At 70.5% G+C, this 99,798-nt stretch carries 88 protein-coding genes and 1 pseudogene (1 of these 89 running past the window's edge); 34 read left to right on the top strand and 55 right to left on the bottom strand.

The genetic code is table 11. The annotated features are described in order from the left end of the window. Positions 1 to 34 precede the first annotated feature (34 nt). Entirely contained in the window at positions 35 to 1,312 is a 1,278-nt protein-coding gene (locus Afe05nite_RS04280; RefSeq protein WP_203815609.1) for an ABC transporter substrate-binding protein, read from the bottom strand. Positions 1,313 to 1,614: 302 nt separating this feature from the next. Here Afe05nite_RS04280 and Afe05nite_RS04275 point away from each other — a divergent pair, with 302 nt between their 5' ends. Further along, on the top strand, positions 1,615 to 2,625 hold the full coding sequence (locus Afe05nite_RS04275) for a LacI family DNA-binding transcriptional regulator (protein WP_203815608.1): 1,011 nt from the start codon (positions 1,615 to 1,617) through the stop codon (positions 2,623 to 2,625). 885 nt (positions 2,626 to 3,510) lie between these two features. Here Afe05nite_RS04275 and Afe05nite_RS04270 read toward each other — a convergent pair. Then, on the bottom strand, positions 3,511 to 6,138 hold the full coding sequence (locus Afe05nite_RS04270) for a putative bifunctional diguanylate cyclase/phosphodiesterase (protein ID WP_239117537.1): 2,628 nt from the start codon (positions 6,136 to 6,138) through the stop codon (positions 3,511 to 3,513). A 188-nt stretch (positions 6,139 to 6,326) separates the two neighbouring features. Between Afe05nite_RS04270 and Afe05nite_RS04265 the strand changes: the two genes are divergently transcribed. From Afe05nite_RS04265 to Afe05nite_RS04255, 3 genes are all read left to right on the top strand, one after another. After that, a complete protein-coding gene (locus tag Afe05nite_RS04265) occupies positions 6,327 to 6,728 on the top strand; it encodes a PH domain-containing protein (protein WP_203815607.1) in 402 nt (133 codons plus the stop codon). Positions 6,729 to 6,805: 77 nt separating this feature from the next. Further along, the gene (locus tag Afe05nite_RS04260; protein ID WP_203815606.1) at positions 6,806 to 7,966 is read left to right on the top strand and encodes a PQQ-dependent sugar dehydrogenase; all 1,161 of its coding nucleotides are present in this window, start codon (positions 6,806 to 6,808) and stop codon (positions 7,964 to 7,966) included. Between the two features lie 42 nt (positions 7,967 to 8,008). Beyond that, positions 8,009 to 9,628 carry a metallophosphoesterase family protein gene (locus Afe05nite_RS04255; protein WP_203815605.1) on the top strand — a complete coding sequence of 540 codons (1,620 nt, stop codon included), beginning with the start codon at positions 8,009 to 8,011 and terminating at the stop codon, positions 9,626 to 9,628. Positions 9,629 to 10,529: 901 nt separating this feature from the next. Here Afe05nite_RS04255 and gatB read toward each other — a convergent pair. Further along, positions 10,530 to 12,023, bottom strand: coding sequence for an Asp-tRNA(Asn)/Glu-tRNA(Gln) amidotransferase subunit GatB (gene gatB, locus Afe05nite_RS04250; RefSeq protein WP_203815604.1), 1,494 nt, complete (start codon positions 12,021 to 12,023; stop codon positions 10,530 to 10,532). 122 nt (positions 12,024 to 12,145) lie between these two features. Here gatB and Afe05nite_RS04245 point away from each other — a divergent pair, with 122 nt between their 5' ends. Further along, the gene (locus Afe05nite_RS04245; protein WP_203815603.1) at positions 12,146 to 13,588 is read left to right on the top strand and encodes a M1 family metallopeptidase; all 1,443 of its coding nucleotides are present in this window, start codon (positions 12,146 to 12,148) and stop codon (positions 13,586 to 13,588) included. A gap of 4 nt (positions 13,589 to 13,592) precedes the next feature. Here Afe05nite_RS04245 and Afe05nite_RS04240 read toward each other — a convergent pair whose 3' ends face one another. From Afe05nite_RS04240 to Afe05nite_RS04190, 11 genes are all read right to left on the bottom strand, one after another. Then, positions 13,593 to 13,754, bottom strand: coding sequence for a hypothetical protein (locus Afe05nite_RS04240; RefSeq protein ID WP_203815602.1), 162 nt, complete (start codon positions 13,752 to 13,754; stop codon positions 13,593 to 13,595). An 88-nt stretch (positions 13,755 to 13,842) separates the two neighbouring features. After that, complete coding sequence (locus Afe05nite_RS04235; RefSeq protein ID WP_203815601.1) at positions 13,843 to 14,058, bottom strand: hypothetical protein; 216 nt, start codon at positions 14,056 to 14,058, stop codon at positions 13,843 to 13,845. 540 nt (positions 14,059 to 14,598) lie between these two features. Further along, positions 14,599 to 16,062, bottom strand: coding sequence for an Asp-tRNA(Asn)/Glu-tRNA(Gln) amidotransferase subunit GatA (gene gatA, locus Afe05nite_RS04230; RefSeq protein ID WP_203815600.1), 1,464 nt, complete (start codon positions 16,060 to 16,062; stop codon positions 14,599 to 14,601). Positions 16,063 to 16,064: 2 nt separating this feature from the next. Further along, positions 16,065 to 16,364 (bottom strand): Asp-tRNA(Asn)/Glu-tRNA(Gln) amidotransferase subunit GatC, encoded by a 300-nt coding sequence (gene gatC, locus Afe05nite_RS04225; protein WP_203815640.1) that lies wholly within the window; start codon positions 16,362 to 16,364, stop codon positions 16,065 to 16,067. 52 nt (positions 16,365 to 16,416) lie between these two features. Next, positions 16,417 to 18,447: a putative bifunctional diguanylate cyclase/phosphodiesterase gene (locus Afe05nite_RS04220; RefSeq protein WP_438867549.1), complete on the bottom strand. Its 2,031-nt coding sequence runs from the start codon at positions 18,445 to 18,447 to the stop codon at positions 16,417 to 16,419. Positions 18,448 to 18,596: 149 nt separating this feature from the next. Next, entirely contained in the window at positions 18,597 to 20,789 is a 2,193-nt protein-coding gene (gene ligA, locus Afe05nite_RS04215) for an NAD-dependent DNA ligase LigA (RefSeq protein WP_203815638.1), read from the bottom strand. 90 nt (positions 20,790 to 20,879) lie between these two features. Beyond that, positions 20,880 to 21,866, bottom strand: coding sequence for a methionine synthase (locus tag Afe05nite_RS04210; protein ID WP_203815599.1), 987 nt, complete (start codon positions 21,864 to 21,866; stop codon positions 20,880 to 20,882). Continuing rightward, on the bottom strand, positions 21,859 to 22,959 hold the full coding sequence (gene mnmA / locus Afe05nite_RS04205) for a tRNA 2-thiouridine(34) synthase MnmA (RefSeq protein ID WP_203815598.1): 1,101 nt from the start codon (positions 22,957 to 22,959) through the stop codon (positions 21,859 to 21,861). Before mnmA ends, Afe05nite_RS04210 begins: the two co-directional genes overlap by 8 nt. A 13-nt stretch (positions 22,960 to 22,972) precedes the next feature. Beyond that, positions 22,973 to 24,148, bottom strand: a complete 1,176-nt coding sequence (locus Afe05nite_RS04200; RefSeq protein ID WP_203815597.1) for a cysteine desulfurase family protein — start codon at positions 24,146 to 24,148, stop codon at positions 22,973 to 22,975. Between the two features lie 82 nt (positions 24,149 to 24,230). Further along, positions 24,231 to 25,163, bottom strand: a complete 933-nt coding sequence (locus Afe05nite_RS04195) for an electron transfer flavoprotein subunit alpha/FixB family protein (RefSeq protein WP_203815596.1) — start codon at positions 25,161 to 25,163, stop codon at positions 24,231 to 24,233. Between the two features lie 12 nt (positions 25,164 to 25,175). Further along, the gene (locus tag Afe05nite_RS04190) at positions 25,176 to 25,952 is read right to left on the bottom strand and encodes an electron transfer flavoprotein subunit beta/FixA family protein (RefSeq protein ID WP_203815595.1); all 777 of its coding nucleotides are present in this window, start codon (positions 25,950 to 25,952) and stop codon (positions 25,176 to 25,178) included. Between the two features lie 351 nt (positions 25,953 to 26,303). Here Afe05nite_RS04190 and Afe05nite_RS04185 point away from each other — a divergent pair, with 351 nt between their 5' ends. The 3 genes from Afe05nite_RS04185 to Afe05nite_RS04175 are packed head-to-tail and all read left to right on the top strand — an operon-like array spanning position 26,304 to position 27,407. Then, positions 26,304 to 26,690: a YidH family protein gene (locus Afe05nite_RS04185; RefSeq protein ID WP_203815594.1), complete on the top strand. Its 387-nt coding sequence runs from the start codon at positions 26,304 to 26,306 to the stop codon at positions 26,688 to 26,690. A gap of 28 nt (positions 26,691 to 26,718) precedes the next feature. Continuing rightward, positions 26,719 to 27,021: a DUF202 domain-containing protein gene (locus Afe05nite_RS04180; RefSeq protein WP_203815593.1), complete on the top strand. Its 303-nt coding sequence runs from the start codon at positions 26,719 to 26,721 to the stop codon at positions 27,019 to 27,021. 38 nt (positions 27,022 to 27,059) lie between these two features. After that, positions 27,060 to 27,407 (top strand): PLDc N-terminal domain-containing protein, encoded by a 348-nt coding sequence (locus Afe05nite_RS04175; RefSeq protein WP_203815592.1) that lies wholly within the window; start codon positions 27,060 to 27,062, stop codon positions 27,405 to 27,407. Here the strand turns inward: Afe05nite_RS04175 and Afe05nite_RS04170 are convergent, their stop codons facing one another. The 4 genes from Afe05nite_RS04170 to Afe05nite_RS04155 form a co-directional block, all read right to left on the bottom strand. Beyond that, the gene (locus Afe05nite_RS04170; RefSeq protein ID WP_203815591.1) at positions 27,408 to 29,021 is read right to left on the bottom strand and encodes an acetolactate synthase; all 1,614 of its coding nucleotides are present in this window, start codon (positions 29,019 to 29,021) and stop codon (positions 27,408 to 27,410) included. A 27-nt stretch (positions 29,022 to 29,048) separates the two neighbouring features. Continuing rightward, complete coding sequence (locus tag Afe05nite_RS04165; RefSeq protein WP_203815590.1) at positions 29,049 to 30,800, bottom strand: Hsp70 family protein; 1,752 nt, start codon at positions 30,798 to 30,800, stop codon at positions 29,049 to 29,051. 26 nt (positions 30,801 to 30,826) lie between these two features. Continuing rightward, complete coding sequence (locus Afe05nite_RS04160; RefSeq protein ID WP_203815589.1) at positions 30,827 to 31,342, bottom strand: hypothetical protein; 516 nt, start codon at positions 31,340 to 31,342, stop codon at positions 30,827 to 30,829. An 85-nt stretch (positions 31,343 to 31,427) separates the two neighbouring features. Continuing rightward, positions 31,428 to 32,201 (bottom strand): enoyl-CoA hydratase/isomerase family protein, encoded by a 774-nt coding sequence (locus Afe05nite_RS04155; protein WP_203815588.1) that lies wholly within the window; start codon positions 32,199 to 32,201, stop codon positions 31,428 to 31,430. A gap of 59 nt (positions 32,202 to 32,260) precedes the next feature. On the opposite strand from Afe05nite_RS04155, the gene Afe05nite_RS04150 reads away from it, so the two are divergent. Beyond that, positions 32,261 to 32,728: a DUF6232 family protein gene (locus Afe05nite_RS04150; protein ID WP_203815587.1), complete on the top strand. Its 468-nt coding sequence runs from the start codon at positions 32,261 to 32,263 to the stop codon at positions 32,726 to 32,728. Between the two features lie 10 nt (positions 32,729 to 32,738). After that, entirely contained in the window at positions 32,739 to 33,092 is a 354-nt protein-coding gene (locus Afe05nite_RS04145; RefSeq protein WP_239117535.1) for a DoxX family protein, read from the top strand. Between the two features lie 16 nt (positions 33,093 to 33,108). On the opposite strand, the gene Afe05nite_RS04140 is transcribed toward Afe05nite_RS04145, so the two are convergent. From Afe05nite_RS04140 to Afe05nite_RS04130, 3 genes are read right to left on the bottom strand one after another with little or no spacing between them, the layout of a single operon-like run. Beyond that, positions 33,109 to 33,999: a ribokinase gene (locus Afe05nite_RS04140; RefSeq protein ID WP_203815586.1), complete on the bottom strand. Its 891-nt coding sequence runs from the start codon at positions 33,997 to 33,999 to the stop codon at positions 33,109 to 33,111. After that, positions 34,000 to 34,815 carry an ABC transporter ATP-binding protein gene (locus tag Afe05nite_RS04135; protein WP_203815585.1) on the bottom strand — a complete coding sequence of 272 codons (816 nt, stop codon included), beginning with the start codon at positions 34,813 to 34,815 and terminating at the stop codon, positions 34,000 to 34,002. Between the two features lie 36 nt (positions 34,816 to 34,851). Further along, positions 34,852 to 36,042 carry an ROK family transcriptional regulator gene (locus tag Afe05nite_RS04130; RefSeq protein WP_203815584.1) on the bottom strand — a complete coding sequence of 397 codons (1,191 nt, stop codon included), beginning with the start codon at positions 36,040 to 36,042 and terminating at the stop codon, positions 34,852 to 34,854. A 172-nt stretch (positions 36,043 to 36,214) separates the two neighbouring features. Here Afe05nite_RS04130 and Afe05nite_RS04125 point away from each other — a divergent pair, with 172 nt between their 5' ends. From Afe05nite_RS04125 to Afe05nite_RS04110, 4 genes are all read left to right on the top strand, one after another. Next, entirely contained in the window at positions 36,215 to 37,651 is a 1,437-nt protein-coding gene (locus Afe05nite_RS04125) for a glycoside hydrolase family 3 protein (protein WP_203815583.1), read from the top strand. Positions 37,652 to 37,737: 86 nt separating this feature from the next. Then, a complete protein-coding gene (locus Afe05nite_RS04120; protein WP_203815582.1) occupies positions 37,738 to 38,145 on the top strand; it encodes a hypothetical protein in 408 nt (135 codons plus the stop codon). Beyond that, positions 38,142 to 38,594, top strand: coding sequence for a thiol-disulfide oxidoreductase DCC family protein (locus Afe05nite_RS04115; RefSeq protein ID WP_203815581.1), 453 nt, complete (start codon positions 38,142 to 38,144; stop codon positions 38,592 to 38,594). The genes Afe05nite_RS04120 and Afe05nite_RS04115 overlap by 4 nt, the downstream gene beginning before the upstream one ends. Then, on the top strand, positions 38,575 to 39,288 hold the full coding sequence (locus Afe05nite_RS04110) for a TetR/AcrR family transcriptional regulator (RefSeq protein WP_203815580.1): 714 nt from the start codon (positions 38,575 to 38,577) through the stop codon (positions 39,286 to 39,288). The genes Afe05nite_RS04115 and Afe05nite_RS04110 overlap by 20 nt, the downstream gene beginning before the upstream one ends. A gap of 268 nt (positions 39,289 to 39,556) precedes the next feature. Here Afe05nite_RS04110 and Afe05nite_RS04105 read toward each other — a convergent pair whose 3' ends face one another. The 5 genes from Afe05nite_RS04105 to Afe05nite_RS04085 form a co-directional block, all read right to left on the bottom strand. Continuing rightward, positions 39,557 to 40,675, bottom strand: coding sequence for a S8 family serine peptidase (locus Afe05nite_RS04105; protein WP_203815579.1), 1,119 nt, complete (start codon positions 40,673 to 40,675; stop codon positions 39,557 to 39,559). Then, positions 40,672 to 41,859, bottom strand: a complete 1,188-nt coding sequence (locus Afe05nite_RS04100) for a hypothetical protein (RefSeq protein WP_203815578.1) — start codon at positions 41,857 to 41,859, stop codon at positions 40,672 to 40,674. The genes Afe05nite_RS04105 and Afe05nite_RS04100 overlap by 4 nt, the downstream gene beginning before the upstream one ends. Next, positions 41,859 to 42,254 carry a hypothetical protein gene (locus Afe05nite_RS04095; protein ID WP_203815577.1) on the bottom strand — a complete coding sequence of 132 codons (396 nt, stop codon included), beginning with the start codon at positions 42,252 to 42,254 and terminating at the stop codon, positions 41,859 to 41,861. The genes Afe05nite_RS04100 and Afe05nite_RS04095 overlap by 1 nt, the downstream gene beginning before the upstream one ends. A 68-nt stretch (positions 42,255 to 42,322) precedes the next feature. Continuing rightward, complete coding sequence (locus Afe05nite_RS04090; RefSeq protein ID WP_203815636.1) at positions 42,323 to 44,476, bottom strand: heavy metal translocating P-type ATPase; 2,154 nt, start codon at positions 44,474 to 44,476, stop codon at positions 42,323 to 42,325. A gap of 38 nt (positions 44,477 to 44,514) precedes the next feature. Next, positions 44,515 to 45,141 (bottom strand): TetR/AcrR family transcriptional regulator C-terminal domain-containing protein, encoded by a 627-nt coding sequence (locus tag Afe05nite_RS04085; RefSeq protein WP_203815576.1) that lies wholly within the window; start codon positions 45,139 to 45,141, stop codon positions 44,515 to 44,517. Between the two features lie 54 nt (positions 45,142 to 45,195). Here Afe05nite_RS04085 and Afe05nite_RS04080 point away from each other — a divergent pair, with 54 nt between their 5' ends. Then, a complete protein-coding gene (locus Afe05nite_RS04080) occupies positions 45,196 to 45,969 on the top strand; it encodes an alpha/beta fold hydrolase (protein ID WP_203815575.1) in 774 nt (257 codons plus the stop codon). A 23-nt stretch (positions 45,970 to 45,992) separates the two neighbouring features. Here the strand turns inward: Afe05nite_RS04080 and Afe05nite_RS04075 are convergent, their stop codons facing one another. Further along, positions 45,993 to 50,936 (bottom strand): NAD-glutamate dehydrogenase, encoded by a 4,944-nt coding sequence (locus Afe05nite_RS04075; protein ID WP_203815574.1) that lies wholly within the window; start codon positions 50,934 to 50,936, stop codon positions 45,993 to 45,995. A 214-nt stretch (positions 50,937 to 51,150) separates the two neighbouring features. Between Afe05nite_RS04075 and Afe05nite_RS04070 the strand changes: the two genes are divergently transcribed. After that, positions 51,151 to 53,079 (top strand): penicillin-binding transpeptidase domain-containing protein, encoded by a 1,929-nt coding sequence (locus Afe05nite_RS04070; RefSeq protein WP_203815573.1) that lies wholly within the window; start codon positions 51,151 to 51,153, stop codon positions 53,077 to 53,079. A gap of 2,219 nt (positions 53,080 to 55,298) precedes the next feature. On the opposite strand, the pseudogene Afe05nite_RS04065 reads toward Afe05nite_RS04070, so the two are convergent. From Afe05nite_RS04065 to Afe05nite_RS04050, 4 genes and pseudogenes are all read right to left on the bottom strand, one after another. Further along, positions 55,299 to 56,420 (bottom strand): annotated as a pseudogene (locus Afe05nite_RS04065) (arginase family protein); the annotation flags it as partial. Positions 56,421 to 56,432: 12 nt separating this feature from the next. Further along, a complete protein-coding gene (locus Afe05nite_RS04060; RefSeq protein WP_203815572.1) occupies positions 56,433 to 57,395 on the bottom strand; it encodes a tetratricopeptide repeat protein in 963 nt (320 codons plus the stop codon). A 153-nt stretch (positions 57,396 to 57,548) separates the two neighbouring features. Next, positions 57,549 to 59,222: a coenzyme B12-dependent isobutyryl-CoA mutase large subunit gene (icmA, locus tag Afe05nite_RS04055; RefSeq protein ID WP_203815571.1), complete on the bottom strand. Its 1,674-nt coding sequence runs from the start codon at positions 59,220 to 59,222 to the stop codon at positions 57,549 to 57,551. Between the two features lie 46 nt (positions 59,223 to 59,268). Then, complete coding sequence (locus Afe05nite_RS04050; protein WP_203815570.1) at positions 59,269 to 60,438, bottom strand: FAD-dependent oxidoreductase; 1,170 nt, start codon at positions 60,436 to 60,438, stop codon at positions 59,269 to 59,271. A 52-nt stretch (positions 60,439 to 60,490) separates the two neighbouring features. On the opposite strand from Afe05nite_RS04050, the gene Afe05nite_RS04045 reads away from it, so the two are divergent. Continuing rightward, on the top strand, positions 60,491 to 61,087 hold the full coding sequence (locus Afe05nite_RS04045; protein WP_239117534.1) for a PadR family transcriptional regulator: 597 nt from the start codon (positions 60,491 to 60,493) through the stop codon (positions 61,085 to 61,087). Between the two features lie 10 nt (positions 61,088 to 61,097). On the opposite strand, the gene meaB is transcribed toward Afe05nite_RS04045, so the two are convergent. Then, entirely contained in the window at positions 61,098 to 62,096 is a 999-nt protein-coding gene (gene meaB, locus Afe05nite_RS04040; RefSeq protein WP_203815569.1) for a methylmalonyl Co-A mutase-associated GTPase MeaB, read from the bottom strand. Further along, entirely contained in the window at positions 62,042 to 63,226 is a 1,185-nt protein-coding gene (locus Afe05nite_RS04035; protein ID WP_203815568.1) for an acetyl-CoA C-acetyltransferase, read from the bottom strand. The genes meaB and Afe05nite_RS04035 overlap by 55 nt, the downstream gene beginning before the upstream one ends. A 72-nt stretch (positions 63,227 to 63,298) precedes the next feature. Between Afe05nite_RS04035 and mce the strand changes: the two genes are divergently transcribed. The 4 genes from mce (at position 63,299) to Afe05nite_RS04015 (ending at position 68,174) form a co-directional block, all read left to right on the top strand. After that, a complete protein-coding gene (gene mce / locus Afe05nite_RS04030; protein ID WP_203815567.1) occupies positions 63,299 to 63,766 on the top strand; it encodes a methylmalonyl-CoA epimerase in 468 nt (155 codons plus the stop codon). A 257-nt stretch (positions 63,767 to 64,023) separates the two neighbouring features. Further along, positions 64,024 to 65,325 carry a DivIVA domain-containing protein gene (locus tag Afe05nite_RS04025; protein WP_203815566.1) on the top strand — a complete coding sequence of 434 codons (1,302 nt, stop codon included), beginning with the start codon at positions 64,024 to 64,026 and terminating at the stop codon, positions 65,323 to 65,325. Between the two features lie 242 nt (positions 65,326 to 65,567). Beyond that, complete coding sequence (locus tag Afe05nite_RS04020) at positions 65,568 to 66,977, top strand: Laminin subunit beta-1 (RefSeq protein ID WP_203815565.1); 1,410 nt, start codon at positions 65,568 to 65,570, stop codon at positions 66,975 to 66,977. Positions 66,978 to 67,040: 63 nt separating this feature from the next. Beyond that, positions 67,041 to 68,174 carry an AI-2E family transporter gene (locus tag Afe05nite_RS04015; RefSeq protein WP_239117532.1) on the top strand — a complete coding sequence of 378 codons (1,134 nt, stop codon included), beginning with the start codon at positions 67,041 to 67,043 and terminating at the stop codon, positions 68,172 to 68,174. Here Afe05nite_RS04015 and Afe05nite_RS04010 read toward each other — a convergent pair. Together Afe05nite_RS04010 and Afe05nite_RS04005 are read right to left on the bottom strand one after the other, a co-directional pair. Beyond that, a complete protein-coding gene (locus Afe05nite_RS04010; RefSeq protein WP_203815564.1) occupies positions 68,155 to 68,961 on the bottom strand; it encodes an alpha/beta hydrolase in 807 nt (268 codons plus the stop codon). The genes Afe05nite_RS04015 and Afe05nite_RS04010 overlap by 20 nt on opposite strands. Before the next feature lie 56 nt (positions 68,962 to 69,017). Beyond that, a complete protein-coding gene (locus tag Afe05nite_RS04005; RefSeq protein ID WP_239117531.1) occupies positions 69,018 to 69,350 on the bottom strand; it encodes an Rv1322 family protein in 333 nt (110 codons plus the stop codon). 48 nt (positions 69,351 to 69,398) lie between these two features. Between Afe05nite_RS04005 and Afe05nite_RS04000 the strand changes: the two genes are divergently transcribed. The 5 genes from Afe05nite_RS04000 to Afe05nite_RS03980 all read left to right on the top strand — a co-directional run bounded on the left by Afe05nite_RS04000 (position 69,399) and on the right by Afe05nite_RS03980 (position 75,132). Beyond that, complete coding sequence (locus Afe05nite_RS04000; RefSeq protein ID WP_203815562.1) at positions 69,399 to 70,892, top strand: aldehyde dehydrogenase family protein; 1,494 nt, start codon at positions 69,399 to 69,401, stop codon at positions 70,890 to 70,892. Between the two features lie 9 nt (positions 70,893 to 70,901). Beyond that, entirely contained in the window at positions 70,902 to 71,537 is a 636-nt protein-coding gene (locus tag Afe05nite_RS03995; RefSeq protein ID WP_203815561.1) for an ABC transporter ATP-binding protein, read from the top strand. After that, on the top strand, positions 71,534 to 73,036 hold the full coding sequence (locus Afe05nite_RS03990) for a DUF6297 family protein (protein WP_203815560.1): 1,503 nt from the start codon (positions 71,534 to 71,536) through the stop codon (positions 73,034 to 73,036). Before Afe05nite_RS03995 ends, Afe05nite_RS03990 begins: the two co-directional genes overlap by 4 nt. A 211-nt stretch (positions 73,037 to 73,247) precedes the next feature. Continuing rightward, positions 73,248 to 74,525 carry an AAA family ATPase gene (locus tag Afe05nite_RS03985; protein WP_203815559.1) on the top strand — a complete coding sequence of 426 codons (1,278 nt, stop codon included), beginning with the start codon at positions 73,248 to 73,250 and terminating at the stop codon, positions 74,523 to 74,525. Then, complete coding sequence (locus Afe05nite_RS03980) at positions 74,515 to 75,132, top strand: RloB family protein (protein WP_203815558.1); 618 nt, start codon at positions 74,515 to 74,517, stop codon at positions 75,130 to 75,132. The genes Afe05nite_RS03985 and Afe05nite_RS03980 overlap by 11 nt, the downstream gene beginning before the upstream one ends. On the opposite strand, the gene nucS is transcribed toward Afe05nite_RS03980, so the two are convergent. After that, entirely contained in the window at positions 75,129 to 75,788 is a 660-nt protein-coding gene (gene nucS / locus Afe05nite_RS03975) for an endonuclease NucS (protein ID WP_203815557.1), read from the bottom strand. The two genes, Afe05nite_RS03980 and nucS, sit on opposite strands and share 4 nt — an antisense overlap. Before the next feature lie 63 nt (positions 75,789 to 75,851). Here nucS and Afe05nite_RS03970 point away from each other — a divergent pair, with 63 nt between their 5' ends. Genes Afe05nite_RS03970 through Afe05nite_RS03955 form a run of 4 tightly spaced genes read left to right on the top strand, consistent with a single transcriptional unit; the run spans position 75,852 to position 81,109 of the window. Then, the gene (locus Afe05nite_RS03970) at positions 75,852 to 76,466 is read left to right on the top strand and encodes a DUF4126 domain-containing protein (protein ID WP_203815556.1); all 615 of its coding nucleotides are present in this window, start codon (positions 75,852 to 75,854) and stop codon (positions 76,464 to 76,466) included. After that, positions 76,463 to 77,821: a hypothetical protein gene (locus tag Afe05nite_RS03965; protein ID WP_239117530.1), complete on the top strand. Its 1,359-nt coding sequence runs from the start codon at positions 76,463 to 76,465 to the stop codon at positions 77,819 to 77,821. Before Afe05nite_RS03970 ends, Afe05nite_RS03965 begins: the two co-directional genes overlap by 4 nt. An 11-nt stretch (positions 77,822 to 77,832) precedes the next feature. Further along, complete coding sequence (locus tag Afe05nite_RS03960; RefSeq protein WP_203815555.1) at positions 77,833 to 80,376, top strand: FtsK/SpoIIIE domain-containing protein; 2,544 nt, start codon at positions 77,833 to 77,835, stop codon at positions 80,374 to 80,376. Continuing rightward, on the top strand, positions 80,363 to 81,109 hold the full coding sequence (locus Afe05nite_RS03955) for a hypothetical protein (protein WP_203815554.1): 747 nt from the start codon (positions 80,363 to 80,365) through the stop codon (positions 81,107 to 81,109). Before Afe05nite_RS03960 ends, Afe05nite_RS03955 begins: the two co-directional genes overlap by 14 nt. Here the strand turns inward: Afe05nite_RS03955 and Afe05nite_RS03950 are convergent. After that, complete coding sequence (locus tag Afe05nite_RS03950) at positions 81,103 to 81,417, bottom strand: hypothetical protein (RefSeq protein WP_203815553.1); 315 nt, start codon at positions 81,415 to 81,417, stop codon at positions 81,103 to 81,105. The genes Afe05nite_RS03955 and Afe05nite_RS03950 overlap by 7 nt on opposite strands. 111 nt (positions 81,418 to 81,528) lie before the next feature. Between Afe05nite_RS03950 and Afe05nite_RS03945 the strand changes: the two genes are divergently transcribed. Further along, entirely contained in the window at positions 81,529 to 82,320 is a 792-nt protein-coding gene (locus Afe05nite_RS03945; protein ID WP_203815552.1) for a PhzF family phenazine biosynthesis protein, read from the top strand. On the opposite strand, the gene Afe05nite_RS03940 is transcribed toward Afe05nite_RS03945, so the two are convergent. Together Afe05nite_RS03940 and Afe05nite_RS03935 are read right to left on the bottom strand one after the other, a co-directional pair. Continuing rightward, entirely contained in the window at positions 82,302 to 82,688 is a 387-nt protein-coding gene (locus Afe05nite_RS03940) for a VOC family protein (protein WP_203815632.1), read from the bottom strand. The genes Afe05nite_RS03945 and Afe05nite_RS03940 overlap by 19 nt on opposite strands. Beyond that, positions 82,688 to 83,260, bottom strand: coding sequence for a cob(I)yrinic acid a,c-diamide adenosyltransferase (locus tag Afe05nite_RS03935; protein WP_203815551.1), 573 nt, complete (start codon positions 83,258 to 83,260; stop codon positions 82,688 to 82,690). Before Afe05nite_RS03935 ends, Afe05nite_RS03940 begins: the two co-directional genes overlap by 1 nt. A 41-nt stretch (positions 83,261 to 83,301) precedes the next feature. Here Afe05nite_RS03935 and murA point away from each other — a divergent pair, with 41 nt between their 5' ends. After that, on the top strand, positions 83,302 to 84,588 hold the full coding sequence (gene murA, locus Afe05nite_RS03930) for a UDP-N-acetylglucosamine 1-carboxyvinyltransferase (RefSeq protein WP_203815550.1): 1,287 nt from the start codon (positions 83,302 to 83,304) through the stop codon (positions 84,586 to 84,588). Here murA and Afe05nite_RS03925 read toward each other — a convergent pair. Beyond that, the gene (locus Afe05nite_RS03925) at positions 84,585 to 84,941 is read right to left on the bottom strand and encodes a hypothetical protein (protein ID WP_203815549.1); all 357 of its coding nucleotides are present in this window, start codon (positions 84,939 to 84,941) and stop codon (positions 84,585 to 84,587) included. The genes murA and Afe05nite_RS03925 overlap by 4 nt on opposite strands. 132 nt (positions 84,942 to 85,073) lie before the next feature. On the opposite strand from Afe05nite_RS03925, the gene Afe05nite_RS03920 reads away from it, so the two are divergent. Beyond that, positions 85,074 to 85,922, top strand: coding sequence for a 3-hydroxyacyl-CoA dehydrogenase family protein (locus Afe05nite_RS03920; protein WP_203815548.1), 849 nt, complete (start codon positions 85,074 to 85,076; stop codon positions 85,920 to 85,922). A 30-nt stretch (positions 85,923 to 85,952) separates the two neighbouring features. On the opposite strand, the gene Afe05nite_RS03915 is transcribed toward Afe05nite_RS03920, so the two are convergent. From Afe05nite_RS03915 to glyA, 13 genes are all read right to left on the bottom strand, one after another. Further along, complete coding sequence (locus Afe05nite_RS03915) at positions 85,953 to 86,420, bottom strand: DUF2550 domain-containing protein (RefSeq protein WP_203815547.1); 468 nt, start codon at positions 86,418 to 86,420, stop codon at positions 85,953 to 85,955. A 9-nt stretch (positions 86,421 to 86,429) separates the two neighbouring features. Beyond that, a complete protein-coding gene (locus Afe05nite_RS03910) occupies positions 86,430 to 86,711 on the bottom strand; it encodes a F0F1 ATP synthase subunit epsilon (RefSeq protein WP_203815546.1) in 282 nt (93 codons plus the stop codon). Between the two features lie 113 nt (positions 86,712 to 86,824). Beyond that, positions 86,825 to 87,919 (bottom strand): LCP family protein, encoded by a 1,095-nt coding sequence (locus tag Afe05nite_RS03905; RefSeq protein WP_203815631.1) that lies wholly within the window; start codon positions 87,917 to 87,919, stop codon positions 86,825 to 86,827. Between the two features lie 168 nt (positions 87,920 to 88,087). Then, positions 88,088 to 89,545, bottom strand: a complete 1,458-nt coding sequence (gene atpD, locus Afe05nite_RS03900) for a F0F1 ATP synthase subunit beta (protein WP_438867530.1) — start codon at positions 89,543 to 89,545, stop codon at positions 88,088 to 88,090. Then, the gene (locus Afe05nite_RS03895) at positions 89,545 to 90,474 is read right to left on the bottom strand and encodes a F0F1 ATP synthase subunit gamma (RefSeq protein WP_203815544.1); all 930 of its coding nucleotides are present in this window, start codon (positions 90,472 to 90,474) and stop codon (positions 89,545 to 89,547) included. The genes atpD and Afe05nite_RS03895 overlap by 1 nt, the downstream gene beginning before the upstream one ends. Positions 90,475 to 90,476: 2 nt before the next feature. Then, on the bottom strand, positions 90,477 to 92,123 hold the full coding sequence (atpA, locus tag Afe05nite_RS03890) for a F0F1 ATP synthase subunit alpha (protein WP_203815543.1): 1,647 nt from the start codon (positions 92,121 to 92,123) through the stop codon (positions 90,477 to 90,479). Positions 92,124 to 92,253: 130 nt separating this feature from the next. Then, the gene (locus Afe05nite_RS03885; protein WP_203815542.1) at positions 92,254 to 93,075 is read right to left on the bottom strand and encodes a F0F1 ATP synthase subunit delta; all 822 of its coding nucleotides are present in this window, start codon (positions 93,073 to 93,075) and stop codon (positions 92,254 to 92,256) included. After that, positions 93,075 to 93,647, bottom strand: a complete 573-nt coding sequence (locus Afe05nite_RS03880) for a F0F1 ATP synthase subunit B (protein WP_203815541.1) — start codon at positions 93,645 to 93,647, stop codon at positions 93,075 to 93,077. Before Afe05nite_RS03880 ends, Afe05nite_RS03885 begins: the two co-directional genes overlap by 1 nt. 27 nt (positions 93,648 to 93,674) lie before the next feature. Next, positions 93,675 to 93,911 carry an ATP synthase F0 subunit C gene (locus Afe05nite_RS03875; protein WP_203815540.1) on the bottom strand — a complete coding sequence of 79 codons (237 nt, stop codon included), beginning with the start codon at positions 93,909 to 93,911 and terminating at the stop codon, positions 93,675 to 93,677. A 75-nt stretch (positions 93,912 to 93,986) separates the two neighbouring features. Beyond that, on the bottom strand, positions 93,987 to 94,781 hold the full coding sequence (gene atpB / locus Afe05nite_RS03870; RefSeq protein WP_203815539.1) for a F0F1 ATP synthase subunit A: 795 nt from the start codon (positions 94,779 to 94,781) through the stop codon (positions 93,987 to 93,989). A 15-nt stretch (positions 94,782 to 94,796) separates the two neighbouring features. After that, on the bottom strand, positions 94,797 to 95,030 hold the full coding sequence (locus Afe05nite_RS03865) for a hypothetical protein (protein WP_203815538.1): 234 nt from the start codon (positions 95,028 to 95,030) through the stop codon (positions 94,797 to 94,799). A gap of 210 nt (positions 95,031 to 95,240) precedes the next feature. Beyond that, on the bottom strand, positions 95,241 to 95,657 hold the full coding sequence (locus Afe05nite_RS03860) for a hypothetical protein (protein WP_203815537.1): 417 nt from the start codon (positions 95,655 to 95,657) through the stop codon (positions 95,241 to 95,243). After that, complete coding sequence (glyA, locus tag Afe05nite_RS03855; protein ID WP_239117528.1) at positions 95,654 to 96,943, bottom strand: serine hydroxymethyltransferase; 1,290 nt, start codon at positions 96,941 to 96,943, stop codon at positions 95,654 to 95,656. Before glyA ends, Afe05nite_RS03860 begins: the two co-directional genes overlap by 4 nt. A gap of 82 nt (positions 96,944 to 97,025) precedes the next feature. Here glyA and Afe05nite_RS03850 point away from each other — a divergent pair, with 82 nt between their 5' ends. Then, positions 97,026 to 98,480 (top strand): SDR family oxidoreductase, encoded by a 1,455-nt coding sequence (locus Afe05nite_RS03850; protein ID WP_203815535.1) that lies wholly within the window; start codon positions 97,026 to 97,028, stop codon positions 98,478 to 98,480. On the opposite strand, the gene Afe05nite_RS03845 is transcribed toward Afe05nite_RS03850, so the two are convergent. Beyond that, entirely contained in the window at positions 98,473 to 99,423 is a 951-nt protein-coding gene (locus Afe05nite_RS03845) for an L-threonylcarbamoyladenylate synthase (RefSeq protein WP_203815534.1), read from the bottom strand. The genes Afe05nite_RS03850 and Afe05nite_RS03845 overlap by 8 nt on opposite strands. Further along, positions 99,420 to 99,798: the 3' portion of an arsenate reductase/protein-tyrosine-phosphatase family protein gene (locus Afe05nite_RS03840; RefSeq protein WP_203815533.1), read on the bottom strand. It continues 215 nt past the right edge of the window; 379 of the gene's 594 nt are visible here — the last part of the coding sequence; its start codon lies off the right edge, out of view — the gene reads right to left on this strand; it ends in the stop codon at positions 99,420 to 99,422. Before Afe05nite_RS03840 ends, Afe05nite_RS03845 begins: the two co-directional genes overlap by 4 nt.

The raw sequence follows: 99,798 nt of genomic DNA, 5'->3' as shown, positions 1-99,798 counted from the left end.
GGCATGAGCCGCCCCGCCGTTATCGAGGGTGAGATCAGGAGTTGGACGCCTTCTCAGCCTGCTTGACCGCTTCGGCCCAGGCCGCGCTCGACTTGAGCTTGCCCTGCTGGACCTGGGTGATGACGTTCTCGACGGCGACCCGGGTCGGGCCGTTCTTCTTGCCCAGGTACTGCGGCTTCAACTGCTCCGCGGTGGACGCGAAGATCTGGCCGGTGGGCGCGTTGCTCATGAATTCCTTCTTGTAGTCCAGCACCGCCGGGTCCTTGTAGAGGGCCGGCTGCGAGGGCAGGTTGCCGACCGACTTGAAGACCTCGATCTGCTGCTCCGGCGCGACCAGCCACTTCACGAAGTCGGCCGCGGCGTCGACGTTCTTGCCCTGGGCCGGGATGGTCCACCACGAGCCGCCCCAGTTACCGCCGCCACCGGGGATCGCGGCGATGTCCCACTTGCCCTTCTGCTCCGGCGCGGTGTCCTGGATGTGACCGAGCATCCAGGCCGGGCAGGCGAGGACGGCGAACTGATCCTTCTTGAAGCCCTGGTCCCAGTTCGGCTGGAAGCTGGCGAGGTTGGCCGAGATGCCCGCGTCGATGGCCTTCATGCTGGCCTCGAACGCGACCTTGGGGCCGCCCTCCATCTGCAGCTTCTCGCTCTCGTCGTAGAGGCCGACGGGCTGCTGCGAGAGCACCGGGTTGAACATGTTGGTGCCGGAGTCGATGAACTTCTTGCCGGTCCGCGCGGTGTACTGCTTGCCGACCGTGATGAAGTCGTCCCAGTTGGTCCAGAGCTTGCTCACGGACTCGCGGTCGGTGGGCAGGCCCGCCTTCTTGAACAGGTCCGAGCGGTAGCACATGGCGAGGCCGCCGACGTCGGTGCCGAGACCGATCTGCTTGCCGTCCGAGGACAGCGACTGCTTCCACTTCCAGGGCAGGTACTTCGACTCGTACTCCGCGCCGCCCTTGTCCATCAGGTTGACGAACTTGTCGGCCTGGCTGCGGAACTGAACGATGAAGCCCTCGTCGACCGCGGAGATGTCGGGGGCGCCGGAGCCGGCGACCAGCTTCTTCTGCAGGTCCTCGTGCTGGGCGTTGTACTCGCCCGAGTTCAGCACGATCTTGACGTTGGGGTGGGCCGCCTCGTAGGTGGCCTTGAGTTTGTCGAGGCCCATGTCGCCCCAGAACGCGACCTTGAGGGTGATCGCGTCCGAGCCACCCTTGCTGTCGCCCTTGCCTTCCAGGCTCTGCCCGCTGCAGCCCGCCAGGGCCAGGGTTGCGGCGATGCCTGCCGCCACGCCGCGCTTGCTAAGTCGTTTCATTACGCCTCCACAGAGGAGAGAATTTACTGAACCGGGTAAGTTGTGGTGACGCTAAGCCCCGCCTCGATGACTGTCAATACCGTGTTACGGAGTTGATTTCCCGTCGTTGTCAGTGACGGTTAAGTGGGACGAATCGGACTTTATTGGCGATCGGCGTTTACAAGCGGGCGTGTGTGCCGTAACACTTAACCGATCAAGCCACCATCCCCAGGCCTGACGATCTCGCCGCGCGACCGCGTGAGAGCGCTCCATCAAATCCGCCTGCCGGTAAGCTTCAGCCGGAAAGTTCAGAGGGAGACCGAGTGAAGCGGCCCACGATCGCCGACATCGCGCGGCGGGCGGGCGTGTCCAAGGGCGCCGTCTCGTACGCGCTCAATGGACAGCCCGGAGTCTCCGAAGCGACCCGGCAGCGCATCGTTGCCATCGCCCAGGAAATCGGGTTCAACCCGAACAGCGCTGCCCGTGCGCTGTCCGGCGCCAGCGCGCGTGCCGTCGGCCTGACGCTGTGCCGGCCGGCCCGCATCCTGGGCATCGAGCCCTGGTTCATGGGCTTGATCAGTGGATTCGAGGCCGAGCTGTCAGCCCGGTCCTACGCCCTCACCCTGCAGGTCGTGGCCACGCCCGAACTCGAGGTGGAGGTCTACCGCCGCTGGTGGGGCGAACGCCGCATCGACGGCGTGATCGTCACCGACCTGCGGGAAAACGACATCCGCATCCCGGTCCTGCAGCAGTTGCAACTTCCCGCCGTGGTGATCGGCGGCCCCGGCGAAACCGGCAAGATCGCCCAGATCTGGTCCGACGACGCCGGCGCGATCACCGAAGCGGTCCGCTACCTCGTCGCCCTGGGCCATCGACGCATCGCCCGCGTCAGCGGCCTGCCCGGCCTCCTGCACACCCAGGCCCGCAACCGAGCCTTCAACGACATCTGCGCCTCGCTCAACCTCGAGGCCATCACGCTGCCCTCCGACTACACCGGCGAAGAGGGCAGCCGAGCGACCCGCCGACTGCTCATCGACACCCAGCGCCCCACCGCGATCATCTACGACAACGACGTGATGGCCGTCGCCGGCCTGGCCGTAGCACAGGAGATGGGCCTGGCCGTCCCCGGCGACCTGTCCATCGTGGCCTGGGACGACTCCCCACTGTGCAGTCTTGTGCACCCGCCCCTGACCGCCCTGACCCGAGACATCGCCGAATACGGCGCCCACGCCGCCCGCGAACTGCTCGCCTCGATAGACGGCAAGGACGTCGGCGACGTCGAAACCGCCGCCGCCCACCTGACCCCCCGAGGCAGTACCGCCCCACCCCGCTGATCCACCCCGGTTCATCCCGGAATTCGCCGCCGTCACGCGTTCGCCGGTTCTGCGCCTCGGTCACCACCGCGCGGGCCTGTGTCGCCGCTGGACCGTTCCACCCCGTCGCGTCGTCTCGGCGCAGATCCGAACTACGAAGCTGGTTTGTTCCGCCCGACGGAGCTGGTCTCCGCCCTGCGAAGCCGGTCCGTTCCGCCGTGCCACCGCCGGCTGCACCCGCTGCTCCCGGAGCCACCACCGGCCCGTTGGCTGCCATCTGGGAATTGAGCGGATTCGGGCGCCGCAGCACGCTGGCACCAACAGTTACTGGAACCGCAGCCCCTCCGCGCCACCCGGTCGACCTTCCCCACCCGTCCGCCCTGGTCCGGTTTGTCGCTCTATGCGGGTTCGGTGGGCCACCACTCTCGGCGGCGAGCTGGACGATGACGCTGCGTGGCCAAGCGCCCTACTCCGATGACTCGGCGTGTCAGCGGGTTACGCCGATTCCTCGGCCCGCGCCCCAAATCTTCGGCGTCGCCGGGGCGGATGCCGAGGCCGGCCGCTTTAATCCGCGCGGTCCAGCTGATCTTGAAGTCGTCAGCGCCGGTCGACGCAACCCGAAACGCGGAGCCAGACGCCGACACAGCACAACCCAGTCCAGTCGAAACGACGGACACCGGTTGCGTCGGCAGACACAGGCGCGGGCCGGCAAGCGCAAGCCGCTAACGCCAGCGAGCGCGGGCCAACAAGGCGCGGGCCAGCAAGGCGGGGGCCGACAAGGCGCGGGCCAGCAGCGAAGCGGGCGCGGGCAACCAGTTGAGCCGGCGCTCGTCGACAAGGCGCGCGGTGGTCACAACCGCAACGCACAACGCGGCGTAGGCATAGGCATAGGCATAGGCGGGGAGGTTAGGCGCGGTGGCTTTCCAAGTAGGCCTCCATGCGTTCGGCGGGGGCCGGCCGGCCCAGCTCGAAGCCCTGGCCGTAGAGGCAACCCGCCTTGGCGGCCCGGTCGATCTGGTCGCGTGACTCCAGGCCCTTCGCGACGATTTCGAGGCCCAGGCGGCGGCCCAGGCTCACCACCACGTCGATCACGGCTGGGCCGCTTCCGGGCAAGGCCTCGTCGGAGGCGGCGTTCACCAGGGACTTGTCGAGTTTCAGCATGTCGACGGGGAGGCGGCGGAGGTGGGAGAGGGAGGCTTGGCCGGCGCCGAAGTCGTCCAGGGCCGCTCGTACGCCCAATTTTCGCAACGCGGACAGCGAGGCGACGATCGCGGGGACATCCTCGGCTATCCAGTCTTCGGCCACCTCCACCACCAGGCGTTCGGGAGCCAGGCCGTGGCGTTGCAGCGTCGTCGACACCCGATCGGGGAAGCGGGCCGTCAGCAGCTCGCGGGGGGAGACGTTCACCGACAGCCAGAACGCGTTGTCGCCGGTCGACCAGACGCTGAGGTGTTTGCAGGCGGCGTTCAGCACCCACTCGTCGATCTCGGCGCTGATGCCGACGGCGCGGGCGATCGGCAGGAGCTCGGCGGGCAGGATCGTGCCCAGCTCCGGGTGGCGCCAGCGGAGCAGGGCCTCGACGCCGACCGGCTCGTCGGTGCGCAGGTCGACGACCGGCTGGAAGACCAGGTCGAGCTCGCCCCGGTCGGCCGCGCCGAGCAGCTGCTGTTCCAGCTCCATCCGGCGGTTGAGTTTCATCTCGACGTCGGGGTCGTACCATTCCACCCGGTCGAGGCCAAGCTGCCGGGCCCGTTTGCGGGCCAGGTCGGCGTGCCGCAGCACCTCGTCGGAGTCGACGCCGCCGGCCAGTTCGGCCAGGCCGATGCTGGTGTGCACCTCGACGATCACGCCGGGCAGCTGATGCGGCTCGGTGAGCACGGTCGCGATGCGGGTGGCCAGTGCGTAGGCCAGGACGGCGCTGTCGGCGGTGAGAACCGCGAACTCGTCGCCGCCCAGCCGCGCGAGCACGTCGTCCTCCCGCAGGAGCGTCTTGATCCGGCGACCCACCTCGATCAGCACCGCGTCGCCGACCTCGCGGCTACGGGAGTCGTTGATCTCGGCGAGGCCGTGCAGGTCGATCACCAGCAGGGTGCCCTGCTGACCGGCCCGGCGGCGGTAGGCCAGCAGGTCGCGCATCAGAGCCCGCCGGTTGGCCAAGCCGGTGAGCTGGTCCGAATAGGACAACCGGTGCAGTGCGCGCTCCAGATGCCGCCGCTCGCCGATGTCACGCACGTGCACCACGAGCGCCGCCACCTCGGGCACCGACCGCTGGTCGGAGATGGTGGACTCGGTGTCCCGCCACAGCTCGGCGCCGTCCCGCAGGCGGGCGCTGACCAGCGCGGGCGGTCCGTCGGCGTGCTCGCCGGCCAGCACCGAGTCGATCACCGCCTGGGCCCCGGCCACGTCGTCGGGATGGATCAGCTCACCGAACGATCGGCCCACCACCTCGTCGTCGGTGAGGCCGAACAGCCGCGACGCGGCCGGCGACTGCCAGCGGATCCGCAGCCGTTCGTCGAGCACCAGGGTGAGGTCGGTGGCGCCGGCCACCAGGGAGCGGAAATGCGCCTCGGCGGACTGGAGTTGGCCCGCGTACCGCCGGATGTCGCGAACCACCAGCAACTCGCGCATGACAAGCACGGCCACCATGCCGATGCCGAGGATGACGGCGGTGGTGTCGAACTTGCGCACCATGATCAGATGCCACAGCGCGGCCACCACACCGACCCCGGCCGGGACCGCCAGCAGCGGGTAGCTCGCCAGGTACTGGTCGGGATGGCGGGGCTCGAGCGGGGTCGGCGGCAGGTCGCGGCGGCTGGCGCCGTCGGCCGCGGCGGTCAGGCCGGCCACGATCACCAGGCCGGACGCGGGCAGCACGGCACCACCGACGCCGAGTGTGCCAAGCGCGGTCAGCACGCCCACCGCCAGCAGGACCACGATCACCCCGGCGCCGCAACGCACCGACGGAAGACGATGCGGGCGGCCGCGCAGGATCGCCACCACGGTGATCGAGATGCCGATCGCGCCCAGCATGATCGCCGGGAGGATGACCAGATGAGGGTGCGAGACCACGGGAATCAGGTAGCCCGCGAAGGTCAGACTCACCCCAAGCCCGGCGCCGTCGAAGGCCCGGCGGGTGCGGACCTGCCAGTTCTCGGCCCAGCCCGGGAGGAACAGCACACCCGTCGAGAAACAGGCGACGATCACCGCGTACGCGCAAGTGATCCAGACGCCGAGCGAGGGCGGGCCCCAGAGCGCAAGCATCGCCGTGACCGCGGTGGCCAGGGAGCCGAGGCCGATGAACCCGGCGCCCCGGCAGGCCGCGACGGAGCCGTCGGAGCGGTGGATCTCGTGGGCGGCGCGAGTGAGGTGGATGCCGGCCCAGAGGCCGGTGCCGCCGACGCCGAGGGCCAGCGCGACGGTGGGTGAAATGGCACCGATGAGGCCTGCGATCAGCACGATCACAGCGACCACCGGCACGCCGAGGAAGGTCACCCGGTCGGTTGGCCGGGCGTGCACGGGGGGTTGCACAGCCACGTCGACGGATCCTTAGTGATGCCGTTCGGTCAAGGGGTGATTAGCTAAAGGGAGGGCGTTGCCTCGGATCAACGACCGTCCCTCGAACAGGTTACGGCCGGGCTCCCCCGCACGCACGGGTGAATCGTCGCCTGTGGACAACCCTCACCGGCCCGAACCGCCGGGACCAGGGATGGGACAATGACCAGGTGAGAAGAAAGCCCCTCCTTCGTGTCCGCAAGACCGGTGCGCTCCTGGTCGCCGCCGTGATCGCGTTCGTCGGCACGGTCCCGCTCGCCGGGGCCGGGTGGGCGTGGGCCCCGGTCCTGCTGGTGCCGGTCGCCATGTTCGTCTGGGCCTGGCGCGCCGGCACCGACGTCTACGCCGACGAACTGCGGGTCAGAGCCCTCGTCGGCAGCACCGAGGTGCCCTGGCAGCGCATCTCCGAGCTGGCCCCCGACTCGTCCGGGCAGGTGTCCGCGCTGCTCGACAACGGCAACCTGATCCGGCTGACCGGCGTCACGAAGGTCAACCTCCCCCTGGTGCTGGCCGCCGGCAAGCAGGAGATCAGTCAGGCTCAGCCCACCGACGGCGGAAAACCCCAGGAGTAGAAGCGCACGACGAGTGATCGCCCCAGGGTTCCAAGGTTGCGCCGCTACCCTGGGTTCGTCGACGTCGAGGAGGTCGCGTGATCGTGCGTTTCCGCCGGGCCCGGGCCACGGCCCTGTCGCTCGGTGCCGTGCTGGCGCTGACCACGGCGTGCAGCTTCGGGCCGCCCGATCCCGACGAGCAGGGTGCCCCACCCAACCTGCCCAAACCGTCCGTCTCGTTCTCCAGCGAAGATCAGGGCGACCAGGAGGTGGCGGTCACCGTGCTCGCCAAGGGCCTCAAGGTCCCGTGGGGCATGGCGTTCCTGCCCGACGGAGCCGCGCTCGTCACCGAGCGTGACTCCGGCCGTATCCTGCAGGTCGGCCCGAAGTCCGATGCGAACGGTCTGACCGTCACCGAGGTGCAGAAGCTCACCGAGGTCCAGCCCTCCGGCGACGGTGGCCTGCTCGGCATCGCGGTCTCGCCGAAATACGAAACCGACAAGGCGGTCTTCGTCTACTACTCGACCGCCAAGGACAACCGCATCGGCAAGCTGACCCTCAAGGGCAAACTGCAGCCGATCGTCACCGGCATCCCCCGATCCGCCGACGGCAACGGCGGGGCGCTGGCCTTCGGCCCCGACAATCTGCTGTACGCCGGGACCGGTGACGCCACGAACGGCACGCTCGCGCAGAACCCGAAGAGTCTCGGCGGCAAGATCCTGCGGATGACCACGGACGGCAAGCCGGTGGCCGACAACCCGGTGAAGGATTCGCTGGTCTGGAGTTCCGGCCACCGCAACGTGCAGGGCATCACCTGGGGTGCCGACCGCAAGATGTACGCCACCGAGAGCGGCCAGCCCCGCAACGGTGAGCTGAACGTGATCGAGAAGGGCAAGAACTACGGCTGGGCCAAGGTCGACGGGGCCGGCAACGATCCGGCGCTGGTCAACCCGATGCAGACGTGGCCGACCGCCGATTCGTACTGTGCCGGCATCGCCCCGGTCGAGCAGTCCCTGGCCACCGCCTGCCTGCTGGGCCAGCGCATCTGGTTGCTCAACGTCACCGGCAACGGCACCGTTCTCGGCAGCCCGCAAGCCCTGCTGACCAAGGAGTACGGCCGGCTGCGTGGCCTGGTGCTGGCGCCGGACGGTTCGCTGTGGGCGAGCACCTCGAACCAGGAGCCGGGCGGCGAACCGGCTCCCGACGACGACCGCATCCTCCGCCTGGTGTTCTCCAGCGGCGGTGCCGGCCGCAGTTGAGACTGTTTGACTACGGGCGGGATGGGGCAGGTTGATCAACTGATGACCGATCACCAGTGGCTGCACCGTTGGTCGACGATTCGACGCCGCGCCGGCACCACAGCCGCGGCCACCGGCCGTCTCTACCGCAATCGCTGGACCAGGCGGGTCCGCATCGCCGCCGCCGTCGGCCTGGTGAGTCTCGGCGGCGTGGTGATCGGCACGATGCTGTTCGGCCACACCGACCTCAACGTGGGCCCGTTCCGCGCCGAGATGTCGATCAGCCCGTCGATCCAGGGCGGCACCGAGGTGGACATCCCGCCGCTCGGCTCGCTGCACCTCGACAGCCACGACGGTCCGATCCACCTCAAGGTCAACCTGGCGTCGCTCGACCAGAACCGTACCGAAGCCCTGATCGACGATCCCGCCGCGATCGGCTCGGCCGGCGAGAACGCCGTCGACGACGTACGCAGCGGCGTCATCCGCCTCGGCCTGCGCTCGCTCGGCATCGCCGTGCTCAGCGCCATGATCCTGGCCGCGCTGATCTTCCGGAACATGCGCCGGGTCGCCGGCGCCATGGTGACCGCGCTCGTCGCGACACTGGGCAGCCTCGGCCTCGCGGCCGGCACCCTGCGCCCCGACTCGATCGCCGAGCCACGCTATGAAGGCCTGCTGGTCAACGCCCCGGCCGTGGTCGGTGACGCCCGCCGCATCGCCGACAACTACGGACGGTACGCGGACCAGCTGCAACAGATCGTCAGCAACGTGAGCCGCCTCTACACCACGGTGTCGACGCTGCCGGTCTACGAGCCGGCCGGCAACACCACACGCATCCTGCACGTCAGCGACCTGCACCTCAACCCGGCGTCGTGGGGACTGATCCGCACCGTGGTGCAGACGTTCGACATCAACGCGGTGATCGACACCGGCGACATGGTCGACTGGGGCAGCAGCGCCGAAACCGGCTACGTCAGCTCGATCCCGTCGGTCGGCGTGCCCTACATCTATGTCCGCGGCAACCACGACTCGCCGGCGATCCAGGCCGCGGTCGCCCGCCAGAAGAACGCCATCGTGCTCGACGACAAGGTCGTCGAGGTGGACGGGCTGACCATCGCCGGCATCGGCGACCCCGAGTTCACCCCCGACAAGAGCGAGACGCCGGCCGCCAAAGCCGACGATCCGGGCAACGACCCGCTTGTGCTCGCCGGTGGCCGACTGGCCACCACGGTCGAGAACTACGGCAAGCCCGTCGACATCGCCCTCGTGCACGACCCGGCCATGGCCCAGCCGCTGTCCGGAGTAGTGCCCCTGGTGCTGGCCGGACACAAGCACCAGCGCGAGGTCAGCCTGCTGCCCGCCCCCACCCCGGACCCCTCCGCCGCCCCGTTCCCCGAGCCCTCGCCGAGCGCCAACACCGCAGCCGGCACGCCGATGCAGACCCGGCTGTTGGTGGAAGGCTCCACCGGCGGCGCCGGCCTGCGCGGCCTGGAGAAGGAGAAACCGACGCCGCTGAGCCTGTCGGTCCTCTACTTCGACGAGAAGCACCAGCTCAAGGCCTACGACGACATCAGACTGGGCGGCACCGGTCAATCCAACGTGGAAATGCAGCGAAACGTCGTCGGCGCCAAGGAAGAGCCCTCCGCCACCCCGTCCACCCCCGCCAGCGCCGAACCAAGCCGCTAGCCCTCCGCCCGCCGCGCACACAGCTCCGCAGCGTCCCTCGCGCGAACCGCCGGACCCAAAACCGACTATTCACCTCTTTTCTGCCGCGCCCAGTGCCCACCTGACCCCAACTTCATTGAAAAGGGCTCTCGAATTGCCGGGAGACCCCCTTTTCCCTGAAGTTGCGCGGATCTTGACGCCCGCACCGATGCGGCGACAGCAGTTTCGTCAAGCCGCTGACGAACGTCCTGACCGGCAGCGCCGCCGTCACCTACGTGCCCAACTCGCGGCCGGCGGCGACGAGCCGGCCAACCCCGAGGCACGATCAGCGGCGTCCCAGATCCCCCACTGCCAGCAGGGGGGGCGCGCTGGGGGCGGGGGCACGCTGGGGGGCGGGGGCGCGCTGGCCGAGGAGACCGCGCTGGCCGGCGGGTGGCGGTATCGCTCAGTCGACGAGCCCGCCAGCACGACGAGCCGCCAAGGCCGGCAGAACTCCATGACCGCCAAACCGGGGGCTCACCAGCGCGGTGGGCGTGGCCGAGGCAGCAGCGGCGTCGCGCACCGAAAGCGATGGCCGCAACCGGCTTGGTGGCGAAGGAGGTGCCACGCGGCGCCGCGACCAGGGTAGGGCCGGCTTGGGGCACAGCGGAGAAGGCCATGCGCGGGGCGGGGGAAGCCGGCGTGAGTCAGAAGGGCGCAGGCAGCGCTCGGGACGGGTGCGCGAGGCGGGAGCGCGCGGGGTCGGTGGCGGCCGCAGGCGCCTGGTCTCTGTGCGGTGGGAGTGGGACCAGGCGGCTGCGGGAGGGTGGTTTGGGTGGTTATGGGGGTGAGGTCTGGGTGCGGTCTCGCCGGATGGGGGCGGCACGGAGGCCGGGACGGCACCCGGCTTGCCGGGCGCGGCGGGGCTTGGGTAGGGCGTACCTCAGGAAAGGCGCGCCAAGATGAGGTCGCGGACGGTCTTGGCATCGGCCTGGCCGCGGGTGGTCTTCATGACGGCGCCGACCAGGGCGCCGGCGGCGGCGAGCTTGCCTTCGCGGATTTTGGCGGCGATGTCGGGGTTGGCGGCGATGGCCTCGTCGACGGCCGCGGTGAGGGCGCCCTCGTCGTTGACTACCCCGAGGCCGCGGGCGGCCATGACGGCGGCGGGCTCGCCCTCGCCGGCGACGACGCCTTCGAGCACGGCGCGGGCCAGTTTGTCGTTGAGCTTGCCCTCGTCGACGAGTTTCTGCAGGGCGGCGACCTGCGCCGGGGTGGCGCCGATGGCGGACAGCTCGACACCGGTCTCGTTGGCGCGGCGGGCCAGCTCGCCCATCCACCACTTGCGCGCGCCGGCCGGGGAGGCGCCGGCGGCGATGGTCTCCTCGATCAGCTCGACGGCGCCCGCGTTGGCCACCGACTGCATGTCGGTCGCGCTGATGCCCCACTCCTCGCCCAGCCGGGCCCGCTTGGCGCTCGGACGCTCCGGCAGGGCCGCCTTGAGCTCGGCCACCCACGCCGGGTCGGCCACGATCGGCACCAGGTCGGGCTCGGGGAAGTAGCGGTAGTCGGTCGCCGTCTCCTTCGAGCGGCCGGGGCTGGTGTCGCCGCGGTCCTCGTGGAAGTGGCGGGTTTCCTGGGTGATGCGACCGCCCTCGTCGAGCACGCTCGCCTGCCGGATGATCTCGGAACGGACCGCACGCTCCACGGAGCGCAGCGAGTTCACGTTCTTCGTCTCGGTGCGGGTGCCCCACTCGTCGCCCGGCTTGTTGAGCGAGGTGTTGACGTCGCAGCGCAGTGAGCCCTGCTCCATGCGCACGTCGGAGACGCCGAGCGAGCGGATGATGTCGCGCAGCTCGGCCACGTAGGCCTTCGCCACCTCGGGAGCCAGCTCACCCAGGCCCGGCACCGGCTTGGTGACGATCTCGACGAGCGGGATGCCGGCCCGGTTGTAGTCGACAAGCGACTCGGTGGCGCCCTGGATGCGGCCGGTCGCGCCGCCGACGTGCAGCGTCTTGCCGGTGTCTTCCTCGAGGTGGACCCGCTCGATGCCGATGCGGTAGGACTTGCCGTCGACCTCCACGTCGACATAACCGTCGACGCACAGCGGCTCGTCGTATTGCGAGGTCTGGAAGTTCTTCGGCATGTCCGGGTAGAAGTAGTTCTTCCGGGCCATCCGGCACCACTCGGCGATGCTGCAGTTGAGCGCGAGGCCGATCCGGATCGTCGCCTCGATGCCGGCCCGGTTGGCCACCGGCAGCGCACCGGGCAGGGCCAGGCAGACCGGGCAGACCTGGGTGTTGGGCTCCGCGCCGAACTCGGTGCGGCAGCCGCAGAACATCTTGGTCTGCGTGCCCAGCTCGACGTGCGTCTCCAGGCCGATGACCGGCTCGAAGCGGGCGATGGCGTCCTCGTACGTCGGCAGGGCGGTGGTGGTCATGCGATGAGCTCCCAGACTGGATCCGGTGACTTTCGGCTTAAGCCTAGTGGCCGCCACCGACAGAATTTCGGCGACCTCGGGCTGCCCCCACAGCGGGTGATCGTTTCGGTAGCGTCCGCCGCATGCGCCCCACCCTGTTGGCCGTGGCCCTCGCCGCGGTCGTCCTCGCCGGCTGTGCGGACAAACCGGCCGCCAGCGCCCCGCCGTCCTCGGCGGCGCCGGCCGCGGCCACCACCGCGATCGACTACACCGCCTGGACCAAGGGCACCTCCACCCCGGTCAAGGACCCGATCTACCCGGCCCACGGCAACGCCGCCCTCGACGTGCTGCACTACGACCTCAAGCTCAACTGGGCCCCGAACAGCAAGACCCTTACCGGTACGGCGGTCCTGCGGATCCGCCCGGCCGCCGACGCCGCCTCGATCGACCTCGACTTCAAGCCCTACACGCTCGACAAGGTGACGGTCGACGACACCGAGGTGCCGACGGCCGCGGTGAAGGCCGAGCGCCTGGTGGTGCCGACCGCCGTCACCAAGGACAAGCCGGTCACGCTCACCGTCGTCTACCACGGCCGACCGGCCACCACCCCGATGCCCTCGCACCGCACCGACACCGAGCCGCTCGGTCTGACGATCACCAAGGAGGGCGGCCTCTGGACGATGCAGGAGCCGTTCGGCGCGTTCACCTGGTTCCCGGCCAACGACCAGCCCTCGGACAAGGCCCTCTACGACATCGCGGTGACCGTTCCGGCGGGCTGGTCGGCGATCACCGCCGGCACCCCCGCGGGGCAGCAGGGCAACACGTTCAAGTACAGCAGCGCCGAGCCGATGGCGTCGTACCTGCAGACGCTGGCGGTCGGCAAGTACAAGAAGGCGACCGGTCAGGGCCCGCGTGGCATTCCCCTGACGTACTGGTACCGCGACCAGACCGACGCCAAGATGCTGCCGTCGCTGAAGAAATCGCCGGCCTTTCTGACGTTCCTGGAGAAGCGCTTCGGGCCGTACCCGTTCCCCTCCGGCGGTATCGTGCTCGTCGACTCGGCCTCCGGTATGGAGACCCAGCAGATGATCACGATGGGCCGGGCGGTCGAGAAGTTCGACGCCGCGTCCTTCGAGGAGGACCTGCTCCACGAGTACGCGCACCAGTGGTTCGGCGACGCGGTCACCCCGAGCGGGTGGAACGACCTGTGGCTCAACGAGGGCTGGGCGACCTATGCCCAGTTCCTCTGGGAGCAGGAGCTCTACCACCTGACCGACAAGCAGCTCGAGGACTACCTGCGCAAGACCGACGCCGTGCAGCGCCGCAAGCTCGGTCCGCCGGCCCACCCCAAGGCGGCCAACTTCGCCGAGAGCAACGTCTACATCTGCCCGGCGGCCATGCTCAAGGAGCTCAACGACGCGCTCGGCGACGCCAAGTTCTTCGCCCTGGCCAAGGCGTGGGTGCAGTCGCAGAAGGGCACCCAGCAGACCAGGGCGTCGTTCATCGCGTTCGTCAACAAGCAGACCGGTCGCGATTTCACCAAGCTGATCAACACCTGGCTGGACAGCAAGACGACGCCCGCGTAGCAGGTCAGCGATAACCGAGGTCCGCGAGCGCGGCGACCGTCGCGCTCCGGGCCGCGGCGAACGACGGCACCGCGCGAAGTACGTCCAGGGCGACCGACTCGTAGAAGTCGTCGATCGGCCGGCCGATCCGATTCGTCAGCTCACGAACAGGAACTTCAGGTTCCACGATCCGCTCGACATCCCTCGGCGGGGCCGGCACGCCGAGCTCAGCATCAGGCCAGCGAACGCCAAGCACGGCCCGCAGCGCATCGCCGTCAGCCAGCACCCACGCCTCGGAAATACTGGTTGACCCGCTCGGTGTTGCCGTCCTGGTCTCGATGCACGAAAACGAGGTGGAAGGTGTCCGCGTTCTCCTCGACCTGCTCGATGATCTCCGGAATGGTCGGCGGTCGCTTGCGTTGCCGCAGCACGGCAACCTGGTCGACGTCGACCGCCGAGTTGAGCTCGGTCGCGCAGACGTCCTCGATCATCCGGCGAAGACTGATCGTCGGAGGGGCCTTCGGCGATCAAACCTCGAACTCGGCGATCTCGGCCGGACTGACCAACCGGCCGCGAGGTCGGGGAACTGTGCCGCCCACCGATCCTCATTCGGCGGCAGCGCACGCGCCGACTCCTCCACCACGAAGAGCCTGAGCTGGTCGTGCGTCTCGCGGAGCTCGATGGTCAACTCGTAACGGACCCGAACGGACCGGGGCACCGCCGGCTCCCCGAAGTCGTCGGTGGTGGCGCTGTCGAGGAGCACTTCGACGGCGAACCGCAGCCGGTGGGCTCGTTTGCCGGCCGCACTGTGGTGAAACAGTTCCAGCAGGTCGCCGCGGGCGGACTGGGCCGCTTTCGCGAGCGGTTCGGAGGCGGTGTGGGAGAGGAACCGGAGTGCGTCGAACAGGTTGGACTTCCGGCGCCGTTTCGCCCCAGAACCACCAGGAACGGCGGTAGGTCCAGGGCGAAATCGCGGAACGTCTTGAACCGGTCGATCTCGATCCGAGTGAGCACTCCGGTCCTTTCGACCGCTAGAGGGCCGGCGGCGTGAGGGTCCCGACAGCGGACTCGAGCGCCGCCCCCACCCGGTACATCCGGTCGTCCGCCATGGTCGGCGCCATGATCTGGAAGCCGACCGGCAGTCCCTCGGACAGGCCGCACGGCACCGAGATGGCCGGCCCGCCGTAGAGGTTCGTCGGGATCGTGAACAGGTCGGCGAGGTACATCTGGTAGGGGTCGGAGGTGCGCGACCCGAACGGGAACGCCACGAACGGCGTGGTCGGCGAGACCAGCACGTCGACCTGCTCGAACGCCTTCTGGAAGTCCCGCGTGATGAGCGTGCGGACCTTCTGCGCCTGGCCGTAGTAGGCGTCGTAGTAGCCGCTGCTCAGCGCGTACGTCCCGAGGATGATCCGGCGCTTGACCTCGGGCCCGAAGCCGGCGTCGCGGGTCATCGACATGACCTCCTCGAGCGACCGGTTGCCGTCGTCGCCGACCCGCAGGCCGTAGCGGACGCCGTCGAACCGGGCCAGGTTGGAGGAGCACTCCGACGGGGCGATCAGGTAGTACGCCGGGAGGGCGTACTCGAAGTGCGGGCAGGACACCTCGACGACCTCGGCACCCAGCTTGACCAGCGCCTCCAGCGACTCCCGGAAGGCGGCGGCGACACCGGGCTCGGAACCGTCGCCGGCGAACTCCTTGACCAGGCCGAGCTTGACGCCGGTCAGGTCACCGCTCGCGCCGAGCCGGGCGGCCGCGACCACGTCGGGCACCGGCTGCGGGATGGAGGTCGAGTCGCGTACGTCGTGGCCCGCGATCACCGAGTGCAGCAGCGCCGCGTCCTCGACGTTGCGGGCGCAGGGCCCGGGGGTGTCGAGCGAGGAGGAGAACGCGATCAGGCCGTACCGGGAGGTACCGCCGTAGGTCGGCTTGGCGCCCACGGTGCCGGTGACCGCGCCCGGCTGCCGGATGGATCCGCCGGTGTCGGTGCCGATGGCGAGCGGGGCCTCGTAGGCCGCCAGCGCCGCCGCCGAGCCACCACCCGAACCACCGGGGATGCGCCCGAGGTCCCACGGGTTGTTGGTCGCGCCGTAGGCCGAGTATTCGGTCGAGGACCCCATGGCGAACTCGTCCATGTTGGTCTTGCCGAGCATCACCGTGCCGGCGGCCTGGAGGCGCTCGACGATCGTCGCGTTGTAGGGCGGGCGCCAGCCTTCGAGGATCTTGGAGGCGGCGGTGGTCGGCACCCCCTTGGTGGCGATCACGTCCTTGACCGCGACCGGCACCCCGGCCAGCGGCCCGGTCACCTCGCCCCGGTCGACCCGCTTGGCGGCGTTCAACGCCCCTTCGGCGTCGACGTACAGGAAGGCGTGCACCCGCTCGTCGACCGCGGAGATGCGGTCGAGGTGAGCCTGCGCCACCTCCACCGCCGAGACCTCCTTGGCGGCGATCTTCCCGGCCAGCTCGACAGCCGACATCCTGGTCAGCTCGGACATGCTCACGCCTCCTCGTCCAGGATCCGCGGCACCCGGAACCGGCCCTCGAACGCGTCCGGCGCACCGGAGAGCGCCTCGGCCTGCGTGAGGGAGGGCTGCGGGACGTCGTCGCGGTAGACATTGGTCAGCGGCACCGAGTGCGAGGTGGGCGGAATGTCATCCGCGGCCACCTCGCCGACCCGCGCGACCGACTGCAGGATCACGTCGAGCTGCCCCGCAAACTGATCCAGTTCCTGCTCGGTCACGGCGAGCCGCGACAGGCGCGCGAGATGCGCGACCTCTTCGCGGGAGATGGCGGCCATCATGCCCCTCTTTCTGGATTCGATAGCTGACCGAGAGAGTCTATTTCGGCGTTCAGCGGGGCAGGGCCAGTGGGGTCGGACCGGGCCGCAGCGGGCGGTAGCGGGCCAGCCAGCCGGCGAGCTCGTCCGGCGGCATCGGGCGGGCGTGGAACCAGCCCTGGGCGGCGTGGCAGCCGGCCGCCGCCAGCAGGCGCCAGGTCCGTTCGTCCTCGACCCCCTCGGCCACCGCGCGCAGGCCCAGCGCCTCGGCCAGGTCGATCACCGAGCGGACGATGGCGGCGTCCCCCCGGTCGGTGGCCATCCCGAGGACGAACGACCGGTCTATCTTCACCTCGGCCAGCGGCAGCCGGCGCAGGTGCTGCAACGAGGAGTAGCCGGTGCCGAAGTCGTCCAGGGAGATCGCCACGCCCATGTGGTCGAGGCGGGTGATGGTGTTGAGGACCCGGTGCGGGTCGGCCATCAGGGCGCTCTCGGTGATTTCCAGCTGTAGCAGGTCGGCCGGTACGCCGTACTCGTGCAGCAGTTCGTCGACCTGGTCGGCGATGCCCCCGGCGTGCAGGTCGCGGGCGCTCACGTTGACCGCCGCACGCAGCGGGGTGCCGGCGTCGCGCCATTCCGCCAGTTGGGCGACCACGTCGTGCAGGACCCGGCCGGTCAGCAGTCGCATCACCGGGGTCGGCTCGGCCACCCGGATCAGCTCCTCCGGGCCGACCATGCCGCGCTCGGGATGCTGCCAGCGCAGCAGGGCCTCCACGCCGACCACCTCGCCGGTCGCGATGGCGATCTGCGGCTGGTAGAAGAGCACTATGCCGTCGTCGGGCGCGTCCTCGCGCAGCGCGCGGCGCAGGTCGGCGAGCAGGGTGAGCCGGTCGGGCGAGTGGTGCGCGGCGTCGGGACCGTAGACGGCGACCTGGTCACCGCGTTGCTTGGCGTCGTACATCGCGACCTCGGCCTCGCGCAGCAGCGTGGCGCAGTCGGCGTCGGGTTCGTCCTGCAACGCGATGCCGATCGAGGCGGTCACGTCGACCGGCAGGCCATCGAGGGCGAACGGGCGGTTGAGCGCCTCGGCCAGATGCTGGGCGATCCGCCGGGCCTCGGGGGCACCGTCGACCCGGTTGGCCAGGACCGCGAACTCGTCGCCGCCCAGCCGTACCACCAGGTCGTGGGCGGGCACCACGTCGGTGAGGCGGCGGCCGACCTCGACGAGCAGCCGGTCGCCGACCCGATGTCCGAGCGCGTCGTTGACGGCCCGGAACCGGTCGATGTCGAGCAGCAGCAGCGCTCGTTCGCGACCGCCTTCGCCGACCGTCGACTGGAGAGCGCGGCGGTTGGGCAGGCCGGTGAGCGCGTCCACCCGGGCGGCCCGCTCCGACTCCCCGGCCGACCGCACCATCCGGTGCACCGCGTGCAGCGCCAGCAGGACGAGTGGCACGAACGTCAGCCCGACCTGCGCGGTGGCCAGCACCACCGGTCCGAGCAGCAGCAACGCCGCGGTGGCCAGCACCTCGACGCCCGGCCGGCGGGCCCGGCCGCGGCGACGGTGCGACCCGACCCGGGCCACCAGCGCGGCAAGGCCGTAGCGGGCGAGGATCCAGGCGGCGGCCGCGGCCACGGTCAGCAGCGCGTCGTCCCAGCCGGGCTGAGGCCCGATGCGCAGGGAGACGGCGGCGGCAACGATGGCCGCCGCGCCGATCGCCACTGCATGCTGCACTCCCAGATGAAGCGAGCGACGGACCGGTTGCCGCATCCGCACCCCGGCCACGGTGACGGCGACGAGCTGCACCGCCAGTGCCGGCACGAATCCCCAGGCCAGCGCGATGGCGAAGGTGAAGCAGATCGACGGCAGGATGACCGAGCTGGATCGCCGGTCGGCCAGGACGTAGGGCCGCGCATCGACCACCACGGCCAGCGCTGCCATGAGCCAGTACGCCCCCGGCAGGGCCGCGAACGTCGCCGACGCGCAGGCCCAGAGCACAAGATCGACCACGAGCACGAACACCGTCGTCACGAGGAGCGCGCGACGCCGCTCGACCGAGGCCCACCCGGGGTCCTGGTCGGGACTGCGACGGCGTGCGGCGTCCATGCGACCTCCACAGTGCGGGATCAACCGATTGTTTTCACGATAGATCCGCATTGTCCGTTGGCCGCCAAACGGCTAGGGCGTTATCAAATCGGCATAAGCCTCCAAACGCTCAAACCCTGATAGTTCCGTCTTCCGAGTGACACCCCAGGTCATTCGTCGGGGGCCAGCTCGGCCACCGCCCGGGCGGCCTCCGGCCCCTCGGCGAGCAGGACGGCGAAGCCCTCTTCGTCAAGCACCGGGACTTTCAACTGCAACGCCTTGTCGTATTTGCTGCCCGGGTTGTCCCCCACCACCACGAACGCGGTCTTCTTCGACACCGAGCCGCTGACCTTGCCGCCCCGCGACGTCACGGCCTCGGTGGCCTGGTCGCGCGAGTGGGTCGACAGCGTGCCGGTCACCACCAGGGTCAGGCCCTCCAGCGGGCGTGGACCCTCGTCGACCCGTTCGTCGACCATCCGGACGCCGGCCTCGCGCCATTTGCGAATGATGTCGCGGTGCCAGCCGACCGTGAACCACTCGCGCAGGCTGACCGCGATCGTCGGGCCGACGCCCTCGACCGAGGAGAGCGGATCGGGCTCGGCCTTGGGCTTGCGCTTGGGGGATTCCTCGTCGGCCGGCGGCTCCTCGACCGGCGCCGGTGGCGGGCTCTGCACCACCCGCTCGATCGCCTCCATCGAGCCGAACTCGCGCGCCAGGGCCTGTGCCGCCGTCGGGCCCACGTGCCGGATGGACAGGGCGACGAGCACCCGCCAGAGCGGCTGTTCCTTGGCTTTCTCCAGGTTTTCCAGCAGGCGGACCGCGTTGCTGCCGAGGCTGCCGTCCTGGTTGACGAAGAACGGCGAGCGGCGCAGCTGCTCCTCGGTGAGCGCGAACAGGTCGCCCTCGTCGGTGATCACCTGCGAGTCGAGCAGAGCCTGGCCCGCCTTGTAACCGAGCACCTCGATGTCGAAGCCGCCGCGCCCGGCCAGATGGAACACCCGCTCGCGCAACTGCGACGGGCAGGACCGGGTGTTGGGACACCGGATGTCGATGTCGCTCTCCTTGGCCGGCGCCAGCTCGGTGCCGCAGGAGGGACAGTGGGTCGGCATCACAAACGCCCGAGCATCGTCGGGCCGCAGGTCGATCACCGGGCCGAGCACCTCGGGGATGACGTCACCGGCCTTGCGCAGCACGATCGTGTCGCCGATCAGCACACCTTTGCGCTCCACCTCACGGGCGTTGTGCAGGGTGGCCAGCGCGACGGTGGAACCGGCCACCTTGACCGGCGCGAGGACGGCGAACGGGGTGACCCGGCCGGTGCGCCCGACATTCACCGAGATGTCGAGGAGCTTGGTGGTGACCTCCTCGGGCGGGTATTTGTAGGCGATCGCCCAGCGCGGCGCCCGGCTGGTCGAGCCGAGCCGGCCCTGGATCGACACCGAGTCGACCTTGACCACCACGCCGTCGATCTCGTGCTCGACGTCGTGGCGGTGCTCGCCGTAATAGGCGATGAACTCGCGCACCCCGGCCAGGTCGTCGACGAGTTTCCACCGGTCGCTCGTCGGCAGGCCCCACGCCTTCAGCGCCTCGTAGGCGTGCGACTGCGACGTCGGGGCGAAGCCGACGCGGGCGCCGATGCCGTGCACGACCATGCGCAGGCCCCGCGACGCGGTGATCCGCGGATCCTTCTGCCGGAGGCTGCCGGCGGCGGCGTTGCGCGGGTTGGCGAACGGCGCCTTGCCCTGCTCGACGAGCGACGCGTTGAGGTCGGCGAACGCGGACACCGGGAAGTAGATCTCGCCGCGCACCTCGAGCAGCTCGGGCAGGTTGTCGCCGGTCAACCGCTCGGGGATGGCGCGAATGGTGCGCACGTTGGGAGTGACATCCTCACCCGTGCGCCCGTCGCCCCGGGTCGCGCCCCGGACCAGCTTGCCCTTCTCATATGTCAGGTTGATCGCCAGACCGTCGACCTTGAGCTCGCAGATGAACTCGGTCGGCCCACCGGCGTCCCGGATCGTGCGCTCGGCCCAGCCGGCCAGTTCGTCCTCGTCGAAGACGTTGTCGAGCGAGAGCATCCGCTCGGCGTGCTCGACCGGGGTGAACAGCGTGGAGAACGTGCCGCCGACGTTCTGGGTGGGCGAATCGGGCGTGCGCAGTGCCGGGAACTCCTCCTCCAACGCCTGCAGCTCACGCAGCAGCCGGTCGAAGTCGGCGTCGGCGATGGTGGGCGAGTCGAGCACGTAATAGCGGTATTGGTGGCCGCGAACCTCTTCGCTGAGCGCCGCGTGCCGCGCGCTGGCCTCGGACGTCGGGTCCTTACCGGCGGCCGCCTCCTGCTCCGGGGTGGGCGCGGCCACCTCCACGACTTCCTGTTTGTCGGCCACCACAACCTCCGGTCTCGCGTGAGATACGAGAAACGGTAGTCGCCTGGTACGACATTTTCGCGGCCCGCGTCAGGCCTCGGCGAGCCGCCGGCCGGCCTCCCGGCAGGCGATCAGCGCGGCCCGGACATAGGCCGGCGAAGCTCCCGCGAGTCCGCATGCCGGGGTGACGACGACCTGCCGGGCCGCCTTCGCCGGCGAGAACCCGAGCCGCGACCACAGCTTGCGGACCCGCTCGGCCGCCTGCTTCCCGTCCGGCTTGGGCCCGGAGGTCGGCACCGCACCGGCGAAGAGACCGACGCCGGCCTCGATCGCCTCACCCAGCGGATCAAGATCTTTGAGCAGCGCGAGGTCGAGCGCGAAGCCGGCGACCCGGGCATCCCGGAAAACCCGCAGCGGTACGCCCGGAGCACAGCAGTGCGCCACGACCGGTACGCCCACCGCCTCGACGATCGTCCGCAGCGCCGTGGCGGCGTCCGCTGCCTCGACCGCGCGATAGGAGCTCAGGCCGCTCTCCGTCGGCACCTGCCCGGCGAGAACCGACGGCAGCGACGGCTCGTCGAGCTGGAGCAGCACGGTCGCTCCCGGCAGCCGTTTGCGCACGTCGTCGACGTGCCGCCGGAGGCCCTCGGCAAGCGAGTCGGTGAGATCGCGCACCGCACCGGGGTCGCGCAGCACCCGCCCGCCGATGAGCATCTCGAGGCCGGCCGCGAGCGTCCACGGCCCGGCCGCCTGCACCTTGAAGACGCCGGTGAAGCCGTCGCCCTGCTCGGTCATCTGGTCGAGGTCGCGTTCGAGCAGGTCGGCCGTGCGGCGCAGATCCTGGCCCGGGCGGGGCGCCAGCTGCCAGCGGCCGGCGTAGAGCTGCACCGGCAGATCGACCAGGAACCCGGCGCTGCGCCCGAGGATGTCGGCGCCCGGCCCGCGTTCCGGCAGCTCCGGCAGGTGTGGCAGGTCGGGCAGCTCACCCAGGACGACGCGCTGCGCCTCGACGATGTCGGTGCCGGGCAGCGAGCCGATCCCGGTGGCCGCCCCGGCCGGCCAGGCGAAGTCAGACACGCGCGGTCTCCAGGTCGGCCGAGCGGACGCCGGCGGTGATCGTCGCCGAGCCGAGCACGATGTCGCCGCCCGCGTCGCGCCGGTAGGCCACGATCGCCTGACCGGCGGCGACGCCCCGGGCCGGCTCGTGCAGCCGGGCCGTCAGCGCGTCGCCGGCCACCGTGACCGTCGCGGGGACGACCTCGCCGTGCGCGCGGAGCTGCACCTCGCACTCGACCGGGGTCGACTCGCCGTGCCAGATGACCTTGGCCGCGGTGACCGTGTCGACCGCCAGCTCCTCGCGCGAGCCGACCGTCACCGTGTTGGTCTTCGGGGTGATCGAGAGGACGTAGCGCGGTCGTCCGTCGGGCGCGGGCACCCGCAGGTCGAGGCCTTTACGCTGGCCGATCGTGTAGGCGTAGGCGCCGCCGTGGGTGCCGAGCTTCTCGCCCGTACGCGAATCGACGATGTCACCCGGCGCCGAGCCCAGCCGGCGCTCCAGAAAGCCCTTGGTGTCGCCGTCGGCGATGAAGCAGATGTCATGCGAATCGGGCTTTTCCGCCACCGCGAGGCCGCGCTCGGCAGCCTCCTCGCGCACTCGAGCCTTGGTCGAGTCGCCCAGCGGGAAGACGGACCGGTCGAGCTGCGCCCGGGTCAGCACGGCGAGCACGTAGGACTGGTCCTTCGGCAGGTCGACGCTGCGGCGGAGCAGGCCGTCGGCGCCCAGCCGGGCGTGGTGCCCGGTGACCACCGCGTCGAAGCCCAGGGCGACCGCGCGGTCGAGCACCGCGGCGAACTTGATCTTCTCGTTGCAGCGCAGGCAGGGATTGGGGGTACGCCCCGCGGCGTATTCGGCGACGAAGTCGTCCACCACGTTCTCGTGGAACTGGTCGGCCATGTCCCAGACATAGAACGGGATGCCGATCACATCCGCGGCGCGCCGGGCGTCGCGGGAGTCTTCCAGGGTGCAACAGCCCCGCGCGCCGGTCCGGTACGTCTGGGGGTTTCGGGCCAGCGCGAGGTGCACGCCGGTGACGTCGTGGCCCGCCTCGTGGGCGCGCGCGGCGGCGACAGCGGAATCGACACCGCCGGACATGGCCGCAAGTACTCGCATGTCTTGAAGACTACTAGCGCGGAGTTTTCCACGCGGTGGCGCGGCGGGCCCGCTCGACCGCCCCCGGCAACGCCGCCAGCAAGGCGTCGACGTCATCGATCGTGCTGGTGTGCCCGAGGGTGAAGCGAAGCGACGAACGCGCCCGGTCGTCGTCGGCGCCCATCGCGAGGAGCACGTGGCTCGGCTGCGCGACGCCGGCCGAGCAGGCCGAGCCGGTCGAGCAGAAGACGCCCTGGGCGTCGAGGAGCAGGAGCAGGGCGTCGCCCTCGCAGCCGGGAAAGCTGAAGTGGGCGTTGCCGGGCAGCCGGTCGGCGGGATCGCCGTTGAGGATCGCGTCGGGCACGGCGGCCCGGACCCGCTGGACGAGCTCGTCACGCAGCTCGCCGACCCGGGCGGCGTAGTCTTCCCGGCCCTTGACCGCCGACTCCACCGCCACCGCGAAGGCGGCCACGCCGGCCGTGTCGAGGGTGCCGGAGCGGACGTCGCGTTCCTGGCCGCCGCCGTGCAGCAGCGGGGTGCACGGCACGTCGCGGCCCAGCAGCAGGGCGCCCACGCCGACCGGTCCGCCCAGCTTGTGGCCGGTCACGGTGAGCGCCGCGGCGCCGCTCGCGGCGAAGTCGACCGGAATCTGCCCGACCGCCTGCACGGCGTCGGTGTGGAACGGGATGCCGGCGTCGGCGGCGAGCCGGGCGAGGGCGTGGATCGGCTGGACGGTGCCGACCTCGTTGTTCGCCCACTGGACGCTGATCACGGCGATCTCGTCGCGGTAGCGCGCGATCCGCTCGGCCAGCCGCTCCGGGTCGACCCGGCCCTGCTGGTCGACCGGCAGCAGGTCGGCCACCGCGCCCTCGTGTTTGCCGAGCCAATCGACCGCGTCGAGCACGGCGTGGTGTTCGACCGCGGAGGCGATCACCCGGGTGCGGTTGAGCGAACTCGCCCGCTGCGCCCAGAAAACGCCCTTCGTCGCCAGGTTGTCGCTTTCCGTGCCGCCACTCGTGAAGATCACTTCGGAGGGGCGGGCGCCGAGCGCGGCGGCGATGCGTTCGCGAGATTCCTCGACCAGCCGGCGGGCGGAGCGCCCAGCGGCATGCAATGAAGACGGGTTACCGACCGAGCGGGCAGCGGAGGCGTAAGCCTCGAGCGCTTCCTCGAGCATCGGGGTGGTCGCCGCGTGATCCAGATAGGCCATCAATCGCAAAGCTTATGCCTTGCCCGGCGGGGTTCCCTCGGGCAGAGAGCGGAGGGTGCGCAAGCGCACCCTCCGCGGGGCCTCACTTGCGCTTGCGGATCTCCTCGGCGGCTTGCGGTACGACCTTGAACAGGTCACCGACGACGCCGTAATCGGCCAGCTCGAAGATCGGCGCCTCGGCGTCCTTGTTGACCGCGACGATCGTCTTCGAGGTCTGCATGCCGGCCCGGTGCTGGATCGCGCCGGAGATGCCCAGAGCCACGTAGAGCTGCGGGGACACGGTCTTGCCGGTCTGCCCGACCTGGAACTGGTGCGGGTAGAAGCCGGAGTCGACGGCCGCCCGGGACGCCCCGACGGCGCCGCCGAGCAGGTCGGCGAGCTCCTCGACGAGCTTGAAGTTGTCCCCGCTGCCGACGCCGCGGCCGCCGGAGACCACGATCGAGGCCTCGGTGAGCTCGGGCCGGGAGCCCTTCTTCTCAGCCACCCGCTCGACGACCTTGGTGAGCTTGTCGGCGTCGTCGACCGCGACGGTCAACTGCTCGACCGTGCCGGCGGCCGGGGCCGCCTCGGGGGTGGTCGAGTTGGGGCGGATCGTGATGATCGGCAGGCCCTTGGTGACCTTGGACTTCACCACCGCGCTGCCGGCGAAGATGCCCTGCGTGGCGGTGCCGTCGGCGTCGACCGCGACGGCGTCGGTGAGCAGACCGTTGTCCAGCTTGACGGCCAGCCGGCCGGCGATCTCCTTGCCTTCCTGGGTCGCACCGAGCAGCACGGCCGCCGGCTGCACCTGCTTGACCAGCGAGGCGACGACGGTGGCCTTGGGCGCCACCAGGTAATCCTCGACGTCCGCACCGGCCGCGACGTAGATCTTCTCGGCGCCGTACTCGGCGAGCTTGGCGGTGTCCGCCTCGCCGAACACCACGGCGCTCGGCGTGCCCAGCGCGCGGGCGACGGTCAGCATCTCGAGCGTGACCTTCTTGACGCCGGCCTCGACGACAACCAGAACCTCAGCCATGACCGACCCCTCTCAGACGAACTTCTCGTTGGTGAGGTACGCGACGAGCTGCGCGCCGCCGTCGCCCTCGTCGGTGACCTTGGTGCCGCCGCTGCGCTCGGGACGCTTGGCGAACTCCAGCACCTGGCTGGTGGCGCCGGCCGTGCCCACCTCGTCGGCGGAGATCCCCAGGTCGGCCAGCGAGAGGGTCTGCACCGGCTTCTTCTTGGCGGCCATGATGCCCTTGAAGGACGGGTAGCGCGGCTCGTTGATGGTGTCCCACACGCTCACCACGGCCGGGGTGGCGGCGGTGACGACCTCGTAGCCCTCGTCGGTCTGCCGCTCGGCGGTGAGCTGGTTGCCCTCGACGGTCAGCTTGCGCGCGCCGGTGAGCGCGGCGATGCCCAGGCGCTCGGCCAGCATGTGCGGCATGACCTGCACGCGGCCGTCGGTCGACTCGGCGCCGGCGATGATCACATCGGCGTTCAGCGTGCCGAGGGCGGCGGCGAGCACCTTGGAGGTGGCCACGGCGCAGGAGCCGTGCAGCGCGTCGTCGGTCACGTGGACCGCCTTGTCGGGGCCCATCGAGAGCGCCTTGCGGATGGACTCGGTGGCTCCGGCGGGACCCATGGTCAGCACCGTGACCTCACCGCCGTGCGCCTCTTTGATCTTCAGCGCCTCTTCGATGGCGTATTCGTCCATCTCGTTGATCACATTGCTCGCCGAGGCGCGATCAACCGTGTTGTCGCTCGCCAACTCGCGCGACGAGCCGGAGTCGGGCACCTGCTTCACCAAAACGACGATGTTCATCGCGCTCCTACGACCTCCTGTTTTGAACGCACCGTTGCGGTCGAACGCCTTCTGGAAGGTTACCCGCCAGTAGCTTAGGCGTGACAGCAACCCAGAGTGACACACCTCACCATGATGGGCTGAGGAGGTGTCGCGACATGTCCATCCAACTCGCTCCACTGCTCGACGAGTTTCGCTCGCCTGTCCCCCACTCTGTACCACGTCCGCTGAGCCCGACGATGGAGTCCCATGGTCGGACCGGCCCGGACTCGCCGTGGTGCCGCTGCGGACGGTCCCGGGAGTCGTGCGTCAGTGACGAAGTCCGCAGTCTCTGGACGCACCTTCTTGACCTGACCGGTCAATAATCGATCGGTGCTCGGTGACCTGCGACAGTGGTTCGACCCGGAGAAGCAGCCCACCGTCGGCCGCACCCCCGACTACCGGTTCTCGCTGGCCAACGAACGCACGTTCCTGGCCTGGATCCGCACCGGCCTGGCCCTGGTCGCCGGCGGCCTGGCCTGCGCCCAGTTCCTCCCCCCGCTGCCGGTCGCGCACCTGCGTGAAGTGATCTCGATCGCCCTGCTGCTGCTCGGCGGGGTGGTGGCGTTGCGCGCGGTCGACCACTGGGCGCGCACCGAGCGCGCGATGCGGCTCGGCCAGGAACTGCCCGGCTCCAAGTTCCCGGCGATCCTGGCCCTGATGGTGGCGGCCGGCGCCCTGCTCCTGGTCGTCGCGGTGGCCATCAAAGCGGTCCGATGAGACCGGTCCGGCCGAGAAGACCGGCGGGGTGAGCCCCGACCCGGGCGCCTCGGCCGAGCGCACCCGGCTGGCCTGGCGGCGCACCGGCATGTCGGCCACGGCCGTCTGCCTGCTCGCCGCGCGACCCGCGTTCCGGCCCGACGCCGGGGCGCTCACCTGGCTCACGGCGGCCCTCGCGATGGCGGCATGGGTGGCGATGATCGGACTCGCGTACCGCCGCTCGTACGCCCTGCGTCGCACCCCGCCGCAGCCCGCCCGGCGGGCCGTGCCCGCCTACGCATTGATCGCCGCCACCATCGCGGTGCTCGGCGGGCTGGTTGTCATGCTCTAGTCGTCGCCGAAGCGGCAGGAGCGAGTCATCATTGGCCCATGGTGCGGGTGTTCATCTTCCTGGCTGCTGCGCAGCTGGTCCTCTTTGTGCTGGCGCTGATCAGCGTGCTGTCCGCCGATCGCGTGCGCAACGCGCCGCGCGCCCTCTGGGTGCTTCTCATCGTCGTGCTTCCGCTGGTGGGTCCGATCGCCTACTTCCTGGCCGGCCGGCCGCGGCCGGTGCCGCAGGAGGGCGCGCCACCCCGGCGCGGCCGGGGGCGCCCGTCCGCACCGGACGACGACGCCGACTTCCTGCGGAAGATGGACAGCGACCAGTCCCGCCGCGACCGGGAAACCCTTGCCCAGTGGGAGAAGGAGTTCAGAAAGAACCGCGACGACGAAAAATAGTCAGGCGAGGTTGGAGCTGCGGGGGTAGGCGTCGGCCGGGTCGGTCAGCACGTTCACCAGGTACGGAACGTTGGCGTCGAAGGCTCGGGCCAGCGCCGGGCCGAGGTCGGCCGACTTCTCGACCGTCTCGCCGGCCCCGCCGAGGGCCCGCACCACGTCGTCGTAACGCAGGCCGGGCTGCAGGTCGGCGGCCACGTCGTAGCCGTACATCGCGTTCATCGGGTGCTTCTCCAGGCCCCAGATGCCGTTGTTGCCGACCACCATCACGACCGGCAGCTTCTGGCGCACCAGCGACTCGACGTCCATCAGGGAGAACCCGGCCGCGCCGTCGCCGAAGAGCACGCAGATCTGCCGGTCGGGGTAGGTGACCCGGGCCCCCATCGCGTAGCCCATGCCGGTGCCGAGGCAGCCGTACGGGCCCGGGTCGAGCCACGTGCCGGGCTGGGCCGGTTCGAGGAAACGACCGGCGTAGGAGACGAAGTCGCCGCCGTCGCCGATGGTCACCGCGTCGGCGGCCAGGACCTTGCGCAGTTCGCCGTAGACCCGGGCGGGTTTGATCGGGTCGGTGTCGGCCGCCATCGCCTCGGCGTCGCGCGCCTTTCCGGCGTCCTCGGCGGCCCGCAGTCCCTGGATCCACTCGGTGTGCTCGGCGGTCTTCTCGGCCAGCGCGGCGAGAATCCGGCGCAGGTCGCCGGCGGGTGAGACGGCCGGGGTGACATGGGTGGCGCGCTGCGTCGGGGCGTCCACGATGTGCACGACCTGGGCCTCGCCGAACTCGCCGAACCCGAGCCGGAAATCGAGCGGCGTGCCGATCACGCAGACCACGTCGGCCTCGTTGAAGGCCGCCCGCCGGGCCTTGGCGAACGCGAGCGGGTGCGTCGGCGGCAGCGCGCCGCGGCCCATGCCGTTGGTGAAGACCGGCACCTGCAGCGCCTCGGCGGCGGCCCGCAGCTCGTCGATCGCGCCGCCGCCCCAGACGTCGGAGCCGGAGATGATGACCGGCCGTTGCGCTTTGCACAGCAGCTCGGCCGCGCGCGCGACCTCGTCGGGGTCGGCCTCGAGGACCGGCACGGCGGGCGCCCCGGGCGCGGCCGCCTCGCCGCTGGAGAAGACCACTTCGAGCGGCAGGTCGAGGAAGGCGGGCCCGCGGTGGGCGGTGAGCGCCGCGGTCAGCGCCGCCCCGATCTCGCCGGGGATGGCATCGGTCTCGGTGACCGTGCCGGCGTATTTGGTGACCGGCGCGACCAGCGGCACGTGGTCGAACTCCTGCAGACTGCCCGAGCCCCAGCGGAACTGCGGGGCACGCCCACCCAGCACGAGCACCGGCGAGGCGTTGAAGAACGCGCTTGTCAGTCCGGAGATGCCGTTGGTGACGCCGGGGCCGGCGGTGAGCACCGCGAGGCCCGGCCGGCGCTGCAGCTTGGCGACCGCCTCGGCGGCGAACACCGCGGACTGTTCGTGCCGCACGTCGTAGATCGGGAAGCCGGCCTTGTGCGCGGCGTCGTAGAGCGGGAAGACGTGCCCGCCGGAGAGGGTGAACATCTCCTTCACCCCGAACGCCCGCAGTGCCGCCAGAGCCAGATCGCCGCCGTGTCCCTCGATCACCTCAGCCATGCCGTCAACCTACTACCCGGTAGCCCGCTAGCTCCCGGCAGACAACCCGGCGAAGCGGAGGATGTCCTCGTAGACGTGCACCGCGTCCTGCTCGATCGACTCACCGTTGCCGTAACCGTAGGCCAGCACGAGTGCGGCCACCGGAACCGCGAGCATCACCAGGAAACTGAGCAGCACCTGGACGAAGCGCACGAATCCGCCACGCCGCTTCCGGGGCTTCGCGGCCTTGGCGACCCGCGCCGCCGGCCGGACCGGGGTCACCGGCTGCGAACGCGTCACGGGCGTCGTGCGCACCGGCGCCGACGAGATCGGCCGGGCCGACGAGATCGGCCGAGCGGGCGACATCGGCCGGGCGGACGGCCGGGCCGGGGACATCGGCCGGCCCGCGCTCGGCGTCGGATCCGGCGGCGGCGGGGGTACGCGAAGAGGACCGTCGAACCGCGGTTTCGGGGTCGCGACCGTGGCATGCGGGTCGGGAATCCAGGTGCCGTGCGCGGCATCGGGCCACGGGTCGACCGGCGGCTGCAAGCCCGTCGTGCCGGGCACGTGCTGCGCCAGGATGCTGCGCGGCACCGGCACGGTCTCGGCGTCGTCCGGCTCGGGGGCCGCGGGCGGAGCCGACGCCGGGACGGCGATGCTCTCGGCGCGCCGGCTCGACACCAGGCGCAGCTCGGCGGTCGGGCCGGGGGCGGCCGCTCCGGTGGTCAGCAGGGCGGCGTCGGCGAGGATGCTGCCCTCGGCCACCACCAGCTCGGGCTGCTCGATCACCACCGGCGCCTCGCCCAGCTCACGGTGCAGCAGGGTGGCGACGAGCGGGATGCGACTGGCCCCGCCGACCAGGAACACCCCGGCCAGCCGCCCCTCGGCCAGGTCGGCCCAGCGGAGCAGGCCCTGGGTGATGCGGACGGTCTGGTCGAGCACCGGCCGGGCGAGGGTCTCCAGCTCGTCGCGAGTCAGATGGACCTCGGTGTCGAGCAGCGGCACCACGAAGTCGGCGGACTGGGCGCGGGACAGCCGCTCCTTGGCGATGCGTACGTCGTCCCACAGCTGACGGCGGGCGCGGCGCTCCTCGATCGTGGTCGGCTCGAGCAGCCGCTGCCACTCGTCGGTGCGCAGGTGCTCGACGATGGCGGCGTCGATGTCGAGGCCGCCGATGTCGTCGCGGCCGTCGACGGCCATCACCTCGAACCCGGACGCGGTGCGGGCGACCACGCTGGCGTCGAACGTGCCGGCCCCGAAGTCGTGCACCACCACTACCGAGCCGATCGGCACGTCCCGGCCGAGCACCTCGGCGAAGTAGGTCGCGGCCGCCACCGGCTCGGCGACCAGTCGCGCACCCGCCAGACCGGCCCGGGCGGCGGCCTCGGCGAGCAGCGTGCGGCGGGCCGCGCCCCAGGTCGCCGGGCAGGTCAGGGTCACGTCGGTCTCGACCGGGCCGACCGTGCGGTGCCATTCCTCGGCGACCCGGGCCAGCACCGCCTCGATCAGGTCGACGATCGGCAGCTCCTGGTCGCCGAGCAGCACGGTGCCGTCGTCGATGCGCCGCTTCGGGTTGGGCTCGAAGCGGGCCGGGTCGAGGCGGGCGCTGTGCACGGCGTCGCGGCCCACGTTGAGCAGGCCGCCGGGCTCGGCGTAGACAGCGGAGGGCAGCAGCGGCGAGCCGTCGACCAGGATCGGGCGGGCCCGGCCGTCGGGCCAGCGCGCCACCGCGACGGTGTTGGACGTGCCGAAGTCCACGCCGAGGGCGTGCCGCTTCGGGCCCCCTGGGTCGTTGGCCATGCGCTGAGTCTAGGGGGTCCTCGCTTCTAGACGATCTTCCAACGCGGCGCGTGACGAGCCGTGCGCAAGCAGCGAACCAGAGTGTCGTCCGAGGTGAACCCGAACGCCCCGGCGGGCACGCAGAGATCGCCGACGGTGACCGGCCGCTGCACCGGGCCGCCCGGCGGAACGGTCGGGGGGCGGGGCGGCAGGAACGGATTTCCGGAGCCGGGCGTGGGGCCGGGGGGCCGGGCCGATGGGCTCGGCCCGAGCAGCGTCATCGGCGACCGGGTGGCGAGGCCGGGCGGGGCCGGGGGCGGCGCGGTCCGGGAGCGGCCCGACCCGGCGGTGTTCCGGCGCTTCGGCTTGCCGGTCGCGGTCGCCGCGCGGGAACTGGGCGCGGCGCTTGACGGCGGCTCGAAGCTCCTGGTCGCGGTCACCGGCGGGGCCAGCGGCGGCTCGGCCAGCTGGTCGGCGCGGGGCTGCGCGCCGGACCGGCCCAGCGTGAGGTAACCGACGAGCGCGCAGAGCAGCGCTTGCCCCAGCACAAGGGCAACCGCCACACGCACAGTGCGGCGGACTCGGCGCGTGGCGGTCACCGATTCCACATCGACGGACTTTATGGCACCCGATCGATGGAAGCGAGCATCAACGCCCGGTAAATGTGGGCTTACGTTTCGCGACGAACGCCGACGTGCCCTCGGCCCGGTCGTCGGTGGCGAACAGCGAGGCGAACAGCTGCGACTCCAGGGCCAGGCCGGAGGCGAGATCCATGCTCAGGCCGGCGTCGATCGCCTGCTTGGCGGCACGCAGGGCCAGGGCGGGCCCGGTCACGAACGGCCGGACCAGCTCGATCGCGGTCGAGTAGACCTCGGCGGCGGGGACGACCCGGTCGGCCAGGCCGATCCGCAGCGCCTCCTCGGCGTCCACCATCCGGCCGGAGAAGATCAGATCCTTCGCCTTGGCCGGGCCGACCAGGCGGGCCAGCCGCTGGGTGCCACCGGCGCCCGGGATCAGGCCGAGCTTGATCTCCGGCTGGCCGAGCTTGGCGTCCTCGGCCACCACCCGCCAGTCGCAGGCCAGGGCCAACTCACAGCCGCCACCCAGGGCATAACCGGTGATCGCGGCGACCACCGGCTTGGGGATGCGGGCCACCGAGTCGAACGCACCGGACAGCGCACCGGCCCGGACCACCATGTCCTGGTAGCTCTGGGTGGTGAACTCGGTGATGTCGGCGCCCGCGGCGAACACCTTCGGTCCGCCGTACACGATGACCGCCTTGACCTCCGCGGAGCCGGCGGCGGAATGCGCGGCCTCCCGCAGCTCTTCTTGCACCTGGGTGTTGAGTGGGTTCATCGGGGGCCGATCCAGCCGGATGGTGCCGATGCCGTCGCTGATCTCCAGCTTCACGAACTCGCCCACGAAACACGCCTCCCTGAGTGTTTGGTTACGCCAGAGCCTACGACGGGTACGGAGAGTGCATGACCACCTACTACCGGGATCCGGACGTCCGGATCACCTCGGCGGGCATCCGGATGGCCGGACGCGACTTCGCTCCGGCCGAGCTCATCCAGGTGTGGCACAGGCGCGGTCGCCGGTCCTGGGGCAAGATCGCGGGCCGGGGCATGATCGGCATGGCGATGCTGCTGCCGATCGCGGTGGGGCTGCTGGGGGTGGGGGTGGCGCTGGTGATCGACGCCTCGACGCCGGTGACGGTGGGGCTGATCGGCGGCGGCATCCTGATCGGCCTGGCCTCCGCGCCGCTCGCCGACATCCTGCTCGAGCAGGTCGACCGCTCGCACGACCGGGGCAGCCGGGAGCTGGAGATCTGGGCCCGCACCGCGACCGGCGACGTGCGGCTGCTGCGGACCGCGGACGCGTCCCGCTTCGGCCGCATCTACCGGGCCCTGCAGCGCGCACTCGAACCGGCCGGAGTTACCCGCCGGTAGGATTCCGATCATGAACAAGCAGGCGGTAGGACTGGCCGGGATGCTGGCCGCGATGGGAACGCTGCACTTCGTGGCGCCGAAGCCGTTCGACTCGCTCGTGCCGAGATCGCTTCCCGGCTCGCCGCGCACCTGGACCTACCTCAGCGGGGTCGCCGAACTGGCGGTCGCGGCGGCCGTCGCGCACCCCCGCACCCGTCGCCTCGGCGGGCTGGCCGCCGCCGCGCTGTTCGTCGGCGTCTTCCCGGCGAACGTCAAGATGGCCTACGACTGGCGCAACGCGCCGCCGAGCCGGCGGGCGATCGCCTACGGCCGGCTGCCGCTGCAGGTGCCGCTCGTGCTCTGGGCCCGCCGCGTCGCCCGCTGAACGTCGGCCGGGCCGGTCAGCCCTGGAAGATCTCGTCGATCTCGGTCCGGGTGGGCAGGGCATTCGACGCCCCAAGCTTGCGTACGCACGCCGCGCCGGCCGCGTTGGCCCAGCGCACCGCCTCGATCAGGTCGCGACCCTCGCCCCACGCCACGGCCAGCGCGCCGGTGAACGCGTCACCGGCGGCCGTGGTGTCGGTCGGCTCGACCTTGAAGGCGGGCACGAACTCGTCGCGCCCGTCCCGCTCGGCATAGCGCGAGCCGGAACCGCCGAGGGTCAGCACCACCCGCGGCACGAGCGCGAGCAGGGCGGCCATGTCGGGTGACTGCGAATCGGTGATCGTCTGCGCCTCGAGCTCGTTGACCACCAGCAGGTCGACGTTGGCGAGCAGGTCGGCGGGCAGTTCCCGGGCGGGCGCCGCGTTCAGGATCGTCCGGGTGCCACCGGCGCGGGCCGCCGTGCAGGCCGCGGTGACCGTCTCGACCGGGATCTCCAGCTGGCAGAGCAGCACGTCGCCGCCCGCGATCAGCCGCGCCTCGTCCTCGTTGAGGTTGGTGAAGGTGCTGTTGGCGCCGGGCGACACCAGGATCGCGTTCTCCCCGGCGTGGTCCACCATGATCACGGCCACCCCGGAGGCGCCGTAACTGGTGCGCACGTGGGTGACGTCCACCCCGGCGGCGTGCAGCCGGGCGTTGAGCGTCACGCCGAACGAGTCGGAGCCGATCGCGCCCAGGAACACCGACCCGCTGCCCGCCCGCGCCGCGGCGATCGCCTGGTTGGCGCCCTTGCCGCCGGGCATCATCACGAAATCGCTGCCGAGCACGGTCTCGCCCGGCAGCGGCAGCCGCTCGGCGATCCCGACCAGGTCCATGTTGGCGCTGCCGGCCACCACGATGCGCGGCGCCACCTAAGCCGCCCGCGCCGCGTAACGGTCGCCGAACCGGTCCACGACCAGCGGCAGGCCGAACGTCTTGGACAGGTTGTCGGCGGTCATCACCTCGCCGAGCGGGCCCGCCGCCACGATCGCGCCCTCACGCAGCAGCATCGCGTGGGTGAACCCGGGCGGGATCTCCTCGACGTGGTGGGTCACCAGCACCATGGCCGGCGAGTCGGGGTCGAGGGCCAGCTCGGTCAGCCGGGCGATCAGGTCCTCCCGGCCGCCCAGGTCGAGGCCCGCGGTCGGCTCGTCGAGCAGCATCAGTTCCGGGTCGGTCATCAGCGCTCGGGCGATCAGGGTGCGCTTGCGCTCGCCCTCGGAAAGCGTGCCGAACTCGCGGTCGACCAGCGAGCCCATGCCGAGCTGGCCGAGCAGTTGGCGGGCGCGGCCCTCGTCCTGCGGGTCGTAGCTCTCCCGCCAGCGGCCCACCACCGACCAGGCGGCCGTGACGACCACGTCGAGGACCCGCTCGTCGGCCGGCAGGCGCTCGCCGAACTGGCCCGTCGACAGGCCGATGCGCATGCGCAGCTCGTTGACGTCGGTGCGGCCGAGGCGCTCACCCAGCACGAACGCCGTGCCGCGCGACGGGTGCAGCCGGCCCGAGGCCAGGTTGAGCAATGTGGTCTTGCCCGCTCCGTTCGGCCCCAGGACCACCCAGCGCTCATCCAGCTCCACCTGCCAGGACAGTCCCCGGACCAGATGGTTTCCACTGCGGATGACGCTGACCCGGTCGAACGCGATGACGGTGTCGTCGTGGGGCGGGATTCGTACGGCAGGCTCGAGCACGGCTTCATCCTTCCACGCCGCCCCACCCGGCCGGGCTCACCCCGTGGTCGACCCGAACACCTCGTCGCGGACCGCGTCCAGGGCCGTGTGCAGGGCGCCGTGCAGCACCGGTTCCGACTCCACCTCGGTGATCACGACCTTCGGGGTGACCAGGGTGATCGCCGCCACCTCGCGCTCGACCCGCTCGGCCAGCCCGATGCCACCGGCCTGGCTCACCTCGCCGGCCAGCACCACCAACGGCGGGTCGAGGACCACGCACGTGGCGGCCACCCCGAGGGCCAGCTTCTCGGCCAGTTCGTCGAGAACCTGATCGCCGGCGTCGCCCGACTCGACAGCGGCCCGGATCACGTCGGACGCCTCGTTGCCGCGGAAGCCGTACTTCTTGCCGATCGCCTTGACCGCGTCGGCCCCCGCGATGCTCTGGAACGCACCGCGCACGCCGCCCTTCTGGGCCCGCTTCGACTGGTGGCGCGGCACCTCGGCGCCGGCTACCGGTAGATAGCCGATCTCGCCCGCGGCGCCTGTGGAACCCTGGTGGAGGCGGCCGTCGATGACGCTTGCCAGGCCGACGCCGCGGCCGATCCAGATCAGCACGAAGTCGCGCATGCCCTTGGCGGCACCGGCGCTCTGCTCGGCGATCGCGGCCAGGTTGACGTCGTTGCCGAAGACGACCGGGGTGCTCAGATCGCGGCGCAGGTCGTCGAGCAGGCCCCGGTGCCAGCGCGGCAGGTCCCACGCGAACGAGATCTCACCGCTGGCCGGGTCGACCAGACCGGGCGTGCCGAGCACGACCCGGCGCACCGAGGTCATGTCGGTGCCGGCCTCGGCCGCGGCCTGCACGACCGCGTTGTGCACGACTCCGACCGGGTCGTCGGTGTCCTTGGTGGACTGCTCGACGCGGCTGACGATGGCGCCGGTGATGTCGGCGCAGGCGGCGGCGACCCGCTCGGGGCCGACGTCGACGCCGATCACGTGGGCGCTACCCGGGGTGACCGCGTAGAGCTGCGCGTTCGGTCCGCGACCGCCGGCCTGCTCGCCGACCCGGCGCACGAGGCCCCGCTGTTCGAGGCGTTCCACCAGCTGCGATGCGGTGACCTTGCTCAGTCCGGTCATCTCGCCGAGCTGGGCCCGGGTCAGCGGACCCCGGTCGAGCAGCAGTTCCAGCGCCGCGCGGTCGTTGAGTGCGCGCAGCAGCCGGGGTGTGCCCGGAAGGCGGGTGGCGGCCATAACTACGTCCCCTAGTACCTAAAATTGCTTTCAGTTGGCTTTCCGAGCCCGACGCCGTAGCCGCAGGGTAACCGTCGGCATCGTAGCCGTCCGCAGTGCACGTCATCGACTCGGAGCGATCATGGCAGCTCGCGAGCCCAATCAGCCAGACTTGGGCCGTCGGAAGGACAGCATGGTCATCGATGAGGGTCTCCGCCGGCTCGCTCTCGGCACTCTTCTGGGGGCTTTTCCCGGCCCGACCGCACCCCCGTGGGCCCGGTCCCTGCTGGGCTCCGGCCTGGCGGGATTCACCCTGTTCGGTGGCAACGTCGACGGCTCGCCGAGCGCACTCACCGCGTCGCTGCGCGCGGTCCGCGACGACGTGATCGTGGCGATCGACGAGGAGGGCGGCGACGTCACCCGGCTCGACCACCGCACCGGCAGCCCCTATCCGGGCAACGCCGCCCTCGGCGCGATCGACGACCCGGAACTCACCCGGTCGATCTACTCCTCGATCGGGGCCTCGCTGGTGGCCGCGGGCATCACCCTCGACCTGGCCCCGGTGGTCGACGTGAACACCGCCGGCGACAACCCGGTGATCGGGACACGCTCGTTCGGCGCCTCGACCGACCTGGTGTCCCGGCACGCCGCGGCGGCCGTCACCGGGCTCCAGGAGGCCGGGGTGTCGGCCTGCGCGAAACACTTCCCGGGGCACGGCGCCACCATCGCCGACTCGCACCTGGCCCTGCCGACCGTCGACGCGTCGATCGACGTGTTGCGGGCGCGCGACCTGCCGCCGTTCGCCGCGGCCAGCCGAGCCGGGGTCCGCGCCGTCATGACGGCGCACATCCGGGTGCCGGCCCTCACCGGGCGCGATCCGGCCACCTTCAGCCGGGAAGCGCTCTCTCTGCTCCGTCGGGAGCAAGCCTTCGCCGGCGTCATCGTCACCGACGCACTCGAGATGAGCGGCGCGGTGCTGGCGGCGGGCGGGGTTCCGCAGGGGGCGGTGCGGGCCCTCGCGGCGGGCGCCGACCTGCTGTGCCTCGGTTCGCGCGGCTCGGCGGAGCTGATCGAGGCGGTCGCGGCGGAGATCGGCGCGGCCACCCGGGACGGGCGACTCGCGCTTGGGCGATTGGAAGAGGCGGTTTCCCGTACGGCGGAATTGACGTCCCCCGGCGCCCCCACCGGAAGAGCGCTTTCTCCCGACGACCGCTCGGGTTTGGTCGCCGCTCGGCGGGCCGTTCGGGTGCAGGGCGTGCTGGCCGGGCTCGAATCGCCGCTCGTGGTGCAGTTGGCGCCGGTCCACTCGGCCGCCGTCGGGCGGGTGCCGTGGGGCCTCGGTCCCCTCGTCGGCGACTCCCACCTCGAGGTCACCGGTGGCGCCGGGTCGGCCGAGGAGATCCTCGCCCGCGCCGCCGGGCGGCCGATCGTCCTGGTCGGCCGCCGCGTCCACCGCCTTCCCGAGGATCGGGCCCTGATCGAGGCGCTCGCGGCGGCCACCACCTTGGCAGTCGTCGAGATGGGGTGGCCCTCCTCCTGGCGGCCGATCGGCGTGCAGGCGTTCATCACCACCTACGGCGGGAGCCGGGCCAGTTCGATCGCCGCCGCCGAGGTTCTCGGGCTCGCCTGACTTCCAGATCACATTTCTTGAACGCGTTCAAGTTTGGCCTTACGCTGAGCGCGACATAGTTGAACACGTTCAAGAAAGGCGATCCGATGGCTCCGAAGGTCTGGATGTACCTGCTCTACCTCGCGGTCAGCATCGGCCTGACGGTCTGGGTGGCGACCACGCTCTCCCGCAACGGGCTGGTCTTCCTCGCCGACGTCTTCGCCGACACGAAGCTCGCCAAAGCCGTCAACCAACTGCTGGTGATGGGCTTCTACCTGCTGAACCTCGGTTACGTGACGTTCGCGATGCGGTCCAGCGCGCAGGTCGGAGACACCAGCGCGGCGCTCGAGACCCTCTCCACCAAGGTCGGCCTCGTCCTGCTGGTGCTCGGCATCCTGCACTTCTGCAATGTGTTCTTCCTCGGCCGCTACCGCCGCGGCCGGCTCCGCCACCAACAGGTCCAGCCGCCCCTCCCGCCGACCGGGCGCCTGCCGATGCACCCGGCCCGCCCATGACCACCGCGCACTCCGACCCGGCCGGTCACGGGGCCGGCCGGGTCGGGTCCTTCACGGTTCTCTACGACGAGGGCTGCCCGGTCTGTCGCACCGCTCATCGTTGGCTGGCGAGCCGGGCCCAGCTCGTACCCCTCAAGTTCGCTCCGGCCGGATCGCCCGACGCCCGCTCGCTCTTCCCCGGGCTTGACCATGCGGCCACGATGCGTGACCTCACGGTGGTCGCGGACGACGGCTCCTACTACTCCGGTGACGCGGCGTGGTTCGCCTGCCTGTGGGCGCTCACCGACTACCGGGCCACCGCCGAACGCTTCGCCCACCCCCGGCTGCTGCCGGGAGCCAGGCGCTTCATCGCCGCGATCTCCGCGGTTCGGGAGCGGACCCGATCCCCGGGGCCGGACCGGACAGGTACGGCGGACTACCGTGACCAATGTGACGACCGCTGCCGCTGACCCCACCGAGCCGGGCACCCCTGCCCCGACGCGGCAGGCCCGGGGCGAACAGACGCGCCAGCTGATCCTCGAGACGGCGCTGCGGTTGTTCCGCGAGCGGGGATACGCCGAGACGACCATGCGGGCCATCGCCAAGGAGGCGGGTGTCGCGGTCGGAAACGCGTATTACTACTTCGACTCCAAGGAACACCTGATCCAGGGGTTCTACGACCGCAATCAGGACGAGATGCGGGTCGCGTCGGTGCGGGTGCTCGCCGACGAGAAGGAGTTCGCGGCCCGCCTCCGTGGAGTCATGCACGTCGGGATCGACGTCAATGGGCCGTACCATTCCTTCGCCGCCACATTCTTCAAGTACGCGGCCGAGCCGTCCTCGCCCCTGAGCCCGTTCTCCAGCGCCTCCTCGCCGGCCCGCGACGCGTCGATCGCGATCTTCCGGGACGTGCTCGACGGCTCGACCGTCAAACTCGACCCCGAGCTCCGCAAGGAACTGCCGGAACTGCTGTGGCTCGGCTGGATGGGCGTGATCCTGTTCTGGGTCTACGACAAATCACCCGACCAGCGCCGCACCCGACGCCTGATCGACGGCGCGGTGCCGCTGATCGACCGCATGGTGAGCCTGTCCCGGCTGCGCGTCCTGCGCCCGGCGCTCCGCCAGATCCTGGCCCTGATCGAGTCCGTCCGCCGCGACGACTGATCACCCTGCGTGACACCCGAAGTCCCATTAAGCCCCGGTGTCCGGTGATTTCCGGATCTGTCGCCTATGTTGGCCTGCCCGAACGGCCATTTCGAGCATTCCCCGCTTCCGCCCGCACCAAGCCGGCACGTAGCGTGATGTCCGCAGGCGGATCTGGGGAACGTTGCGGGGCCCTCGGACTAACGGGACCAGCCCGAGTCCCGCGGCAACGGTGAGCCGGGCGCGACAGACTTCGGGAGCAGTCCGACGCAGCCCGGCTCACACCGTTTCAGCCGCTCCGCCGCCGCACCCAGAACACCGCCGCGGCCACCCCGCCAAGCAGCACCAGTCCCCCGCCGATCAACGCCGGCACCAGCACCCCGACCGGCTTCGGCAGACCGTCCGACTCGGCGCCCACCGGCGGCGCCGCCTGCGTCGGCACAGCCGACGCCACTCCACCACTGGGCAGCGGCGCCACGTCGGCGGTAAGAGCTTTGACCACATTCAACAGCCCATAGCCGTACGCGTCGTCGCGCCCAGCCGGCCCAGCATCATCCGCCGTCGCCGTAAGCCGATGCACGACCTCCGCCGCACTCAGGCCCGGAAATTTCGCCCGAACCAGAGCCGCCGCCCCACTGACAATCGCGGTCGCATCACTGGTCCCGCCGCTGACCTCATAGCCCCCGCCCTTGGCAGTGCTCATGATCTGGCCCCCCGGAGCCGCAAGATCGACGTGCGGGCCGACGATCGAGATCGAGGCGATTTTTCGGTCTTTGCCATACGCCCCGACCGCCAAGACTTCGAGATATCTCCCCGGGTATTGACCAGCCGAGTTTCCGATTGCGTCGTCGTTTCCAGCGGCAGCGACCAAGACGATGTCGGCCGCTTGAGCCTTGCGGATCGCCGCGTGCACAGTCTCGTCATCAGCTCCGCCGAACGACATGTTGATCACGCCGACGTGTCTTTGAATGGCGAAGTCGACCGCTTTCGCGATGTAGGAGGACGGTTTGAAGCCGCTACCTCCCGTGGCGATGGGAAGAATCTTGGCCGCTGGCGCGATGCCCAGCACTCCGGCACCAGAACCGTGACCCCGCCCAGCCACAATTCCGGCCATAGCGGTGCCGTGGCCGTCCACGTCCTCGGTGCCCTTGGTGCCGGACAGGTCGCTCTCAACAGTATTGAGGCCGGGAAGCAGCGCATCAGCAAGATCAGGGTGATCGGGATCGACGCCAGTGTCGATCAATGCGACAGTTACACCCGCACCCTTAGTGATCTTGTGTGCCTCGGCGACTTTCAGATCGCCGAGGTACCACTGTCGATCCCGGGTCGTATCCGCCATCGCTGGAGCTCCGGTTACCGCCACCATCGTGAGGGCGACCGCAGCACCAGCCATGAAACCTCGGATCATCGGCCGAAACCAAGTACGCCGAAACCCGGATCGTGCCAGACCTTGGTGTCGTCCGGAGCGATCACCGGCGCTACCCCCTCGGCGGTCTCCCACTGCTCATCTGCTTCGCCGGCGATCAGGGAATCACCATTCTCGCCTCGTGTGCCCCGTCGACCTGGCTGACCTTCGAGCGGCATCTGGCCCGCGACCGCCCCGCGGCCACCAGCTAGCCCTCCCTCGCCCAGCACCGCGCCGGACGGCAGACCCCGACGTATCGACACGGCACGTCGCGAGCTTGCCGCCGCTCGGCCACCGGGAACCCCGGGTATGCCGAATCCGAGCCCTCCGCCGGCGCCGAGGCCACCGCCCGCGATCAGTCCCACTCCGGCAGGCAACTGCCCCGGTATTCCCCCGGAACCTGTGCCTGTGCTGGTCGGCAACCCCAATGTGGAGGTCGGGCTGGTCAACGGGGCAGGTGGCGGTGTCGCGACGACACCGCTGAGACCCGGGCCGATACCCAGCGATGGATCAGTGATCGAACCAGAGCCGGACCCACCGGTCTCCGAGCCGGCAATCGGATCCGGCAGAACCGGGTCGTGCGGCACCGGGACTTCTATTGGTGTCGCTCGCACCGTCGAACCGGAGCCGGAAGCGCTCGCCGCCGAACTGCCGCCGTGGGGATCGGGTATGCCGGGGCCGTCGTTGGCAGCCGGTTTCAAGGCGTACAGCGCGGGTGCGGTGATCTGTTTGCTGTGGTCGGCGATTGCGGCTTCCATCTCGCGCATCGCCTGCTGGGCCTTGGCGTCGTATTCGTCTTCGGCGTGGTCGATGAAGCGCGGCATGATGTCGGTGCTCACCGATGCGCGGCCGGCGCCCAGTTCGCGGACGTCGGCTTGGGCCTTGCTGATTGCCGCCATGACGCCGCGCAGCCCGGCATGTGTGTTGGCGGCGGCGGTCATCGTCTCCTTCATCGAGTCGAGGAGGACGTCGATCTGGCTGAGGAAGGTGACGGCTGAGTCGTTGCGCTCCGGGGGCCAGGCGTCGGCGAGTTTGCGGCCGGCCGTCTGGAGGCGGGTGTGCTGGTCGTTCACCGCGGTGGCCAGTGAGTCCCAGGCCAGTACGCGGTCGGCGCCGGTGCAGACGTTGTCGGGCTCGAGCATCTGCTGGATGGCCGGCAAGTTGTAGTTGTTCCAGTTTGCCGGCATCAGGCGGGCCCGCCGTCGGGGTCCAGGGTCAGCGCTCGGTTGGCTGCTGCCGTGGCGGTGGCCATCAGGTATTCGACCTGCTGCTGGGCCTGTTTGGAGTTCAGGTCCACGGTGGAGAACTGTTGGGCTATCTGCTCGGCGACCTCGGCCAGGATGCCGGCGGCGGTCTGGTAGGCGCGCAGGTTGGCTTCGGCGTGGGCCAGGGCCTCGGCGTAGCGGACTTTGGCCTGGGTGACGATGTCGCTCGGCGTCATGCGGGAGCCGAAGCCGACGCCCTGGCGGTGCAGGTCGGCGCCGCGGCCGGCGATGTCGGCGAAGCCATTGGTGGCCTGTTTCTGCATGCCTGTTCCGAAGTCACCGACCCCGTCGGTGTCTATCTGCACTCCGCCGGCCACGTTTCCTCCCCGTTCCCGAACCGCGACTGTCCATCATATCGATGGGGCCGCGTGCGCTCTGCCCTGTTCTACACACGACGGAAGTGGCGGTCGGGTTCGAAACGGCGCAGGCGCAGGCTGTTGAGGACGACGAAGATCGAGCTCAACGCCATCGTGGCGCCGGCGATCATCGGGTTGAGCAGGCCGGCGGCGGCCAGGGGCAGGGCGGCGACGTTGTACGCGAACGCCCAGAACAGGTTGCCTCGGATGATGGCCAGGGTGCGACGGGAGAGGCGTACGGCGTCGACCGCCGCGGTCAGGTCGTCGCGCACCAGGGTCAGGTCGGAGGCCTGGATGGCCACGTCGGTGCCGGCTCCCATGGCGAGGCCCAGGTCGGACTGGGCCAGGGCGGCGGCGTCGTTCACCCCGTCGCCGACCATCGCGACCGTGCGGCCGTTCGCCTGCAGGCGTTTGACCACCTCGACTTTGCCGGCCGGGAGGACGCCCGCGAATACCTGGGTGATGCCGACCTCGGCCGCTACGGCGTCGGCCACCTCCGCCGCGTCGCCGGTGACCAGCATCGGTTCGAGGCCGAGGCGGCGGAGCGAGGCGATGGCGGCGGCGCTGGTCGGGCGTACGGCATCGGCAAGCGCAAGCCATCCGCGCACCGTGCCCTCGGCGCGGACCTCGACCCAGGTCGCCGCGGCCGGGAGGTTCTGGTGGGGCCGCATGGTGGGCGAGTCGGCCGCGACGGTGGCCGTGCCGACCTCGACGAGCAGGCCGTCGACCCGGCCGCGCACCCCGACGCCGGCGGTTGCCCGGAATTCGGTCACCGGGGGCAGCGGGCCGGCGGATCGGGCCGCCGCGGTGATGGCCCGGCCGAGCGGGTGTTCCGAGGCGGCCTCGACGGCACCGGCCAACCGCAGAAGTTGATCTTCACTCGAGGAGGCGGCGGGCACGACGCTCACCACCGACATCCGGCCGGTCGTGACGGTGCCGGTCTTGTCGAGCACGATCGTGTCGACGCGACGCGTTGATTCGAGCGCCTCGACGCCGCGGATCAGGATGCCGAGCTGGGCGCCCCGCCCGGTGCCGACCAGCAGGGCGGTCGGGGTGGCCAGGCCGAGGGCGCAGGGGCAGGCGATGATCAGTACGGCCACGGCGGCGGTGAAGGCGGCCGAGGCGCCGTGGCCGGTGCCGAGCCAGAAGCCGAGGGTGCCGGCGGCCAGCAGGAGCACGACCGGGACGAAGATCGCGGAGATGCGGTCGGCCAGGCGCTGGACCGCCGCTTTGCCGTTCTGTGCGTCCTCGACCAGGCGGGCCATCTGGGCGAGCTGGGTGTCGGCGCCGACCTTGGTGGCGCGCACCACGAGACGACCGCCGGCGTTGAGGGTCGCGCCGGTCACCGGATCACCGACACGCACTTCGACCGGCACCGATTCGCCCGTCAGCAGGCTCAGGTCCAGGGCGGACGCGCCGTCCAGAACCACGCCGTCGGTGGCGACCTTCTCCCCCGGGCGTACCAGAAAATGGTCACCGACCCGCAAGTCGGACGCGGGGATCTCGCGCTCCCGGCCGTCCCGCCGGACCGTGACCGTCTTCGCGCCCAGCTCGAGCAGCGCTCGCAGAGCGTCCCCGGCGCGGCGCTTGGCCCGCGCCTCCAGATAGCGCCCGGCCAGCAGGAACGTGGTCACCCCGGCGGCGGCCTCGAGATAGATGGCGTCGCCCGCACTCGCGGTGAGGGAGAACGGGTGGGTCATGCCGGGCATCCCGGCGTCGCCGAGGAACAGGGCCCAGAGCGACCAGCCGTACGCGGCCAGCGTGCCGACCGAGACGAGCGTGTCCATGGCGGCGGCCCCGTGCCGCAGGTTGACGAAGGCGGCCCGGTGGAACGGCCAGCCACCGTAGACGACAACGGGTGAGGCGAGCACGAGCGACAGCCACTGCCAGTAGTCGAACTGCCAGGCCGGAACCATCGCCAGAACGACCACCGGGAGGCTCAGCACGGCCGAGATGATCAGGCGGTCCCGAAGTGGATCACGGGTCTCCGGTTGCTCCGGGGCGGCCGAGGGCTCGGCCGCGGTGTATCCCGTCTTCTCCACCACGGCGATGAGGTCCGCGACGGAGACCGACGACGGCACCGTCGCCCGCGCCTTCTCGGTCGCGTAGTTCACGGTCGCGGTCACGCCGTCGAGCCGGTTCAGCTTCTTCTCGATCCGGCTGGCACACGACGCGCACGTCATGCCGCCGATCTCGAGTTCGATCACCTGGGGCACGGGTCCTACTGTATACCCCCCTGGGGTACAGCTCCCAGCACCGCCGCCGTCCCTGCCACCAGCACGTTCAATCCGTGCTCGAACACCTCGTCGGGCTCGCGATATCCGCCGGAGCGGAACGCCTCGCTCAGCGTCGGCAACGTCGCCAGCAGTTCCACCTCGGCCGCACTCGGCGGCCCGATCCGGGCCTGCTCCTGGAGCACGAAACCGTTCGTGTAGTCGCCGACCGTCATGATCGTGCGCAAGGCGAGCGCGGCCGGAAACCCGATCCGGACCATCGCGGCCAGCTCCTGCTCGAAGCCGGCGAGCGCCCCCGGCGCCCGCCGGGCCGAGGTGACCAGGCGGGCGCCGTCCCGGTGCGAGAGCAGACTCTTCCGGTACGCCCGAGCCCGCCGCCGAATCCAGTCGGGCCAACTCTCGCCGTCCCGCGGCGGACCCATCCCGGCCGACGTGATGACCGCCGAGGCCATCCCGTCGAGGAGTTCCTGCTTCGTCTTGACGTGCCAGTAGAGCGCCGGGGACTGCACGCCCAGTTCGGTGGCGAGCCGGCGGACGCTCAGCCCGTCGAGGCCGACCTCGTCCAGCAGGCGCAACCCGGCCTCGATCAGCACTTCTCGCGACAAGCCCTTCACGGCCCCACCTTAGCAGTGCTAAATTCGCCTCCTTAGCAGTGCTAAGGAGGCGAGATGGAGATCGCGGACGAGGGCAGCGGGCGCCCCATCCTGGTCGTGCACGGCGGCATGGGCGACCTGTCGAGCTGGCGGAAGGTGACCGAACGGCTGCGCGGCCGCTTCCGCACGATCCGGGTGCACCGGCGGCAATACCGCCTGGACATGCCCCGCAAGGTGACGATGGCCGACGAGGTGGCCGAGACGAACACCGTGGTGGAGCGGTCGATAATTGTCGGCCACTCGTCCGGCGCGGTCCTCGCCCTCGAGGCTCTCGTGGCCGACCCGGGCCGCTACACGGCTGCGGTCCTCTACGAGCCACCGGTGGTGATCGACCGCCCGCTCGGTGGCGACCGGGTCGTCCGGGCCCGCGCCGCCCTCGCCGCCGGCCGACCCGGCGACGCCTGGGCGATCTTCATGCGCGAGATCGCCGGCCTGTGGAATCCGATATTCGCGCTGGCCCGGTTCACGATCAACCGCAACCGCACCATCGCGCCGCTCATCGAGCGCCAACTCGACGACAACGACGCGATCGACGAGCTGGGCAACCGCCTCGACGTCTACCGGACGATCGACGTCCCGGTGCTGCTGATCGCGGGCGAGCGCAGCCCGCGACACCTCCTCGACCGCCTCGACGCCCTCCAGGCGGTGCTGCCCCGGGCTCGCCGGGTCACGCTGCCCGGCGAGGGACACACCGCCGAACGCTCGGCCCCGGCGAAACTGGCCGAGGCGATCGCCGAGTTCGCCGAGTCACTGGAGTCAGGTGATCCACCGAGCCGGCCCGATGCGTGATGCACCGAGCCGGCCCGAAAGAATCAGCCGACCGCTGACGAGGTCTTCACCATCGTGCGGATCTGGCGCAGCAACACCGAGAGGGCGGCCAACTCGGCGGGCGTGTCGTGCACGTTGCCCATCGCGTTGGACGCCCGCGCGATCGAGGCCGCGTTCTCGTGCTCCCACTGCGAGACCCGGTCGGGCGCCGGCAGTTCGGACGGCGTCGACTTGAGCACCTCGATGGTGAGGGCGGCCAGCGCGGCGTACAGGTCGTAACGCAACGCCATCCGGGCCAGGGTCTCCCAGCGGTCGCCGCGCGGCAGCTTCGAGATGTGCGACAGCAGCAGGTCGAATTGGAACCGCTCGGACAGGACGAAGTAGACCTGGGCCACCTCGGTCGGGTCGCGGTCGGTCACCGCGCTCGCGGTGAGGATGTCGAGCAGGCCGAAACCGTAGTTGCACCAGGTGACCCGCTCCGCCAGGTCCATCGGCACGTCCTTGTTGACCAGGGTGGCGACGTGTTCGTCCATCGACCGCCGCTCGGCCCCGATCAGCACCGAGTGCAGCTCCGGCAGCTGGGCCCGGACGCCGGGCCGGAGCTTGGCGATCTCGCCGGCCACGTCGAGCGGCGAGCGGCGGGTGCTCACCAGCCAGCGGACCGCCCGGTCGAGCAGCCGGCGCGACTCCAGGAAGACGAGCGTCTGCGCGGACGTCGGCACACGGTTGTCGAGGGCCTCGGCGTCGGCCCAGATCTCGGGCAGACCGTAGGCCTCACGGACCACCACGTACGCCCGGATGACGTCGGCCGCGGACGCACCGCTCTCCTCCATCGCCCGGTAGACGAACGACGTACCGCCGCGGTTGACCACCTCGTTGACCAGCGACGTGGAAATGATCTCGCGGCGCAGCCGGTGGCCGGCCATCCGGCCGGCGAAGCGCTCGCGCAGCGGCGTCGGGAAATAGCGGGCCAGTACGTCGTTGGTCCAAGCCTCGTCGACCAGTTCGTCGGCGAGCACGTCGCGTTCGAGCGAGATCTTGACGTACGAGAGCAGGACCGCGAACTCGGGTGCGGTCAGGCCCTCGCCGTTCTCGTAGCGGGTGGCCAGTTCGGCGTCGGACGGCAACGCCTCCAGCTCCCGGTTGAGCTGACCGCTCGCTTCGAGGTCGTCGAGCATGCGCCGGTGCACCGGCAGCAGCGAGTGGGCCTGCGCCCGGGCGTTGCCGAGCGCCATCGCCTGCTCGTAGTTGTCGCGCAGCACCAGCGCCGCGACCTCGTCGGTCATCTGGGCCAGCAGCTCGTCCCGCTCGGGCAGCGTCATCTCGCCCTCGGTGACCGCGCCGCCGAGCAAAATCTTGATGTTGACCTCGTGGTCGGAGCAGTCGACACCGGCCGTGTTGTCGATGAAGTCGGTGTAGATGCGGCCGCCGGTGAGCGCGAACTCGATGCGCCCGCGCTGGGTGAGGCCGAGGTTGCCGCCCTCGCCGACCACCTTGACCCGCAGCTGCGACCCGTTGACGCGGATCGCGTCGTTGGTCTTGTCGCCGACGTCGGCGTGCGTCTCGCCGACCGCCTTGACATAGGTCCCGATGCCACCGTTGAACAGCAGGTCGACCGGGGCCCGCAGGATGGCCCGCATCAGGTCGACCGGGCTGATCGTGACCGCCTCGCCGAGGTCGAGCGCGGCCCGCACCTCGGGAGTCACCGGAATCGACTTGGCGGTCCGCGGATAGACCCCGCCGCCGGGACTGATCAGCTCGCGGGAGTAGTCGTCCCACGAGGACCGCGGAAGGTCGAACAGCCGCTTGCGTTCGGCGAACGAGGCCGCGGCGTCGGGCTCCGGATCGAGGAAGATGTGCCGGTGGTCGAACGCCGCCACCAGCCGGATGTGCCGTGACAGCAGCATCCCGTTGCCGAAGACGTCGCCGCTCATGTCGCCGACACCGACCACCGTGAAGTCCTCGGTCTGGGTGTCGACGCCCAGGTCGCGGAAGTGCTTCTTGACCGACTCCCACGCCCCGCGCGCGGTGATGCCCATCTTCTTGTGGTCGTAGCCGGCCGAGCCGCCGCTGGCGAACGCGTCGCCGAGCCAGAACTCCTTGCCCACCGAGATCGCGTTGGCGATGTCGGAGAACGTCGCCGTGCCCTTGTCGGCCGCGACCACCAGGTAGGGGTCGTCGTGGTCGTGGCGCACCACGTCCCGCGGCGGGATGATCTTGCCGGCGTGGATGTTGTCGGTGACGTCGAGCAGGGCGGTGATGAACTGCTGGTAGCACTCGACCGCCTCGTCGCGGTCTCCCGGCTTCTGCTTGAGCACGAAACCGCCCTTGGCGCCCACCGGCACGATCACGGCGTTCTTCACCATCTGCGCCTTGACCAGGCCGAGGATCTCGGTGCGGAAGTCCTCGCGCCGGTCCGACCAGCGCAGGCCGCCCCGGGCGACCGCGCCGAAGCGCAGGTGCACGCCCTCGAACCGGGGCGAGTAGACGAAGATCTCGTACTTCGGCCTCGGCTGCGGCAGGTCGGGAATGGCCTGCGGGTCGAGCTTGAAGGCCACGTAGGACTTCGGCCGGCCGTCGGCGCCGCGCTGGAAGAAGCTGGTGCGCAAGGTCGCCTGGATCAGCGTCAGGTAGGAGCGCAGGATGCGGTCCTGGTCGAGGCTGTCCACCCCGTCCAGCAGCTCGGTGATCTTCTCGACCAGCTCGGTAGCGAGCCGGCCGCGCTCCGTCGTGCCGCCCAGAACCTGGGGCGAGAAACGGGTCTCGAACAGCGTGACCAGCAGGCGGGCCAGCTCCGGGTAGGCGATGAAAGTCGACTCGATGTAACGCTGCGAGAAGACCCCGCCGGCTTGGCGCTGATATTTGGCGTACGCGCGGAGCACCACCACCTGGCGCCAGGTGAGCCCGGCCCGCAGCACCAGCTCGTTGAACCCGTCGACCTCGGCCTCGCCCCGCCAGGCGGCCGCGAACGCGTTCTCCACCTGCGGCCGCACCTCGGCCAGCTCGCGGTGCGCGGCCGGCGGGAGCAGCCCGAAGTCGTACAGGTAGACGGTGCCGTCGGCGCGGCGGATCTCGTACGGCCGCTCGTCGACCACCTGGACGCCGAGCGAGTGCAGCACCGGCAGGACGGCCGAGAGCATCATCGGCTCGCCGTACCGGTAGACCTTGAACCGCACGTCGTGGTCGTCGGGCTCGGGTTCGCCGCCCTTGCCCGGGTGCCGTTTGCGGTAGAGGTGCATCTCCAGCTGGCCGCGCTCCTCGAGCAGCTCCAGCTTGGCGAGATCCTGCATGCCCTCGTACGGCGTGTGGCCGTCCTTGTAGCTGTCCGGGTAGGCCGTCGCGTAGCGGCCGAACAGGTCCCGGGCCGGCTCCTCGCCGAGCTTGCGCTCCAGCACCAGGGAGAAGTCGTCGTCCCACATGCGGGTCGCGTCGGCGAGCATCTCGGCGAGGCTGTTGGGGTCGACCTGGCCGGGCGGGTCGGACGGGTCGGTGCGCACGATGAAATGCACCCGGGCCAGCATCCGCTCGGTCACCCGGGTCGTGTAGTCGACGCCGATGCCGTTCAGCTCACGGAGCAGGATCTCCTGCATGAGCAGGCGGTTACCGGTGGTGAAGCGGTCACGCGGCAGGTAGATGAGGCAGGAGATGAACCGGCCGTACCCGTCCCGGCGCAGGAAAAGCCGCAGCTGACGACGGCCCGCCATGCGCAGCACGCCGATCACGGCCTCGTAGAGGTCGTCCGTCTTGATCTGGAAGAGCTCGTCGCGCGGGTAGGTCTCGAGGATCTGCAGCAGGTCCTTGCCGGAGTGGCCGCGCGGGGACAGGCCCGAGCGGTCCATCACCTCCATCACCTTGCGCTTGACCACCGGCAGCTCGCGCACGCTGGTGCGATAGGCCGAACTGGAGAAAAGTCCGAGGAACCGGCGCTCGCCGATCACCTCGCCGCGGTCGTTGAACGTCTTCACGCCGATGTAGTCGAGGTAGGCCGAGCGGTGCACCGTCGCCCGCGAGTTGGCCTTGGTGATCACCAGCAGTCGTTTCTCGAGCGAGCGCTGGTAGGCCTCGGGCGTCATCGACGACAGCCGGCGCGGAGTCGAGTCGCCCCGCAGAATGCCCAGCCCGGAACCGTCGACCGCCTTCAGGATGTCGCCGGCCAGCCGGTATTCCCGGTAGCCGAGGAACGTGAAGTGGTCGGCGGCCAGCCACTTGAGCAGCTCAGTGGTGTCCGTGACGTCCTTGTCCGGCACCGGCAGCTTGGCTTCCGAGCCCCGCGCCGCGGCCAGCTCGTCGGCGATCACCAGGGCCCGCTGACGCATCCGCGGCCAGTCCTCGACCGCCTCGCGCACATCGGTCAACACCCGGCGAACCTCGTTGTGCAGCTGCTCGCGAGCCTCCTCGCGGCGAACCGGGTCGATCTCGATCCGGATCCAGCTCTCCACCAGATCGCCGTCGATCGCGTCGTCCGGTTCCACGTCGGCGCACAGCTCGGCCATCGCACCCAGCGGTTCCCGGCGCACCACGATCAACGGGTGCACCATGAGATGCACCTGGAGTTGATGAGCGGTGAGGAGGGAGACCACGGAATCGACCAGGAACGGCATGTCGTCGGTGACGATCTGCACGACCGTGTGGCACTCCTGGCCGGTCGGCGGCGTGATCGCCAGCTTCAGCTCGCCCGGCAGCCGCTCGGCGGCCAGCTCGCGGTGCGCCACGGCGGCGTCGAACATCTCACTCGCGTCGAGCCCGACCAGTTCCTCGTCGGGCGCGAACCGCCAGAACCGGCCGACCAGCGACGCCGTCGCATGGTCGGAGCCGGCCACCTCGACGGCTTGGGCGACCAGGTGCTCGCTGTTCGGCATCGGCTCGTCGATCTCACCGTCCTCGGACGCGCCGAGGCGGCCGGTGAGGGCCAGCCCGGGTCCTTGGGATAGATCCATCGAGTCGGCGATCGGATCGGACTCCGTCGCAGCCTCGTCGGCGACAGACATGGCCAGGCGCTCCCCTCACCCACGACACTGTGGGTTCGAACGTGTCGCCCACAGCCTACGGCTGACACAACGCGCCCGGATCACACCCGTGGTGGGTTGGGGCCGAACCGAGCCGAATTCGCCCCACGTCACCCCTGCCGGGTCCACATGACGAGCGGTCTTTAGTTACCGTTCCGTAGCGTCGCCCCACGGCGTACCCAGAAAGAGGTGCCCCATGCCCCACCGCCGGCAACTGACCCGTTACCGACCGGTCGCGATCGCGGCCGCGCTGGCACTGGTTGCGGGCGGTACAGCAGCCTGCTCCAAGGACGGACCGGACGACACACTCAAGTCCTTCCTCGCGGGCTGGCGTAGTGGCAACCTGAGCTCTGTCGGGTTCGTGACAGCGGACGGCGGCAAGGTCGCCGCCAACGACGTCGTGACCCAACTCCAGGAGCTCTCCGGCGACCTGGCCAAGCAGTCGCTCGTGCTGACCACCGTCGGTGCGCCCAAGACCACTGGCGACATCGCATCGGCCGAGGTCAAGCTGGACTGGACGCTGCCCGGCGGCGCCCCCTGGTCCTACAACAGCAAAGTCCGCCTGACCAAGCAGGGCAGCAAGGGCTGGCGGGTGGTGTGGGAACCGGCGATCGTGCAGAGCGAACTCGCCACCGGCGACAAACTGCGGGTCCGCCGGGTCTCGTCGAAACGCGCCGACATCCTCGACGCGGCCGGCAAACCGCTGGTGACGGCGCGTGAGGTGGTGACGATCGGGATCGAACCGCAGCGGGTCACCGACCTGGCCCAGCTGCAGAAGGACCTCGACACCCAGTTCAAGAGCATCAAGGTCGCGGTCGACATGACGAACCTGGCCGACCGGGTGAAGAACGCCAACAAGGACGCGTTCGTCGAACTGGTCACGCTGCGCCGACCGGACTACGACAAGATCCGCAACAAGGTACGCACGTTCCAGGGCGCCGTCTTCAACGAGGGCCAGAAGCCGCTCGCCCCGAGCCGGGTCTTCGCCCGCGCGCTGCTCGGCACCGCCGACGTGGCCACCCGCGAGGACATCGACGCCAACCCCGACTCGGTCGCCCGCGGCGACGTCGTCGGGCACGGTGGCATCCAGCAGCGGTACGACACCACGCTGCGCGGCACGTCCGGGATCTCCGTGGTGATCGCCCGGGAGGCCGCCGACGGTAAGGTCAGCGACTCGCAGCTGTTCAGCACCAAGCCGGTCGACGGCAAGCCGATCAAGATCAGCATCGATGCCGCCACCCAGAACGCCGCCGACGCCGCCCTCGCCACCCAGAAGCAGCCGAGCTCCCTGGTCGCCATCAAGGTCAGTGACGGCACGGTGCTCGCGGTCGGGAACGGCCCCGACGGCGGCAGCGTCAACACCGCCCTGACCGGCCAGGTCCCGCCCGGATCGACATTCAAGACCGTCTCCGCGTACGGCCTGCTCCAGAAGAAGGCCGTCACCGCCGACACCCCGGTCGACTGCCCCAAGACGATCGCCGTCGACGGCCGCGAGTTCAAGAACTCCGGTGGCGAAGTGCTCGGCAAGGTGCCGTTCCACGAGGACTACGCGAAGTCGTGCAACACCGCGTTCGTCAACCTGTCCGCGAAGCTCGGCGCGGCCGGCCTGAACGACGCCGCCACCGCCCTCGGCCTGGGCGGCCAGTGGGACATCGGCGTCGACGCGTTCAGCGGCAAGATCTCCCCCGCCGGCAGCCCCACCGAACTGGCCGCCGCCACGTTCGGCCAGGGCGCCACCGCGGTCAGCCCGGTCGCCATGGCGTCCGTCGCCGCGGCCGTCGCCTGCGGCCAGTTCAAGCAGCCCAAGGTGGTCCTCGACCCGGCCCCCGCCAAGGCCGTCGCGGACGGCCCCCCGCTGGACGCCGACGCCGTCGCCGCCCTGAAGTCGATGATGCGCGAGGTCGTGACCGACGGCACCGGCACCGCGCTGAAGGGCGTCAAGGGTGGCCCGGTGTTCGGCAAGACCGGCACCGCCGAGTTCGACGAGTCGAGCAAGGACACCCACTCGTGGTTCATCGGCTACCAGGGCGACGTCGCGTTCGCCGTAATGGTCCAGAAGGGCGGCGCCGGCTCCGAAGCGGCCGTCCCGATCGTCGCGAACTTCCTGAACACGCTGAGCAAATAGCCTCAGGCGAGATCGGCCGACGACCCAGCTCCCACGTCAAAGACCGGCCGCTGAACCGGCAGCGAGAACCCGTCGGCGCCCGCCCGGTCGCCGACGGCCCGCTCCCCAGCCGCCCGTTCCCCAGCCGCCCGTTCCCCAGCCGCCCGTTCCCCAGCTGCCCGCTCCCCAGCTGCCCGCTCCCCAGCTGCCCAGTCCTCGCCGGAGCGCGGCCGCAGCATCCCCGGCCGAGTAGCGGGCAGCGGATCCGAATCAAGCAGAGGCGCCTGCCCCAGCGGCCGCGACCCCATCCGGACCGGCCCCCCGCCATCTTCCGGCTCCCCCGCCGCAGCCTCAGCGCGCGCCCCGTCCGCCGCAGCCTCAGCGCGCGCCCCATCCGCCGCAGCCTCAGCGCGCGCCCCGTCCGCCCCATCAGCGACAATCGGCACTTCAGCGGACGAATCGCTCGCGCCCTCCCCGCCGAGGTCCCCTACCCGGGCCGCCTCAGCAGCGTCCCCCACCTCCACGCCACCCAGCGCCGAGTCTTCCGGCGCTACGTCTTCCAGCGCCGCGTCCTCCAGCGCTACGTCAGCCCGCACTGCGTCTTCCGGTGCCGTGCTTTCCGGCGTCACGTCAGCCGGCGCAATGTCATCCGGCGCGGCTTCCCCACGCGCGGCGTCACCGAGGTCGGCATCCAGCGGCCCCGAGTCGCCGGGCGCCACCGCACTCCACTGCGAGCCGGGTGACTCAGCGGCGGCTAGCTCGACGTCGCCGTTCTCATTGCCACCCAAGTCTTCGTCGCCCGCCGAAGGGCCACCCCACTCAGCGTCGCCCTGCTCAGCCGCACCCGGCTCAGCGTCACCCGCATCGGCAGCGTCCACGGCGGCATCGTCTGTAACGGCAGCCTCCACGGAGACATCGCCCTGCCCGGCCTCGTCCAGCTCAGCGGTGCCCGGCCCGGCGCCGTCCGACGCGAAAGCGTCCAGCTCAGCGGTGCCCGATCCGGCGCCGTCCGACGCGAAAGCGTCCAGCTCAGCGGTGCCCGGTCCGGCGCCGTCCGACGCGAAGGCGGCCAGCTCAGCGTCGTTTTGGTCGGCCTCGTCCCCCACGCCGGCATCTGGATCGGCGTCGCTCTGCTCGAGGGCGTCCGGATCGGCGTGCTGCGCGACGGCCTCCGGCGCTGCGACGTCCCGCTCGGGGGCGGGCCGGCTATCGGTCAGCTCAGCTTCTTGGGCGGATTCCGCCGGGGTGGATTCCAACGGCCCCGGTACCGGCACCGAGTCGGTGGCCGGTGGCGACGTCTTGGAGGCGGCCAGTGCCGCGGCGAGCGGGTTGAAGGAGGATGTCGGAGGCGGATCCGATTCGGCAGCGTCCTCCGTGCCGGCCGGGAGCGGGACCGGTCCGAGGAGGGCGGAGCGAGGCCCGCCGAAGCCGGGCCGGTCAGCGTCGGCCCGGGAGGGCCTGGCCAAGCCGGCACGAGCTCCGGAACGGCCCGGCAAATCGTCAAGCGAAGCACCCAGCCCGGGGCGCGAACCGAACTCATCGTCAAGCGCAGCACTCGATCTCAACCGGGGCGCCGGCTCATCGCCCAAGTCCGCGCGTGCCCCGCGCTGATCGCCGAGACGAGCGCCAAGACCGGCACGCCGGGCGGACAGATCGCCGAGAGCAGCGCCCAGACCCGAGCGCCGCTGCGCCGGCACCTCATCCGCTGCCGCACCCGAACCCGAACCGGACGGACTCGAACCGGACGGGCCCGAGCCGAGCGGACCCGAACCGGACCGACCCGAGCCAGGCGGACCGCCGAGACCGGGGCGTAGTCGAGGGAGGCCGTCGAGCGCGGCCCTCGGACTCGAACGCCGTTGCGCCGGCACCTCATCGGCGACGAGACCTGAGCCGGACCGCGGCTCCGGGAACTCATCGCCTGAGTGGTCAACCGCAGACGAAGCGTGCTCATCGGCGCTCGGCGCGGCCTCCTCGGTCTGAGGGTCCGGCCCGGATCCGCCAGCGGCCAAGGCGTCGACGCCGGCCCCAGCAACGACCGGAGCGCCGAGGCCTGCGCCCGGAGCAGCAAGACCCAGCTCAACGGCGCCCGAGGGGCTAAGACCTGACCCACCACCGCTCGAGGCGCCAAGGCCGCCACCCGAGGCGCCAAAACCGACGGTCGAAGCGCCAAGACCGACGGTCGAAGCACCGAAACCCGCGGCGGGGGTGCCGAGACCAGCGGCCGAAGCACCAAGCCCGGATCCACCGCGAGCCGAAGCGGCCTCAACCGAAGCGGCCTCAACCGAATCCGGCTCCGCCGGAGCGACAGCCGGCAGAGCGACAGCCGGCGAAGCGACAGCCGGTGAAGCGACAGCCGGCAGAGCGACGGCCGGCGCGGCGGCTGGGGTGGGGCGGGCGTGGGGCGGGCTGGAGAGGTCGGCTCGGGCGGCGATCAGGTCGGGGCGGGGGGTTACCGTGCGGGCGGCGGCGAGGCCGGCTGCTACGGCGTTGGTGATTTCTTCGGCGTAGGTGCCGTCGGGGTCGTAGTCGGGGTCGAAGACGGTGATCTCGACGCCCAGGCAGTGGGGGGATTCGACCAGGCCGGCCAGGAGGATTTCCAGTTCGGGGAAGGCGATGCCGCCCGGGGACGGGGCGTCGACGGCCGGCATGACGGCGGGGTCGAGCACGTCGACGTCGACGTGCAGCCAGTAGCCGGCGCAGTCGACGAGTTGGTCGCGGGCCCACTGGGCGCTGCGGGCGGCGCCCTCGGCGCGCAGGGCCGGGACCGGGCGGGTGACGATGCCGGCGGCCTGCAGGTCCAGGCGGTATTCGTCCTGGGCGCGCAGGCCGAGCACGACCACGTCGATGTCGCGGAAGTAGGGCCGGCGGCCCTCGATGGAGGCGAGGTCGGCCTGGCCTCGGCCGGTGACCAGGGCCAGGTCCTCACCGGCGGCGGCACCCACGTAGGACGCGTTGCCGGGGTGCCGGAAGTCGGAGTGGCCGTCCACGAAGACCAGGCCGATGCGGCCGCCGACAGCTTCGCCGAGGCGGTGCATGGCCAGGCCCGAGCCGAGCAGGATGGAGCAGTCGCCGCCGAGGATCACCGGGAACTCACCGGCGTCGAGGATGGCGCCGATGCGGTCGGCAAGCGCTCGGGAATAGGCGGCGATCTGTTCGGCGTGCGCCACCCCGTCGCCCGGCCGCCAGTCGCCCGGGTCGTAGCGGGGCGGGGTCAGGCAGCCGGCGTCGCGGGCGTGCAGCCGGGTGAGCAGGCCGTGGTCGCGGAGGGCTCCGGGCGCCTTGGCGCAGCCCGGCACCGAGGTCGCGGTCGGCGGGCGCAGACCGAGATTGGACGGTGCGTCGAGGACTGCGATGCGGCGCACGGAGCCTCCCGTCTAGAAGAGTGCGCTGGCCAGGGCGCGACGGGCGCCGGCCACCGCCGGGTCGTCCGGCCCGGCCACGCTGAACAGCGACAACAGATGCTTGCGTACGGCGTCGCGGTCGTCGCCGGCGGTGCGTTTGATGAGGGCGACCAGCCGCGTGTAGGCCTTGTCGGCCGCACCGCTGAGCACCTCGAAGTCGGCGGCGAGCCGCTGCGCGTCGAGGTCGTCGGGGTCGGCCGCGGCTTTGGCGGCGACGGCGGCCGGGTCGGCGTCGCTCACCCGGCGGTAGAGGGCGACCTGGGCGAGGCCGGACTCGGCGGCGGCGTCGTTGGGCGTCTCGGCGAGGATCTTCTTGTACGCCTGTTCGGCCACGTCGAGGTCGCCCACCATGAGGGCGTCGTCGGCGGCGTCGATGCGCGGGTCGGCGGGCGTCTCGACGGAGATGCCACCGGCCTTGAGGACAGCGTCGACATATTGCTTGACCTGGTGCTCGGGGAGCACGCCGGTGAAGCCTTCGACCAGCTGGCCGCCGACCACCGCGACCACCATCGGGATGCCCTGCACGCGCAGTGCCTGGGCGAGCCGCGGGTTGGCGTCCACATCGATCTTGCCGAGCACCCAGGAGCCACCGCCGGCTTCGGCGAGCCGTTCGAGCACCGGCGAGAGCTGCTTGCACGGCTCGCACCAGTCGGCCCAGAAGTCGAGGATGACCGGGGTCGTCAGGGAACGCTCGAGGACGGCTGTCTGGAAGTTGGCCTCGGTGACCGCGATGATCGTTTCAGCGCCGCCGCCCGGGAAGCTCGGCGTGCCCGGGGCACCGCTGTCGGCCCCGCCGGAGGCTCCCGAGGAGGGCCCGGCGGAAGCGTTGTCCGGGGCCGGGCGGCTCGGTGCCGCGGAGGGGGCCGGGGCGCGCAGCGCGCTGAGATCGACCGCGCCGCGGGTGAAGATCGACGGAGTGGTCCGTGGGTCGCTCATGGTTACCTAGTCTCGCACGCTGACAAGGCGGTTCGGCGTGCCGCGGGGCGGCCGATATCGGACGTCACAACCACACGTGCCGCCGATACTCGGCTTATCCGGGCCGTTGCGCAATATCGCCGGGCCGCGTGCGCATTTCGTCCGGTTTGTCGATCAGAAGCGGGCCGGCTCGCGGTAGATGCCCCACTCCTGTTTCAACACCCCGCAGATCTCCCCGAGAGTCGCTTCCGCGCGCGCCGCCTCGAGCATGTGCGGGATCATGTTCTCGCTGCTCCGGGCCGCGGCCACCATGCGATCGAGGGCGGCCTTGACGCGTACGGCATCGCGGGTGGCCCGCCGCTCGCCCAGCTCGCGCCGCTGCACCACCTCGACCTCGTGCGAGACGCGGAGAATTTCCAGCCCCTTCGCCACGGTGCCGGTGTGCGCGTTGACCCCGACGATCCGCTTCTCGTTCTTCTCGAGCGCCTGCTGGTAGACGAACGCGGCCTCGGCGATGTTCCCGGTGAACCAGCCGTCCTCGATGCCGCGCAGGATGCCGGCCGTGATGCTGCCGTCGTGACCCAGCTCGCGGATGCGCGCGAAGATCTCCTCCGCCTCGGCCTCGATGCGGTCGGTCAGTTCCTCGACGAACCAGGAACCGCCGAGCGGGTCGGCCACGTTGACCACGCCCGTCTCCTCCATCAGCACCTGCTGGGTGCGCAGCGCGATCTCGGCCGACTCGTCGGTGGGCAGCGCGAGCGTCTCGTCGAGCGCGTTGGTGTGCAGCGAGTTGGTGCCGCCGAGCACCGCGGCCAGCGCCTCGACGGCGGTCCGCACCACGTTGTTGACCGGCTGCTGGGCGGTGAGGCTGACCCCGGCGGTCTGCGTGTGGAACTTGAGCCACAGCGCCTTCTCGCTGGTGGCGCCGTAGTCGTCGCGCAGGTGCCGGGCCCAGATGCGCCGGGCCGCCCGGAACTTGGCGATCTCCTCGAAGAAGTCGATGTGCGAGTCGAAGAAGAAGCTCAGGCCGGGCGCGAACTGGTTGACGTCGAGCCCGCGCGAGAGCCCCAACTCGACGTAGCCGAAGCCGTCGGCAAGCGTGTAGGCCAGTTCCTGCGCGGCGGTCGAGCCCGCCTCGCGGATGTGGTAGCCGCTGACCGAGAGCGGTTTGTATTTGGGGATCTCGCGCGCGCAATATTCCATCAGGTCGCCGATCAGGCGCAGGTGCGGCTCCGGCTCGAAGAGCCACTCCTTCTGCGCGATGTACTCCTTGAAGATGTCGGTCTGCAGCGTGCCGTCGAGCTTGCTGAGGTCGGCGCCCTGCCGCTCGGCGGCCACCAGGTACATCACGAAGACCGGGACGGCCGGCCCGGAGATCGTCATGCTGGTCGTGACGTCCTGCAGGCTGATGCCGTCGAAGAGCACGTCCATGTCGGCGGCCGAGTCGATCGCCACCCCGCAGTGGCCCACCTCGCCCAGCGACTGCGGGTCGTCGGAGTCGCGGCCCATCAGCGTCGGCATGTCGAACGCCACGCTGAGTCCGCCACCGCCGGCGGCCAGGATCATCTTGTAGCGCTCGTTGGTCTGCTGCGCGTTGCCGAAGCCGGCGAACTGCCGGATCGTCCAGGTGCGCCCGCGGTAGCCGGTCGGATAGAGCCCACGCGTGTAGGGGAACTCGCCGGGCCAGCCGATCCGTTCGAAGCCCGGGTAGTCGGCGCCTTGAGGCGGCCCGTAGACCGGATCGACACGCGCTCCGGAGAGCGTGGTGAAGTCGGCGTCGCGCTTACGTGAGGCGTCGTAGCGCCGTTGCCAGCGCTCCCGTCCGGCGTCGATGTCGGCAGCGTCCATGCCGTCATCGTAATGGCTTTCCTGAACGATCCCTAAGGCTAAGTTGTCACAACCGGTGGTCGAGAATCCACCCCTGCGGATTGCCCTTGCGATAGAGCATCTTCATGGCCAGCGGCAACATCGCGTCCCGGACCACCGAGCCGATCGGGCCGGCGGTCTTGCCACTGCCACTGCGCCGGCCGGCCGTCACCACTTTCTCCACCCGCGGGCGGCGGATCCGTTCGTAACCGGCGAGTCCCCCGCCGTCGGCGAGGCAGCGCCCGAGCACGACCGCGTCCTCGATCGCCATCGCCGCGCCCTGGCCGGCCGACGGAGCCACGGCATGGGCGGCATCACCGACCAGCACCACCCGTTCCGACCGCCACACCGGAACCCGGCGCAGGTCGTCGGTGTTCCACGGGCCGATCGCCACGTCGGTGGCCCGGATGATCGCGGCGGCCGGCAGTTCGTCGTCGCGGAACAGCTCGATCAGATAGGACCGCCAGGACTCGGGCGTGAAGTCGCCGGGGCGGGCGGCGGTCGGGCTGGGCGGGTTGGCGAACCACCACACCGAGCCGTCCGGCGCCGGCACCCAGCCGAAGAACGCTTTGCGGCCGAAGGCCATGTGCATCAGGCCGGGCGTGCGGTCCAGCTCGGCGTCGACCGGCGCGGTGCTGAACCCCCCGGCGTTGAGCAGGCCGAGGAATGTCGGTTCGGGCCCGGCGGGATTCAGGATCTGCCGGGTACGGGATCGCAGACCGTCCGCGCCGACCAGGAGGTCGCCCCGGGCGAGCGAGCCGTCGTCGAAGCTCGCCTGCACCCCGGTGGACGTCTCGGTGTAGCCGGTCAGGCGCCGGCCGTACTCGATCGGGATGCCCCGCTCGGCCGCGACCTCGTGCAGCGACCGGTAGAGATCGGCCCGGCGGATGGTCGTGGTGACCGTGCCGTCGGCGGCCGGCCCACCGAGCGGAAGCACCGCCAGCTTCTTGCCCGAGACGCCGTGCATGGCCATCTCCGGGGTCGGGAAGCCGGCCGCGAGCAGCCGGGCCGGGTCGAGGTCGAGGGCACGCAGGGCGGTCAGGCCGTTGACGGCCACGGTCAGGAAGGCGCCGCGCTCGTCGGCGGCTCCCGCGGGATGCGACTCGAAGAGGCGGGGCTGCCAGCCGGCCCGGTGCAGAGCGAGGGCGGTGACGGTGCCGGCGATGCCGCCGCCGACGATCAGCGCTATCTTAGTCATGGCATGACTATGCATAACATGACTAAGGAACGTCAACCCGTACTCTGAAGCTGTGACATCGGACAATCCGCGCCGCTCGACCCTCGGCATGGTCCTGCTGGCGCTGCTCATGGAAGCGCCGATGCACCCCTACCGAATGCAGCGCACGATCCGCGAGCGCGGCCAGGACCAACTGGTGAACGTGGCTCAGCGCAACAGCGTCTACCAGGCCCTGGACCGCCTGGTGCGGGACGGACTGGCCCGCCCGGCGGGCAGCACGCGGGAGGCCGGGCGGCCGGAGCGGACCGTCTACGAGATCACGCCGGACGGCGCGGCGACCATGCGCCGGTGGCTGATCGAGATGCTGCCGTCCCCGGCCCGGGAGTTCCCCGAGTTCCCGACGGCGCTGGCCTTCCTCCCGGTCCTGCCTCCCGCGCAGGTCCGCGAACTGCTGTCCCGGCGCATCACCGCGCAACAGGACCGGCTGACCGCGCTCCACGAGCAGGCGCCACCCGGCCTGCCCCGGCTGTTCCTGATCGAGGACGAATTCCGGGCCGCCATGCTGACCGCCGAGCTCGCCTGGCTGGGCCGACTGGTGGCCGATCTGGACAGCGGCGCCCTGACCTGGGACCGCGAAATGATCGACCAGACCCTCAGCCAGTTCGGCTGACCCGGCCCGGTCAGAGACCCTTGACGAGCTCCTCGGCCGCGGCGTACGGATCCAGTTCGCCGGCGGCGACCGCGGTGGCGAGCGTGCTCAACGCCGTACCGTGCTTGAGATCGCCGATGCGCGCCCGCAGCGCGCCCAAGGCGATCGCCTCGACCTCGACGGCCGCTCGCCGCTCCCGGCGGGCCGTCAGCTTGCCGGTGGACTCCAGCCAGGCGCGGTGCTTCTCGATGGCCGCGACCACGTCGTCGATGCCCTCGCCGCGCACCGCGGTGGCCCGCACCACCTGCGGCCGCCAGTCACCGGCCAGGCGCTCGCCCAGGCCGAGCATGCCCTGGATGTCGCGGTAAGTGGCATCGGCGCCCGGCCGATCGGCCTTGTTGATGACGAAGACGTCGGCGATCTCGAGCACGCCCGCCTTGACCGCCTGGATCGCGTCACCCATGCCGGGCGCGAGAAGCACCAGCGTGGTGTCGGCGAGCGTGGCGATCTCCACCTCGGCCTGGCCGACCCCGACCGTCTCGACCAGGATCACCTCGCAGCCGGCGCCCTCGAGCACCCGCACCGCCTGCGGCGTCGCCGCGGACAGCCCGCCGAGCTGGCCACGGCTCGACATGGACCGGATGTAGACGCCCGGGTCGAGGGTGTGTTCCTGCATGCGGACGCGGTCGCCGAGGATGGCTCCGCCGGTGAACGGGCTGGACGGGTCGACCGCGAGCACCCCGACCCGGCGGCCCGTCGCGCGCAGGGCCTTGACCAGCTCGTTGGTCGTGGTCGACTTGCCCACGCCGGGGGACCCGGTCAGGCCGACCACCTGGGCCCGCCCGGCGTAGGGCGCCAGCGTCGCGGCGACCTCGGGCAGTGCCGGGTCGCCGTTCTCCACCAGCGTGATCAGCCGGGCCACCGAGCGCGCGTCACCCTCGCGAGCGCGGGCGACCAGCGTCGGGACGTCCCGCCTCACGGGGAAGGAACTTCGATCAGGAGGGCGTCTCCCTGGCCGCCACCGCCGCACAGGCCCGCTGCGCCGAGGCCGCCGCCACGGCGCTGGAGCTCCAGCGCCAGGGTCAGCACCAGACGGGCGCCGGACATGCCGATCGGGTGACCGAGGGCGATCGCGCCGCCGTTGACGTTGACGATGTCGTCAGCGACCCCGAGCTCGCGCATCGACTGGATGACCACCTGGGCGAACGCCTCGTTCATCTCGATCAGGTCGAGCTCCTCGACGCCCCGGCCGGCCTTGGCCAGCGCGTGCTTGATGGCGTTGGCCGGCTGGGACTGCAGCGAGTTGTCGGGGCCGGCCACGTTGCCGTGCGAGACGATCTCGGCCAGCCAGGTGAGGCCGAGCTCCTCGGCCTTGGCCCGGCTCATCACGATGACCGCGGCGGCACCGTCGGAGATCGGCGACGAGGAGGCGGCGGTGATCGTGCCGCCCTTGGCGAACGCGGGGCGCAGCTTGCTCAGGGACTCGGCGGTCGAGTCGGGGCGGACCCCCTCGTCGAGGTCGATCACCAGGTCGGCGTCGCGGCCACCGGCCGGCACGGCGACGATCTCCTCGGCGAAGTGGCCGTTCTTCTGCGCGACGGCGGCCCGCTGGTGGCTGCGCGCGGCGAACTCGTCCTGCTCCTCGCGACTGATGTCGAGCTCGGCCCCGCTGTGCTCGGTGGACTCGCCCATCGAGATACCGTCCCACGGGTCGGTGAGCCCGTCGAAGGCGGTGTGGTCGCGCACCAGCACGTCGCCGAACTTGGCGCCCTGCCGCTGGTTGAGCAACAGGTGCGGGGCGTTGGTCATCGACTCCATGCCGCCGGCCACCACGATCTCGAACTCGCCGGCCCGGATCAGCTGATCGGCCAGGGCGATCGCGTCGAGCCCGGAGAGACACACCTTGTTGACCGTGACGGCCGGGGTGGTCATCGGGATGCCGGCCTTGACGGCGGCCTGGCGGGCGGTGATCTGACCGGCACCGGCCTGCAGAACCTGTCCCATGATCACGTACTGCACCTGATCGGGGCGGACCCCGCCGCGCTCGAGGGCGGCCGCGATGGCGTAGCCGCCGAGCTCGGTGGCGGGCAGGTTCTTGAGGTTGCCCAGCAGCCGGCCCATCGGGGTGCGGGCGCCACTCACGATCACCGAGGTGGTCACGGATGCTCCTTTGCAGCCTGAACGGTTTGCCACCTGAACGTTGGTTCAGGTGGGACTACTTAGACTACTTAGATGAATGAGGCGTCACCTAATGCCACCGCGTCCGACAATGTCACACCCCTGGGCGTGGATTTCCTGCGCATCGATCACGTCGGGATCGCCGTGGCTGATCTTGATGGTGCGGTGAAGTTCTACGCGGAGACCTTCGGCATGCACTGTGTGCATGAAGAGACGAACGAGGATCAAGGTGTACGCGAGGCGATGCTCGCGGTCGGCGACGGCAGCGGGCCACGCCTGCAGTTGCTCGCGCCGCTGCGCCCGGATTCGGCGATCGCCAAGTTTCTCGACCGGGCCGGCCCCGGCCTGCAACAGCTGGCCTACACGGTGGCCGACGTGGAGGCGACCACGGCCGCACTCCGCGCCCGTGGCCTGCGGGTGCTCTACGACACACCGCGGCGGGGCACGGCCGGCTCGCGGATCAACTTCGTCCACCCCAAGGATGCCGGAGGAGTTCTGGTGGAATTGGTAGAGCCTGCCTGATTGCTCCACCTTCCGGGTGAATCATCCTCCCGAGGACGTCTCCCACCTGGCAGGATCCCGGACATCGAACGCCGCGATCGCGGCATCGACCACCCGGCCCTTCGATACAGCAGGTGACGGCGCGGCGAGCAGGTGCCCCTGGACGGTCCAAGCGCACTGCCCGAACGGCGGACGTCGCAGCTCATAGCTGATCTACGTGTCCTTTCTGATGCCGGTCCGCTCTTGCGTGGCTGGTGCGTCTTCGCCAGGATGGCCCAATGCCTCAGCAGCAGGATCAAAATTTGGCATTTTTCGACGGCGCGAATTCTCAGCACGACTTCACTGTCGTCCTCCGCGGTTATGACCGCGGCCAGGTGGACGCGCACCTGGGCCGGCTCGTCGCCGCGCTCAACCAGTCCGAGCAGGCCCGTGGTGAGGCCGAGCAGCGGATGAACGACGCGCAGCGCCGCCTGCGCCAAGCCGAGCAGCGGCTGAATGCGGTCGAGCAGAAGCTCGCCGACAGCAACAAGCTGCTCGAGGAGAACAACCGGCCGACGCTCTCCGGGCTGGGCACCCGGGTCGAGCAGATCCTGCGGCTGGCTGAGGAGCAGGCCAACGATCACCGCAGTGAGGCCAAGCGGGAGTCCGAGGGCATCCTCTCGGCCGCCCGGCTCGAGGCTCGCGAGATCACCGACAAGGCGCGCGCCGAGGCCGCCGCCATGAAGGCGACCGCCGAGCGCGAGGCCGGCCAGGTCCGCACGCACGCCGAGCGGGAGGCGGCCGAGGCCCGCGTCCAGGCCCGGCGCGAGGCCGACACCCTGCGCGGCGACGCCGACCGCGAGACCAAGCAGCTACGCACGGTCACCTCGCACGAGGTCGCCGAGCTCAAGTCGACCGTGGAGCGTGAGGTCGCGTCGATGCGCGCCACCGCCGAGCGCGAGATCACCCAGCTGCGCGCCAAGACGTCGCGTGAGGCCGAGGAGAAGCGCGCCGAGGCGACCAAGATGCTCACCGACGCCCGCGACAAGCGGGACAAGGACCTACAGTCCCTGGCGCTGGAGATCGCCGAGCGTCGCGAGAAGGCCGAGCGGGAGGAGGCTCAGCGCCACTCCGCCCAGGTCAGTGCCACGCAGAAGATGGTGTCCGAGGCCGAGGAGCGCGCCCGCGCCGCCGAGGACCGCGCCAAGGAGATCGAGCAGCGCGCCGAGCAGCGTCGCGTCGAGTCCGAGCGCAACGCGATCGAGACCACCGAGAAGGCCCGCGCCCTCTCCGAGAAGACGGTCACCGAGGCCCGCTCCGAGGCGCAGCGCCTGATGAGCGAGGCCCGCACCGAGGCCGAGCTGACCACCCAGGCCGCCAAGCGCGAGGTGGAAGACCTCACCCGGCAGAAGGACGCGGTCACCAACCAGCTCGGGCAGATGCTGTCCGGCCTGTCCGGCCTGGTGCCGGGCGTCGGTGGCGCGGCCAAGCCGAACGCTGTCGCCGAGGTCGTCGCCGCGGTCGCCAAGCAGGCCGAGGCGCCGGCCGCGGAGAAGAACGGTGCGGCCGACAAGCCGACGCCGGCCAAGACGAATTCCTGAGGCGTTCGCCACCAACCGCTCCGGTTGCGCACTCCTGACGAGTGCGCAACGGTTAAGTGGTCGGGCTCGAACTCATCGATGCGGGCCGTATCGGAGTTTCTCCGGTACGGCCTCGCTCGTTTTGCGCGCGTAGCCTTGCTCTTGCAAAGCTGGCTCGGACAAATCACAACTAGACGCATACTCCGGCCAGGACGGTGTGTATCGGTCCTTGGTCGGACGAAGCGTATGTGAGGATGGACAGCATGTCGCACGGCGGTGAAATTTTCGGTCTCGGCGGAGACGGGGCCACCGAGCCAAACTTCGAGACCGCCCTGCGGGGATACGAACGCAAGCAGGTCGAGCGTTATGTGACCCGGGCCGAGAACGAGATTGCCGCGCTGGCCGCCGAGCGGGAGCAGGCGTACTCGCAGATGCAGGCGATGTCGGCGCAGATCGATCGGCTCCAGCAGGAGCTCAACCAGCTGCGCCGCCAGGGCGGCGTCGGCCCCGAGGTCTCGTTCCGGCACCTGGGCCCGCGGGTGGAGCAGATCCTCGCCCTCGCCGAGGAGCAGGCCGAAGCGATCAAGGCGTCGGCCACCGACGACATCGCCGGCCGGCTCGCCGAGGCCGAGCGGATCCGGGCCGAGGCAGAGGCGCACGCGCATGACGCCATCCGGGACTTCGAGATCGCGCTGGCCGCCCGTCGCTCCGAGGAGGAGCGCGCCGACGCCGCCAAACGCGCCGCGTCGGAAAAGGCGCTCGTCGCCGCCCGCCAGTCCGCCGAGCAGATGCGGGCCGAGGCCGAGGGCGTGCTGACCCGGGCCCGCGGCGACGCGACGCAGCTGACCGAGAAGACGGCCCGCGAGGCGCAGCGCGCCCGCGCCGAGGCCGACGGATACGTCCAGTCCACTCGCATGCAGGCCGATCAGGAGATCAAGGCGCTGCGGGAGAAGGCCCGGCTCGAGATCGTGACGCTGCGCGCCGACGCCGATCGCCAGCACGGCGACCTTCGGGCCACTGTGGAGAACGAGCTGGCCCAGCGCCGCCAGGAGGTCGTGCAGGAGCTCGCGCAGCTGCGCACCGGCGTCGAGAAGCAGTGCGCGGACCTGCGCAGCGAGGCCGACAAATACGCGGAGGAGGTGCTGCGCCGCTCCGACGAACAAGCCACCGCGATCCGCAAGGAGATCGAGGTGCAGCAGCAGCAGATCGCGAAGGCCGGCACCGACCTCGAGGTCGCGCAGGCCAAAGCCGCCGAGGCCGAGCAGCAGGTCGCCGAGGCACAGCAGCGGGCCCAGGCCGGCAAGCGCGAGGCCGACGAGGTGCACAAGCGACTCGAGCAGGTCCGCAAGGATCTCGAGGTGAGCCTGGAGCGGGTCGCCGAGGCCAAGCGCGACGGCGAGGCCGCCGAGCGGCGTGCCGCCGAGGTGCGCCGCCAGGTGCAGCGGGAAGCCAAGCGGGTGGCCGAGCTGGCCTCCGCCGCGGTGCTCGCCGCCGCCGCGTCGCCGGACGACCAGGACGAGCCGTTGTCGGCGCCGGAGAAACCGGCGGCCGGCCCCACCGCCGGCTCGGCAACCGGTGCGCACGCGGCGGTCGAGCCGGCACCGGCCAAGGTCACCGCATCCGCGAAGGTCACGGTGCCACCGGCCAGCCGGGTCGGCGCCGACGCCGAGTAAGCGGCCGGGACGCACGTGCGATAACGTCCCCGCCGAATCCGTCGGCGGGGAGGGCATGGCCCGGTGAGCGCAGCAGAAGACACCGAGATCGAGGAGCCACCGGCCGAGGGGCCGCCTCCGGCCGAACAGGCACCGGCCGACGAGGCACCGCGCTTCGGCACCCCCGGGCCGCCGCTCGACCGCCGCAACCCGTTCATGATCGGGCTGCTCGGCGGATTCGGCCTCATCCTGGCGTACGCGATCTTCCTGGGCCTGCGCAACGCGGCGTCCATCCTGGTACTGATCTTCATCGCCATGTTCCTGGCGATCGGCCTCAACCCGGCGGTGGAGAAGCTGCGCAAGTGGGGCCTGCCTCGCGGCGGGGCGGTCGCCATCGTCACGCTGGTGGTGCTCGGGCTGCTGGTCGGCGGCATCATCGCGCTGATCCCGCCGCTGATCACGCAGACCAACCAGCTGATCGGCAACCTGCCCGACTACATCCAGAGTCTGCAACGCAACAAGACCATCAACGACCTGGTCGAGCGCTACGACATCATGGCGAAGGTGACCAGCGCGGTGAACCCGGGCACCGTCGGTGGCGCCCTCGGCGGCGTGGTCGGCGGCGCCAAGCTGATCTTCGGCACGATCTTCAACACGCTGACCGTGCTGGTGCTGACCATCTACTTCATGGCGGCGTTCGACCGGCTACGCAAGTCGGCCTACCAGCTCGTACCGGCGTCCCGGCGGACCCGGGTCCAGCTGCTCACCGACGAGATCCTCACCAAGGTGGGCGCCTACATGGTGGGGGCGCTCGCGATCGCGGTGCTGGCCGGGGCCAGCACCTGGGTGCTCGCGATGATCCTCGGCCTGGCCTACCCGTTCGCGCTCGCCGTGGTGGTCGCCGTCTGCGACCTCATCCCGCAGATCGGCGCCACCCTCGGCGCGGTCATCGTGAGCCTGGTCGGGTTCGCCTCGTCGCTCACCGCCGGCATCGTCTGCGCGGTGTTCTTCATCGTCTACCAGCAGATCGAGAACTACCTGATCTATCCGGCGGTGATGCGCCGCTCGGTGAAGGTGAGCGACGTGGCGGCGGTGGTCGCGGCGCTGCTCGGGGTGGCGCTGTTCGGCGTGGTGGGCGCGCTCGTCGCGATCCCGATGGTGGCCGGCATCCAGCTCATCGTCCGCGAGGTCGTGGTGCCTAGTCAGGAGACTCGTTGACCAGCGGTCCGGGGACGGGCACGTCGGAGAAGGCGGCGACGGTGCGATCCGCGTACGCGTTCATGTCGCCGCTCTCGATCGGCCCGGCCCAGGTCCGCGGCAGCGGGACCGCGACGCTCGGCGCGACCCGCCGGACGACCTCGTCGAGCACCTTCTCGGCGTCGCCGACCCAGAGGTGCTTGGCGCCGGCCATCGGCACGACCTCGGCCTTGTCGGCGAATCGCACGGCCGCCTCGGCGGGCCGCAGGTAGTCGTCGAACTCGGGGATCAGCGCGGTCAGCGGCTTGCCACTGGCGGCCCACCGGTCCAGGTCGGCTTCCACGGAGAAGCGCAGCGGCGGCGACAGCAGGATGGCGCCGCTGATCGACGGGTCCAAGCCGTGCATCAGGGTCAGGTCGGTGCCGAACGACCAGCCCAGCAGCCAGATGCTGGGCAGTTCGGCGAACTCCGCGTACTCGATCGCGGCGGCCACGTCGTACTTCTCGCCGACCCCGCCGTCGAAGGCGCCTTGCGAGACCCCCCGCACGCTGCTCGTCCCTCGGGTGTTGAAACGCAGCACGGCGAGGCCGGCCAGGGCCGGGAGCCGCCACGCCGCCTTCCGGAAGACGTGGCTGTCCATCATCCCGCCGTGCGTGGGCAGCGGATGCAGGCAGACGAGGGTGGCCGTCGGCTCGCGGTCGAGCGGCCGGGCCAGCTCCCCGACCAGGGTGAGGCCGTCGGCGGTGTGCAGCTCGATGTCCTCCCGGTGGGCGGGGAGGATCGAGTTGGCGCGGATCTGGTTGGTCATGACGGGCCTTCGGTCGTGTTCCGGGCGGGGTGGGGCGGGCGAGTCGGGCGGACCGCTCACCCGTACCTCGGGGCGTTGCGGGAGCGTTCCACGGCCGGGCTGCGCCGGTCGCGGGCCTTCCAGCATCCGGTGTGCCAATGCCGCCGGTCGGCGAGGTCACCGCTGCCGTCGACCGGCCACGCCACCACGTGCGCCACCCCCGGCCGGATCTCCTGCATGCATCCTGGGCAGCGATAAGTCTTCACGGCCGCGCCCCCGAAGATGGACCGCACCATCCATTCGCCGTCCTGCCACTGCTGGACGCCCTCGATGCCCTTGCGGACGTGTTGATCTTCAAGGGCCGGGGACGATCTTTCGCGCGGGCGGTTACGGCGGGGGCTCACAATCATCAAGAGTACGTAGTGACCGACCAGTAACCTGCGGCATAGACTCCCGACATGACGGCTACTCACATTCCCGGTGTGCCGGTGCTCGAAGACGGCGTGCTGATCTCGACGAACCCGGCCACCGGCGAAGAGGCCGGACGCGTGCCGACCGCCGACGTCGACGGCGTGAACGCGACGGTCAGGGTGGCCCGCGAGGCCGGCCTCTGGTGGCAGGCCCTCGGCCACGACGGTCGCAAGGACCGGCTGCTGCGCTGGCGCTCGCTGATCGTGCAGCGCATCGAGGAGCTGGCCCGGCTCACCTCGCTGGAGACCGGCAAGCCGCACGCCGACGCGATAGTCGAAGCCGTCGCCGCCGTCGAGCACCTCGACTGGGCGGCCCGCAACGCCAAGCGCGTGCTCGGCCCGCGCAAGATGCGCACCCGCCTGCTGCTCGCCGAACACTCCGGGCACCTGGAATACCAGCCGTACGGCGTGGTCGGCGTGATCGGCCCGTGGAACTACCCCATCCTCACCCCGGTCGGCCCGATCGGCGGCGCGCTCGCGGCCGGCAACGCGGTCGTCTTCAAGCCCAGCGAGTACACCCCGATCGTCGGGCAGTGGCTTGTCGACACGTTCGCCGAGGTGGTGCCGGAGCAACCGGTGCTGCAGGCGGTGCACGGCCTCGGCGACGTGGGGGCCGCGCTGTGCCGCTCGGGTGCCAACAAGATGGCCTTCACCGGCTCGACCGCCACCGCCAAGCGGGTGATGGCCGCCTGCGCGGAGAACCTGGTGCCGGTGGTGATCGAGGCGGGCGGCAAGGACGCGCTGATCGTCGACGCCGACGCCGACGTCACCGCGGCCGCCGAGGCGGCCGTCTGGGGCGGCATGACAAACGCCGGGCAGACCTGCATCGGCATCGAGCGGGTGTACGCGGTGGCCCCGGTCTACGACGCCCTGGTCAAGCAGATCGTCGCCAAGGCGGGCAAGCTGCGCACCGGTACGGAGATCGGCCCGATCACCATGCCCAAGCAGCTCGACATCATCCGCGAGCACATCGAGGATGCCCTGGCCAAGGGGGGCCGGGCGGTGCTCGGCGGGTCGGACGCGGTCCAGCCGCCCTATGTCTCGCCGACCGTGCTGGTGGACGTGCCGGCCGACTCCAGCGAGATCCGCGACGAGACGTTCGGGCCGACCCTGACCATCACCAAGGTCGCCGACGCCGACGAGGCGATCCGGCTGGCCAACGACAGCCCGTACGGCCTGGGCGGTGCCGTCTTCGGCAAGCGCAACGCGATCCGGATCGCCCGGCGGCTGCGCTCGGGCATGGTCGCGGTCAACGGCACGCTCACCTTCGTCGGCATGGGCAACCTGCCGTTCGGCGGGGTCGGCGACTCGGGCTTCGGCCGGATCCACGGCGAGGACGGCCTGCGCGAGTTCGCCCGGCCCAAGTCGATCACGGTCCGCCGGGCCCGGTCGCTGCTGCCGTCGATGACCTTCGAGCGCACTCCGGCCCAGGTCGGTCAGATCGTCAAGGCCGTGCGACTGCTCTACGGCCGGCGGTCCTAAGCTGAGCGGGTGGATCATCCCGCCGTCGAGGTAAGAGGCCTGCACGTCAGCTACGGCTCAACGCCGGTGCTGGTCGACGTGTCATTACGGGTCGAGGCCGGCAAAGGCGTCTGTGTCACCGGTGAGAACGGCATCGGCAAGTCGACCCTGCTGCGCTGCGTGAGCAGCCTCCAGCAGCCCGACGACGGCGAGATCCTGGTCTTCGGCGGCACCCCCGGCGCCACCCCCGAGTTCTGGCGGACGGTGGTCACCACTGTCGAGCCGCCCACGTGGTACCCCGGCCTGACCGTCCGCGAGCACGCCGAGCTGGTGTGCCGCGCACACGGCCAGGACCCCGAGGAGGCCGGGATCGACGAGGCGCTGGAACGGTTCGGGCTGGCCGGGCACGCCGACGCGATCCCGCCGTCGCTGTCCTCCGGCCAGAAGCAGCGACTCACCCTGGCGGTGGGGCTGATCCGGCCGAGCTCCCTGCTGATCCTCGACGAGCCCGAGCAGCGTCTCGACCCCGACGGCCGCGCCGAGGTGGCGGCCCTGCTTGTCGACTACGTGCGGGACGGCGGCTCGCTGCTGATGGCCAGCCACGACGACGCGTTCGCAGCCGCGTCCGGCGCCGAGGTGACCACCATGGAATCGCTCAGCTCATGACCGCCGTGCCGTTGGCTCCGGTCCGCCGCTGGATCTCGCGGCGGCAGTCGGCGCACCGGGAGCGCGGGGCCACCGCCGGCAACATCTACTTCACCGTGCTGTTCCTCGCCGTGGTCGGCGGCATGGTGCACAAACAGCTGGCCGTGGTCTTCTGGCCGACCCACCCCAACGCGTCCGCGCTGGCCGCCGCGTCCCTGGTGCCGATCCTGTTCGGCCTGCTCTACCTGGCGTTACGCCGGTTCGGGCCGCTCGCGCTGAGCCGCCCCGCCGCGTCGTGGCTGCTGCCCGCGCCGGTCAGTCGCCGGCGCCTGCTCCTGCCGTCGCTGCGGCTGACCGCGATCGTCGCGGCGATCGTCGGCGCCCTCGCCGGCCTGGCGGTCCTGGGCCACGGCGCCCCGCGCACGCTCGGCGGCGAACAGATCGCCTTGTTCGGCACCGGAGCCGCGCTGATCGGCGTGGCACTGCTCCTGGTCGCGCTGGCCGCGCAGGCCGGCGGCCGCTGGGGCGACCGGCTCGACGCGGTGGTCTCGCTGCTGCTGGCGGCCGGTCTGGTCGGCCTGGTCACCGACGCGACCGGGGACCATGCGCCGGCGGCGGACGGCTGGCCGCCGGCCCGGACACTGGTTCCGCTCGTCGGGGCGCTCGCGCTGGTCGTCGCGTTGCTCTTCACGCTTGCCGTACGAGGTTTGGCGCGTACCCCCAACCAGCGAATCCTGGAGGCCGCCAAGACCGCGGGAACGCTCTTCGACTCGGCCTTCGGCATGGAGCCCACGTTCCTGACCGACATGATCGAGCGGCGTTACTGGGCGCACCGCAAACTGCGCTCGATGCACCTGTCGGCGCGGTTGCCCGTACTGGTCGGTCAGGATCTTCTGTTGGTGCTCCGGCGCCGGAGCCGCCTGCTGTGGCTGGTCCTGGCCGCCGCGTTGCCGGTGCTCCTGGCCGACGCCCCGCATTGGCTGATCGGCCTCGCGATCCTCGTCGGAGCGATGCTCGCCGGTTCGACAGCGGCCGGCAACGTCAAGACCGACGCCGGCAATCCGGTGCTGCTGCGCATCCTGGGCTTGAGCTCGCGCACAGCGGTCCGCCAGCGCATGTGGGTGCCCGGAATCCTGGCCGGCGTCTGGTCCGCGCTGGCCCTGGGCCTGCTCTCGGCCCTCGGCGACCTGCCCTCCGGCCCCTGGTGGGTGCTCGGCCTGGTCCTGGGCCCGGTCGGCGCGGTGGCGTCGGTACGGCGTGCGCGCGTGGGTTTCGTCCGCAACGAACTGCTGCCCCTGGACACCCCGATGGGCACGGTGTCGACCGGCCCCCTCGTGAACGCCGCCATCGGCCCCGACGCCCTGCTGCTCGGCCTGCCGGCGCTGATCGAGATCGCCCAGGGCCACCCGCTCTCCTGGCTGACAGTGCTGGTGCAGGCCGTGGTCGGCGGGCTCGGCGCACGCGCCTACCTGGCCGGCACGACCGCCGCCGACCGCGTGGAGCTGCACGCCCTCCGCTGACCCGAGTGTCAAGACCCGATGCTGCGTTCTATCCCCCACGCGTCCCATTTCGCAGTTGAGGCGTACTCTTCGCGGGCAGCTGAGCCACCAACCCAGCCGAGCTATATCGCGTGCACAGGCGGTTTAGATCCACCCCTAGACAATAATTGACGGATTTGGCACCGAATTTGATAGCGTCTCCTCCGAGGGCAAGCAGGCGTTGGAGGCCGTGGTGTTACTCCGGTTCCGGGCAAGCAACTTCGCGTCGATCAGGGATGAGCAGGAAGTCAGCCTGGTGGCGCTGGACGATCATGCCGACCTGGCGACTGCAGCGGTGCCGCTGAGCAAGGAGCGGGTGTTGCCCGTCGCCGGCATCTTCGGACCGAACGCATCCGGCAAGTCCAACCTGATCAAGGCGATGACTTTCGGCCGGACCGCGATCGTGGAGTCGCATCAACGATGGCTCCCCGAAGATCCCATCCCGCGCTGGCCGTTTCGCCTCGATCGCGAGAGCACCAGCGCCCCCAGCGAGTTCGTGTTCGAGTTCGTCCACGATCGGGTCCGCTACGAATACGGCTTCTCCCTGAATGACTCAATGATCTTGGAGGAGTGGCTTTTTGCCTGGCGACGAGGTCGTCGGGCCGTCATGTTCGACCGATCCGGGATGGATATCGATTTCGGCTCCAGCCTCACCGGGCCGAAGGCGGCGATTGCCGAACTCGTTCGCGAGAACAGTTTATTTCTGTCCGCTGCCGCCGCCAACAACCATCCGCTTCTGCGATCCGTGGCCGCCTGGTTCGGGCGATGGCAGCGCATCTCGCCTGGTCCGTACACCTACCCCGTATCGACCGGACCGCTCGGCGAACAGACCGTCAACCTGCTCCGATACGCGGACATCGGCGTAATCGGCGGCGCGTTGGTGGAGCGACCGGCCGATGAGATCGAACGGAGTCTCGGTTGGGCCGGCAGAGGTCGTCAGGACGAATCTCCCGGAGCTGCTGTTCCCAAGGAGACGCTGCGGCTGGAGCTCGTTCATCAGGCGCAGACCGACAGCGGCGGCGAGCCTCTGCCTTGGGTGTGGGAGTCGTCGGGGACCCAAGCTTGGTGGCGGGTGAGCCGCTTGGCTCTCAGCTGCCTGAACGAGGGACAGATCCTGACCATCGACGATCTGGGTGGAGATCTGCACCCGCTTCTGACCGCACAGCTCGTCGGACTGTTTCAGGATCCGCGCACCAATCCCCGCGGCGCCCAGCTCATCTTTACCGGCCACGACGTCAATCTGCTCGGCCGGCATGTGGAATATCGTCTGCGTCGTGATCAGGTGTGGCTTACCGCAAAGGACGCGGGCGGGGCCACCAAGATCTATCCACTCACCGAGTACGGCCGCGTCCGTGACGGAGTGGACGACGTGGAGGGCCGCTACCTTCAAGGCCGTTACGGCGCGGTGCCGTTCTTTGACAGGTCCCTGATCGAGGACCTTCTGAAGGAGCCGGCCTCTGATGGCGCGTAACAGCCGACGGCTGTCCCGTCGGCCTGGCACAGCCGACGAGGCAGAGACGATCGCGATCGTTTGCGAAGGCGAGAAGACCGAAGACATCTACTTCAACGGGATCCGGCGGGAGTTTCGCCTCGCTACGGCCCGGCTTCGGGTGGTGACTCTGGGAGCCGACCCTTTGCGGGTCGTCCAGGAAGCGGAGGCCCTCCGCCCGGAGTACGACAACGCTTGGGCAGTCTTCGACGTAGAGGCGCCGGGCGCGCATGCCATTCCGCATGCGCGGCTCAACCAGGCAGTGGAGCGGGCCGCACGTGTCGGTGTTCAGTGCGCCATCTCGAACCCGTGCTTCGAACTCTGGCTGTTACTGCACTTCAGCTCGCAGACCGCGTTCGTCAACAACGAGGCTGTCCGCGCGAAGATCAAGAAGTGTCCCTGTGGGTACAGCGACAAGGGCTTCGACTTCGCCAAGGTCTGGCCGCATCACCAACAGGCCATGCAGAACGCCGCGGCCCTCCACGTCCGTCAGCAGTCCAACAACAGGGCAATCGGGGACCGGAACCCGTGGACCAGTGTCCACGAGCTCGTCGGCAAGCTTCTGGAGCTGAGCAAGCGCCAGGGCTAGAAAAGGGTCAGCTCGTCGCGTTCCATGCCTCGCAGCTTGTCGTAATCGACGACCACGCAGCGGATGCCCCGGTCGGTGGCGAGGACGCGGGCCTGGGGCTTGATCTCCTGGGCGGCGAAGACGCCGGCCACCGGGGCCAGCAGGGGGTCCCGGTTCATCAGTTCGAGGTAGCGGGTCAGCTGCTCGACGCCGTCGATATCGCCGCGGCGCTTCACCTCCACCGCTATCGAGGCGCCGGCGGCGTCCTTGAGCAGCAGGTCGACCGGGCCGATGGCGGTCATGAACTCGCGGCGGACCAGGGTGCAGCCGACGCCGAACGTCTCGGGGTGGGCGGCCAGCAACTCCTGCAGGTGCGCCTCGACGCCGTCCTTCTGCAGGCCGGGATCTATGCCGAGCTCGTACGACGTGTCCTGGAAGATCTCCTCGAGGGTGATCCGGAGCTCCTCGCCGGCCTTGTTCACCACCTTCCAGACGCCCGGCGCCTCGTGCAGCTTGCACGGCGGGCTCATCCAGTTGAGCGGCTTGTAGGCGCGGTCGTCGGCGTGGATGGAGACCGAACCGTCGGCCTTCACCATCAGCAGCCGCGTGGCCGGCGGTAGATGGGCGGACAACCGTCCGACGTAGTCGACGGAGCACTTCGCGATGACCAGACGCACCGGACGACAGTAGCGGACCGGCCTCGACCGGAAGAACGAGCGTGCGGGTGCCATGCTGGAACCGTGCTCGAAGCGTTGACCGGAACCGGCCTGGCCGCATCCGCTGGTTTGAATGCCTACATCCCCCTGCTAGTGATGGGCCTGCTCGCTCGCTTCTCGGATCTGATCGAGCTGCCGAGTGGCTGGACCTGGTTGTCCAACGGCTGGACGCTGGCCATTCTCGGTGTGTTGTTGCTGGTCGAGGTGGTGGCCGACAAGGTGCCGGTGGTCGACCACGTGAACGACGTGGTGCAGACCGTGGTCCGGCCGACCGCGGGTGGTCTCGCGTTCGGGGCCGGGTCGTCGGCCGAGACGGTGACGGTGAGCGACCCGGGGTCGTTCTTCTCGTCGCACCAGTGGGTGCCGGTCGCGGCGGGCGTGTTGATCGCGCTCTGTGTGCACGGGTTCAAGGCGGCCGCCCGCCCGGTGGTCAACGTGGGCACGGGCGGGCTCGGGGCGCCGGTGGCGAGCACGGTGGAGGACATCGGCAGCGTGCTGATGTCGTTGCTGGCCGTGCTGATGCCGGTGCTGGTCCTGGTTGGACTCGCTCTGCTGGGATGGGCCGCGGTCGCGCTGGTGCGGCGGCGCCGGCGTAAGCGGGCCCTTGCCGCTTCCGGCGCACCTCACCTGTTTGGTTGACTTCCCGGGTGCCCGCGCTCGCCATCCCGATATTCGCCCTCGCCTGGTGGGCCGCCTGCTATCTGATCAGCCGGGACGCGATGCGCGGGGCGCTCGTCAGATCGGCGGCGGCGCTCACCGCGTACGCGATCGGGGTGGCCGCCTGGACCGCCTCGCCGGACTCGCCGCTCGCTCAGATCCTGCTCTGCGTGCCCGCGTTGTTCTGGGCCGGCGCCGCCGTGGCCCTGTTGCCCGGCACCCTGCCGGAGCGGCGGCAGATCGATGTCGGCTGGCTGGTTCTGTCGGTGTCGTTCCTGGCGATGGTGGTGGCGTTGCCGTCGGCCGGGCGGCTCGTGGTGCTCGCGCCGCTGGCCGGCGGGCTGGTGCTGCTGTGGCGGTTCGGTGATCAGGTGCAGCCGCCGATGTTGCCGGCGGCGATGAGCGTGGTGGCGGCCCTCTACGGGGTCGGGTTGACGGTGTTGCTGTTGCCGATCGATCTGGGCGAGCCGCTGCTGGTGCTCTCGGCGATCGGGGTCGACCTGGTGATGCTGGCCTTCCTGGTGGCGGTCTCCGACTCGCTGTACGTGGGTGAGCGGCTGCGCGCCGACCTGCTCCGCTCGGTGACCGCGGCGGTTCTCGGCACGGTCGTGGTCGGCGGCCCCGCGGTGGCCACCGTCGTGGTCGCCGACTCGACGGCCGTGACGCTCGTGCAGTTCGGCCTGGTGGCGCTGGTGATGACCGGGATCGCGCTGTTCGCCCAGCTGCGCCGCGGGGTCGACCGGATCGCGTTCCGAGGCGACGATCGGCTGCGCACCGAGCGGGCGGCGCTGATGTCGCAGGCGGACGCGCTGCTCCGGCACCGGCAGCGGCATCGGCTGATCACCACCCGGCCGGACGATTTCACCCGGTTCACCCGGCAGGCCCTGGACAACTATCACCATCTGGGCCGACTGATGCGCAGTCCGTTGACCGACCTGCCGGCGGTCGACCGGCGGCTCGGCTCCCAGCCGAGGGCGACGCCCCTGGCTCGGGCTCTGGAGTTGCGGGCGCTGCTGACCGACGGGGTGGAGCGGTTGCGGCCGGCCGGGGCGTTCGCGACCTCGGACGAGTGGCGGCATTTCAACGCGCTGCACTTCGTGGTGGTGCTGGGGCTCGACCCGTACGCGCGGCGACAGCGCACCGACGGCCTCGACCGGGAGGAGCGTCAGGCGCTCGACTGGATGCGCCGGTACGTTCCGCGCCGGCGGCTGCGGCGCTGGCAGCAGGAGGCGGCCGCCATCGTGGCGCGCCGATTGTGGGACGAGCTGACCAGCGCCGACCCGCGTTGGCTGACGACACGTGGCACAAATTCTCTTTCTCCGGAACGAAATGGGTAAAATGCCCCATCGTGGGTAGCTACCGCAACGCGCTCGTGGCCGCCGTCCGTCAGGAGCTGGCCGAGGCGCGCGGTGCGGCACGTGCGGTCCTGGCCGCGGCCGAGTCGGCGCGCGGGGAGGCCGAGGCCCGCCGCCGGATGGTGCGCGAGGCGTACACCACCTGCCTCAACCAGCTCGCCCAGGCCCGGGACAGCAGCCGCCGCGACATCCAACGCCGCTACCAGTACGAGACGACCAAGCTGTCCGGCACCGTGCGGCGGCTCGCGGCCCTGAGCGCGACCGGGGCGGCCGGCGCGCCGTGGCGGCTGTGGGCGCCGAGCGAACCCGAGCGCGGCAACCCGCCCGGCCTGCTGCGGATCGGCACCCTCGGGCTCGACGAGCGCACCCCGCTGCCCGCGCTCGTGCCCCTGCTCGACGCCGCCCACCTCGACCTGCGCGGGCCGGCCGAGATCGTCGACGGCGTCATCACCGGCGTGCTCCTGCGCGCCCTCGGCAGCACCCGGCCGGGTGACGTCCAGCTCACCGTCTACGACCCGGAGGCACTCGGCGGGACCCTCGCCTCGTTCGCCCCGCTCGGCCTCTCGTTCGTCGGCCCGGGCGGCCTGAACGCGATGCTCGACGAGGTCGTCGAGCACATCTGCCGGGTCAACGAGACCGTCCTGTCCGACCTGACCCGCACCGACCCGTGGCGTGTCGTGGTCCTGCTCGCCGACACCGACGAGCTGTCCCCGGCCCAGCGCGCCCAGCTCGACCGGATCACCCGCACCGGGGTGGCCTGCGGCGTCCACCTGGTCGTCCGCGGCCTGCGGCTGACCGAACATCACAGCGTGGTCCGGCTGGACCTCACGAGCGGCCGAGCCGTCTGGGGCGACCTGGAGATCCGCCTCGACGAGCCGCCGCCGACCGAGCAGGTGGTCGCGTTCTGCAAGGCCACCGCCGAACGCATGCGAGCCGGCCCGCCCCCCGCCCAGCTCGCCGACCTGGAGCCGAAGACGCTCTGGGCGGAGACGTCGACGCACGGCCTGGTCGCGCCGATCGGGGACAGCACCGACGGCTCGCTCGTCGACGTGCCGCTCGGCGACGACCCGCCGCACGCGCTCATCGGCGGCCCGTCCGGCTCCGGCAAGACCAACCTCATCTACGCCTGGCTGGCCGGCCTCGCCACCCGCTACGACCCCGCGGAGCTGGCCCTCTATCTGCTCGACTTCAAGGAGGGCGTGTCGTTCGCCCGCTACGTGCCAGGGCCCCGCGACCCGAGTTGGCTGCCCCAGGTGCGGCTGGCCGGGATCAACGTCAACGGCGACCGCGAGTTCGGCCTGGCCATGCTGCGTCACCTCAGCGAGGAGCTGCGCACCCGGGCCCAGGCCGCGAAACGGGTCGACGCCACCAAGCTGGCCGAGCTGCGCGCCGAGGACCCGACCGGCCGGTGGCCACGCCTGGTGGCGGTCATCGACGAGTTCCAGGTGCTGCTGGGCGGGCGGGACGCGGTCGCCGACGAGGCCGTCACGCTGCTCGAGGACCTCGCCCGGCGCGGCCGCTCGCAGGGCATCCACCTCATCCTGGCGTCCCAGGACGTCTCCGGGATCGAGGCGCTGTGGGGCCGCTCCGGGCTGATCGGCCAGTTCACCCTGCGGGTCGCCCTGCCCAAGGCCCGGCGGATCCTGGCCGACAACAACCTGGCCGCCGCCGTCATCCCCCGGCACCACGCCGTCGTCAACACCGAGTCCGGCACGGCCGGGGCCAACCAGATCGTCCGGCTGCCCGACGCCGGGGACCGGCACGTCTGGCGCACCCTGCAGCGCCGGCTGTGGCGGATGCGCCCGGACGGATGCGCCGAGCCACGGCTGTTCGACGGCGACGCCGTACCCCGCCTGCCGTCCTCCTGCCGCCCGGCCGGACCGGTCCCCGACGCCGGCACCCCGGTCGGCTCCTCCCCCGGCGCGGTGCTCGGCGAGCGGATCGACGTCGCCGCCCGCCCGGCCCGCCTGCGCCTCGGCCGGATGCCCGGCCGCAACCTCGCCGTCCTCGGCACCCGCACCGACGAGGCCTGCGACGTGCTCGCCGCCGCCGCACTGTCGCTGGCGGCGCAGGGACCGGCCCACTTCAGCGTCGTCTGCCTCGACCCCGACGCCGGCCGGGCGGCCGCCCGGCTGGTCGCCGAGCTGCCCTCAGCGGACTGGTACGACGACGTGACCGACCTGCCCCGGCTGGACGTCCCGCACTACGTGCTCGGCTACGCGCTCGACGCCGGGAACGACCCGGTCGCCCTGCGTCGGCTGCTGACCGACGGCCCCGAGCAGCGCACCCACGTGCTCGGCTGGTGGCGCTCGGTGGCCCGGCTGCGGGACAGCCTCGGTGGCCCGACGGCCCGGCTCGACCCGATCGGCGCCTGGGTGGCCCTCGACGTGCAGGGCGCCGACCTCAGCCCGCTCTATCCCCAGCCAGGCGGGCCGGCCTGGTATCCGCGCACCCGGCGGGCGCTGTTCTTCGACCGCTCGGTGCACCGGACCCCGGAAGTGATCATCCCGTACGAGGTGAACAGTGACCACACGTGACCGCCATCCGTTCGGCCGCGACTACCAGCTGATGGTGAGCGCGCTCGCCGAGGCGACCCGGCGGCGCGACGCCGAACTGGGCGGCGCGGAACGGGCCTATCAGGACAGCGCCGCGCAGGCCGCGAGCGAACTGGCCCGGGCCGAGGGCGACGCGCAGTCGGCGGACCGCTGGGCCGGGGCCGCCGCCGCGCAGGTGCTCGACGTGGATCGCGAGGCCGAACGGTTGTGGGAGCAGCTGCGCCGGGCCCGGGGCATGCGGATGCGCGCGCTCGGCGAGGTCCCCGAGCCGGAGCCGGTCGAGCTGCTGCCGCGCATCGCGTTGCCCCGCAACCCGCCGGACGCCTGCGATCCGGTTACCGAGGCACCCCGGGTGCTGCTCGCCCGGGTGGCCGAGCGAATCGACGTGACGGTGCGCCCGGCCGGGCGCCGAGCGCTGCCGCGCTGGGCCCTGCCGCTGCTGCCGCTGGTGGGCGCGCTGTTCGCGGCGCTGGCGAGCCTCGTCGCGTCGGGCCTGGTGACCGTCGGGAGCACAGACGTGTGGGGCGGCTCGGTGCTGCGCGTGCTCGGGTGGACGTCGTTCCTGGTGGCGCCGTCGTCCGGGGTGCCGATGGTCGCCCTGTTCGCGCATCGGCGGTTGCAGGCCCGCCTCGACATCGGCGGGGTCGGCCTCACCCTGCTCGGCGGGATGATCTCCGCGACCGCGCTGTCCCTGGCGTTCGCGGCCACTCACTGAGCACGGAAGGCGATGCTCAACACCGCGTGCGCCACGAGCACCGCGTGCGCCTTGGTCTCGTACGGGCCGACGTGCAGTTCCACCGCGTGCCCGCCGAACAGGGCCCGCACCGTCCAGCTGTTCGGGTTGCGGTCGTCCTCACGGCTGTGATTGACGATCACCTGGCTGGCCCCGCGGACGTTCACCGACGACCACTTCTCGTCCGCCGTCGGCCAGGCCCGGAACCATCCGGGCGCGACGGACAGAGCCTGGGCGCTCGCCTCGGCCATCGCCCACTGCATCTCTTCCGGATTCGGTGCTCGTGCCATCAGGCCGCCCCTGTCGATGCGGAAAACCGTGAAAATATTAGTTCCGGATCCCGCCACGTGTGGCCGAAACGCAGCTCGTCGTGCACCGGCCCGGGGCTTTACCGTCGAGACATGCGAATCCGAATCGTCGACGCCTTCACCGATCGCCCGTTCGCCGGCAACCCGGCCGGCGTGGTCGTGCTCGATTCCTTCCCCGAGGAGTCGTGGATGCAGCAGGTCGCGGCCGAGGTCAACCTGTCCGAGACGGCCTTCGTGCACCCGATGGAAAACGGCGACTTCGCGCTCCGCTGGTTCACCCCGGCCGTCGAGGTCGCCCTGTGCGGGCACGCCACCCTGGCCACCGCGCACGTCCTCGGCCGCGACAAGGTCAGCTTCCACACGCGGAGCGGTGTGCTGACCGCGGTGTCGGGTGGCGACGGGTGGCACACGCTCGACTTCCCGACCGCCCCCCTGACCCCGGTCGAGACGCCGTCGTGGATGGCGGCGGTGCTCGGGGCCGAGCCGGTCGGCGTGCACCACACCGGGCCCAACACCGACGACCTGCTGGTCGAGCTGGCCCACGACGACACCGTGCGCGGGCTGCGTCCCGACCTGACCGGCCTGGCCCGGGTGGAGAACCGGGGCGTGATCGTCACCGCCGCGGCGGCGCAGGACGGCTACGACTTCGTGTCCCGCTTCTTCGGGGCCGCCGCCGGCGTGGCCGAGGACCCGGTCACCGGCAGCGCGCACACGGCCCTGGCGCCGTTCTGGTCACCCCGGCTCGACGGCCGCACCGAGATGACCGGCTACCAGGCATCGGCACGCGGTGGCTACGTGCGGGTGGAGCTGGCCGGCGAGCGCACCCGGCTGACCGGCCAGGCCGTCACGGTGATCGACGGCGAGCTCTACGCCGGCGCGTCCTGAAGCTCGACCTCGTAACCCCAGGCGTCCTCGAGATAGGCCGCATAGGAGTCGGGACCGCCCGCGTGCGGGTGCCGGTCGGCGAAGAGCAGCGACCAGCCGTTGCGCTGCGCCTGCTCGGTCAGCCGGTCGACCCGGTCCCGGCCGCCGACCGAGAACGCCACGTGGTTCAGCCCCGGCGCGAGCCGGTCGTGCACGCCGCCGGACAGCGCCGGGGACTGCTCGAGCACCAGATAGACGTCGCCGTACTTCCAGGACCGGCCGCCCGGCCAGTCCTGGAAGACCGTCCAGCCCAGCTCCTCGAGCAACCAGCCCCAGGGCCCGGCACTGCCGGCGAGGTCCGGCACCCACAGCTCGACGTGGTGCAGCATCAGCTCGCGCCGCCCGGCACCCACTTCACGTCGCCTGCCGGGTTGGCCACCCGCGACAAGATGAACAGCAGGTCGGACAGCCGGTTCAGATATTTCGCGGGCAGCTCGCCGGTGCGCTCCGGATCGTCCTGGACCAGGGCCCAGGTCGCCCGCTCGGCACGGCGCGCCACCGTACGAGCCACGTGCAGCAACGCGGCCCCCGGCGTACCACCGGGCAGGATGAAGCTGTCGAGTGCCGCCAGGCGCTCGTTGAACTCGTCGCACCAGCCCTCGAGCCGCGTCACGTAGTCCTCGGTGATGCGCAGCGGCGGATAGGGCGGGTCGTCGGCGATCGGGTTGCACAGGTCGGCCCCGACATCGAACAGATCGTTCTGCACGGCCATGAGCACGGCCCGCACGTCCTCGGGCAGGTCGCCGAGGGCGAGCGCGACCCCGAGCTGGGCGTTGCACTCGTCGGTGTCGGCATATGCCGCGATGCGCGGATCGGTCTTCGCGACGACCTCGTTGTTGCCGAGGCGGGTCTCGCCCGCGTCGCCGGTACGGGTGTAGATGCGCGTGAGGTGTACGGCCATAGGGACACCCTACGGAGCGGTCTTGAGCCGCGTTCCATACCATGGCGCGCGTGGATGTGATCAGGGTCAAGGGCGGCGCGCAACTCACCGGGGACGTGACGGTCGGGGGCGCCAAGAACTCGGCACTCAAGCTGATGGCGGTCGCGCTGCTGGCTGAGGGCCGCAGCGTGGTGGAGAACGTCCCCCGGATCACCGACATCGCGATCATGGCCGAGGTACTGCGCCGGCTGGGCTGCGACGTCTCGCTCGACGGTGGCCGGGCCACCATCGACGTGCCCGCCGAGCCGGGCAGTGAGGCCGACTACGACCTGGTGCGGCGGCTGCGCGCGTCGATCTGCGTGCTGGGTCCGCTGCTGGCCCGCCGCGGTTACGTGCGGGTCGCCCTCCCCGGCGGCGACATGATCGGCTCGCGCGGCCTCGACATGCACTTCGCCGGCCTGGCCCGGATGGGCGCCGAGATCTCCGGCGAGCACGGCTTCGTCATCGCCTCGGCCCCCGGCGGCCTGCGCGGCAGCAAGATCTGGCTCGACTTCCCGAGCGTCGGCGCCACCGAGAACATCCTGATGGCGGCGGTGCTGGCGAAGGGCGTCACCGAGATCGACAACGTGGCCCGCGAGCCCGAGATCGTCGACATCTGCGAGATGCTCACCGCGATGGGCGCCCACATCGAGGGCGCCGGCACCTCCACCCTCACGATCGAGGGTGTCTCCTCGCTCTCGCCGGTGACCCACGCCACGGTTGGCGACCGGATCGTCGGCGGCACCTGGGCCTTCGCCACCGCGATGACCCGGGGCGATGTCACCGTGCACGGCGTGCGGCCGGAATACCTGGAGATCGCGCTGGACAAGCTGGTCACGGCGGGTGCGTCGGTCACGCCGGGCGACAACCGCTTTTCGGTACGGATGGACGACCGGCCCCGCGCCGTCGACATCGTGACGCTGCCCTATCCCGGTTTCGCCACCGATCTGCTGCCGATGGCGATCGGCCTCGCGGCGGTGGCCGAGGGCTCGTCGCTGATCACCGAGAACATCTTCGACGGCCGCTTCATGTTCGTGAACGAGATGGTCCGCCTCGGCGCCGACATCCGCACCGACGGTCACCACGCGGTCGTCAACGGACGGGACCGCCTCTCGGGTGCGCCGGTGCGCGCCACCGACATCCGGGCCGGCGCCGGGCTGGTCATCGCGGGTCTGTGCGCCGACGGTGTGACCGAGGTCGGCGAAGTGCACCACATCGACCGGGGCTACCCCGACTTCGTCTCCGACCTGGCCAAGCTGGGCGTCGAGGTGGAACGGGCGGACGTCCCGGAGCCGACCTTCGACTTCTAGAGCGCCGGCGAGCCGCCGACCAGACGGCGGGCCTCTTCCACTTCCTCGGCGAAGACCAGGACCGCCGTGCGGCCGTCCCGCGCCACCGCCTGGGTGGCGCGGATGCCGGCCTCGCCGAGCAGGCGTTGGATCTCCTCGGCGAGGTCGGCGTCGTCGGTGACCGCGGCCGGGCAGAGCAGGCCGTAATCGTCCGGGTCGGCGAAGATGGCGAGGCCGTCGGCATACCGGTCGGTGCCGTCCTCATGGGCGAACGTCCAATACAGCCCCATCCGCCAGAAGACCGCGCCAAGCAAGGCGACCAGGCCCACGGCGACCAGCGGCCCGATGAGGTACCAGCTGTTACCCGACGCCATGGGCACAGTCTGGCATCCTTCCGTTCTGGTTTCCCCAGATTTGCCCCGAAAGGGAGTCGCCCCCACGCCTGAGTTTCCGTTAAGTAACAACGGTAGGGTGAGCCCAGATTCGGACGGCAGAAAGGGAAGCACATGACGGGTCGACTCGCGGTCATCGGCTCCGGGTTGATGGGCTCCGGCATCGCGCAGGTCTCGGCGCAGGCCGGCTGGCAGGTCACCATGCGGGACGTCGACGACGCCGCGACCAGCCGGGGCATGACAGCCATCCGGGATTCCCTGGAGCGCTTCGTCAAGAAAGACAAGATCAGCCAGGCGGACGCGGAGGCCACCCTCGCCCGGATCACCCCCACCACCGACCTCGAGGCCGCCGCCGACGCCGACGTGGTGGTCGAGGCGATCTACGAGAAGGTCGAGGCCAAGCACGAGGTCTTCCGGGCGCTCGACAAGATCTGCAAGGCCGGTGCCGTCCTCGGCACCAACACCTCGGCGATCCCGATCACCCAGATCGCCACGGTCACCGAGCGGCCCGAGTCGGTCGTCGGCATCCACTTCTTCTCGCCGGTGCCGATGATGAAGCTGGTCGAGCTGGTCCGCGGCTACCAGACCTCGGACGACACGCTCGCCTCCGCCCGCGACTTCGCCGAGCAGGTCGGCAAGACCTGCGTCGAGGTCAAGCGCGACGTCGCCGGCTTCGTCTCCAACCGGCTCTTCTCGGCCCTGCTGGTCGAGGCGATCAAGCTGGTCGAGACGGGCGTCGTCTCCCCCGCCGACCTCGACACCGTCATGAAGCTCGGTTTCGGCCACACCATGGGCCCGCTCGCCACCGTGGACCTGACCGGCCTCGACGTGATGCTCAACGCGGCCGGCAACATCTACCGGGACACCGCGGACGAGAAGTTCTTCCCGCCCGAGCTGCTCCAGCGCATGGTGCAGGCCGGCGACCTGGGTCGCAAGACCGGCAAGGGCTTCTACTCCTACTGACCGGACGCGGCCCCCGGCGACGGGGGCCGCTTACTGTTCGATGGTCCGGGGGCGGATGACCGGCCGGGACGTCCCACCGGGCTGACCGGGCGGAGCGGCCTCGAGCCAGGACGAGAAACCGGTGACGGTGGACTCGGCCATGGCGATCTCGATCTGGCCCGCCTCGCCGTTGGAACAGCGCAGGACACACCACTGCGCGGGCACCGTCAGCCGCTCGGGGCCCTCGGGCCGGCGGCGCTCCTCGACCACCAGGACCGTGCGGTTCAGCACCCGCTTGGGGCGGAACGCCAGGCTGAACATGCGATGGAAGCGCAGTTCGTCACCGACGAACTGACCGACTCCGGTGGACCAGCCGCGGCCGGCGACCATCGTGCTGACCCGCACCTGGAGCCGAATGGTTCCGCCCCCGACCATGAACAGCCGGAGGCGGAAGAAGATCGCGAAGAGAAGTACGAACAGCGCGGCGAAGCAGATCCCGAGCAGCTCGAGGATCCGCATCGCCGGAGGTCAGCGAGACTCGGGAGTGGCGGGCGTGGCGCTCTCGGCCAGGACGGTCACGCCGTCGGCGTCGATCGAGAGGAAGCCACCGGTCACGTCGTAGGTCAGCTGCTCGCCGCCGGCGAGCTTGACCCGCACCTGCGACGGCTCCTTGAGCAGGCCCAGCAGCGGTGAGTGGCCAGGCAGAACGCCGATCTCGCCCTCGGTGGTCCGCGCGACGACCATCTCGGCCTCACCGGACCAGATGCGCTCCTCGACGGCTACGACCTTGACGGGCAGCTGGTTGGCCACGCTGTCTCCCTGCTGAGCTTGTTCGGATCTGAAGCTGATAGAGCCGATTGGGTGAAGTCTAAACGGCGGCCTTGCGTGCCGTGGCCGGGGGTGGTGACCGCCACAGGAGCGCGTCAGCCCTCCTTGTTGATGTATTCCGGGTGCTTGAAGATGAAGTCGGGCAGCCGGTCCTCCTTGACCGCGGCGAAGAACTCCTGCGCGCTGTCGTCGAGTGCCTCGCCCTGATAGCGCCCGTTCACGATCATCGACTGGCCGGGCAGCTTGATCAGCGTCATGTTCTGCGAGCGGATGCCCTTGAGCGCGAAGCCCCAGTCGACCACGCTGTTGCCGTTGCCGTCGAAGGTGAGCGCGTCCCCGGCCGCCTTGAGCACCTTGTCGAGCTTGGCCGGGTTGCTGATCACGTCCTTGCTCAGCGCCTGCTCCGCCATCGCCTTGATGAACTGCTGCTGGTGCCGCTGGCGGTCGTAATCGCTCTTGGGCAGGCCATAGCGCTGCCGGACGTAGTCGAGGGCCTGCCACCCCTGCAGGTGATAGGTGCCGACCTTGTACTCCGCCTGCGGGCCGTAATAGGGGTGGTCGCAGGTGTTGTCGGCGCAGCGGGCCAGCCGCGGCCGGGGCTTGCCGTTCGGCTGCAGGTGCTCCGACTTCACGTTCTGGTCGATCGTCATGGTCACGCCGCCCATGGCGTCCACGATCTTCTTGAAGCCGCCGAAGTTGATGATCGCGCCGGAGTCGAACTTGTCGATGCCGGTCAGCTGCTGCACCGTCTTGGCGAGCAGGTCGAAACCCTGCACCGGGTCGTGCTTGCCGTTGCCGATCGCGGAGCCGTACCCCATCGCGGCGTTGATCTTGGAGCGACCACCGCGGAAGCCCGTCTTGTCGAAGGCCGGGATGTCGACGACCAGGTCCCGGGGCACCGAGAAGATGTACGCCTGGTCCATCGACTGCGGAATGTGCACCACGATTATCGAGTCGGAGAGGGGCGTCTGCTCGTCCGTGCGCGGGTCGATGCCGACCAGCAGGATGTTCTGCGCGCCCTTGATGTCGGAGACCTTCTCAGTGGCCCCGGCCGACGACGCGTCACCGAAAAGGTCCTGGTTGTCCACAGCGCCGGCGTAACGCGCCAGCACCGCCTGACCGGCGATGAGCGCGCCCCCGCTGACCACCATGAGGACACAGCCGAAGATCGCACAGAGCCGGGCCCACATCGGCGCACGGCGGTTGCCGGATTTCTTCGGCACCTCAACTCCTCGATGAGCGGACGGAAAGCAAAGGTTACCCGGATCGCGAAAGCCCTAACGGAGCCGGAAGTGCTGGGGAAACGCGGAAGCCGCGCCCACCTTGCGGTGGACGCGGCCTCGTTGTCATGCCGTACGTCAGTCCTTCATCAGCTCGTGTGCGTTGCGCTCGAGGTCCTCGAGGCCACCGCACATGAAGAAGGCCTGCTCGGGGAAGTTGTCGTACTCACCCTCGCTGATCTTCTTGAACGCCTCGATGGTCTCCTTCAACGGGACCGTCGAGCCGGGGACGCCGGTGAACTGCTCGGCGGCGTACGTGTTCTGCGAGAGGAAACGCTCGATGCGGCGAGCCCGCTGCACCGTGACCTTGTCCTCCTCGGAGAGCTCGTCCATACCGAGGATGGCGATGATGTCCTGCAGGTCCTTGTACTTCTGCAGGATTCGCTGCACCTCACGGGCGACCGCGTAGTGCTCGGCACCGACGTATTCCGGCGCCAGGATCCGCGAGCTGGAGGCCAGCGGGTCCACGGCCGGGTAGATGCCCTTGTCGGAGATCGACCGCTCGAGGTTCGTGGTCGCGTCCAGGTGGGCGAACGTGGTGGCGGGCGCCGGGTCGGTGTAGTCGTCGGCGGGCACGTAGATCGCCTGCAGCGAGGTGATCGCCTTGCCCCGGACCGACGTGATCCGCTCCTGCAGCTGGCCCATCTCGTCGGCCAGGGTGGGCTGGTAACCCACGGCCGACGGCATGCGGCCGAGCAGCGTCGACACCTCGGAACCGGCCTGGGTGAACCGGAAGATGTTGTCGATGAAGAGCAGCACCTCCTGGTTCTGCACGTCCCGGAAGTACTCCGCCATGGTCAGCGCGGTCAGGGCGACCCGCAGGCGGGTGCCCGGCGGCTCGTCCATCTGGCCGAAGACCAGCGCGGTCTTGTCCAGAACGCCACCCTCGTCCATTTCCAGGATGAGGTCGTTGCCCTCACGGGTGCGCTCGCCGACGCCGGCGAACACCGAGGTGCCACCGAAGTTACGGGCCACCCGGATGATCATTTCCTGGATGAGCACCGTCTTGCCGACACCCGCACCGCCGAACAGGCCGATCTTGCCGCCACGCACGTACGGCGCGAGCAGGTCGAGCACCTTGATGCCGGTCTCCAGCATCTCGGTCTTCGGCTCGAGGTCCGCGAACGGCGGCGGCGGGCGGTGGATCGTCCAGCGCTCCTGAATGTCCAGGGTCGCCGGGTCGGCGTTGAGCACCTCGCCGAGCGCGTTGAACACGTGGCCCTTGGTCACGTCGCCGACCGGCACCGAGATGCCCGCGCCGGTGTCGGTGACCGCGGCGCCGCGGACCAGGCCGTCGGTCGGCTGCATCGAGATGGCGCGGACGATGTTGTCACCCAGGTGCTGGGCGACCTCCAGCGTCAGCGTCTTGGTGCCCTCCGAGAGGGTCACCGAGACGTGCAGAGCGTTGTAGATGTCCGGCATCGCGTCGCGGGGGAACTCGGCGTCGACGACCGGGCCGATGACCCGGACGACACGGCCGACGCCGGCCTCCGTCTTGGTGTTCTCAGGTGCACCGGAGGTGACAGAAGCAGTCATCACATATCACTTCCTGCCGAGGACAGCGCTTCGACGCCGCCGACGATCTCACTGATTTCCTGGGTGATCGCAGCCTGACGCGCGGAGTTCATCTCGCGCGTGTACCGCTTGAGCAGGTCGTTCGCGTTGTCCGACGCACTCTTCATCGCCCGTCGCCGGGAGGCCGACTCGCTGGCCGCCGAGTCCAGCAACGCCGCGTAGATCCGCGTGTTGAGGTACTTCGGCAGCAGCGCGTCGAGCAGCTCGTCGGCGTCCGGCTCGAACTCGTACGCCGGGCGCAGGCCAGGCTCGGCCTCGCGGTCCTCGACCTCCATCGGAGCCAGGAAGTGCGCCTCGGCGCTCTGCGTCATGAGCGACTTGAACTGGGTGCTCACGATGAAGAGCTGGTCGACGCCCTGGATGCCGTCCGGACCGTAGTGCGTGTCGGTGTCGTCCGCGCCGGCCACGAAGGCCTCCTGCAGAGCGTCGCCGACCCGCTTCGCGTCCGAGAACGACGGACGTTCGGAGAAGCCCGTCCAGCTGGCCTCGATCGGCCGGTTGCGGAACTTGTAGTAGCCGACGCCCTTGCGGCCGACGACGTACAACACCACTTCCTTGCCCTCGTCCTTGAGCCGGGCGATCAGCTGCTCGGCGGTCCGGATGGCGTTGGCGTTGTAGGCGCCGGCCAGGCCACGGTCGCTGGTGACCAGCAGGACACCCGCCCGCCGGACCCGCTCACGCGGGACCAGCAGGGGGTTGTCGAGCGAGGCGTTCGACGCGAGCGCGGTCAGGACCTGAGTGATCGCTTCCGCGTACGGCTTGGAGGCAGTGACCCGCTCCTGCGCCTTGGCGATCCGGCTGGTCGCGACCAGTTCCTGCGCCTTGGCGATCTTCGCGGTGGACTTGACGGTGCGGATGCGCCGCCGAAGTGCCTGTACCTGACCGGCCATGACTACTGCTCGTCCGAGCGGCGGACCTCGCGGGTCACCGTCTCACGGGTCTCGCTGCCCTCGGCCAGTGCCTCGACCTCGGGGTCGTTGGCCCGAACGCCGGTGTCGCCCCGCTTGAACAGCTCCTTGAACTCCGTCACGCCGGACTTCAGCGACTCGACGTTGTCGTCGGTGAGCACGTTCGTCGACTCGATCGCGGTGTAGAGATCGCTGCGGTGGCGCTTGATCCACTCCAGCATCTCGCCCTCGAAGCGACGCACGTCGCCGACCGGGATGTCGTCGAGCTGGCCGGTGGTGCCGGCCCAGATCACGATCACCTGGTCGACCGTGGAGTACGGCGAGTACTGCGGCTGCTTGAGCAGCTCGACCAGCCGGACGCCCTTCTCCAGCTGCGCCCGCGACGCGCGGTCCAGGTCGGAGGCGAAGGCGGAGAACGCCTCCAGCTCACGGAACTGGGCCAGGTCGAGGCGGAGCCGGCCGGAGACCGTACGCATGGCCTTGACCTGCGCCGAGCCACCGACCCGGGACACCGAGGTGCCGACGTTGATCGCCGGGCGGACACCCGAGGCGAACAGGTCGGACTCCAGGAAGATCTGGCCGTCGGTGATCGAGATGACGTTCGTCGGGATGTAGGCCGAGATGTCGTTGGCCTTGGTCTCGATGATCGGCAGACCGGTCATCGAACCGCCACCCAGCTCGTTGGAGAGCTTGGCGCAGCGCTCCAGCAGACGGGAGTGCAGGTAGAAGACGTCACCCGGGTAGGCCTCGCGGCCCGGCGGGCGGCGCAGCAGCAGCGACACCGCGCGGTAGGCCTCGGCCTGCTTGGTCAGGTCGTCGAAGACGATCAGGACGTGCTTGCCGTTGTACATCCAGTGCTGCCCGATGGACGAGCCGGTGTACGGAGCGATGTACTTGAAGCCGGCCGGGTCGGACGCCGGCGACGCGACGATCGTGGTGTATTCCAGCGCGCCCTGGGCCTCGAGCGTGCCCCGGATGCTGGCGATCGTCGACGCCTTCTGGCCGATGGCGACGTAGATGCAGCGAACCTGCTTCTCCGGGTCGCCGGACTCCCAGTTGGCGCGCTGGTTGATGATCGTGTCGAGCGCGACCGTGGTCTTACCGGTCTTGCGGTCCCCGATGATCAGCTGGCGCTGGCCACGGCCGATCGGCGTCATCGCGTCGATCGCCTTGATGCCGGTCTGCAGCGGCTGCTTCACCGGCTGCCGGGCCATCACGTTCGGAGCCTGCAGCTCCAGCTCGCGGAAGCCCTCGTTGGCGATCTCGCCGCGGTCGTCGATGGGCTGCCCCAGCGCGTTGACCACGCGACCGAGGAAGGCGTCGCCGACCGGAACCGAGAGGACGCGCTCGGTCCGCTTGACCTGCTGCCCCTCCTCGATCCCGGTGAAGTCGCCAAGTACCACGGCGCCGATCTCACGCACGTCCAGGTTCAGGGCGACACCCAGCGTGCCGTCCTCGAATTCGAGCAGTTCGTTCGCCATCGCCGAGGGCAGGCCCTCGACGTGTGCGATGCCGTCGCCCGCATCGGAGACGATGCCGACCTCCTCGCGGGAGACCTCGGGCGAATAGGACGAGACGTAGCGCTCTAGCGCCCCCCGGATCTCGTCCGAGGAGATGGTCAGCTCGGCCATCCTCTGCCTTCTCTGTCTAGCTCGGGACGTCACCGCCGCCGAGGGGCCTACTCGATCTCCGCGTCACCGCCGGACCGAGGGGATCTGAAACTTCATCGCAGTACGGCGAAGCCGTTTTGGGCAACTCAGCCTATTTGACGAACGCCTGCTTGGCCGCGTTCAGCCGGCGCAGGATCGTGCCGTCGTAGAGGTCGGAGCCGACGCGCACGCTGACTCCACCGATGATCGACGGGTCGACATCGACCTTCAGCGAGACCGGACGTCCGTAGATGTCGGCCAGCTTTCCGGCGAGCGCCTGCTCGTCGGCGTCGTTGAGCGGCCGGGCCACCGTCACGTAGGCGACCTCACGGTCACGCTTCGCGGCGGTCAGCTCGATCAGCCGGGTCAGCGAGGTGTCGAAGCCACGCCCTCCGAAGCCGTCGAGAGCGACCTCGACGAGCCGGAACGTCGCCGGCTGAGCCTTGCCTTTCAGCAAGTCCTCCACGAGCTTAACGCGGCGCGCCGTGGGCGCACCCGGGTCACTCAGCGTGACGGCCAGCTCGGCGCTGCCGGAGACGATCTGCCCGAAGCGGAACAGCTCGTCCTCGACCTCGGCCAGCGAGCCCGCCTTCTCCGCGGACCGGAGAAGGACCTCGACGCCCAGGCGCTCGGTGGCGTCCAGCAGCTCGGACGGCCGGGAGAAGCGCCCGGCGGCCAGGGCGGCCACCGTGTTCACCGAGGCCTCGGCCAGCTTGCCGGAGAGAAGCGAGCGAAGGAGCTCGCCTCGCTCGGCAGCGGGCCGCGACGGGTCGGTGAGCGCCCGGCGCAGCCGGGGCTGGGCCCGCAGCAGGTCGGCCACCGCGAGAATCTCGTCGGCGACCGTGCCCAGCTGCGCGGCCGTTGCCGTGCCGGTTTCGGCCTCGAGCTTCGCCACAGCCTCGTTGTAGGACTGCTGACTCACGCTCGACGCCATCAGCGCCGCCCGCCGGTCGTGCCGGCCGAGTCGAGGTCGGCGATGAACCGCTCGACGGTGCCGCGGCTGCGGGCCTCGTCGGCGAGGGACTCCCCGACGATCTTGCTGGCCAGGTCGACAGCGAGCGTGCCGACCTCGGCGCGCAGATCGCGGACGATCGACTCACGCTGAGCGGCGAGCTGCTCCTGACCGGACGAGATGATGCGGTCGGACTCCTCACGGGCCTTGGCCAGGACGTCCTGCCGGATGCCCTCGGCGTCGGCACGCGCCTCGTCGCGGATGCGAGCGGCTTCGGTACGAGCCTCGGCCAGCTGCGCGCGGTACTGCTCGAGCAGCTGGTTGGCCTCGGCCTGCGCGACCTCGGCCCGCTTGATGCCACCCTCGATCGCGTCGACGCGCGCCGCGAAAGTCTTCTCCATCTGCGGGAAGACGAACTTCATCAGCACGAAGCAGAGGATCGAGAAGGCGATGACGCCGAGGACGACTTCCTGCCAAAGCGGGATGATCGGGTTGTGTTCCGAAGCGCCCTCTGCCGCCAGTGTGGTGACCTCAGTCGCTAGTTTGGTGATCATAGAGACCTCCGCTTCGCGGTAGGGGGCTTAGAAGTCGCCGGCCCAGATGAAGCCGAACGCGATACCCAACAGGGCGAGCGCCTCGATAACGGCGAAGCCGATCCAGACGTACGGCAGCGTCAGACGCGACGACTCCGGCTGACGGGCGGTCGACTGGATGTAGGCCGAGAAGACGAGACCCACACCGATGCCGGGGCCGATGGCGGCGAGGCCGTAGCCGATGGCGGCGGTGCTACCACCGACGGCGGCAATAACGTCAACCATTGCGATTCCTCCTGGTATCTCGCGTGTCTGTCACGCGGGACGACAACGGGTAGAACGGATGTTGCTTGGCAAAACTCAGTGCTCGTCGGCGAGCGCACCCTGCAGGTAGCTCGCGGTGAGCACCGTGAAGACGTAGGCCTGGAGACAGATGACCAGGAACTCCAGGAAGGTGAGCGCGATCGTCATCACCCAGGAAACGAGCGAGAACGGCGCGAACCAGGCGTTGGCGTTCAGCATCGCGAAGCCGCCCAGCGTGAACACCAGCAACAGCATGTGGCCGGCGAACATGTTGGCGAACAGACGAACGGCGAGCGAGAACGGCCGCACCAGGAACGTCGAGAAGAACTCGATCGGAATGAGCAGCGGGAGAATGAACCACGGCGCCGGCGGGATAAGCGCGTGCTTGAAGTACTTCAGCCCGCCGTGGTGCTTCATACCGATGTAGATGAACATCACGTAGCTGATCACCGCGAGAATCGCCGGGAAGGCAATGTGCGAGTTCGGCGAGATCTGCGCGATCGGAACGATGGCCCAGAAATTCATCAGCAGGATGAAGACGAACAGCGTGGTCAGGTACGGCGCGAAATTGATGCCCCGCTTGCCGAGCATGTCGACCGCGATGTTGTTCCGCACGAAGCCGTAGAGGCTCTCGGCGATCCATTGCTTCTTGGTCGGGACGAGCTGCGGCTTCCGGTACGACACCAGGAAGTAGATGATGATTGCGGCCACCGAGATCCACAGGAGCGCCGTGATCTTGGTGAACCAGTAGGAGTTGTGCTCTCCCCAAGGCAGGATGCTGGGCAGGTAGAAGTCCTCGACACTCGGCGGGAACGGAACATCCGCTGCGAGGACGATCGACTGACCGATCACCGTAGCCCTTTCCTGTCAGGCGCCGAGACGGCGCACGATGAGGTAGACACCGCCGCCGATACCAACGACCGCGCCAATACCGGCGAAAATGCCCTTGGTCCCGACCCAGTGGTCGACCAACAGTCCGATCGCTCCCCACACCAACATGCCCGAGAAGAGATAGGCGACGGCGGTCATTCCCATGCCCGTATCGGGCGGGGCGGGCTCGTCGTCACCGCTAGGAGCGTTGGGGGGTTTCTGAGCGGCCATGACGGCCCGAACGATATCAGGAGGTAATACGAAGCTAAGCGGGACCCCCCGCACAACCGAGGTTGTCCAGGCGTCAGGGGTCTCGCAACTGGGATGTCACGGTACTCCCCCTTCGCCATAACCGGACATGGCACGGCTGTTCACTTCACCGTTTCGTGGTCAACAAACCACGAAACGGTCGTTTGCCGAGGTGAAACGCAGTGCAGAAGATCACTTCGGGCGACGGATCGCGGTGAACCACCAGGCCTGGACCCCGGTCCAGACGACCACGCCGGCCACGATGCCCCAGCCGAGCGCGGACTTACCGGACCAGTTCGTGGAAACGCCGTAGGACAGCACCACCCCCAGCAGGCTGTACTTCACCACATAGGTGAGCAGCGCCAACGGCATCAGCAGCGCCGGGCGTACGGTGTCCGCCCACGCGATGACCAGCGTCGACATGGTGTAGCTGAGGGTCACGATCAGCACGCCGAGCGCGGCACCGAGCGCGGCGCCCGAACCGCCGGTGAAATAGCCGACCGACGCGGCGCACAGCACCAGAGCCATCGAGACCGCGGTCAGGAACGGCAGATGCGCCACTCGCCAGCGGGGGTCGGCCGGCGGTGGCGCAAGGTCGGTGTTCGTCAAGCCATCACTTCCTGTCGGGCGTAGGCCGGGAAGCGTCGGACCAGCTCCAGCACTCCGTCGGCCACGTCGGCGAGTCGGCTCGCACCACCCGTCGTGCCGGGGTCGCTGCGCACCGCGGCACCGATCAGCTCGGCCACCCGCCGCATCTCAGCTTCCCCCATGCCCTGAGTCGTCGCGCACGGGGTCCCGACCCGGATGCCGGAGGCCAGCGCCGGTCGCTGCGGGTCGAACGGGATCACGTTCTTGTTCAGGACGATGCGCGCCAGATCGCAGCGGGCCTCGGCGTCCCGGCCGGTGACGCCGAGCTCCTGGAGGTCGGCCAGCACCAGGTGGGTGTCGGTGCCGCCGGTGACCGGCCGCATGCCCTCCCGCGCCAGCCCCACGGCCAGTTCCCGGGCGTTGGCGACGACCTGCCGGGCGTACGCCTTGAAGGCCGGGCCGGACGCCTCGCGCAACGCGACCGCCTTCGCCGCGATGGCGTGCATCATCGGGCCGCCCTGGCTGAACGGGAAGACCGCCTTGTCGACCCGCTGGGCCAGCTCCTCGCGGCACAGGATCATGCCGCCGCGCGGGCCCCGCAGCACCTTGTGAGTGGTGCAGGTGACGACGTCGGCGTACGGGACGGGCGACGCCACCACCCCGCCGGCCACCAGCCCGATGAAGTGCGACGCGTCGACCAGCAGATAGGCGTCCACCTCGTCGGCGATGTCGCGGAACAGGGCGAAGTCGATCTGGCGTGGGTACGCGGTGGCGCCACAGATGATCACCTTGGGCCGATGCGCCAGCGCCAGGTCGCGTACCTCGTCGTAATCGATCTCCTCGGTGTTCGGGGTGACCCCGTAGCCGATCGGGTGGAACCATTTCCCGGAGAGGTTGACCCGGCTGCCGTGGGTGAAGTGCCCGCCCTGCGGCAGGTCCATGGCCAGCACCGTGTCGCCCGGTTCGGCGAGGGCCGCGAACGCCGCCAGGTTGGCCGAGGCCCCGGAGTGCGGCTGGACGTTGGCGTGCTCGGCGCCGAACAGCCGCTCGGCCCGCTCGACGGCGAGCTGCTCGGCCCGGTCGACCTGGGCGCACCCGCCGTAGTAGCGCCGGCCCGGATAGCCTTCGGCGTATTTGTCGTTGAGCGTGGACCCGAGCGCGGCGAGCACGGCCGGGGAGGTGAAGTTCTCGCTCGCGATCAGCTGGAGACCATCGCGCTGCCGGTCCAGTTCGCCGAGGAGCACCTGGGCGACCTCCGGATCGGCGCGCTCGAGCCACGCGAAGTCCGGACCCCAGAAGGTGTCCACGTATGCCTCCCCCCGGATAGCAACGCTGCCGGAATCGAGCATATGGCGAAAAGCACCTCTTAGGCGGGCACACTGATCGGTTATGCGGTGCTTGGTGACCGGCGCGACCGGATATATCGGCGGACGGCTCGTTCCCCGACTGCTCGCCGCGGACCACGAGGTGCGCTGCCTGTCGCGCTCGGCGGCGCGGCTGCGGGACGCGCCGTGGGCCGCCCGGGTCGCGATCGCCGAGGGTGATCTGACTGATTCCGCCTCGTTGACGGCCGCGCTGGACGGCGTCGAGGTGGCCTACTTCCTGGTCCACTCGCTCGGCCGGCGGGACTTCGAGGAGACCGACCGGCGGGCCGCCTCGAATTTCGCGACCGCCTGCCGCGCCGCGGGCGTGCGGCGGATCATCTACCTGGGCGGGCCCGAGCCGCCGCCCGGCGAGCGGGCCTCGGCCCATCTGCGCTCCCGGACCGAGGTGGGCCGGATCCTGCTGGACAGCGGGGTGCCCACGGTCGTCCTCCGGGCGCCGGTGATCATCGGCTCCGGCTCGGCCTCGTTCGAGATGCTGCGTTACCTCACCGAGCGTCTGCCGATCATGGTGACACCGCGCTGGGTCCGCAACCGGATCCAGCCGATCGCGGTCCGGGACGTCATGCGCTACCTGATCGCGGCCGCGACCATGCCGGCCGACCTGAACCGGGCCTTCGACATCGGCGGCGCGGACGTTCTCACCTACGGCGAGATGATGAACCGGTACGCCCGGGTGGCCGGCCTGCGCCGCCGGATCATCATGCCGACCCGGGTGCTCAGCCCGTGGCTGTCCGCGTTCTGGGTCGGGCTGGTCACGCCGGTGCCCAACTCGATCGCCCGCCCACTCGTCGCCAGCCTCGTGCACGAGGCGGTGGCCCACGAGAACGACATCGCCGAGTACGCGCCGGGCACCGAGCCGCTCGACTTCGACGCGGCCGTCGGTTTCGCGCTCGGCAAGGTCCGCAACGCGGACGTGGAGACCCGCTGGTCGAGCGCGGCCGGCCGGGACGCCGCGGCCGAGCCGTTGCCGAGCGACCCCGACTGGTCCGGCGGCAGCGTCTATGTCGACGAGCGCAGCCAGGTGGTGCACGCGCCGGTGGAGTCGCTGTGGCGGGTCATCGAGGGGGTCGGCGGCGAGAACGGCTGGTATTCGTTCCCGCTGGCCTGGACGGTGCGCGGCTGGCTGGACAAGCTGGTCGGCGGGGTCGGCCTGCGGCGCGGCCGGCGCGACCGGCACCGGCTGCGGGTCGGCGAGGCCCTGGACTGGTGGCGGGTCGAGGAGATCGTGCCGGGTTCGCTGCTGCGCCTGCGAGCGGAGATGCGGGTGCCGGGGCGGGCGTGGCTGGAGATGACGGCGAGCACCGACGGGGACGGTCGCAGCGTCTACCGGCAGCGGGCCGTCTTCCTGCCGCGTGGGCTGGCCGGGCACGCGTACTGGGCGTCGGTGCTGCCGTTCCACGGCATCGTCTTCAAGGGCATGGCGCGCAACATCGCGATGGGGGCCGAGCAGGCTACTTAGCCGCGGCCCGGCCCAGCCGGTCGCGGATGGCCAGCCACTCCTCGGTCCGCGGCGGCTCCTGCACCAGGATCGTGGCGACCCCGGCGTCGTCCAGGCGGTGCAGGGCGGCGTAGAGGTCGGCGGCGTACTCCCGCGGGTCGGCCGAGAGGATCTCGGCGCCCGGAACGCCGGTGCCCTCGTAGGTCAGCACGCCCACCGAGCCCTCGACCTCGACCTCGCGCACGTCCTCGGTGAGGATCAGGGTGGCTCGCGGGGCGTAGTGGCGCCGGCTCATCCCCGGGGAGGGGCGGGCGGCGCCGTCGGCGGTCTCGGCGTCGCGCAGGGCGATCGCGCCGGTCACCTCCCGGAGCGCGCGCAGGCCGAGCGCGCCCGGCCGCAGCAGGGTGGGGACGTCGGTGGTCAGGTCGAGCACGGTCGACTCGATGCCCCACGAACTCGGGCCGCCGTCCAGCACCAGCGGCACGTCGGGCAGGCTGCGGAGCACGTGCTCGGCGGTGGTCGGCGAGATGCTCTCGGAGCGGTTGGCGCTCGGCGCGGCCAGCGGCAGGCCGGACGCGGACAGGAGCCGGAGCGCCACGTCATGGGCCGGGATCCGGAGGGCGATGGTGTCGTTGTCGGCGCCCACCTGAGTGAGATGAGCGGCGCGGCGCACCACGAGGGTGAGCGGTCCCGGCCAGAACGCCGCCGCCATTTTTTCAGCATTTTCCGGCCAAAAGGCGGACAAGTCGCGCGCGGCCGCCTCGGTTGCCACGTGCACGATCAACGGATTCCAGAACGGGCGGTTCTTCAGGCGGTAGATCTCGCTGACCGCCTTCACCGAGAACGCGTCGGCGCCCAGGCCGTAGACCGTCTCGGTGGGGAATGCGACCACCGACTCGGCCCGCAACAGCTCGACCGCCTCGGCGATGCCCTCGTCAGACGGGGGCGCGACGCGGCCGGTCACGAGAGGAGGAGCTGGGCGAACGGGACCGTGGTGTCCTCGATCTCGTCGCCGATGCGCTGGAACGTCTGGTCGCCCCGGCCCCACGGGTCGTCGAGGTCGTCGACCGGCAACGGGCCGTCCGAGCCCCGCAGCGCGTGCACCGCTTCGACGATCGCGACACCCCGGTCGTGCACCGAGGCGGGCTTGCCCTCGCCGGCCGGGAGAGCGGCCTTGTCGACGCCGCTGAGCAGCCGGCCGAACTCGCCCATCACGAACGTGCGGGTGGCGGCCTCGGGGCGCAGCGCCACCACGTAGTCGTACTGGTCGGCGGTGGCGGTGAAGATCAGGTCGGCCTCGTCGATGAAGTCGCCGCGCAGCTTGCGGGCCTCGAAACCG

Origin of the sequence: Paractinoplanes ferrugineus (genome assembly GCF_016862195.1) — a bacterium.
In the GTDB taxonomy this organism is placed as follows: Bacteria; Actinomycetota; Actinomycetes; order Mycobacteriales; family Micromonosporaceae; genus Actinoplanes; species Actinoplanes ferrugineus.
Note: the sequence above shows the minus strand (reverse complement) of the source record. Positions and strands in the feature narration are given on the sequence as shown.

Excerpts from the sequence above, each read along its gene's own strand:
- Afe05nite_RS03875 (WP_203815540.1), bottom strand. The coding sequence starts at position 93,911 with ATGGTTGACGTTATTGCCGCCGTCGGTGGTAGCACCGCCGCCATCGGC.
- Afe05nite_RS04190 (WP_203815595.1), bottom strand. The coding sequence starts at position 25,952 with ATGAACATCGTCGTTTTGGTGAAGCAGGTGCCCGACTCCGGCTCGTCG.
- Afe05nite_RS04075 (WP_203815574.1), bottom strand. The coding sequence starts at position 50,936 with ATGTCTGTCGCCGACGAGGCTGCGACGGAGTCCGATCCGATCGCCGAC.
- Afe05nite_RS04050 (WP_203815570.1), bottom strand. The coding sequence starts at position 60,438 with ATGACTAAGATAGCGCTGATCGTCGGCGGCGGCATCGCCGGCACCGTC.
- Afe05nite_RS04125 (WP_203815583.1), top strand. The coding sequence starts at position 36,215 with ATGGTCATCGATGAGGGTCTCCGCCGGCTCGCTCTCGGCACTCTTCTG.
- Afe05nite_RS04200 (WP_203815597.1), bottom strand. The coding sequence starts at position 24,148 with ATGGCCTATCTGGATCACGCGGCGACCACCCCGATGCTCGAGGAAGCG.
- Afe05nite_RS03905 (WP_203815631.1), bottom strand. The coding sequence starts at position 87,919 with ATGTGGGCCCGGCTCTGTGCGATCTTCGGCTGTGTCCTCATGGTGGTC.
- atpA (WP_203815543.1), bottom strand. The coding sequence starts at position 92,123 with ATGGCCGAGCTGACCATCTCCTCGGACGAGATCCGGGGGGCGCTAGAG.
- Afe05nite_RS04170 (WP_203815591.1), bottom strand. The coding sequence starts at position 29,021 with ATGGCTGAGGTGATCGAGGGACACGGCGGCGATCTGGCTCTGGCGGCA.
- Afe05nite_RS04000 (WP_203815562.1), top strand. The coding sequence starts at position 69,399 with ATGACGGCTACTCACATTCCCGGTGTGCCGGTGCTCGAAGACGGCGTG.
- Afe05nite_RS04010 (WP_203815564.1), bottom strand. The coding sequence starts at position 68,961 with ATGACCAACCAGATCCGCGCCAACTCGATCCTCCCCGCCCACCGGGAG.
- Afe05nite_RS04175 (WP_203815592.1), top strand. The coding sequence starts at position 27,060 with ATGGTGCGGGTGTTCATCTTCCTGGCTGCTGCGCAGCTGGTCCTCTTT.
- mce (WP_203815567.1), top strand. The coding sequence starts at position 63,299 with ATGAATGAGGCGTCACCTAATGCCACCGCGTCCGACAATGTCACACCC.
- Afe05nite_RS04150 (WP_203815587.1), top strand. The coding sequence starts at position 32,261 with ATGACCACCTACTACCGGGATCCGGACGTCCGGATCACCTCGGCGGGC.
- Afe05nite_RS04235 (WP_203815601.1), bottom strand. The coding sequence starts at position 14,058 with ATGATCGAGGACGTCTGCGCGACCGAGCTCAACTCGGCGGTCGACGTC.
- Afe05nite_RS04255 (WP_203815605.1), top strand. The coding sequence starts at position 8,009 with ATGACCGATCACCAGTGGCTGCACCGTTGGTCGACGATTCGACGCCGC.
- atpD (WP_438867530.1), bottom strand. The coding sequence starts at position 89,545 with ATGACTGCTTCTGTCACCTCCGGTGCACCTGAGAACACCAAGACGGAG.
- Afe05nite_RS04005 (WP_239117531.1), bottom strand. The coding sequence starts at position 69,350 with ATGATTGTGAGCCCCCGCCGTAACCGCCCGCGCGAAAGATCGTCCCCG.
- Afe05nite_RS03915 (WP_203815547.1), bottom strand. The coding sequence starts at position 86,420 with ATGCGGATCCTCGAGCTGCTCGGGATCTGCTTCGCCGCGCTGTTCGTA.
- Afe05nite_RS04280 (WP_203815609.1), bottom strand. The coding sequence starts at position 1,312 with ATGAAACGACTTAGCAAGCGCGGCGTGGCGGCAGGCATCGCCGCAACC.
- Afe05nite_RS03940 (WP_203815632.1), bottom strand. The coding sequence starts at position 82,688 with ATGCTGCACCACGTCGAGCTGTGGGTGCCGGACCTCGCCGGCAGTGCC.
- Afe05nite_RS04115 (WP_203815581.1), top strand. The coding sequence starts at position 38,142 with ATGACCACCGCGCACTCCGACCCGGCCGGTCACGGGGCCGGCCGGGTC.
- Afe05nite_RS03880 (WP_203815541.1), bottom strand. The coding sequence starts at position 93,647 with ATGATCACCAAACTAGCGACTGAGGTCACCACACTGGCGGCAGAGGGC.
- mnmA (WP_203815598.1), bottom strand. The coding sequence starts at position 22,959 with ATGCGAGTACTTGCGGCCATGTCCGGCGGTGTCGATTCCGCTGTCGCC.
- murA (WP_203815550.1), top strand. The coding sequence starts at position 83,302 with ATGGCGCGCGTGGATGTGATCAGGGTCAAGGGCGGCGCGCAACTCACC.
- Afe05nite_RS04165 (WP_203815590.1), bottom strand. The coding sequence starts at position 30,800 with ATGGCCAACGACCCAGGGGGCCCGAAGCGGCACGCCCTCGGCGTGGAC.
- Afe05nite_RS04145 (WP_239117535.1), top strand. The coding sequence starts at position 32,739 with ATGAACAAGCAGGCGGTAGGACTGGCCGGGATGCTGGCCGCGATGGGA.
- Afe05nite_RS03950 (WP_203815553.1), bottom strand. The coding sequence starts at position 81,417 with ATGGCACGAGCACCGAATCCGGAAGAGATGCAGTGGGCGATGGCCGAG.
- Afe05nite_RS03865 (WP_203815538.1), bottom strand. The coding sequence starts at position 95,030 with ATGGCCGCTCAGAAACCCCCCAACGCTCCTAGCGGTGACGACGAGCCC.
- Afe05nite_RS04070 (WP_203815573.1), top strand. The coding sequence starts at position 51,151 with ATGCCCCACCGCCGGCAACTGACCCGTTACCGACCGGTCGCGATCGCG.
- gatA (WP_203815600.1), bottom strand. The coding sequence starts at position 16,062 with ATGTCCGAGCTGACCAGGATGTCGGCTGTCGAGCTGGCCGGGAAGATC.
- Afe05nite_RS03920 (WP_203815548.1), top strand. The coding sequence starts at position 85,074 with ATGACGGGTCGACTCGCGGTCATCGGCTCCGGGTTGATGGGCTCCGGC.
- Afe05nite_RS04105 (WP_203815579.1), bottom strand. The coding sequence starts at position 40,675 with ATGATCCGAGGTTTCATGGCTGGTGCTGCGGTCGCCCTCACGATGGTG.
- Afe05nite_RS03895 (WP_203815544.1), bottom strand. The coding sequence starts at position 90,474 with ATGGCCGGTCAGGTACAGGCACTTCGGCGGCGCATCCGCACCGTCAAG.
- Afe05nite_RS04080 (WP_203815575.1), top strand. The coding sequence starts at position 45,196 with ATGGAGATCGCGGACGAGGGCAGCGGGCGCCCCATCCTGGTCGTGCAC.
- Afe05nite_RS03980 (WP_203815558.1), top strand. The coding sequence starts at position 74,515 with ATGGCGCGTAACAGCCGACGGCTGTCCCGTCGGCCTGGCACAGCCGAC.
- Afe05nite_RS04120 (WP_203815582.1), top strand. The coding sequence starts at position 37,738 with ATGGCTCCGAAGGTCTGGATGTACCTGCTCTACCTCGCGGTCAGCATC.
- Afe05nite_RS04025 (WP_203815566.1), top strand. The coding sequence starts at position 64,024 with ATGCCTCAGCAGCAGGATCAAAATTTGGCATTTTTCGACGGCGCGAAT.
- Afe05nite_RS03935 (WP_203815551.1), bottom strand. The coding sequence starts at position 83,260 with ATGGCCGTACACCTCACGCGCATCTACACCCGTACCGGCGACGCGGGC.
- Afe05nite_RS04090 (WP_203815636.1), bottom strand. The coding sequence starts at position 44,476 with ATGACGTGCGCGTCGTGTGCCAGCCGGATCGAGAAGAAGCTGAACCGG.
- Afe05nite_RS04195 (WP_203815596.1), bottom strand. The coding sequence starts at position 25,163 with ATGGCTGAGGTTCTGGTTGTCGTCGAGGCCGGCGTCAAGAAGGTCACG.
- Afe05nite_RS04220 (WP_438867549.1), bottom strand. The coding sequence starts at position 18,447 with ATGGACGCCGCACGCCGTCGCAGTCCCGACCAGGACCCCGGGTGGGCC.
- icmA (WP_203815571.1), bottom strand. The coding sequence starts at position 59,222 with ATGGACGCTGCCGACATCGACGCCGGACGGGAGCGCTGGCAACGGCGC.
- gatC (WP_203815640.1), bottom strand. The coding sequence starts at position 16,364 with ATGGCCGCCATCTCCCGCGAAGAGGTCGCGCATCTCGCGCGCCTGTCG.
- Afe05nite_RS03885 (WP_203815542.1), bottom strand. The coding sequence starts at position 93,075 with ATGGCGTCGAGCGTGAGTCAGCAGTCCTACAACGAGGCTGTGGCGAAG.
- gatB (WP_203815604.1), bottom strand. The coding sequence starts at position 12,023 with ATGACCACCACCGCCCTGCCGACGTACGAGGACGCCATCGCCCGCTTC.
- Afe05nite_RS03990 (WP_203815560.1), top strand. The coding sequence starts at position 71,534 with ATGACCGCCGTGCCGTTGGCTCCGGTCCGCCGCTGGATCTCGCGGCGG.
- Afe05nite_RS04100 (WP_203815578.1), bottom strand. The coding sequence starts at position 41,859 with ATGCCGGCAAACTGGAACAACTACAACTTGCCGGCCATCCAGCAGATG.
- Afe05nite_RS04245 (WP_203815603.1), top strand. The coding sequence starts at position 12,146 with ATGCGCCCCACCCTGTTGGCCGTGGCCCTCGCCGCGGTCGTCCTCGCC.
- Afe05nite_RS04130 (WP_203815584.1), bottom strand. The coding sequence starts at position 36,042 with ATGGCCGCCACCCGCCTTCCGGGCACACCCCGGCTGCTGCGCGCACTC.
- Afe05nite_RS04060 (WP_203815572.1), bottom strand. The coding sequence starts at position 57,395 with ATGAGCGACCCACGGACCACTCCGTCGATCTTCACCCGCGGCGCGGTC.
- Afe05nite_RS03850 (WP_203815535.1), top strand. The coding sequence starts at position 97,026 with ATGCGGTGCTTGGTGACCGGCGCGACCGGATATATCGGCGGACGGCTC.
- Afe05nite_RS04020 (WP_203815565.1), top strand. The coding sequence starts at position 65,568 with ATGTCGCACGGCGGTGAAATTTTCGGTCTCGGCGGAGACGGGGCCACC.
- Afe05nite_RS03925 (WP_203815549.1), bottom strand. The coding sequence starts at position 84,941 with ATGGCGTCGGGTAACAGCTGGTACCTCATCGGGCCGCTGGTCGCCGTG.
- Afe05nite_RS03945 (WP_203815552.1), top strand. The coding sequence starts at position 81,529 with ATGCGAATCCGAATCGTCGACGCCTTCACCGATCGCCCGTTCGCCGGC.